104 protein-coding genes, 4 tRNA genes and 1 pseudogene (2 of these 109 cut by a window edge) are annotated in these 112988 nt (G+C 60.0%); 35 read left to right on the forward strand and 74 right to left on the reverse strand.

All coding sequences use genetic code 11. From position 1 onward, the window contains the following. Together ACZZ0Q_RS13615 and ACZZ0Q_RS13620 are read left to right on the forward strand one after the other, a co-directional pair. A protein-coding gene (locus tag ACZZ0Q_RS13615) for a helix-turn-helix domain-containing protein (RefSeq protein ID WP_463542333.1) crosses the window boundary here: on the forward strand, nucleotides 1-333 show its 3' portion. 87 nt of this gene lie to the left of the window's left edge; the window shows 333 of its 420 coding nt (coding positions 88-420); its start codon lies off the left edge, out of view; its stop codon occupies nucleotides 331-333. Between the two features lie 119 nt (nucleotides 334-452). Further along, nucleotides 453-1205 carry a carbonic anhydrase gene (locus ACZZ0Q_RS13620; protein WP_463541934.1) on the forward strand — a complete coding sequence of 251 codons (753 nt, stop codon included), beginning with the start codon at nucleotides 453-455 and terminating at the stop codon, nucleotides 1203-1205. Nucleotides 1206-1254: 49 nt separating this feature from the next. On the opposite strand, the pseudogene ACZZ0Q_RS13625 reads toward ACZZ0Q_RS13620, so the two are convergent. Continuing rightward, nucleotides 1255-1410 (reverse strand): annotated as a pseudogene (locus ACZZ0Q_RS13625) (helix-turn-helix domain-containing protein); the annotation flags it as partial. A gap of 277 nt (nucleotides 1411-1687) precedes the next feature. On the opposite strand from ACZZ0Q_RS13625, the gene ACZZ0Q_RS13630 reads away from it, so the two are divergent. From ACZZ0Q_RS13630 to ACZZ0Q_RS13640, 3 genes are all read left to right on the forward strand, one after another. Beyond that, nucleotides 1688-3562, forward strand: a complete 1875-nt coding sequence (locus tag ACZZ0Q_RS13630; protein WP_463541933.1) for a di-heme-cytochrome C peroxidase — start codon at nucleotides 1688-1690, stop codon at nucleotides 3560-3562. Nucleotides 3563-3598: 36 nt separating this feature from the next. After that, nucleotides 3599-4735: a catalase family protein gene (locus tag ACZZ0Q_RS13635; RefSeq protein ID WP_463541932.1), complete on the forward strand. Its 1137-nt coding sequence runs from the start codon at nucleotides 3599-3601 to the stop codon at nucleotides 4733-4735. 129 nt (nucleotides 4736-4864) lie between these two features. Beyond that, entirely contained in the window at nucleotides 4865-6055 is a 1191-nt protein-coding gene (locus ACZZ0Q_RS13640) for an MFS transporter (RefSeq protein ID WP_463541931.1), read from the forward strand. On the opposite strand, the gene ACZZ0Q_RS13645 is transcribed toward ACZZ0Q_RS13640, so the two are convergent. Both ACZZ0Q_RS13645 and ACZZ0Q_RS13650 read right to left on the reverse strand, forming a co-directional pair. After that, nucleotides 6052-7068, reverse strand: coding sequence for an alpha/beta hydrolase family protein (locus ACZZ0Q_RS13645; RefSeq protein WP_463542332.1), 1017 nt, complete (start codon nucleotides 7066-7068; stop codon nucleotides 6052-6054). The genes ACZZ0Q_RS13640 and ACZZ0Q_RS13645 overlap by 4 nt on opposite strands. 184 nt (nucleotides 7069-7252) lie before the next feature. Beyond that, entirely contained in the window at nucleotides 7253-7861 is a 609-nt protein-coding gene (locus tag ACZZ0Q_RS13650; RefSeq protein WP_463382473.1) for an FMN-dependent NADH-azoreductase, read from the reverse strand. A 154-nt stretch (nucleotides 7862-8015) separates the two neighbouring features. Here ACZZ0Q_RS13650 and ACZZ0Q_RS13655 point away from each other — a divergent pair, with 154 nt between their 5' ends. Beyond that, nucleotides 8016-8924, forward strand: a complete 909-nt coding sequence (locus tag ACZZ0Q_RS13655) for a LysR substrate-binding domain-containing protein (RefSeq protein ID WP_463541930.1) — start codon at nucleotides 8016-8018, stop codon at nucleotides 8922-8924. Nucleotides 8925-8948: 24 nt separating this feature from the next. Beyond that, nucleotides 8949-9296, forward strand: coding sequence for an MmcQ/YjbR family DNA-binding protein (locus ACZZ0Q_RS13660; protein ID WP_463541929.1), 348 nt, complete (start codon nucleotides 8949-8951; stop codon nucleotides 9294-9296). On the opposite strand, the gene ACZZ0Q_RS13665 is transcribed toward ACZZ0Q_RS13660, so the two are convergent. Together ACZZ0Q_RS13665 and ACZZ0Q_RS13670 are read right to left on the reverse strand one after the other, a co-directional pair. Further along, on the reverse strand, nucleotides 9293-10630 hold the full coding sequence (locus tag ACZZ0Q_RS13665; RefSeq protein ID WP_463541927.1) for a lysine N(6)-hydroxylase/L-ornithine N(5)-oxygenase family protein: 1338 nt from the start codon (nucleotides 10628-10630) through the stop codon (nucleotides 9293-9295). The two genes, ACZZ0Q_RS13660 and ACZZ0Q_RS13665, sit on opposite strands and share 4 nt — an antisense overlap. Nucleotides 10631-10787: 157 nt before the next feature. Further along, nucleotides 10788-11267, reverse strand: a complete 480-nt coding sequence (locus ACZZ0Q_RS13670) for a sigma-70 family RNA polymerase sigma factor (RefSeq protein ID WP_463541926.1) — start codon at nucleotides 11265-11267, stop codon at nucleotides 10788-10790. Between the two features lie 169 nt (nucleotides 11268-11436). On the opposite strand from ACZZ0Q_RS13670, the gene ACZZ0Q_RS13675 reads away from it, so the two are divergent. From ACZZ0Q_RS13675 to ACZZ0Q_RS13690, 4 genes are read left to right on the forward strand one after another with little or no spacing between them, the layout of a single operon-like run. Then, the gene (locus tag ACZZ0Q_RS13675) at nucleotides 11437-12456 is read left to right on the forward strand and encodes a FecR family protein (protein WP_463541925.1); all 1020 of its coding nucleotides are present in this window, start codon (nucleotides 11437-11439) and stop codon (nucleotides 12454-12456) included. 57 nt (nucleotides 12457-12513) lie between these two features. Continuing rightward, on the forward strand, nucleotides 12514-13680 hold the full coding sequence (locus ACZZ0Q_RS13680) for an efflux RND transporter periplasmic adaptor subunit (protein WP_463541924.1): 1167 nt from the start codon (nucleotides 12514-12516) through the stop codon (nucleotides 13678-13680). Next, nucleotides 13677-15665 carry a MacB family efflux pump subunit gene (locus tag ACZZ0Q_RS13685; RefSeq protein ID WP_463541923.1) on the forward strand — a complete coding sequence of 663 codons (1989 nt, stop codon included), beginning with the start codon at nucleotides 13677-13679 and terminating at the stop codon, nucleotides 15663-15665. The genes ACZZ0Q_RS13680 and ACZZ0Q_RS13685 overlap by 4 nt, the downstream gene beginning before the upstream one ends. Then, nucleotides 15662-17056 (forward strand): efflux transporter outer membrane subunit, encoded by a 1395-nt coding sequence (locus tag ACZZ0Q_RS13690; protein ID WP_463560669.1) that lies wholly within the window; start codon nucleotides 15662-15664, stop codon nucleotides 17054-17056. Before ACZZ0Q_RS13685 ends, ACZZ0Q_RS13690 begins: the two co-directional genes overlap by 4 nt. A 154-nt stretch (nucleotides 17057-17210) precedes the next feature. Here ACZZ0Q_RS13690 and ACZZ0Q_RS13695 read toward each other — a convergent pair whose 3' ends face one another. From ACZZ0Q_RS13695 to ACZZ0Q_RS13750, 12 genes are all read right to left on the reverse strand, one after another. Beyond that, nucleotides 17211-17945 (reverse strand): peptidase, encoded by a 735-nt coding sequence (locus ACZZ0Q_RS13695; protein ID WP_463541921.1) that lies wholly within the window; start codon nucleotides 17943-17945, stop codon nucleotides 17211-17213. Nucleotides 17946-18033: 88 nt separating this feature from the next. After that, nucleotides 18034-18828, reverse strand: coding sequence for a transglutaminase family protein (locus ACZZ0Q_RS13700; RefSeq protein WP_463541920.1), 795 nt, complete (start codon nucleotides 18826-18828; stop codon nucleotides 18034-18036). After that, complete coding sequence (locus ACZZ0Q_RS13705; RefSeq protein ID WP_122497968.1) at nucleotides 18825-19775, reverse strand: alpha-E domain-containing protein; 951 nt, start codon at nucleotides 19773-19775, stop codon at nucleotides 18825-18827. Before ACZZ0Q_RS13705 ends, ACZZ0Q_RS13700 begins: the two co-directional genes overlap by 4 nt. A 2-nt stretch (nucleotides 19776-19777) precedes the next feature. Then, entirely contained in the window at nucleotides 19778-21187 is a 1410-nt protein-coding gene (locus ACZZ0Q_RS13710; protein WP_463541919.1) for a circularly permuted type 2 ATP-grasp protein, read from the reverse strand. A gap of 606 nt (nucleotides 21188-21793) precedes the next feature. Next, nucleotides 21794-22501, reverse strand: coding sequence for a type 1 glutamine amidotransferase (locus ACZZ0Q_RS13715; protein WP_463541918.1), 708 nt, complete (start codon nucleotides 22499-22501; stop codon nucleotides 21794-21796). 139 nt (nucleotides 22502-22640) lie between these two features. After that, nucleotides 22641-22982 carry a ribonuclease E inhibitor RraB gene (locus ACZZ0Q_RS13720; RefSeq protein WP_463541917.1) on the reverse strand — a complete coding sequence of 114 codons (342 nt, stop codon included), beginning with the start codon at nucleotides 22980-22982 and terminating at the stop codon, nucleotides 22641-22643. Between the two features lie 209 nt (nucleotides 22983-23191). Continuing rightward, complete coding sequence (locus ACZZ0Q_RS13725; protein WP_463541916.1) at nucleotides 23192-24139, reverse strand: alpha/beta hydrolase; 948 nt, start codon at nucleotides 24137-24139, stop codon at nucleotides 23192-23194. Beyond that, entirely contained in the window at nucleotides 24123-25598 is a 1476-nt protein-coding gene (locus ACZZ0Q_RS13730) for a flavin-containing monooxygenase (RefSeq protein ID WP_463541915.1), read from the reverse strand. The genes ACZZ0Q_RS13725 and ACZZ0Q_RS13730 overlap by 17 nt, the downstream gene beginning before the upstream one ends. A gap of 92 nt (nucleotides 25599-25690) precedes the next feature. Next, complete coding sequence (gene queF / locus ACZZ0Q_RS13735; protein WP_463541914.1) at nucleotides 25691-26521, reverse strand: NADPH-dependent 7-cyano-7-deazaguanine reductase QueF; 831 nt, start codon at nucleotides 26519-26521, stop codon at nucleotides 25691-25693. A gap of 92 nt (nucleotides 26522-26613) precedes the next feature. After that, a complete protein-coding gene (locus ACZZ0Q_RS13740) occupies nucleotides 26614-27393 on the reverse strand; it encodes an ABC transporter permease (RefSeq protein ID WP_463542331.1) in 780 nt (259 codons plus the stop codon). Nucleotides 27394-27404: 11 nt separating this feature from the next. Then, nucleotides 27405-28337, reverse strand: coding sequence for an ABC transporter ATP-binding protein (locus ACZZ0Q_RS13745; RefSeq protein ID WP_122497959.1), 933 nt, complete (start codon nucleotides 28335-28337; stop codon nucleotides 27405-27407). 135 nt (nucleotides 28338-28472) lie between these two features. Then, nucleotides 28473-29093, reverse strand: a complete 621-nt coding sequence (locus tag ACZZ0Q_RS13750) for a glutathione S-transferase family protein (protein WP_463541913.1) — start codon at nucleotides 29091-29093, stop codon at nucleotides 28473-28475. A gap of 411 nt (nucleotides 29094-29504) precedes the next feature. Here ACZZ0Q_RS13750 and ACZZ0Q_RS13755 point away from each other — a divergent pair, with 411 nt between their 5' ends. Continuing rightward, nucleotides 29505-31952 (forward strand): acyl-CoA dehydrogenase, encoded by a 2448-nt coding sequence (locus ACZZ0Q_RS13755; protein ID WP_463541912.1) that lies wholly within the window; start codon nucleotides 29505-29507, stop codon nucleotides 31950-31952. Nucleotides 31953-32033: 81 nt separating this feature from the next. Next, nucleotides 32034-32444 carry a PA2817 family protein gene (locus tag ACZZ0Q_RS13760; RefSeq protein ID WP_122453276.1) on the forward strand — a complete coding sequence of 137 codons (411 nt, stop codon included), beginning with the start codon at nucleotides 32034-32036 and terminating at the stop codon, nucleotides 32442-32444. A gap of 182 nt (nucleotides 32445-32626) precedes the next feature. Here ACZZ0Q_RS13760 and ACZZ0Q_RS13765 read toward each other — a convergent pair. The 4 genes from ACZZ0Q_RS13765 to ACZZ0Q_RS13780 form a co-directional block, all read right to left on the reverse strand. Further along, nucleotides 32627-32702: transfer RNA gene (locus ACZZ0Q_RS13765), tRNA-Gly, on the reverse strand. A 19-nt stretch (nucleotides 32703-32721) separates the two neighbouring features. Beyond that, nucleotides 32722-32797: transfer RNA gene (locus ACZZ0Q_RS13770), tRNA-Glu, on the reverse strand. Between the two features lie 47 nt (nucleotides 32798-32844). Further along, nucleotides 32845-32920 (reverse strand) — tRNA-Gly (locus tag ACZZ0Q_RS13775). A 30-nt stretch (nucleotides 32921-32950) separates the two neighbouring features. Continuing rightward, nucleotides 32951-33026: transfer RNA gene (locus tag ACZZ0Q_RS13780), tRNA-Glu, on the reverse strand. A gap of 223 nt (nucleotides 33027-33249) precedes the next feature. Between ACZZ0Q_RS13780 and ACZZ0Q_RS13785 the strand changes: the two genes are divergently transcribed. After that, a complete protein-coding gene (locus tag ACZZ0Q_RS13785) occupies nucleotides 33250-34017 on the forward strand; it encodes a hypothetical protein (protein WP_463541911.1) in 768 nt (255 codons plus the stop codon). 187 nt (nucleotides 34018-34204) lie between these two features. Here ACZZ0Q_RS13785 and ACZZ0Q_RS13790 read toward each other — a convergent pair whose 3' ends face one another. Both ACZZ0Q_RS13790 and ACZZ0Q_RS13795 read right to left on the reverse strand, forming a co-directional pair. Then, nucleotides 34205-34687, reverse strand: coding sequence for a GAF domain-containing protein (locus tag ACZZ0Q_RS13790; RefSeq protein ID WP_463541910.1), 483 nt, complete (start codon nucleotides 34685-34687; stop codon nucleotides 34205-34207). After that, a complete protein-coding gene (locus ACZZ0Q_RS13795; protein ID WP_463541909.1) occupies nucleotides 34684-35574 on the reverse strand; it encodes an ATP-binding protein in 891 nt (296 codons plus the stop codon). The genes ACZZ0Q_RS13790 and ACZZ0Q_RS13795 overlap by 4 nt, the downstream gene beginning before the upstream one ends. Before the next feature lie 65 nt (nucleotides 35575-35639). On the opposite strand from ACZZ0Q_RS13795, the gene ACZZ0Q_RS13800 reads away from it, so the two are divergent. After that, the gene (locus ACZZ0Q_RS13800; protein ID WP_463541908.1) at nucleotides 35640-38006 is read left to right on the forward strand and encodes a hybrid sensor histidine kinase/response regulator; all 2367 of its coding nucleotides are present in this window, start codon (nucleotides 35640-35642) and stop codon (nucleotides 38004-38006) included. Here ACZZ0Q_RS13800 and ACZZ0Q_RS13805 read toward each other — a convergent pair. From ACZZ0Q_RS13805 to msrB, 3 genes are all read right to left on the reverse strand, one after another. Then, entirely contained in the window at nucleotides 37990-38481 is a 492-nt protein-coding gene (locus tag ACZZ0Q_RS13805; protein WP_463541907.1) for a MarR family winged helix-turn-helix transcriptional regulator, read from the reverse strand. The genes ACZZ0Q_RS13800 and ACZZ0Q_RS13805 overlap by 17 nt on opposite strands. Nucleotides 38482-38491: 10 nt before the next feature. Then, the gene (locus ACZZ0Q_RS13810) at nucleotides 38492-38977 is read right to left on the reverse strand and encodes a glutathione peroxidase (RefSeq protein WP_463541906.1); all 486 of its coding nucleotides are present in this window, start codon (nucleotides 38975-38977) and stop codon (nucleotides 38492-38494) included. Between the two features lie 174 nt (nucleotides 38978-39151). Then, nucleotides 39152-39544: a peptide-methionine (R)-S-oxide reductase MsrB gene (gene msrB / locus ACZZ0Q_RS13815; RefSeq protein WP_122453283.1), complete on the reverse strand. Its 393-nt coding sequence runs from the start codon at nucleotides 39542-39544 to the stop codon at nucleotides 39152-39154. Between the two features lie 183 nt (nucleotides 39545-39727). On the opposite strand from msrB, the gene ACZZ0Q_RS13820 reads away from it, so the two are divergent. The 3 genes from ACZZ0Q_RS13820 to htpX all read left to right on the forward strand — a co-directional run bounded on the left by ACZZ0Q_RS13820 (nucleotide 39728) and on the right by htpX (nucleotide 42361). Further along, nucleotides 39728-40939, forward strand: coding sequence for a pyridoxal phosphate-dependent aminotransferase (locus ACZZ0Q_RS13820; RefSeq protein WP_122497941.1), 1212 nt, complete (start codon nucleotides 39728-39730; stop codon nucleotides 40937-40939). A 6-nt stretch (nucleotides 40940-40945) separates the two neighbouring features. Next, nucleotides 40946-41398, forward strand: coding sequence for a hypothetical protein (locus ACZZ0Q_RS13825; protein WP_463541905.1), 453 nt, complete (start codon nucleotides 40946-40948; stop codon nucleotides 41396-41398). Nucleotides 41399-41488: 90 nt separating this feature from the next. Next, nucleotides 41489-42361, forward strand: coding sequence for a protease HtpX (gene htpX, locus ACZZ0Q_RS13830; protein ID WP_122453286.1), 873 nt, complete (start codon nucleotides 41489-41491; stop codon nucleotides 42359-42361). 115 nt (nucleotides 42362-42476) lie between these two features. Here htpX and ACZZ0Q_RS13835 read toward each other — a convergent pair whose 3' ends face one another. The 28 genes from ACZZ0Q_RS13835 to mtnA all read right to left on the reverse strand — a co-directional run bounded on the left by ACZZ0Q_RS13835 (nucleotide 42477) and on the right by mtnA (nucleotide 76129). Beyond that, a complete protein-coding gene (locus tag ACZZ0Q_RS13835) occupies nucleotides 42477-42809 on the reverse strand; it encodes a ComEA family DNA-binding protein (RefSeq protein ID WP_463541904.1) in 333 nt (110 codons plus the stop codon). 67 nt (nucleotides 42810-42876) lie between these two features. Continuing rightward, the gene (locus ACZZ0Q_RS13840; protein WP_463561022.1) at nucleotides 42877-44883 is read right to left on the reverse strand and encodes a polysaccharide biosynthesis protein; all 2007 of its coding nucleotides are present in this window, start codon (nucleotides 44881-44883) and stop codon (nucleotides 42877-42879) included. Between the two features lie 109 nt (nucleotides 44884-44992). Next, on the reverse strand, nucleotides 44993-46003 hold the full coding sequence (locus ACZZ0Q_RS13845; RefSeq protein ID WP_463542330.1) for an MraY family glycosyltransferase: 1011 nt from the start codon (nucleotides 46001-46003) through the stop codon (nucleotides 44993-44995). Beyond that, nucleotides 46003-46983 (reverse strand): NAD-dependent epimerase/dehydratase family protein, encoded by a 981-nt coding sequence (locus tag ACZZ0Q_RS13850; RefSeq protein ID WP_463560671.1) that lies wholly within the window; start codon nucleotides 46981-46983, stop codon nucleotides 46003-46005. Before ACZZ0Q_RS13850 ends, ACZZ0Q_RS13845 begins: the two co-directional genes overlap by 1 nt. Then, nucleotides 46976-47911, reverse strand: a complete 936-nt coding sequence (locus ACZZ0Q_RS13855) for a glycosyltransferase (RefSeq protein ID WP_463560673.1) — start codon at nucleotides 47909-47911, stop codon at nucleotides 46976-46978. The genes ACZZ0Q_RS13850 and ACZZ0Q_RS13855 overlap by 8 nt, the downstream gene beginning before the upstream one ends. Next, complete coding sequence (locus ACZZ0Q_RS13860) at nucleotides 47911-48696, reverse strand: glycosyltransferase family 2 protein (protein WP_463541902.1); 786 nt, start codon at nucleotides 48694-48696, stop codon at nucleotides 47911-47913. Before ACZZ0Q_RS13860 ends, ACZZ0Q_RS13855 begins: the two co-directional genes overlap by 1 nt. 32 nt (nucleotides 48697-48728) lie before the next feature. Beyond that, nucleotides 48729-49787 carry a glycosyltransferase WbsX family protein gene (locus ACZZ0Q_RS13865; protein ID WP_463541901.1) on the reverse strand — a complete coding sequence of 353 codons (1059 nt, stop codon included), beginning with the start codon at nucleotides 49785-49787 and terminating at the stop codon, nucleotides 48729-48731. A gap of 46 nt (nucleotides 49788-49833) precedes the next feature. Further along, a complete protein-coding gene (locus ACZZ0Q_RS13870; RefSeq protein WP_463541900.1) occupies nucleotides 49834-50427 on the reverse strand; it encodes a DapH/DapD/GlmU-related protein in 594 nt (197 codons plus the stop codon). After that, nucleotides 50417-51376 carry a glycosyltransferase family 2 protein gene (locus ACZZ0Q_RS13875; RefSeq protein WP_463560675.1) on the reverse strand — a complete coding sequence of 320 codons (960 nt, stop codon included), beginning with the start codon at nucleotides 51374-51376 and terminating at the stop codon, nucleotides 50417-50419. Before ACZZ0Q_RS13875 ends, ACZZ0Q_RS13870 begins: the two co-directional genes overlap by 11 nt. Continuing rightward, nucleotides 51366-52688 (reverse strand): hypothetical protein, encoded by a 1323-nt coding sequence (locus tag ACZZ0Q_RS13880; RefSeq protein ID WP_463560676.1) that lies wholly within the window; start codon nucleotides 52686-52688, stop codon nucleotides 51366-51368. The genes ACZZ0Q_RS13875 and ACZZ0Q_RS13880 overlap by 11 nt, the downstream gene beginning before the upstream one ends. A 109-nt stretch (nucleotides 52689-52797) precedes the next feature. Beyond that, a complete protein-coding gene (locus tag ACZZ0Q_RS13885; RefSeq protein WP_463541898.1) occupies nucleotides 52798-53991 on the reverse strand; it encodes a putative sugar O-methyltransferase in 1194 nt (397 codons plus the stop codon). Nucleotides 53992-54109: 118 nt separating this feature from the next. Continuing rightward, entirely contained in the window at nucleotides 54110-55117 is a 1008-nt protein-coding gene (gene dmpG / locus ACZZ0Q_RS13890; protein ID WP_463541897.1) for a 4-hydroxy-2-oxovalerate aldolase, read from the reverse strand. Beyond that, entirely contained in the window at nucleotides 55110-56012 is a 903-nt protein-coding gene (locus ACZZ0Q_RS13895; RefSeq protein WP_463541896.1) for an acetaldehyde dehydrogenase (acetylating), read from the reverse strand. Before ACZZ0Q_RS13895 ends, dmpG begins: the two co-directional genes overlap by 8 nt. 29 nt (nucleotides 56013-56041) lie before the next feature. Further along, nucleotides 56042-56974 carry an NAD-dependent epimerase/dehydratase family protein gene (locus ACZZ0Q_RS13900; RefSeq protein ID WP_463560678.1) on the reverse strand — a complete coding sequence of 311 codons (933 nt, stop codon included), beginning with the start codon at nucleotides 56972-56974 and terminating at the stop codon, nucleotides 56042-56044. Further along, nucleotides 56974-58800: a thiamine pyrophosphate-binding protein gene (locus ACZZ0Q_RS13905; RefSeq protein WP_463560679.1), complete on the reverse strand. Its 1827-nt coding sequence runs from the start codon at nucleotides 58798-58800 to the stop codon at nucleotides 56974-56976. Before ACZZ0Q_RS13905 ends, ACZZ0Q_RS13900 begins: the two co-directional genes overlap by 1 nt. Before the next feature lie 153 nt (nucleotides 58801-58953). After that, on the reverse strand, nucleotides 58954-60267 hold the full coding sequence (gene rfbH / locus ACZZ0Q_RS13910; RefSeq protein ID WP_463541892.1) for a lipopolysaccharide biosynthesis protein RfbH: 1314 nt from the start codon (nucleotides 60265-60267) through the stop codon (nucleotides 58954-58956). A 37-nt stretch (nucleotides 60268-60304) separates the two neighbouring features. Continuing rightward, nucleotides 60305-61390, reverse strand: coding sequence for a CDP-glucose 4,6-dehydratase (rfbG, locus tag ACZZ0Q_RS13915; RefSeq protein WP_463561024.1), 1086 nt, complete (start codon nucleotides 61388-61390; stop codon nucleotides 60305-60307). Nucleotides 61391-61392: 2 nt separating this feature from the next. Next, nucleotides 61393-62166, reverse strand: a complete 774-nt coding sequence (rfbF, locus tag ACZZ0Q_RS13920; protein ID WP_122453298.1) for a glucose-1-phosphate cytidylyltransferase — start codon at nucleotides 62164-62166, stop codon at nucleotides 61393-61395. Nucleotides 62167-62177: 11 nt separating this feature from the next. Further along, entirely contained in the window at nucleotides 62178-63164 is a 987-nt protein-coding gene (locus ACZZ0Q_RS13925; RefSeq protein WP_463541891.1) for an FAD-binding oxidoreductase, read from the reverse strand. Between the two features lie 184 nt (nucleotides 63165-63348). After that, nucleotides 63349-63633 (reverse strand): integration host factor subunit beta, encoded by a 285-nt coding sequence (gene ihfB / locus ACZZ0Q_RS13930; protein ID WP_108098123.1) that lies wholly within the window; start codon nucleotides 63631-63633, stop codon nucleotides 63349-63351. 155 nt (nucleotides 63634-63788) lie between these two features. Next, nucleotides 63789-65468, reverse strand: a complete 1680-nt coding sequence (gene rpsA, locus ACZZ0Q_RS13935; protein WP_463541890.1) for a 30S ribosomal protein S1 — start codon at nucleotides 65466-65468, stop codon at nucleotides 63789-63791. A 124-nt stretch (nucleotides 65469-65592) separates the two neighbouring features. Further along, entirely contained in the window at nucleotides 65593-66282 is a 690-nt protein-coding gene (cmk, locus tag ACZZ0Q_RS13940) for a (d)CMP kinase (RefSeq protein ID WP_122453301.1), read from the reverse strand. Then, nucleotides 66279-68486, reverse strand: a complete 2208-nt coding sequence (locus tag ACZZ0Q_RS13945; RefSeq protein ID WP_240994530.1) for a bifunctional prephenate dehydrogenase/3-phosphoshikimate 1-carboxyvinyltransferase — start codon at nucleotides 68484-68486, stop codon at nucleotides 66279-66281. Before ACZZ0Q_RS13945 ends, cmk begins: the two co-directional genes overlap by 4 nt. A 28-nt stretch (nucleotides 68487-68514) precedes the next feature. Further along, a complete protein-coding gene (gene hisC / locus ACZZ0Q_RS13950; RefSeq protein WP_463541889.1) occupies nucleotides 68515-69627 on the reverse strand; it encodes a histidinol-phosphate transaminase in 1113 nt (370 codons plus the stop codon). Nucleotides 69628-69653: 26 nt separating this feature from the next. Continuing rightward, entirely contained in the window at nucleotides 69654-70760 is a 1107-nt protein-coding gene (gene pheA, locus ACZZ0Q_RS13955) for a prephenate dehydratase (protein WP_122497890.1), read from the reverse strand. Next, on the reverse strand, nucleotides 70760-71845 hold the full coding sequence (serC, locus tag ACZZ0Q_RS13960; RefSeq protein ID WP_463541888.1) for a 3-phosphoserine/phosphohydroxythreonine transaminase: 1086 nt from the start codon (nucleotides 71843-71845) through the stop codon (nucleotides 70760-70762). The genes pheA and serC overlap by 1 nt, the downstream gene beginning before the upstream one ends. Before the next feature lie 99 nt (nucleotides 71846-71944). After that, nucleotides 71945-74773, reverse strand: coding sequence for a DNA gyrase subunit A (gene gyrA / locus ACZZ0Q_RS13965; protein ID WP_463541887.1), 2829 nt, complete (start codon nucleotides 74771-74773; stop codon nucleotides 71945-71947). A 279-nt stretch (nucleotides 74774-75052) separates the two neighbouring features. Beyond that, nucleotides 75053-76129 (reverse strand): S-methyl-5-thioribose-1-phosphate isomerase, encoded by a 1077-nt coding sequence (gene mtnA, locus ACZZ0Q_RS13970; protein ID WP_463541886.1) that lies wholly within the window; start codon nucleotides 76127-76129, stop codon nucleotides 75053-75055. A 200-nt stretch (nucleotides 76130-76329) separates the two neighbouring features. Between mtnA and ACZZ0Q_RS13975 the strand changes: the two genes are divergently transcribed. The 4 genes from ACZZ0Q_RS13975 to ACZZ0Q_RS13990 all read left to right on the forward strand — a co-directional run bounded on the left by ACZZ0Q_RS13975 (nucleotide 76330) and on the right by ACZZ0Q_RS13990 (nucleotide 79890). Beyond that, nucleotides 76330-77670: a TRZ/ATZ family hydrolase gene (locus ACZZ0Q_RS13975; RefSeq protein ID WP_463541885.1), complete on the forward strand. Its 1341-nt coding sequence runs from the start codon at nucleotides 76330-76332 to the stop codon at nucleotides 77668-77670. Nucleotides 77671-77716: 46 nt separating this feature from the next. Continuing rightward, nucleotides 77717-78415, forward strand: a complete 699-nt coding sequence (gene ubiG, locus ACZZ0Q_RS13980; protein ID WP_463541884.1) for a bifunctional 2-polyprenyl-6-hydroxyphenol methylase/3-demethylubiquinol 3-O-methyltransferase UbiG — start codon at nucleotides 77717-77719, stop codon at nucleotides 78413-78415. Continuing rightward, entirely contained in the window at nucleotides 78415-79086 is a 672-nt protein-coding gene (gene mupP / locus ACZZ0Q_RS13985) for an N-acetylmuramic acid 6-phosphate phosphatase MupP (protein ID WP_463541883.1), read from the forward strand. Before ubiG ends, mupP begins: the two co-directional genes overlap by 1 nt. Nucleotides 79087-79149: 63 nt before the next feature. Beyond that, entirely contained in the window at nucleotides 79150-79890 is a 741-nt protein-coding gene (locus ACZZ0Q_RS13990; protein ID WP_463541882.1) for a YciK family oxidoreductase, read from the forward strand. Between the two features lie 54 nt (nucleotides 79891-79944). Here the strand turns inward: ACZZ0Q_RS13990 and rlmKL are convergent, their stop codons facing one another. Then, nucleotides 79945-82164 (reverse strand): bifunctional 23S rRNA (guanine(2069)-N(7))-methyltransferase RlmK/23S rRNA (guanine(2445)-N(2))-methyltransferase RlmL, encoded by a 2220-nt coding sequence (gene rlmKL / locus ACZZ0Q_RS13995; RefSeq protein ID WP_463541881.1) that lies wholly within the window; start codon nucleotides 82162-82164, stop codon nucleotides 79945-79947. A 576-nt stretch (nucleotides 82165-82740) separates the two neighbouring features. Here rlmKL and rmf point away from each other — a divergent pair. After that, nucleotides 82741-82956, forward strand: coding sequence for a ribosome modulation factor (gene rmf, locus ACZZ0Q_RS14000; RefSeq protein ID WP_122453312.1), 216 nt, complete (start codon nucleotides 82741-82743; stop codon nucleotides 82954-82956). A 126-nt stretch (nucleotides 82957-83082) separates the two neighbouring features. On the opposite strand, the gene ACZZ0Q_RS14005 is transcribed toward rmf, so the two are convergent. Together ACZZ0Q_RS14005 and ACZZ0Q_RS14010 are read right to left on the reverse strand one after the other, a co-directional pair. Continuing rightward, complete coding sequence (locus ACZZ0Q_RS14005; protein ID WP_463541880.1) at nucleotides 83083-84111, reverse strand: quinone-dependent dihydroorotate dehydrogenase; 1029 nt, start codon at nucleotides 84109-84111, stop codon at nucleotides 83083-83085. A 66-nt stretch (nucleotides 84112-84177) separates the two neighbouring features. Next, entirely contained in the window at nucleotides 84178-84408 is a 231-nt protein-coding gene (locus ACZZ0Q_RS14010; protein WP_463541879.1) for a DUF2835 domain-containing protein, read from the reverse strand. A gap of 183 nt (nucleotides 84409-84591) precedes the next feature. On the opposite strand from ACZZ0Q_RS14010, the gene ACZZ0Q_RS14015 reads away from it, so the two are divergent. Continuing rightward, entirely contained in the window at nucleotides 84592-85485 is an 894-nt protein-coding gene (locus ACZZ0Q_RS14015; protein ID WP_463541878.1) for a DUF6685 family protein, read from the forward strand. On the opposite strand, the gene ACZZ0Q_RS14020 is transcribed toward ACZZ0Q_RS14015, so the two are convergent. Continuing rightward, the gene (locus tag ACZZ0Q_RS14020; protein WP_463541877.1) at nucleotides 85476-85949 is read right to left on the reverse strand and encodes a helix-turn-helix domain-containing protein; all 474 of its coding nucleotides are present in this window, start codon (nucleotides 85947-85949) and stop codon (nucleotides 85476-85478) included. The two genes, ACZZ0Q_RS14015 and ACZZ0Q_RS14020, sit on opposite strands and share 10 nt — an antisense overlap. Nucleotides 85950-86107: 158 nt before the next feature. Here ACZZ0Q_RS14020 and ACZZ0Q_RS14025 point away from each other — a divergent pair, with 158 nt between their 5' ends. After that, nucleotides 86108-86362: a hypothetical protein gene (locus ACZZ0Q_RS14025; protein ID WP_463541876.1), complete on the forward strand. Its 255-nt coding sequence runs from the start codon at nucleotides 86108-86110 to the stop codon at nucleotides 86360-86362. Between the two features lie 156 nt (nucleotides 86363-86518). Beyond that, nucleotides 86519-87421: a DMT family transporter gene (locus ACZZ0Q_RS14030; protein WP_463541875.1), complete on the forward strand. Its 903-nt coding sequence runs from the start codon at nucleotides 86519-86521 to the stop codon at nucleotides 87419-87421. A 9-nt stretch (nucleotides 87422-87430) separates the two neighbouring features. Here the strand turns inward: ACZZ0Q_RS14030 and ACZZ0Q_RS14035 are convergent, their stop codons facing one another. Both ACZZ0Q_RS14035 and cysK read right to left on the reverse strand, forming a co-directional pair. Then, the gene (locus ACZZ0Q_RS14035) at nucleotides 87431-89098 is read right to left on the reverse strand and encodes an MFS transporter (RefSeq protein ID WP_463560681.1); all 1668 of its coding nucleotides are present in this window, start codon (nucleotides 89096-89098) and stop codon (nucleotides 87431-87433) included. 69 nt (nucleotides 89099-89167) lie between these two features. Then, entirely contained in the window at nucleotides 89168-90142 is a 975-nt protein-coding gene (gene cysK / locus ACZZ0Q_RS14040; protein WP_463541874.1) for a cysteine synthase A, read from the reverse strand. Nucleotides 90143-90298: 156 nt separating this feature from the next. On the opposite strand from cysK, the gene ACZZ0Q_RS14045 reads away from it, so the two are divergent. The 3 genes from ACZZ0Q_RS14045 to ACZZ0Q_RS14055 all read left to right on the forward strand — a co-directional run bounded on the left by ACZZ0Q_RS14045 (nucleotide 90299) and on the right by ACZZ0Q_RS14055 (nucleotide 93777). Next, nucleotides 90299-91408 carry a DUF748 domain-containing protein gene (locus tag ACZZ0Q_RS14045; protein WP_463541873.1) on the forward strand — a complete coding sequence of 370 codons (1110 nt, stop codon included), beginning with the start codon at nucleotides 90299-90301 and terminating at the stop codon, nucleotides 91406-91408. A gap of 179 nt (nucleotides 91409-91587) precedes the next feature. Next, nucleotides 91588-92433 (forward strand): AAA family ATPase, encoded by an 846-nt coding sequence (locus tag ACZZ0Q_RS14050; RefSeq protein ID WP_122453320.1) that lies wholly within the window; start codon nucleotides 91588-91590, stop codon nucleotides 92431-92433. Between the two features lie 165 nt (nucleotides 92434-92598). Then, a complete protein-coding gene (locus ACZZ0Q_RS14055; RefSeq protein ID WP_122453321.1) occupies nucleotides 92599-93777 on the forward strand; it encodes a vWA domain-containing protein in 1179 nt (392 codons plus the stop codon). 137 nt (nucleotides 93778-93914) lie between these two features. On the opposite strand, the gene ACZZ0Q_RS14060 is transcribed toward ACZZ0Q_RS14055, so the two are convergent. From ACZZ0Q_RS14060 to ACZZ0Q_RS14070, 3 genes are read right to left on the reverse strand one after another with little or no spacing between them, the layout of a single operon-like run. After that, nucleotides 93915-94448, reverse strand: coding sequence for a DUF2937 family protein (locus ACZZ0Q_RS14060; protein WP_463541872.1), 534 nt, complete (start codon nucleotides 94446-94448; stop codon nucleotides 93915-93917). 39 nt (nucleotides 94449-94487) lie between these two features. Further along, nucleotides 94488-95261, reverse strand: coding sequence for a class II glutamine amidotransferase (locus ACZZ0Q_RS14065; protein ID WP_463541871.1), 774 nt, complete (start codon nucleotides 95259-95261; stop codon nucleotides 94488-94490). Between the two features lie 37 nt (nucleotides 95262-95298). After that, nucleotides 95299-95811, reverse strand: a complete 513-nt coding sequence (locus tag ACZZ0Q_RS14070; protein ID WP_463541870.1) for an MFS transporter — start codon at nucleotides 95809-95811, stop codon at nucleotides 95299-95301. Between the two features lie 98 nt (nucleotides 95812-95909). On the opposite strand from ACZZ0Q_RS14070, the gene ACZZ0Q_RS14075 reads away from it, so the two are divergent. Next, nucleotides 95910-97961: a S9 family peptidase gene (locus ACZZ0Q_RS14075; RefSeq protein ID WP_463560683.1), complete on the forward strand. Its 2052-nt coding sequence runs from the start codon at nucleotides 95910-95912 to the stop codon at nucleotides 97959-97961. A gap of 114 nt (nucleotides 97962-98075) precedes the next feature. Here the strand turns inward: ACZZ0Q_RS14075 and ACZZ0Q_RS14080 are convergent, their stop codons facing one another. After that, a complete protein-coding gene (locus ACZZ0Q_RS14080) occupies nucleotides 98076-98378 on the reverse strand; it encodes a hypothetical protein (protein ID WP_463541869.1) in 303 nt (100 codons plus the stop codon). 64 nt (nucleotides 98379-98442) lie between these two features. Between ACZZ0Q_RS14080 and ACZZ0Q_RS14085 the strand changes: the two genes are divergently transcribed. The 3 genes from ACZZ0Q_RS14085 (at nucleotide 98443) to ACZZ0Q_RS14095 (ending at nucleotide 100051) form a co-directional block, all read left to right on the forward strand. Next, nucleotides 98443-99123 (forward strand): spermidine synthase, encoded by a 681-nt coding sequence (locus tag ACZZ0Q_RS14085; protein WP_463541868.1) that lies wholly within the window; start codon nucleotides 98443-98445, stop codon nucleotides 99121-99123. 71 nt (nucleotides 99124-99194) lie between these two features. Continuing rightward, nucleotides 99195-99566: a YajD family HNH nuclease gene (locus tag ACZZ0Q_RS14090; RefSeq protein ID WP_108099891.1), complete on the forward strand. Its 372-nt coding sequence runs from the start codon at nucleotides 99195-99197 to the stop codon at nucleotides 99564-99566. Between the two features lie 11 nt (nucleotides 99567-99577). Further along, entirely contained in the window at nucleotides 99578-100051 is a 474-nt protein-coding gene (locus ACZZ0Q_RS14095; protein ID WP_463541867.1) for an RNA methyltransferase, read from the forward strand. Between the two features lie 132 nt (nucleotides 100052-100183). On the opposite strand, the gene ACZZ0Q_RS14100 is transcribed toward ACZZ0Q_RS14095, so the two are convergent. From ACZZ0Q_RS14100 to rnd, 5 genes are all read right to left on the reverse strand, one after another. Further along, nucleotides 100184-101446 (reverse strand): hypothetical protein, encoded by a 1263-nt coding sequence (locus ACZZ0Q_RS14100; RefSeq protein WP_463560684.1) that lies wholly within the window; start codon nucleotides 101444-101446, stop codon nucleotides 100184-100186. A gap of 106 nt (nucleotides 101447-101552) precedes the next feature. Further along, on the reverse strand, nucleotides 101553-102002 hold the full coding sequence (locus ACZZ0Q_RS14105) for a YcgN family cysteine cluster protein (protein WP_463541866.1): 450 nt from the start codon (nucleotides 102000-102002) through the stop codon (nucleotides 101553-101555). Nucleotides 102003-102112: 110 nt separating this feature from the next. Continuing rightward, nucleotides 102113-103045 carry a D-2-hydroxyacid dehydrogenase gene (locus tag ACZZ0Q_RS14110; RefSeq protein WP_463541865.1) on the reverse strand — a complete coding sequence of 311 codons (933 nt, stop codon included), beginning with the start codon at nucleotides 103043-103045 and terminating at the stop codon, nucleotides 102113-102115. 248 nt (nucleotides 103046-103293) lie between these two features. After that, a complete protein-coding gene (locus tag ACZZ0Q_RS14115) occupies nucleotides 103294-103587 on the reverse strand; it encodes a YcgL domain-containing protein (RefSeq protein WP_463541864.1) in 294 nt (97 codons plus the stop codon). Next, nucleotides 103584-104723 carry a ribonuclease D gene (rnd, locus tag ACZZ0Q_RS14120; RefSeq protein ID WP_463541863.1) on the reverse strand — a complete coding sequence of 380 codons (1140 nt, stop codon included), beginning with the start codon at nucleotides 104721-104723 and terminating at the stop codon, nucleotides 103584-103586. Before rnd ends, ACZZ0Q_RS14115 begins: the two co-directional genes overlap by 4 nt. Before the next feature lie 146 nt (nucleotides 104724-104869). Between rnd and ACZZ0Q_RS14125 the strand changes: the two genes are divergently transcribed. Together ACZZ0Q_RS14125 and ACZZ0Q_RS14130 are read left to right on the forward strand one after the other, a co-directional pair. Further along, on the forward strand, nucleotides 104870-105931 hold the full coding sequence (locus ACZZ0Q_RS14125; RefSeq protein WP_463541862.1) for an SMP-30/gluconolactonase/LRE family protein: 1062 nt from the start codon (nucleotides 104870-104872) through the stop codon (nucleotides 105929-105931). A gap of 431 nt (nucleotides 105932-106362) precedes the next feature. Further along, complete coding sequence (locus ACZZ0Q_RS14130; RefSeq protein WP_463541861.1) at nucleotides 106363-107217, forward strand: sulfurtransferase; 855 nt, start codon at nucleotides 106363-106365, stop codon at nucleotides 107215-107217. Nucleotides 107218-107226: 9 nt separating this feature from the next. On the opposite strand, the gene ACZZ0Q_RS14135 is transcribed toward ACZZ0Q_RS14130, so the two are convergent. The 5 genes from ACZZ0Q_RS14135 to ACZZ0Q_RS14155 form a co-directional block, all read right to left on the reverse strand. Further along, nucleotides 107227-108576, reverse strand: coding sequence for an amino acid permease (locus ACZZ0Q_RS14135; protein WP_463541860.1), 1350 nt, complete (start codon nucleotides 108574-108576; stop codon nucleotides 107227-107229). A gap of 18 nt (nucleotides 108577-108594) precedes the next feature. Next, entirely contained in the window at nucleotides 108595-110847 is a 2253-nt protein-coding gene (locus ACZZ0Q_RS14140) for an Orn/Lys/Arg family decarboxylase (protein ID WP_463541859.1), read from the reverse strand. A 276-nt stretch (nucleotides 110848-111123) separates the two neighbouring features. Continuing rightward, on the reverse strand, nucleotides 111124-111891 hold the full coding sequence (dnaQ, locus tag ACZZ0Q_RS14145) for a DNA polymerase III subunit epsilon (protein ID WP_463541858.1): 768 nt from the start codon (nucleotides 111889-111891) through the stop codon (nucleotides 111124-111126). Continuing rightward, nucleotides 111884-112336: a ribonuclease HI gene (rnhA, locus tag ACZZ0Q_RS14150; RefSeq protein WP_122453340.1), complete on the reverse strand. Its 453-nt coding sequence runs from the start codon at nucleotides 112334-112336 to the stop codon at nucleotides 111884-111886. The genes dnaQ and rnhA overlap by 8 nt, the downstream gene beginning before the upstream one ends. Before the next feature lie 19 nt (nucleotides 112337-112355). Beyond that, on the reverse strand, nucleotides 112356-112988 hold the 3' portion of the coding sequence (locus ACZZ0Q_RS14155; protein ID WP_463541857.1) for a methyltransferase domain-containing protein. 126 nt of this gene lie beyond the right edge of the window; only the last 633 of its 759 coding nucleotides appear in the window; its start codon lies beyond the right edge, outside the window; the stop codon is at nucleotides 112356-112358.

Raw genomic sequence — 112988 nt, forward strand, 5'->3', positions numbered from 1 at the left:
GTCAAGGCGCTCATCCACAACCTGCTTGGCGAAAAAATCACCGTGCCGCAACTGGCGCAAGCCTGCGCGCTGTCACGCAGTCACTTCTCCCGCGCCTTCAAGCGCAGCACCGGCATGTCGCCGCAAGACTGGATTCACCAACAGCGCATCAACCAGGCCAAGCGTCTGATTCAAGAATCCAACATGACCCTCACGCAGATCAGTGCCGAATGCGGCTTCTGCGACCAAGCGCACTTCTGCCGCACCTTCACCCGGACCGAGGGTGTGAACCCCATGGCCTGGCGCAGCAGGTCGGTGCCGAAACGGCTAACTGAGGAACCGCTCAACCGCTAGCAAGCGTGATCTTAGCGATACGCGGGAATACGGAAACAAACGCCTCCAACCCTTCCTGCATCACGCCGCCGGCCGATCGAAAATGATAGCGACGCTTCCATTTTCGTCGGAGCGTCACCGTGAAAAAGTTCTTCCAACTCGCTGCCCTAACCTCGATCGCCTCTGGCGTGCTGCTCTACGCCAATGCGCAGGCGGCAGACCATGACTGGGGCTACGCCGGCGAAAAAGGTCCGGAGCACTGGGCTCACATGGACCCTCGCTTCTCATTGTGCAACCACGGCCAAGCGCAATCGCCCATCGACATCCTCCGTGCCGAAAGCCAAATGTTGCCCATGCCGGCACTGGGCTTCGCCTACCGCAGCACCAGCGCCGAGGTTGTAAACAATGGCCATACGATTCAAGTCAATCTACAACCGGGCAACAGCCTGACGGTGGATGGTGTGCGAGCTGAGCTGGTGCAGTTCCACTTTCACAGCCCAAGCGAAGAGAAGATTGATGGCCAATCCTTTCCCATGAACGCGCATCTGGTGCACAAAACCGCAGGCGGGAAGCTCTCCGTGGTGGCAGTGTTGTTCCAAGAAGGCCAAGAGAATGACGCGTTGGCGCCAGTACTGGCTGCGCTGCCAGCAGCAGGCAAACACCACCGTTTGGCGGCGTTTAATCCGGCAGTCTTACTGCCGAGCGACCACACTTACTACCGCTATAGCGGCTCGCTGACCACGCCGCCCTGCACAGAAGGGGTGAGCTGGCAGGTGCTGAAGCAGCCCGTTGAACTGTCCAAAGCGCAAATCGAGTCGTTTCAAGCGCTGTACCCGATGAACGCCCGCCCGGTACAGCCAATAAACGGGCGCGTGGTAGAACTCAGCCAATAACGCACCCCGCATGCGCCGCCCTGTGGGTCGCCATCGGCCGGGTGTAGCCCTAACGCAACCGATGTTTGTGCAGCAGCCGATAAAACGTCGGCCTGGAAATACCGAGCATGCGCGCGGCCACACTCATGTTGTCGCCGTAACGCGCCAAGGCGTCGCAAAGTGCCTGGCGTTCGGCGTTGCTTTTATAAACATCAAGGGTGGCGAGCGTTGGCGAAGTGTCTCTGTCGAGCATATCGAGCATGGCGTTCTGCTCCCTGGCATCCGTTTTAATTTTCTGAGTTAAAACAATCCTTTTCCTGCCCTGTTTTCAACCGTAGCAAGTTTTTTGACGCGCTTAGGACGGATTTCTTCTAAGCGACGCCGCCTCGCTGCATGAAAGGTTCCCTATAGCCATAAGAACAATAGGTGATTAGCGTCTTGCCAAGCCTGTAATTGCTTGGCATAAACGCTCAGCCAATAACAATGCACAAGGACCGTCACCCATGAAGGTTGTGAAGCGGATTTTGCTTCTCGTCGTACTCGCCGTCTTGGCGGTTCTGGCTGTTGCCCTCTACTACATCGCCAACCCGAATTTGCCGGATTACCAAGCCCCCACACAGCTGCATTATCTGGAGCAGTGGAGCCCCGAGGCGCGCCAAACCTATTACTACACGCCCCAGGGCACGGAAGTTAAAGGCCTGCGCTATGAATGGTTTACCGCGCTGGAACTGCCCTTCTCCGAAAACAAATTCGCCACGCCGGATTACCTCGCCCGCTTTGGCTTTCTTACCGAACCGAACCAACAACCCACCTCGTTAAACCCTGGCAATTTGCCGGTCGGTTTTGCCCGTCATCTGGAAGAAGAAACCGGCGCGCAACTGCTCGATATCACCTGCGCCGCGTGCCACACCGGCGAGCTGCGTTTCAACGGCAACTCGGTGCGCATCGATGGCGGCGCGGCCTTGCATTCGCTGGCGTCCACGGTGCCCACGTTGAAAGGCGGCAGCTTTGGTCAGGCCCTCGGCATGAGCCTGGCCTTCACCTATTACAACCCGCTGAAATTCACCCGCTTCGCCAAGAACGTGCTGGGCGACAAGTACCCCGAAGGCCGCGACCAACTGCGCACCGACCTCAAGGTCACGCTTAACCGCATTCTGTCCCAGGCTTGGAACGACACCCATCGCGGCCTCTACCCCACTGAAGAAGGATTTGGCCGCACCGACGCCTTTGGCCGCATCGCCAACAGCGTGTTCGGCGACGCCATCGACCCGAGCAACTACCGCGTCGGCAACGCCCCGGTGAGCTATCCGCAGCTGTGGGATATCTGGAAATTCGACTGGGTGCAGTGGAACGGTTCGGCCATGCAACCGATGGCGCGCAATATCGGCGAGGCCCTGGGCGTAGGCGCCACCGTCAAACTGTTTGAAGACAACCAGGGCCGCGTGCCCGTGGCCGAGCGCTACGCCTCCAGCGTGCGCGTGCGTGACCTCTACACCCTGGAAGAAACCCTGAAACAGCTGAAACCGCCGACCTGGCCCGAGCCCGTGCTGGGCAAGGTCAATCTGGAAATGGCCAGCCAGGGCCGCGCGCTGTACCAGGAGAACTGTGCCTACTGCCACGCGCCGGATCCCAAAGCAGCTGACAAACGCCTGGCCCCCACACGCGACCCGGAATGGCGGATGCGCATCGTGCCGGTCAGCATCGTCGGCACCGACCCCACCACCGCCGACAACATTGCTGACCACCGCTTCAACATCAGCAAGCTGGGCTGGAGTAAAGAGCAGCTCAGCACGCTTGGCGTGAAGCTGTTCGACGGTAAATTGGAAGACCTGAATTTGCGCAGCATCTCCAGCGCCAAAGGCCTGGCCTATATCACCGCTTACGTGGAAAACCGCGCTTACCAGGACGCCGGCATCAGCGGTGAAGAGCGCTGGAAAATGGACGGCTACGGCCTGCCCATCGGCGTTCAGGAAAAGCGCGGCTACAAAGCGCGGCCCTTGGACGGCATCTGGGCCACCCCGCCGTTCCTGCACAACGGCTCGGTGCCCACGCTGTTTGAACTGTTGTCGCCGGTGTACGAGCGGCGGGCTGAGTTCTGGGTCGGCAACCACGAGTACGACCCCGAGCGCGCCGGCTACCGCAGCGAGAAATTCGATGGCGGCTTCCTGTTCAAAACCAGCGTCACCGGCAACGGCAACCAGGGCCATGAATTCCGCGACGGCTGCCGCCAGCAAGGCGTGATTGGCCGAGGCCTGAGCCCGAACGAGCGGCTGGCGTTGATCGAATACCTCAAGGTGCTCGGCAATGCGCCGCTGGAAAGTCAGCTGCAACCGGTTACACCCGCCGCCTGGACGCCAGGCCCAAGCTGCCAGGGATGATCCCTACCGTGGGACACACACATAAGGACGCGCTTCATGCTTAAACGCTTTTGGCTCTGGCTGGGCCGTGTGCTCGGCAAATTGCTGTTGATTGTGGCGGTGGTCGGCCTCGGTGGCTGGGGCATTGCCGAGCTGTACTACGCCTGGAAATTCTCCGGCCCGGTGTCGGCCGAGGAGCAGATTCCGCCCGGCGAAGCAGCCATGACGCGGGGCATCATCGAAGATGCCATTCGCGTGGTCGAGCAGCACAAAGATCAGACCCGCGTACTGCGCGACGCCCACGCCAAAGCCCATGGCTGCGTAAAGGCCGAAGTGACCGTGCTGCCGGAACTCAACGATGAACTGCGCCAAGGCGTGTTCAGCGAGCCGGGCAAAACCTGGCAAGCGCTGATGCGCCTGTCCAACGGCAATGCCTACCCGCAATTTGACCGCGTTCGCGATGCGCGCGGCATGGCCATCAAGCTGTTCGACGTGCCTGGCGCCAAGCTGATGACCTCCCCGGCGGTGGCCGGTGAGCAGGACTTTGTGATGTTCAACCACCCCTCGTTCTTCGTCAGCGATGTGGCTGAATACCAGAGCAACTTCAAAGCCCAGGCCGATGGCAAAACCGTGTTGGCGTTCTTCCCCAGCCTGGATCCGCGCACCTGGCAGATCCGCCACCTGACCATCGCCCTGAAAACCCTGGCGCCCGCGCCCGACAGCCCGGTGGCCACCACCTACGACTCAGTCGCCCCGTTCAAATTCGGCCCGCATAACATCAAGTACCGCGTGGTGCCCGCACCGCAGCGCTGCCCGGCGTACACCTTGCCGGCAGTGAACACTGACATGCCAAATTTCCTCCACGACGCGCTGTACCAGCAGCTGTCGCTGGACCGCATGCCGGCCTGTTTCGAGCTACAAGTGCAACGGCAGAACCCGGCGTTCTATATGCCGCTGGAAGACACCAGCATCGAATGGAGCGAGAAGGTTTCGCCGTTTGAAACCGTGGCCACCATCAAAGTACCGGCGCAGGATTTCGACAGCACCGAGCAAACCCTCGCCTGCGATAACCAGTCGTTCAACCCCTGGCATGCGCTGCCAGAACACCGACCATTGGGCGGCATCAACCGTCTGCGCAAAGCGGTGTACGAGGCGGTAAGCGCCTACCGGCACGAACGCAATAACCCGAAGTAAACGGCGTCCGCCGTTCTCAGCCGCGCATCGGGCTGAGAACGGCGTAGCAGGAATAATCGTTAGCTACCTTCCCTTCTCGCCGCTCACTGGCCATGATTGCCGCAGGTTTTCTGGCGAAGTTTTTTCAGCATGCACACCCAAACGCCCAGCTCTCTGGCCATCACGGGGCAAATTGTTTCCGTGGTGTTTTTTACCTTTCTCGGCTTTCTCTGCATCGGCATTCCGATCGCCGTGGTGCCGGGGTTTGTCCATGACCAACTGGGTTACGGCGCGGTCATCGCCGGCCTGACCATTGCTTCGCAATACCTCGCCACCCTGCTCAGTCGCCCGCTCGCCGGGCGCCTGGCCGACAGCCTCGGCACCAAGCCGGCGCTGGTGTACGGACTGTGCGGAATCGCCGTCAGTGGCCTGCTTACCTTGTTGTCCACGCAACTCAGCGCGTACCCGCTGATCAGCCTGTCGATCATGCTGGCGGCGCGTTTGCTGTTGGGCGTGACGCAAGGGCTGCTGGGCGTGAGCACCATTAGCTGGGGCATCAACCGGGTGGGCGTGGAATACACCGCGCGGGTGATTTCCTGGAACGGCATCGCCGCCTATGGCGCCATTGCCATCGGCGCGCCAGCCGGAGTGCTGATGGTCGACGCCTGGGGTTACTGGACGCTGGGCGCCGCGCTGATGGCCGTGGCGGCGCTAGGGTTGCTGCTGATCTGGAAACGCCCGTCGGCGCCCGTGCTCAAGGGCGAGCGCCTGCCCTTCAGCACCGTGCTGGGCCGTATCGCGCCGTATGGCGTCGGCCTGGCGCTGGGCTCTATCGGCTACGGCACGCTGACCACCTTCGTCGCCCTGTATTTCGCCAGCAAAGGCTGGAGCGGCGCGGCCTATAGTTTGTCGGCCTTTGGCGTGGCGTTTATCGGCGCGCGGGTGCTGTTGATCGATGCCATCAAGCGCTACGGCGGCTATAACGTGGCGATCAGCTGCATGGCCATCGAAACCCTCGGTTTGCTGCTGCTGTGGTACGCACCGACGCCGGCCTGGGCCATGGCTGGGGCGGCGTTGACCGGTTGTGGTTTGTCGTTGGTGTACCCGGCGCTGGGCGTCGAGGCCATCAAGCGCGTGCCGGACAGCAGCCGCAGCGCCGGCTTCAGCGCCTACGCAGTGTTCTTCGATTTGGCCCTGGCGATTGCTGGGCCACTGATGGGCGCGGTGGCGTATGGCGTTGGGTATAACGGCATTTTCCTCGCCGCCGCCCTGCTCGCGGTGGCGGGGCTAAGCCTGAGCCTGTGGTTGGCGCGACGGGCACAGTCGCCGCAACAGGGCTAGTGCAATGAAGCCTGGTGGTCGCGCAAATCCGGCCCCAGCACGGTGCTGAAGAATTCCACCGCCTCGGCGTTCATGCGCCGATGAATACGCTGACGGTCGACGCCATCGGCGTCTTTGCACAGCATCGGCATCATCTGCTCCTGCTCGGGCGAGCACGGCGACATGAAGATGAAGTGCCCGGCGCCATCGAGCAGTCGGTAATTCGGCCGTTGCGGCAGGCTGCGGCTCAGGGCCAGGGCGTTGGTTTCCACGGAGAGCAACTGGTCGTTGTCACCGGCGTACATGAGCACCGGCAGTTGCACGTCTTGCAGTTCTTCCTTGCCAAACATCAGGCCCAGCGGCGCCAGTAATAACAGCGCTTTCACCCGAGGGTCGCTCTCGGCCACCAGGTCATCGCGGTCGACCACCAGCTCGCCGTGGCTGCGGCAGGCGTCTTCGTCCGCTGGATGCGCCTGGCAATAGTCACGCAGCAACTGCTGTTGTGGCTGCGCGCCGCCGACGATCAGCGCCGTTTCGCCACCGGCCGAATAGCCGATCATGCCGATGCGCTGCTCATCCACAAAGGGTTCAAGCCAGGGGTCCTGCAGGGCGTCGGTGATGGCTTGCGACACCTGCATCGGCCGGCCATACAAATTGCTCAGCGTGCCGAGGCGACTTTGGTCGGCGTAGTTGTCGCCGGGGTGAATCACCGCCAGCACGACGAAACCATGTTTGGCCAGATACGTCGCGAGGTCGTGTTGAGCGAGGGGACTGCCGCTGTTGCCGTGGCTCAGCACCAGCATCGGATAGTGGCCGGGCGCGACCGGCGCGTCTTCGCCAGCGGCAATGTGATACGGGCCAATCTGGCTGACCGTGGTGCGGGCATAGGCCGGGTAGAACGCGACGGCCTGCATGGGTTGTTGGTCGAGGGGATCTTGCAGGGTCATGCGGTGAAAGCCGACGGTCAGGCGCGAACCCACCGTGCCGGCCGAAGCGGGCAACGCGCCGGCCACTAAACCGAGCAACACCACCATCACACGCGCAAAAAAGGTGCTCACGCCCACCTCCTCAAAACCATCGCTGCCTACTTTCGCCTGACGCAGCGCCGAGCATGAACCCGCAGCGGCCGCTTCGCAAACACAGTGAGATGACAAAAGCATGTCGCGTGCCAAAAAAATCCCCGCCGAAGCGGGGATTTTTCTCAGTGCCGTTCAGCCGTTACGCAGCTACAAACAGACCCGCCACTTGCTCGTTGGCGGCGGCCAGTGCTTTGGCGCGCGGTTCTTCCCCGTAAGCCAGGCCTTCTGCGCGCACCACTTCGATGTCGGTAATGCCGAGGAAGCGCAACAGCAGTTGCAAGTAGTCTTCGTGGGCGATGCCGCTGGCTTGGCCCGCATGGATGCCACCGGCGGTGGAAACAATGATCACCTTTTTACCGCCAGCCAGGCCTTTTGGGCCGTTCTCGTCGTAGGCGAAGGTTTTGCCAGCGACCGAGATGCGGTCGATCCAGGCTTTCAACTGGCTTGGAACGGAGAAGTTGTACATCGGCGCACCGATAACGATGGCGTCGGCGGCCAGGAATTCGTTCAGCGTCGCTTCGCCGAGTTCCGCTTCGTGTTTTTGCGCCGCGTCACGCAGCTCGGCAGGCGTACCGCCGGCAACCAGCGTGGCAGCGGAGAAGTGGCTGTAAGCATCGGCGGCCAGGTCGCGGTAGCTCACCTGAACGCTGGAGTCAGCGGCTTTCCAGGCGTCGACCACGGCTTTGCTCAGGTGGCGCGAGGCCGAGTTGTCGCCGAGGATGCTGGAGTCGAGGTGCAGAAGTTTCATGGTGGTTCTCCGAATCAAGGGGGCCGTAGCGGCGTGAAAAGTGGGCTGATATTCGATGGAGCTAAGCCTACCGATGATTCCAATAGCGCATTAGTCAGCAAAAATGTGATAGTTCGTCCCACCTATAGGACGATGACTACAGCCAGAACCCGCTATGCAAGATCTCAACGACCTGTTCTATTTCGCCAAAGTGGTGGAAGCCGGCGGTTTCGCCGCCGCCGGGCGCCTGCTGGGCGTGCCGAAGTCGCGCTTGTCGCGGCGCGTTGCCGAGCTGGAGGAACGCCTGGGCGCACGCCTGTTGCAACGCAGCACCCGCACCTTGGCGCTGACCGAAATCGGCGAGCATTACTTTCGCCACTGCCAGACGATGATCATCGCCGCCGACATGGCCGACGAAGCCGTGGCCACGCATTCCAGCGAACCGCGCGGCCGGGTGCGGGTGTCGTGCCCTACTGCGCTGGCCGAGTCGTACCTGTCGCCGATCATCAACGACTTCCTCAGCACCTACCCGCAGGTGCAACTGGAAGTGGTGCTGGTGAACCGCCGCGTCGACGTGCTGGCCGAAGGGTTCGACGTGGCGCTGCGGGTGCGCGATGAAGGCGACGAAGACCCCAACCTGATCGCGCGCAAGCTGCGCCCCGCCGTCGCCGTGCTGGTGGCCTCCCCTGCGCTGCTGGCCGGTCGGCAGATCAATGAGCTGAACGACTTGCGCGAACTGCCGGTGCTCGGCGCCGTGGATACCGATCGCAAGGTGCGTTATCGCGTGGTGGACGCTAACGGCAATAAGCGTGAAATCGCGTTTGAACCGCGCCTGGCCATCGAAGATTTTTCCGTACGCAAAAACGCAGCGCTGGCCGGCCTGGGCTTTTCCATGCTGCCCTTGATGAACTGTCATCAGGAATTGGCCGACGGCCGCCTGATTCGTCTGTTGCCGGAGTGGGCGCTGCCGGGCGGCTTTCTGCAGGCCGTGTACCCGCACCGCCGTGGCATGCTGCCCGCCGTGCGCGCCTGGCTCGACCATGTGACCGAACACTTTCGCGGCGACTGGCCGCACCCGGTTTAATCCCTCTGGACAAAGGAGATGAACATGAACGCCAGCCAAACCGCCGACTTTCTGCTGCAACTGCCGGGCGTGCGCGAAGACCTGAAATGGGGCGATAACCGCGTGTTTTCGGTGGCGCAAAACAAGATGGTGGCGGTGATCAACTTTATGGGCCGAGGCATCGCCTTCAAGGTTGATAACGACTTGTTTCTCGGCTACGTCGACCGCCCCGGCTTCAGCCCGGCGCCTTATCTGGCGCGGGCTCACTGGGTTCGGTTGGACAGCACGGAGTCGATCAGCACCGCCGAACTGCAAGACCTGCTGACACGCTCGCACCAACTGGTGGTGCGCAAGTTGCCGAAGATTCGTCAGGTCGGGTTGCTGCTCGATTAACTCGCCGTGGCCAACAACGGCGCGCGCAGCACATCGCTCAAGGACTGATGCCCGAGGTAGCCGTACAACGAACTGGCGATGTCGTTGGCGCGAATCGGCAGCACCGACAACAACGTGTCGCTCAACCCGTGGCTGGCCTGGCAGAAGCCCTGCATATAAACCGCCGCCTGGCAGCGCTCGTCGGTGACGATGCGGTAGTCGCGGTCCACTTCGAAATCGCCCAGGTACGGCGCCATCGGCTCCAGCAGTTGGCGGTGGCTTTGCCGTTCGTAGCCCGTGGCGAGCACCACGGCGTCGTAACGGTGCACGTCCAATTCGCCGCTGGCGCTATGGCGCAACGCCAGTTCAATGCCGTCGGTCTGCGCGGTGGCGCGCTCCACCGTGCGCAGGTGGTGGAAGGCGTGGCGTTGGATGCCCGAGACTTTCTGCCGGTAGAAAATGCCGTAGATGCGCTCGATCAAATCGATGTCCACCACCGAGTAATTGGTGTTGTGGTACTCGCGAATAAACCGCTCGCGCTCGGCGCCGGTCTGGCTGAACACCAGGTCGGTGAATTCGGGGGAAAACACTTCGTTCACGAACGGGCTATCGTCCGCCGGTTTTAACGCCGAGCCGCGCAAAATCATGTCGACCTTCACCGACGGGAAGCTGTCATTCAGGTCGATAAACGCCTCCGCCGCGCTCTGCCCGCCGCCAATAATCGCCACGCGCATCGGCTTGCCGCTCACACATGGCTGCTGCGCCATGCGCTCCAGATAATGGGCGTGATGGAACACCCGAGGCTCGCCTTTGAGGCTACGAAACGCTTCGGGAATACGCGGCGTACCGCCGGCACTCACCACCACGGCGCGGGTCTGGCGCACAAAGGTTTCGCCCTGGCTGTCACGCGACACCACGCGCAGCGACTCGACCCGGCTGTGATGCAGCAGCGGCTCAATGGCCAGCACTTCTTCGCCGTACCGGCTCTGTTCAGCGAACTGCGCGGCGACCCAGCGCAGGTAGTCGTTGTACTCCATGCGGCACGGGTAAAAGGTGCCCAGATTGATGAAGTCCACCAGACGGTCATGGGCGTGCAGGTAGTTCACGAATGAATACGGGCTGCTGGGGTTGCGCAAGGTGACCAGGTCTTTAAGAAAGGAAATCTGCAACTCGCTCTGCGTCACCAGCGTATTGCCGTGCCAGCGGTAGTCGGCCTGCTTGTCCAGAAACAGCACGTCCAGCGCGCCTTGATGCTGAGCACGCTCACGCAGCGCAATGGCCAGCGCCAGGTTGGACGGGCCGAACCCGATGCCGATCAGGTCGTGAATGGCGGCAGGTGCAACGGATGGAGTCATGGTCCAGTGTCCTCTGGAAAAGCCACGCACAACGGTGGCGAGGGAATCGAGTGGCGAGCAGAGATCGCCTGTTGTGTAGGAACGAGGACAGGGGAATGAAATTTAAAGGCGAGTGGTTGAAAGCTGTGGGCTGGGGTGTTGGCGGACGGCAGGCGGCTTATTCAGCGTCCCACTCGCGCATGCGCACGCGGCAATGCTTCATGGCGTTGACGATGTGTTTTTCCACAAGGCTCTGGGAGATGCTCAGGCGCTCAGCAATCTCGTCGTGGCTCAGGCCTTCAAGTTTGCGCAGCAAAAACGCGTCGCGGCACAGGCTGGGCAATTCGTCGAGGGCGCGTTGCAGCAGTTGCAGGCGTTGGTCGTGCGCCAGGGAGCGGTGTGGCGAGGGCGTGAAATACGCTTCTTCCTGGTCCAGTACGTCGAGGGTTTCGGTGCGGCGCAGGGTGTTGCGGCGGTGTTCGTCGATGACCAGGTTGAGCGCGGTGCGATACAGGAACGCGCGCGGCGACTCGATGTGCGCCTGATCGGCTCGCTCCATGACGCGCACATACGCGTCGTGGGCGACGTCGGCCGCAACGTGTCGGTCCCCCAGCTTGGCGCTCAAAAAGCGCACCAGCTCCCGGTAATAAATCTCCAAAACGACTCCCGGCCACAGACGTGACGGCGAACATTGCGATAAGGTTGACCACCCCTGACCGTCATACTGGCAGTATGGAATTATTCATTTTATAATAATTCTCATCAAGCATCTAATCTCATCTGCCAGCAATATCACCTTCTCAGTACCCGGTAACCGGTATTCCCTGATGAACAACGCGCCTTCCCCTGCCAACGACGACCCTCTGGTTGAGGTGGCTGCACATTGGTGTATGCGCATGCATGCGCCCGATTGCACGGACGAAGAGCGCGAGCAGTTCAAGCAGTGGCTCGACGAGCACCCCAGCCATTCCATTGAATACGTCGCCATGCTGGAAATCTGGGACCTCAGCGAGCAGCTCCCAGCCAGCGCCACCGTGACCGCACCACGCCCTTCCCTGCACACGGCCGCAAGCGCCGCGAACCGCCCGACACGCGCGCGCCGTCGTGGCTGGCGTCCGCAAGCCCAGGCCATCGCCCTGGCCATTGTGGCGCTGCCGTTAGCGGCTTACGGCGGCTGGATGATGGGCTGGCTGCCCAACGCCTATGAACGATTCGACACGGCGCAGAACATCAGCCGCATCACCTTGAGCGACGGCAGCGAAGTCGAACTGAACAGCAACAGCAAGCTCAGCTTCAGCAATTACCGCGACCAGCGCCGCGTGCGCCTGAGCAGCGGCGAGGCGTATTTCCACGTCACCCACGACAGCGAGCACCCCTTTGTGGTGACCGCCGGCGAAGGCTCGATCACCGTCACCGGCACGCGCTTCAACGTGTGGAAATACCAGAACAGCGTGGTGGTCACCGTCACCGAAGGCTCGGTGCGCGTGCAAAGCGATCGCCAAGGCAACGACAGCACACTCACGCCGGGCCTGCAGGCCAGCTTCAAACCGGGCGACCTCAAGCCCACGGTGAAATCGGTCGACACCGCCACCGCCCTCGCCTGGCGCGACGGCAAGTTGATCCTCAACGACATCACCCTTGGCGAAGCCGTGCCGCTGCTCAATCGCTACCTCGACGAGCCGCTGTTATTGGCGGACCAGAGCACCGCCGATATCCGCATCGGCGGCATCTACAGCACCCGCGACATCGCCAACCTGGTGAAAGCGTTGCCCAAAGTGCTGCCGATCAAGCTGGAGCCGCAAAGCGATGGCACCACGCTGATTCGCAACCGCACCGCCCCGCTCTAACGGCTAAATTTCCCGCGCAGTCACTCGTTCATTTGGCAGACCCTCACGAGCCTGCCAATGAGCGCCCTGATTACCCCTCGCCGCCTTGTTCTCACCCTGCTGTGCCTGACGCCGCTGATGGCCGTTGCCACTTGGCAGGCATTGCCGTTGCGCGGTGACCAACTGCCTAGCGTGCCGGTAGCGCGCGGCAGTATCGAGAGCAGCGTGAGCGCACTGGGCACCTTGCAACCACGGCGTTATGTGGATGTCGGCGCCCAGGCTTCCGGGCAAATTCTGAAACTGCATGCCGAGCCCGGCGAGCAGGTTGAAGAAGGCCAATTGCTGGTGGAAATCGACCCCTCGACCCAGCAAGCCAAGGTCGACGCCAGCCGCTATTCCATCGACCAACTAAAAGCCGAACTGGCCGAACAGCGCGCCCAGAATGAGCTCGCCAACCAGCAGCTCAGCCGCCAGCAACACCTCGCCCGAGGCGGCGCCACGCGCACCGAAGACGTGCAAATTGCCACCGCCCAAGTGCGCGCCAGCCAAGCCCGTATTGCCATGTTCCAGGCGCGTATTCGCCAGGCCGAAGCCAGCTTGCGCAGCGACGAAGCCGAGCTGGGCTATACGCGCATTTACGCGCCCATGGCCGGCACCGTAGTAGCCGTCGATGCGCGCGTAGGCCAAACCCTTAACGCCCAACAACAAACACCGCTGATCATGCGCATTGCCAAGCTGTCGCCGATGACGGTGTGGGCGCAGGTGTCCGAGGCGGATATCAGCCGCATCAAACCCGGCATGCACGCCTGGTTCACCACCCTCAGCGGCGACGGCCGGCGCTGGAACGGCACGGTGCGCCAAGTGCTGCCGCTGCCGCCCACGCCGCTGGACCAGGCCAACCAGGGCGGCGGCAGTCCCAATGCCGACGGCGGCGGCCGGGTGGTGCTTTACACCGTGCTGCTCGACGTCGATAACGCCGACGGCGCGCTGATGGCGGAAATGACCGCGCAAGTGTTCTTTGTTGCTGGCAAGGCCGACAACGTGCTGACCATTCCCCTGGCCGCGCTGCAAGATGCCACCGCCACGCCGGACACTTACAAAGCGCTGATCCTCAACGACAAAGGCCGGATCGAACCGCGCGAGGTGCGCACCGGGCTGCGTGATCGCATGTCGGTGCAGATAGTTGCAGGCCTCGAAGAAGGCGAACGGCTGCTTATCGGCCCGCCCGCCGGGGCCAGCGAATGAGCGTGCAGGCCCGGGAAACCGAGCGCGCCACGGCCCTGATCGCCCTCACCGATATCCGCAAGCAATACGGCGGCCATGGCGCGCCGGTGGTTGAGGTGCTGCGCGGTGTGTCGCTGGCGATTTATCCGGGTGAATTCGTCGCCATCGTTGGCGCCTCCGGCTCAGGCAAATCGACGCTGATGAACATCATCGGCTGCCTCGACCGTCCCAGTTCCGGCAGTTACCGGTTCAGCGGCATCGACGTCGCCCAACTGCCCGCCGACGAACTGGCCTGGCTGCGGCGCGAGGCCTTCGGTTTTGTATTCCAGGGCTATCACTTGATTCCCTCGGCCAGCGCCCAGGAGAACGTGGAAATGCCGGCCATCTACGCTGGCCTCAGCCACAGCGAACGCCAGCGCCGGGCTGCCGCCCTGCTAGAGCGCCTGGGCCTGGGCAGCCGGCGGCAGAATCGCCCGCATCAGTTATCGGGCGGGCAGCAGCAACGGGTGTCTATTGCGCGGGCGTTAATGAACGGTGGCCATATCATTCTCGCCGACGAACCCACCGGCGCCCTCGACACCCACAGTGGTGCGCAGGTCATGGCGCTGCTCGACGAGCTGGCCGAACAGGGCCATGCCGTGGTGCTGATTACCCACGACCGCGACGTCGCCGCCCGCGCCCGCCGCGTGATTGAAGTGCGCGACGGCGTGATCATCAGCGACAGCACCAGCAGCCCGGCGCCTGCCGCGCAAGGACAAGCGCAAATCGAACAGCTGCAACGGCGCCTGCGCGAGCCGAGCACCAGCAGCGCCTCGTGGAGCGGCGAAGTGGTCGACGCGTTAAAGGCCGCGTGGCGGGTGATGTGGGTGAACCGCTTTCGCACCGCGCTGACCTTGCTCGGCATCGTCATTGGCGTGGCATCGGTGGTAGTAATGCTGGCCGTTGGCGAGGGCAGCAAGCGGCAAGTGATGGCGCAAATGGGCGCGTTCGGCTCGAACATCATTTACCTCTCCGGCATCGCACCCATGCCGCGCGCGCCGGAAGGTGTCGTCAGCCTTGATGACCTGGCGGCCGTCAGCACCTTGCCGCAGGTGCGGCAGATCATGCCGGTGAACGGCGGCGACACCGTGGTGCGCTACGGCAACATCGATTACTACGCCTACACACGGGGCAACGGCGTGGCCTTCCCGAGCATTCTTAACTGGCCGGTGGCGCAAGGCAGTTTCTTTACCCAGGCCGACGAAGACCGCGCGGCCACCGTCGCAGTTATCGGCCAGAAAGTGCGCGACGCCTTGTTCGCAGGCGTCGCCAACCCGATTGGCCGCTACATCCTGATTCAGAACGTGCCGTTTCAAGTCATCGGCATTCTCAGCGCCAAGGGCGCCAGCTCCGGCGATGACGACAGCGACAAACAAATCGTGGTGCCCTACTCCACCGCCAGCATTCGCCTGTTCGGCAAACACAATCCGGAATTCGTGGTGATCGCCGCCGCCGATGCCAAACGGGTGCACGAAGCCGAGCGGGCCATCGACCGCCTGATGCTGCGCCTGCACCGTGGCGTGCGCGATTTTCAGCTGACCAACAATGCGGGCATGATCCAGGCCGAAGCGCGCACGCAAAACAGCCTGTCGCTGATGCTCGGCGCCATCGCCGCCATTTCGCTGCTGGTGGGCGGCATCGGCGTGATGAACATCATGCTGATGACCGTGCGCGAGCGCACCCGCGAGATCGGCATTCGCATGGCGACCGGGGCCCGGCAGCGCGACATTCTTCGGCAATTTCTCACCGAAGCGGTGTTGCTCTCGGTCGTCGGCGGCATTGCCGGAATCGCCTTGGCGTTGCTGGTCGGCGGCGTGCTGCACCTGAGCCAGATTGCGGTGGTGTTTTCCCTGCTGGCCATGGCTGGAGCGTTTTTCTGCGCCCTGATTACCGGTGTGGTGTTCGGCTTTATGCCCGCGCGCAAAGCCGCTCAACTCGACCCGGTAACAGCGCTGACTAGCCCATGAAAAACATCTTTCCAGCCCTGCTGCCCGTTTGCCTGGCAATCGGTGCATGCAGCACGCCGCCTGCCGCTATCGAACCGCCGCCCGCGCCGCCGCAATGGGCATCGCCTCATACATCGAGCGCTGGCGATGGCGTGCTGCGCGACTGGTGGAACGCGTTTGGTAGCCCGCAGCTTGCCGCGCTAATCGCCCAAGCCGAACGCAGCAGCCACGACCTCGCCGCCGCCGAAGCCCGCGTCCGCCAGGCCCGCGCCAGCAGCACCATTGCCGGCGCGGCGCTGCTGCCGGACGTAAAAGGCGGGTTCGATGCGGCGCGCGAAGAACTGCTCGGCGGCGACGGCTACAGCCAGCGCGACACCGACCGCGACGACCGCCGCCTGAACACCTACACCGCCAGCCTCAGCGCCAGCTATGAAGTGGATTTCTGGGGTGGCCGCGCCGCTGCCCACGACAGCGCACGGCAAACCCAGCGTGCCAGCGAATATGAACGGGACACCGTGCGCCTGACGCTGCTCACCAGCGTCGCCAGCAGCTACCTCAGCGGCCTGGCGCTGGCCGAACAGCTGCGCATCGCCGAACAGAACCTGGCCAACGCCGAACAGGTGCTCGCGCTCATCGACCAACGCTTCGAGGCCGGCGCCGCCACCCAACTGGAGCTGGCACAACAACGCAGCTTGGTCGCTGCGCAACACCGTCAGCTGCCGCTGTTGCGCCAGCACGTCATGGAAGCGCGCATCGGCCTGGCCGTGCTGTTAGGCCAGCCCGTGCAGCAGGTGCCCGCGAGCGACGAGCGCTTCACCGACTTGCAGTGGCCGAGCATCGCCGCCGGCGTGCCGAGCCAACTGCTCACCCGACGCCCCGACATCGCCAGCGCCGAAGCCCGCCTGGCCGCCGCCAGCGCCGACGTGCAGGTAGCGCGCGCCGCCATGCTGCCGGGCCTGACCCTCACCGCCAGCCTCGGCACGGGCGCCGATGCGTTTCACAACGTGCTGGAAAATTCCTTCTACACCGTCGCCGCCGGGCTCACCGCGCCACTCTTCAACGCCGGCAAACTCGCCGCCGACCGCGACCTCAGCCAGGCGCGCCAGGAAGAACTGCTGCACGCCTACCGAGGCGCCATTGACGCAGCGTTTGCCGACGTCGAAAAAGCCCTCACCGCGATTGCCGGGCTGGACCAACAACGCACCTGGCAAACCCAGGAACGCGAGCACGCCCAGCGTGCGTTTGAGCTGGCGCAGAGCCGCTACCAATCGGGCGCCGAGACGTTGCTCAGCGTGCTGGAAACGCAGCGCGTGTTGTTTCAGGCCGAAGAAGGTGGCGTGCAACTACGGTTGGCGCGGATGCAGGCGGCGATTGCGTTGTACAAGGCGTTGGGGGGTGGATGGCGGTCGTAGCAATCGCGTCTGCCGCTGCCCTCTCCCCCGGCCCCTCTCCCGCAAGCGGGCGAGGGGTGACTGTGGCCGGGCAAAAGAGGTAAGCCCAAACGCGCATTGAGCCCCCTCTCCCGCTTGCGGGAGAGGGCTGGGGTGAGGGGCCGTGCTGTTGGCCCTACGCCGAATACTCCGGCGGCAACGGCGGCAACTCGTCCAGCAACTGGCTCAACCCCACCGACCACTGCTGGCGAACCCCTTCAAAATACGGGTCACTTTCCAGCACGCGAAATCCGGCTGGCACTTGCAGGCTGTCGGCTTTGTACACGACCACGTCCAGCGGGAAGCCGACCGACAAATTACTGCGAATGGTCGAGTCGAACGACACCAGCGCGCAGCGCAAGGCTTTGTCGAGGTCGGTGTGGTAGTTCAGAGCGCGGTCGAGGATCGGTTTGCCGTATTTGCTTTCGCCAATCTGGAAGAACGGCGTGTCGTCGGAGGCCGAGATGAAATTGCCCAACGGGTAGATGTTGTACAACTCAGCCGGCTGGCCGCTGATTTGCCCGCCGACCAGAAACGAGCAGCTCAGATCAACGCCCGCCGCCATCGGCGAGTTGGCGTCGCGCGCCATGACTTCCCGCATCGTGTCGCCCACCAGCGTGGTGGCGCCGTACAGGTTGACCACGTTGTTAAGGTGCACGCCGTCGTGGTTCAGGCGCGTGCGCAGCAGGTTGATCACCGCTTGCGAGGTGGCCAGGTTGCCGGCGGTTTGCAGCACGATCAGGCGCTCGCCAGGTACGGCGAACACATGCAGTTTGCGAAAGGTGGCGATATGGTCGACACCGGCATTGGTGCGCGAGTCAGAGACAAACACCAGGCCTTCGGCCAGGTTCAAAGCAACGCAATAGGTCATTGGTATCCACACAGGCAAGGACGCCCGAGGTAGCAACTACTGCGCCGGGCGTTATGGAAATTAACCGCTTATTGCGCGGCTTTTGGCGTTACTGCTGTTGCACACGCATCGGCGACACTTCGACATGGGCGTGCATCTGCTCCACACCGCCGCCTCGGCGCATACCGCGTACTGGGCAGGCGTCGAGGTAATCCAGGCCGACAGCCAATTTCAGATGACGCTCGGGTTTGGCCAGGCAGTTGGTGACGTCGAAGCTGTACCAGGCGCCATCAAGCCAGGCTTCAGCCCAGGCGTGACTGGCGAGGTGGTCGTCGCTGTCGGTGAACAGATAACCCGACACATACCGCGCCGGAACGCCCAGGCTGCGGGCGCAGGCGATAAACGCATGGGCTTGGTCCTGGCACACGCCTTTACCACCGGCGAAGGCTTCGGCCGCGCTGGTTTGCACGTCGGTGACGTCGGGCTGATAACGGATGCGCGCGTTGAGGCCGAGCATCAAATCAATCATGCAGGAGCGGTCGCGACGGCTGCTGCATTGCACCAGAGCGAACTCGCGCAAGGCCTGATCAGCCTCGGTGAGCTTGGTGGTGCGCAGGAACGGCAGCGGCGATTGCTCTTCGTGCTCGCACTCGCTCGATTCGTCGATTTCAACCTGGCCGCGTGCGCCGAGCAGAATGCTTTCGTGCGGCTCGTCCAGGGTCAGCACGTGAAGAATATTGCCGTAGGGGTCGAGCTGCGCGCGCACCGGGCGGGGCAAGTTCAGTTCCCAGCTGATCACCTGCTGACGCTCGCTGTCGTGCGGGGTCATGCGCAGGTATTGGATGCTGTTACGCACCTGATCTTCGTAGTGATAGGTGGTGTCATGGCTGATTGAGAGTCTCATGCGACCTCCAGGTAAGACGTTTGAATGGCCTGGCCTAGCTTGCGCACCAGCAGGATGAAATCGGTGAGCCAGCCGTGCAGGCCCTCGTCGAGCACTTCATTGATGCTGGTGTAACGCAGGCGCGCTTCCAGCTCCGCCGCCAGACGCTGCGCCGGCCGGCCGTTTTCTCCCGGCAGGCTGGCGAGCATCAGGTGCAGTTCGTCCATGCACGAGCGCAGGGAACGCGGTACATCGGGACGCAGCAACAACAGCTCGGCCACCTTGCGGGTGCCGGGCGAGCCACGGTAGATCTCGGCAAATGCCTCGAAGGACGACAGCGCCCGCAGCAAGGCGGTCCACTGGTAATAACTGCGCGCCGGGCGGCCATCGTTTTCGTCGATGTCTTCGCCGAGCATTTCGTAGCGAGCATCGAGCAGGCGCAGGGTGTTGTCCGCGCGTTCGATGAATGTTCCCAGGCGAATAAAGCGGTATGGATCGCCACGCATGATGGTGCCGAAGGTGGCGCCCCGGAACAGGTGCGAACGTTCCTTGGCCCACTCGCAGAAACGGCTGATGCCGTAACGGCCCAGGCCCTGTTCAGCGATGCCACGAATCTCCAGCCAGGTGGCGTTGATGTTTTCCCACATGTCGGCGGTGATGCGCCCGCGCACGGCATGGGCGTTGGTGCGCGCCGCTTGCAGGCAGCAGTAAATGCTGGCCGGGTTTTCCGAATCCAGGGCAAAGAAATGCAACATGCGCTCGGCATGCAGCGGGCCGTGGCGTTCCAGGTATTCATCCAACGTGCCGGTAATCAACAGCGGCAGCGCCAGTTCTTCCAGGCCATTGCCGCGCCCGTCTTGCGGCATCAGCGACAGCGAATAGCTCACTTCCAACATGCGCGCCAGATTCTCGGCACGCTCCAGGTAACGGGACATCCAGTACAGGTCAGAGGCAGTGCGGCTCAGCATAATTAGTCCTCCACCACCCAGGTGTCTTTGGTGCCACCGCCTTGCGACGAGTTCACCACCAGCGACCCTTCTCGCAACGCCACGCGGGTCAAGCCGCCTGGCACCACACGGGTGTCTTTGCCGGACAGCACGAAGGGGCGCAAATCGATATGGCGGGGCGCGATGCCGTTTTCCACGAAGGTCGGGCACGTAGAGAGGCACAGCGTCGGTTGCGCGATATACGCCTCGGGACGGGCGATCAACCGGGCGCGGAAAGTTTCGATCTCCGCCTTGCTGGCCGCTGGCCCCACCAACATGCCGTAGCCGCCGGAGCCTTGGGTTTCCTTGACCACCAGATGCTCGAGATTGGTCAGTACGTGCTGCAACTCCACCGGCTCGCGGCACTGGAAGGTCGGCACGTTTTTCAGAATCGGTTCTTCGTCGAGGTAGAAACGAATCATCTCGCCGACGTAGGGGTAAATCGATTTGTCGTCCGCCACGCCAGTGCCGATGGCATTGGCCAGCACCACATTGCCGCTGCGGTAGGTCGACAGAAGGCCCGGCACGCCGAGCATGGAATCCGGGTTAAACGCCAATGGGTCGAGGAAGGCGTCGTCGAGGCGGCGGTAAATCACATCCACCTGCTTGGCGCCGGCGGTGGTGCGCATAAACACCTTGTCGTCGCGCACAAACAAGTCGGCACCCTCGACCAGTTCCACGCCCATTTCACGGGCCAGGAACGCGTGCTCGAAATACGCGCTGTTAAAGCGCCCGGGCGTCAGCACCACGACGTTGGGGTTATCCAGCGGGCTGGAGCTTTTCAGGGTATCGAGCAGCAAATTGGGGTAGTGATCGATGGGCAGCACGCGCTGGGCGGCAAACAGCTCGGGGAACAGGCGCATCATCATTTTGCGGTCTTCGAGCATGTAGCTCACGCCGCTGGGGGTACGCAGGTTGTCTTCGAGCACGTAATACGTGCCATCGCCATCGCGCACCAGGTCGACGCCAGAGATATGCGCGTACAGATCGCGGTGCAGATTCAGCCCCTGCATCGCCAGTTGGTAACCCTCGTTGGCCAGCACCTGCTCGGCCGGAATGATGCCGGCTTTGATAATGCGCTGGTCGTGGTAGAGGTCGGCGAGAAACATGTTCAACGCCTGCACCCGCTGGATGCAGCCGCGCTCGACAATGCGCCACTCACTGGCCGGGATGCTGCGCGGAATGATGTCGAAGGGAATAAGCCGCTCGGTGCCTTGGTCGTCGCCGTACAAGGTGAACGTGATGCCAGCGCGGTGAAACAGCAGATCAGCTTCGCGGCGGCGCTGCGCCAGCAACTCATCCGGGGTGTCGGCCAACCAGCGCGCGAACTCCCGGTAATGCGGACGGCATTCGCCGTTCGCCAGGTACATCTCGTCATAAAAGGTGCGGGTCATGCCGTACTCCTTGTCACCCGGACGTGCATAGGTATTGCAAAGCCCGAGCCATCCGTCTTATTCGTTAAATATCAATCACTTGAAAATAAGACACTTACCCTGCGCACCATAATCGCGCATTCCTTGACGCACCGTGCGTGGGCACGCCCTGTTGCGCGGCACCCTTGAAGATAGCCGCTTCGCTTGGGTGTTTCCTTATGACCAGTGGAGTTGGGGTTGATTGCAACTAAATATGGGGGCTCTGAAGATCGGCGCGGTCGACAGTTGGGAATCCAGGCTCGGTCAGGTAATGGTGCTCGCCATGCAAGCCTGGATCCCGAATCGTCGGACCGCCGCCTTCGCGAGGATGACGGAGGTTTTTACTGCTGGCTGTATGTCGACGGACGCATTGCAGGAATGCGACAACCGCTAACAAAACACCCGTCATCCTCGCGGACGCGGGGATCCAGTATCTCGGAAAGATCGCCTTAGCCTGACCCACTCTGGATCCCGAACCGTCGGACCGCCGCCTTCGCGGGGATGACGGAGGTGTTAGTGATGGCTCTATTTGTAATGACGAATCGTAAAATCACGACAATCCCAAACAAAACACCCGCCCGCCCCACCTCACCCAAACGCCAACCCCAACCACCGCCGATAAAACCCCTCCGCCACCGCATTCAACGCCGCCACCTTCTGCGGCAAATCCTCAAGCATTTTGCGTTTCGACTGCTGACTCGGCTGGGTCTCGTCCAGCAAATGCTCAAAGTCGGTCAGCCACAGCTGCACCAGCTCTTCGGTCATTTCCGGGTGCCCTTGCAGGGCGAAAATTTTGTCGCCCCAGGCAAACGCCTGGTTCGGGCACCACGGGCTTGAAAGCAAGCGCTGGGCACCGGGTGGCAGGTCGAAGGTGTCGCCGTGCCATTGGTAGATCGGGAATTCGTCCGGCAGGTGTTCCAGCCACGGGCTGGGCTCGGTTTGGCTGGCCTGCCACAGCGGTTGCCAGCCAATTTCCCGGTACGGCATGCGGTGCACCTCGGCGCCGAGCGCTTTGGCCAGCAATTGCCCGCCAAGGCAATGGCCGATTAGCGGAATGTCGCGGGCGATAAACCGTTGCAGCGCGGCAATCTCGACATCCAGCCACGGCAAAGGGTCGTTGACGCTCATGGGCCCACCCATAATCGCTACGGCTTTGGGCTGCTCAAGGTCGTAACCGTCGAGCTCGCCCAAGTCGGCGCGCAGCACGGAGACATCCAGCTGGCGCTCGTCGAGCACCCGCGCCAGATGGCCCGGCGGGCAATAGTCGACGTGGGTAAGAATCAGAATGTCGCTCATCACTGAACCGCCTCTTTTTCCACCTGATCAGGCAAACGTCGTGCCGAGGCAGAGTCAGCGTTTCAGAAAAAGTCGCCGCGCACCGACCCGCTTGTGGCCGGCCGGTGCTTTCGGGGTTATGTCACCCGGCGTCAGCGGGTCAAACCCGCAAGCCTTTGAGTTCCTGCGTAACGCCCCAACCGTCGAGAACGCCACCCAACGGGGCGACCATCGACTCCAGGTCATGCTCGAACGCACCAATGCCGTCATAGGTGGCGTACATGACTTTGCTGATCAACACGTGCCAGGCGCCGTCGTCACGCTCGCTCACCTGGGCATTGAGTACTTCACTGCGAAATTTTTTCGCCACCTGGCGGGCCCGCTCCTCATCGGGAAAAATGGCGTAAAACTCGATTGGGTGAATGCGGGCAAAGTCGAAGCCGCCCTCTTTCATCCGGCGCAACACATTGCTGCTGATGTCGTTATGGCTTGCTGTGCTCATGATGCGACCCCCTCACATGCGATGGATGGTTTGACCGCTTTCCCATTGCTGCTGCCAGCTGACTGCGCTGACGTTGCGACAGGCCTGAAAGACCCATCACCCGAGGCTTGTTGCATTTGCGTACTGCGGCGTAGAGCGTGTGCTAGCGGGCGCCCAGCAAGGACGCCCTATTCCAGCGTAGTGCCTTTCCCACATTTGTGCAGCGTGGGTTACAGACCTTTGCGTTCTGCGATGGCCGCAAAGCGCGTCTGGATAAAGCTGCCGACCCGCGCCATGGCCACGTCGGCGATGTCCAGCAACCCGGCGTGAGCCTGAAATACATGCCAGCAGCCTGGATAGCGTTGCAGGTGAACATCCACGCCGGCTGCGGTGGCGCGCTCGGCAAGGCGCAGGCTGTCGTTGAGCAGCACTTCGTCTTCCCCGACCTGAATAAGCAGGGGCGGCAAGCCGCTCAGGTCGGCGTACACCGGCGACAGAAACGGGTCGCGACGATCAACCTGCGGCGGGCAAAACAGCGAGCCGGCCTGGTGGATCCAGGCCAGGCTCAGCAATGGATCGCCCGCGGGCGGCTGGTGCAACTGGGTAAGGCTGGCGTCTGTCAGCGGCGAGAAACACACCAGCGCCGCCGGCATTGGCAGCTCGTTTTGCTTGATGCGCAAAGCCAGGCCGAGCGCCAGATTGCCGCCAGCCGAATCGCCACCAAGCATGATCTGCTCGCCGCCGTAGCCTTGAGCCAACAGCGCCTGATAGGCCGCCAGGCCATCGTCGAGCCCGGCGGGAAACGGGTGCTCGGGCGCCAGGCGGTAGTCCAGCGCACACACGGCCAATTGGCCGCGCTTGGCCAAATGCCCGGTGATGGCGCGGTGCGTGGCTGGCGAGCCGATCAGGTAGGCGCCGCCATGGAAATAGAGCATCACCCGATCGCTCTGCTGCGCCGGCCGCTGCCACTCGCAGGGCAATCCGGCGAGCGTCTCGGCGCTGCGGCTGACTCCACGCGGCGCGACTGTGGATGCAGTCAATGCGCGCAGAATCGTGCGCTGGGCGGCGATCGGCATCGGTGGGCGGATCAGCCCGCGAAACAGCACCTTCAAACTGGTGCGCAACACAGCGGCCAAAACGCGCTGGCTCAAGCGCGGCGGTTCAACGAATGCAGTCATAGTTCGCAAGCTCCGGGCGACGGGTGTGATGGCGGTAGGTAAAGGTGAAACCGGGCCAGTTGTTGGTGTTTTTGCCGCTGGCGGTTTTGTACCAACTGTCGCAACCCTGCTGCCAAATGGAGCGGTCGATGGCCTTGTGCAGCGATTCGTTGAAGCGCGCCTGCACCGTGGGCTTGAGGTCCATGTAGCGCAGTTGATGCTGCTGCAACTGTTGCAGGCAGCCGAGCACGTAGCTGAATTGGCTTTCCAGCATGTAAATGATCGAGTTGTGGCCCAGGTTGGTGTTGGGGCCATAGAGGATGAACAGGTTGGGAAACCCGCTCACGCTGATACCCAGATACGCCTCGGCGCCCTCCTTCCAGGCGGCGTTCAAGTCGCGCCCGTTGAGCCCGGTGATATGCATGGGCGCTAGAAAATCGGTGGCCGCGAAACCGGTGCCGTAGATAATCGCGTCCACCTCGCGCTCGCGCCCATCGGCGGTGCGGATGCCGGTGGCGGTCACCGCTTCGATTTCCTCGCCCACCACCTCGACATTGGCCCGCGTCAGCGCCGGGAAGTAGTCATTGGAAATCAGGATGCGCTTGCAGCCCATGGGGTAATCGGGCGAAAGGCGCTGGCGAAAGGCGGGGTCGGCAACGCTGCGGTTCAGGTGCAGGCGAAAGCGCAGCTGCATGGCGGTCATCAATTTGGGCACCACGGTGAACGCCAGCACCCGCGCTTCGTGCTGAATGTATTTGAGGCCGCGGTCGAGGGTTTGCAGCCACGGCAAACGGTGCATCACGGCGATTTCCCACGGGCGATAGGCGCGGTCTGGCTTATGCAGCACGTACGCCGCCGAGCGCTGGAACACATGCAGCTGCGCCACCTGCGGGGCAATCTGGGGAATGAACTGAATGGCGCTGGCGCCCGTGCCGATCACCGCGACGCGCTTGCCGTTGAGGTCGTAGTCGGCGTTCCAGCGTGCCGAGTGAAAGGCTTCGCCGGTGAACTGCTCGAGCCCGGCGATGCGCGGCAGCAGCGGGCGGTTCAGTTGCCCGCAAGCGCTCACTAAAGCCTGAGCGCTAAAGGTTTCGCCATCGGTACAGGTGACTTGCCACATACCGGCTTCGGCATCGAACACGGCACTGGCCACCTCGCGGTTGAAGCGTATGTGCGGGCGCACCTGGTACTTGTCGGCGCAGTGCTGCTGGTAGGCAAATATTTCCGCCTGGGGCGCGAACTTGCGCGTCCAGTCGGTTTTGGGCTCGAAGGAGAAGGAATACAGGTGCGAAGGCACGTCGCAGGCGGCGCCAGGGTAGCGGTTGTCGCGCCAGGTGCCGCCCAGGTCGCCGGCTTTTTCCAGCAGGACGAAATCGGCGATGCCGGCGCGCTTGAGGGTAATTGCCAAGCCGATGCCAGCGAAGCCGGCACCGATAATCAGCACACGCAACGGCGCGGCTGACGGGGACGTTTTAGTCATTGTTGTTATCCCGATGATCGTCGGGGCTAAGACTAAAGCGTGCGCATGGGCAGAAACAACGGGTACGTCCGTACTAGCTCGAAACGCACCGGTTATTGGCGGACTAGGCGTCGATTGTCCGGCGAAATGGCGCCAAGGCTGCGGTACGGGTTGATGTCCAGACCACCCCGACGCACATAGCGGGCGTAAACGGTCAGGCTTTCGGGCTGCAGTAGGCGTTGCAGATCAAGAAAAATGCGCTCTACGCACTGCTCGTGAAAGTCTGCGTGCTGGCGAAAGCTCACCAGATACGCCAGCAGACTGGCCGCATCCAGCGCCGGCCCACGGTAGCTGACCACCACGGTGCCCCAGTCCGGCTGGCCGGTGACCGGGCAGTTGGACTTGAGCAAATGGCTGTGCAGGCTCTCTTCCACCACGCGGCTGGTGTCGCAGCGCAGCAGCTCGGGCTGCGGCTGGGCGTAGTTGCTGATGGCGACGTCCAGCTCATCAATGCAACGCCCCGGCAATGCTGTCACGCCCTGCGCTTCCACCTCGGCCAAACTGCGCACCCGCACGCCGACCGGCTTGCCGGCGGCGGCGCTGAGGTCTTTTTCCAGCACCACCTGCAACTCGCCTGGGGTGGCAAACACGCTCTGGTTGAGGGAATTGAGGTACAGCTTGAAGGACTTGGATTCGATTATGTTCGGCGAGTCGGCGGGAATCGCAAACTCACCAATCGCCACCACCGGCTTGCCCGACGGCAGCAGCCACGACAGCTCGAAGCAATTCCAGAAATCGACACCCTGATACGGCAGCGTTTCAGCCGTAAGGCCCAACTCGGCCCATTTCGGCGCGCGGGGAATGGGGTACAGCAGCGACGGCGTGTAGGTAGCGATGTATTCGCTGGCCTTGCCTAATGGGGAGTGTTCGACGGCGGAATGCATGGCGGCGACCTGGCGGGAAAAAAAACGCGGCAATTGTATACAAATTGCCGCGTCTTGGGACGTACGTTGGGGTGTGCCGAGTAGCCAGGCGATTACTGGCGCATGCCTCGCCCACTCTTCAGCAACTGCACACAGGCGATGTAAAGCACCGTGGTCGCCACGACCATAAAGCCGATGGCAATGCTGATGCGAATATCCGACACGCCCAAAATGCCGTAGCGGAAGGCGTTGACCATATGCAGCACGGGGTTGGCCAGCGACACGGTTTGCCAGAACGGCGGCAGCAGGTTGATCGAATAGAACACCCCGCCCAGGTACGTCAGCGGCGTCAGCACGAAGGTCGGAATAATCGAGATGTCGTCAAAGTTGCGCGCAAACACGGCGTTGATAAACCCGCACAGCGAAAACACCGTGGCCGTCAGCAGCACCACCAGTACGGTGATGCCCAGGTGGTGCACTTGCAGCTTGGTGAAGAACAGCGACAGCAAGGTCACGATCACGCCCACTGCCAGGCCGCGCAGCACGCCGCCGATGACGTAGCCGATAAGAATGGTGTGCGGCGACACCGGCGCCACCATCAGCTCTTCTACCGAGCGCTGGAATTTGCTGCCGAAGAAGCTCGACACCACGTTGCCGTAAGCGTTGGTGATCACCGACATCATGATCAGGCCGGGCACGATGTACTGCATGTACGTAAAGCCGCCCATGTCGCCAATCTGCCGGCCGATCAGGTTACCGAAGATGACGAAGTACAAAACCATGGTGATCGCTGGCGGCAGCAGCGTTTGCGGCCAAATCCGCATAAAGCGGCGCACTTCGCGGTAGACGATGGTGTTGAGGGCAACCCAGTTGGCTTGCAGTTCGTTGTTCAAATAATCGTGTTTCATACCGCCACCTTCGCCAGGTTTTTTTCCACCAAGGACACGAACAGCTCCTCCAGGCGATTGGTTTTGTTGCGCATGCTCAGCACCTGAATGTGCTGTTCGCCAAGTTGGCGGAACAGCTCGCTAATGCCCAGGCTCTTTTCCACTTGCACCGCCAGCGTGTGGTCGTCGATCAACTGCGCGGGGTAGCCGGGCAAGGTGGGCAGCACGGTGAGCGAGTCTTTGAGGTCGAGCAGGAAGGTTTCCACGTGCAGCTTTTTCAGCAGGCTGCGCATGCTGGTGTTTTCGACGATGCGGCCGTGGTCGATGATGCCGATGTTGCGGCACAGCTGTTCGGCTTCTTCGAGGTAGTGGGTGGTGAGAATAATGCTGATGCCCTGCTCGTTCAGCTCGGTGAGGAAGGTCCACATCGAGCGGCGCAGTTCGATGTCTACACCGGCGGTGGGTTCATCGAGAATCAGCAGGCGCGGTTGGTGAATCAGCGCGCGGGCGATCATCAGCCGGCGCTTCATGCCGCCGGATAATTCACGCGAGGCCGAGTTGCGTTTGTCCCACAGGCCGAGCTGGGTCAGGTATTGCTCGGCGCGCTCTTTGGCGATGCGCTGGGGAATGCCGTAGTAGCCGGCCTGGGTCACGACGATGTCGAAGACTTTTTCGAACTGATTGAAGTTGAATTCTTGCGGCACCACGCCCAGACAACGCTTGAGCTGCGAGGGCTCGCGGTCCAGGTCATGGCCGAACACGTTGACCGTGCCGCTGGATTTGGTCACCAGAGTCGAAAGAATGCCGATGGTGGTCGATTTACCGGCGCCGTTGGGGCCGAGCAAGGCGAAGAAGTCGCCTTCGGCTACGTCCAGGTCGATGCCGTGCAGTGCTTGAAAGCCGTTGCCGTACGTTTTGGTCAGGCCACGGATAGACAGGGCAGAACTCATAGGAAATACACACTTGTATAAGAAAAATTGAAGCGGGAGGCGCGGCCGCCGTGTTCTCAGGCGTTACGGCGGGCCGCGCAGTTTAGCGTCACCGCAGTAGACGGCTAAGCGGTTCCCAGGTTGTTTTTTTATCGGTCAGGTCAGCGCCGTCATCACCGCTGTCTGGTACGCAGGCCGCTGTTTCAGGCGCTCGTACCACGCCTGCAGATGGGGCAGATCGGGGCGTTGAATAGGCATTTCAAACCAGGCGTAGATGCCAGCGCCGAGCGGGATGTCGCCCATGCCGAACTGCTCACCGGACAAATACGGCTGGCTGGCCAAGGCCTCATTCGGCATTGCCAGCAGTTCACCGCAGCGCTGCAAGGCGGCAGCGATACGCGCTTCGTCGCGCTGCTCGGGCGGGGTGCGCACCGTACCCCAGAACAAATCGCGGAACGCGCCGGCGAACACTGAGGTGGACCAGTCCATCCACTTGTCGCCAATGGCACGCTGGGCTGGGTCTAGCGGGTACAACACACCGTCGCCGTATTGCGCCGCGAGGTAACGAACGATGGCGTTGGACTCCCACAGCACCAAGTCGCCGTCTTCGATCACCGGCACCAAACCGTTGGGGTTCATGGCGCGGTAGTGCGGTTCGTTCACCACACCGAAAGCGCCACCTGCATCGCGTCGTTCGTAGGGCACCCCTACTTCTTCGGCGGCCCACAACGCCTTGCGCACGTTGCCGGAATTCTTGCGTCCCCAGATCGTCAGCATCGGTTTGTTACCTTCTATTTCGCTTTTTTTGGCTCAGGCATCCTACCTGCCTGAGCCAAAGAAAACAGACTTGGAAATTGATGTTAGCTATCGAGGCGCTTCATGGTTCCGGGGTTTTGCCCCAGCGCATCGCCTGCACCCGCTTAGCAGCAGTAAAGACTGACTGAGCAGTCACGCCAACCGCGGCGTGCGCGGCCGTTATCCAGTGCGAACTGAACAACGCGAGGGTGGTCACTATCACTGAAGCGGCCGGGGCAAGGTGTTCAGTCACCTGGGTTTCCTGGGGGTGCCGAGTTCAATTCGATGACGCCAAGCCTGGCTTGGCGCCCTTCTCGCCAGTCCCTCTCTCGCCACACCTACTAAGCTCGACACGGTCGGCATTCAGCCGGTCCGTTCCAAGGAGGACGTTGCATGCTTGCTGTCTGGTTAGTTGTTCTGGTGCTGGGCGTGGCCTTTCTGGCCCACCGTCGCCTTTCGCCGTTGCCTGCCATTGGCATCGTCGCCGTCTACCTGGTGCTCATGGGCGTTTACAGCCATGCACCGACCTGGCTGATGGCGATTCTGTGGCTGGTGCTGATCGCCATCACCGTGCCGCTGATACTGCCGGAACTGCGCCGCAAGCTGTTCACCGCGCCGCTGTTCGCCTGGTTCCAGAAAACCTTGCCGCCGATGTCGGAAACCGAGAAAGACGCCATCGAAGCCGGCACCGTCTGGTGGGACGGCGAGCTGTTCAGCGGCCGCCCGGATTGGAACACCTTGCTCGCCTACCCCAAGGCGACGCTTACGGACGAGGAACAAGCGTTTCTCGACGGCCCCACCGAAGAACTGTGCGCGATGGTCACCGACTGGGACATCGGCCAGCACATGGATTTGCCTGAAGCGGCCTGGCAGCACATTAAAGAGCACGGCTTCTTCGCCCTGATCATTCCCAAGGAATACGGCGGCAAAGGTTTCTCGGCCTACGCCCACTCGCAAGTAGCGATGAAACTGGCGACCCGCAGCGGCGACCTGGCCTCTACCGTGATGGTGCCTAACTCGCTCGGCCCAGCGGAATTGCTGCTGCACTACGGCACCGACGAACAGCGCCAGCACTACCTGCCACGCCTGGCTCGCGGCGACGATATTCCGTGCTTCGCCCTTACCGGCCCGCTGGCGGGTTCCGATGCTGGGGCCATGCCGGACGTTGGGATCATCTGCAAAGGTCAATGGAACGGCGAAGAAGTGATTGGCCTGCGCCTGACGTGGGAAAAACGCTATATCACCCTTGGCCCCGTAGCGACGCTGCTCGGTCTGGCGTTCAAGGCCTACGACCCGGAACACTTGCTCGGCGACGAAGAAGACCTGGGCATCAGCCTGGCGCTGATTCCGACCGACACCCCTGGGGTGGAAATCGGCCGTCGCCACTTGCCGCTGGGCGCCGCGTTTATGAACGGCCCCAACTCCGGCAAAGACGTATTCGTGCCGCTGGACTACCTCATCGGCGGCCAGCCGATGTTGGGCAAAGGCTGGATGATGCTGATGAACTGCCTGTCGGTAGGCCGTTCGATTTCGTTGCCCGCGGTGGGCACCGGTGCGGCCAAATACACCAGTCTGGTCACCGGCCAGTACACCCAGGTGCGCGAGCAGTTCAACGTGCCGCTGGCGGCATTCGAAGGTATTCAGGAAGCGCTGGCGCGCATCGGCGGTAATGCCTGGATGATGGACGCCGCGCGCATCCTGACTGCCAACGCGGTCGATCTGGGCGAAAAACCCTCGGTGCTGTCGGCGATTCTCAAGTACCACCTCACCGAGCGCGGTCGCGAGTGCATCAGCCACGCCATGGACGTACACGGCGGCAAGGGCATCATCATGGGCCCGAATAACTACTTGGGCCGTTCCTGGCAAGGCGCGCCGATTTTCATCACCGTGGAAGGCGCGAACATTCTGTCGCGCAACCTGATGATCTTCGGCCAGGGCGCTATTCGCTGCCATCCGTACGTGCTCAAGGAAATGGCCCTGGCCGGCCGCGAAGACCGCGACCGTGCACTGGTGGAGTTCGATGAACTGCTGATCCAGCACATCGGTTTCGCCGTGAGCAACGCCGCCAGCAGCCTGATTCTCAGCCTGACCTTCGGCAAAATCGGCCGGGTGCCGGGCGACAGCTTCAGCCAACCCTACTTCCGCGCGCTTAACCGCCTGGCCGCTGGCTTCGCCATGCTCGCGGACTTCAGCATGATGCTGCTCGGCGGCGAGCTGAAACGCCGCGAACGGTTGTCGGCGCGCCTGGGCGATGTGCTCAGCAACCTGTACCTGGCCTCGGCGGCGCTCAAGCGTTACCACGACCTCGATTACCCGGAGCATTTGCGTGCGTCGGTGAGCTGGGCGATGGAAGAAAGCCTGGGCAACGCCGAGCAGGCGCTGGCCGACTTGCTGGAAAACTTCCCCAACCGCTTCTTTGGCTGCGCGCTGAGCTTGCTGGTGTTTCCGTTCGGCCGTCGCCACAAGGGCCCATCGGATGCACTGGATGCCGAGATTGCTGGCATTCTCACCCGCCCTGCCGGCGACCCGGCACTGGAAGCGGTGCTGGCCGGCTGCTTCCGCCCAACCGACCCGACCGACGCTGTGGGCGCGCTGCAACATGCGGTGAACCTGCTGGGCGCCAGCCACGGGCTGCATAAAAAGCTGCATGTGGCAGTGAAAGAAGGTCGTCTCACGCCGCAGCCAGGCGAAAGCCTGATTGATGCGGCACTGGCGGCCGGCGTGCTGCAAGCCGAGGAAGCGCAGAACCTGCGTGACGCGGAAGCGGCGCGGCGTCGCGTGATCGATGTGGACGATTACGCCAAAGAAGAACTGACCCTGGGCGAAGGCAAGATCCGCTAACGCCCACCCCAGGCGGCAACACGACAACGGGCGCGAAGGCCTCTATACTTCGCGCCCGTTTTTGTTGCTGAGGAATCGCCCATGTCCAGCCCCTATCTCGACCATCACTTGGCGCTGCTGACCCACCTGCGCGGCATTCTGGTTGCGCTGGGCGAAGCCGAACAGGTTCCGGAAGAAAGCCACGCGCTGTTTCTGGAACGCTTCGACGAATTGCTCACCCTGCTGCCGCAGGAGCCTGAGCAAAGCCTGTATTTGGGCCAGGACTTGATGTGCCAGGTCATCCACCGCTACCCGCAAATCGCCCATCTGGTGCCGCGCGACTTGCTGTGGTTCTTCGGCGGCGACTGCCTGCACTTTATGCCGGACGAAGAAATCACCCTGTTCCAGGCGCTCGATGAACGTCGCTACGAAGCCGAACAGAACGACGAGCCGTTCGACTGGGAGCGCGAGAAGCAATTCCTAGCGATTCCCCGCGAAGGCAGCACCCACTGACGCAAACGCTTCTGCACAACCTGTAGGAGCGGCTTCAGCCGCGAAGCGATTGGCCAGGCGGCGCCGTTTTCAGGCACGGCCAATCGCGGCTAAAGCCGCTCCTACAAAAACGGATTGGGCTTTTCGACCACAAATCGCGCACAAACAAAAACGCCGCTCAGTGAGCGGCGTTTTTGTTTATTTGGAGCGGGAAACGAGACTCGAACTCGCGACCCCGACCTTGGCAAGGTCGTGCTCTACCAACTGAGCTATTCCCGCAATACATCTACAGCTTGAATGGCGTCCCCTAGGGGACTCGAACCCCTGTTACCGCCGTGAAAGGGCGGTGTCCTAGGCCACTAGACGAAGGGGACATCAACCTTTTTTACCAGCAACGCCTAACAGCACTGCCGTCTAAATTTGGAGCGGGAAACGAGACTCGAACTCGCGACCCCGACCTTGGCAAGGTCGTGCTCTACCAACTGAGCTATTCCCGCATCTACAGCTTGGTTTTACCGCCTGGAAAATGGCGTCCCCTAGGGGACTCGAACCCCTGTTACCGCCGTGAAAGGGCGGTGTCCTAGGCCACTAGACGAAGGGGACACAGGTTGTGCATGACGCACATTTTCCAACCTTCGCTGCGCTTGCGTATTGCCTTACGCTGCGAAGTGGCGCGAATTCTAGGGAGCCTTTTGAGGGTCGTCAACACTTCAGTGAAAATTAATTTAAATCAATGACTTCTGTGTAGAAGCTGGTCGGTGTCTATCCGCAATAGCACATAGGCACTACACTCGGCCGAAACTCCAGCAGTCGAGAGGTTCTAAAGGTGTCCCCACTCGTAATCACTCTACTGATCGTAGCGGGCATCGCGATCCTGTTCGTGATCGGTTACATCAACCATACGGTAGAGAACAGCAAACTGGAGAAGGCCCGCCAAAAGGCCGACTTGGGCGATCGTCTGCGCCGTTGTGCAGATGTTTCCGACTCCCTTCCCGGCCAGTTCATGTCCCCTGCCCTCAAGCAGCTGCTCAATAGGTTGATGCTGCAATTTGCCGAACGCTTGCTGGCCGTCGACAAGAGCCAGACCGCCGTCAAAGACCGCGCGGAAGAGCTGCGCGGCCTTATCGGCCAAGGCGATGCGCTGGTAGTGCGTAACCCGCCGCAGCCGATCGTCAACGAAGCCAAAGCCAAAGACGTGCGCGTGGTGCTGGAGATTCTCCACGGGCAAATTACCCGCGCCGCGCAAGACAAACTGTTGCCCACCGCCGAAGCGAAAACCTGGCTGGAAGAAGTTCGGCACATTCTGGTGCAGGTGCACATCGAGCTGTTTACCACTGCCGGTCAGAGCGCGATGCAACAAGGGCAACCCGGCCATGCGCGACTAGCCTTCGAACGCGGCGTGCAGTACATCCGCAAACAACCCGACGCCAAACGTTATCAAGCACCGCTCAGCACACTGGAAAAACAACTGGCACGCGCCAACGCCATGGTGCTGGAAAGCAACAAGCCGGCGGCCGACGAAACAAACGAGCTCAACGAGGGCATCAGCTCGATGGGCGACGAAGACTGGAAGAAAAAGAACATGTACGACTGAGTGTTCTCAGCGCCAAAAAAAGCCCGGCTCGATGCCGGGCTTTTTTTTGGCGGTATGCGTTGGGCTGCGCTGCGCTTAACCCAACCTACGAAGCTCCTGTAGGAGCGGCTTCAGCCGCGATGCTGTTGAAACCATCGCACCTAATCGGAATGCCGCCCGGCCGCTCTCCCAGGATAAGCGTGTGCCATCAACACTCCGTCAACCGCAAAAATATCGCCGCCAACGCTTCAACCCCACGCTGATCCGCCTCACTGAAGCGCGCCAGTTTCGGGCTGTCCAGGTCCAACACGCCGATCAGGCGCCCTTGCTTGACCAAAGGCACCACGAGCTCACTATTCGACGCACTGTCACAGGCGATATGCCCAGGGAATTCATGCACATCTTCCACCCGCTGGGTTTGCAGACTGGCCGCCGCTGCGCCGCACACGCCTTTGCCGAAGGGAATGCGCACGCAAGCGACCTGACCCTGGAATGGCCCAAGCACCAGTTGCTCCTGTTTATTCAAGTAGAAGCCGGCCCAGTTCAGGTCGTCCAGCTGGGTATAAAGAAATGCGGAAAATTGCGCGGCATTGGCGACGAAATCGCGCTCATCCGCCAGCAGTGCTTCCAGCTGCGCCGCCAACAGGCCGTAGCCTTCGAGGCCTGCGCCGGTGCTTTGTAAATCGATCACGACTGTTTCTCCAATAATTGCAGGCCGACCCAATTGCGGGCGAACTGATAGGCACAACGGCCGTTACGGTTGCCACGGCTGGTGGCGTAGCGCGCAGCGAGCACGCCGAGCTCTTCGCTCCACGCCCAGTCGAGGTTGGCCTGCTTGGCCAACACACCGATCCAGTGGCGCACCACGTCGTGAAAATGTTCCTGAGTGAACGGGTAGAACGACAGCCATAAGCCGAAGCGATCGGACAGGGCGATTTTGTCTTCAATCGCCTCGCTGGGGTGCAGTTCGCCGTTGACCATTTTGCTGTCGAGGTTGTCGCTCTCTTTCTCCGGCACCAAGTGCCGGCGGTTCGAGGTGGCGTAGAGCAATACGTTATCCGGCGCCCGTTCCAGCGAGCCGTCGAGCACGCTCTTGAGTACACGGTAGTCGCCCTCGCCCGCTTCGAACGACAGGTCGTCGCAGAACAACACGAAGCGCTGCGGCAGCTTAGCGATCAGCTCCACAACGCGCGGCAGGTCGGCCAGGTAGTCACGCTCGATCTCGATCAAGCGCAGCCCTTGCCCCGCCAGCTCGGCCAACAGCGCCCGCACCAGCGACGATTTACCGGTGCCACGCGCGCCCCACAGCAAGGCGTGGTTAGCGGGCAAGCCGGCGACGAATTGGCGAGTGTTGCGGGCTAAGTGATCGCGCTGGGTGTCAACGCCGATCAAGTCGGTCAGGCGCAAGTCGAGGCTGACTTCCAGCGGCTGCAAATAGCCGCCACGGCCTTCGCGATGCCAGCGCGCGGCGACGGTCTGCGACCAGTCCACCTCAACACGCAAGGTTGGCAACAACGGGTCGAGGCGCGCCAACACCGCGTCGGCACGCTCCAGAAAGGCATTCAAACGGGAGTCCACGATTTACTCCTTTTTTGCGAAGGGAAACTCAATGACGGCCGGGCAAGCAGCAAATCTATTCAGCTATGCTTGCCCCATGCTCAGAGACGAGGCTGGTTCACGACCTTATGGATATAACGCTCACCCATCGCCTGTCGTTCAAACAGGCCAGCCTGACGGTTCTCGTGGCGTTGATCCTCGGCACCTTGCTCAGCCTGCTGCAGGTGAGCAGCGATTATGCCAGCGAAGACGCCTCGATCAACCGCGAGATACGCGCGCTGTTAGAGATCAGCCATAACCCGGCGACGCGCATCGCCTACAACATCGACACCGAACTGGCGCAAGAGTTGGTCGCAGGCCTGCTGCGCTCACCCGCTGTGATCAACGCGCAAATCATCGACGACACCGGCACCAGCCTGGCCAGCGCCACCCGCTCGCGCATCAACAGCCCCTATCGGATGTTCAGCGACCGGCTGTTCGGCCAGAGCCGTCATTTCGAAGACCCGCTATTCGTTAACCATTCGCCCACCGAAACCATCGGCCTGCTGCGCCTGGAAGTCGACACCTTCGCCTTTGGCAGCAATTTTCTACGACGCGCGCTGGTCACGCTGCTGAGCGGCTTCGCCTACAGCCTGCTGCTGTCGATGATTCTGCTGGTGGTGTTTTATTTCATGCTGACCAAGCCGCTCACCGACGTAATTCAGGCCATCAGCGCCCGCGACCTGCGCCGGCCGACCCGGCAGAAGCTGCCCTGCCCGTCTGGCCATGAGAACGACGAGATCGGCATTCTGGTGGACGTGACCAACCAGCAACTGTCGAGTCTGTCGGAGGAAGTCGAGCACCGGCGCAAAGCCGAAGACCAACTCACGCAGTACCTGGGCGAGCTGGAAAACATCATTTCGGCGCGCACCAACGAACTCAAAGCCAGCAACACCCGCCTCACCCTTTCCAATCAGGAACTGGAAAGCGCCCGCGCCCGGGCGAACCAGATGGCCCTGGCCCGCGCCACGTTTCTGGCCAACATGAGTCACGAAATCCGTACGCCACTGAACGGCTTGCTGGGCATGCTCGGCCTGGCGCTGGACAGCCCGCTCAGCGCCGAACAGCGCCAACAACTGAGCATTGCCCACAACTCCGGCAAGGTGCTGGTGGAGTTGCTTAACGACATCTTGGATTTGTCCAAATTCGAAGCGGGGCAACTGGAGCTGGAGTCGATTCCGTTCGACTTCGCCACACTGGTGGAAGACACCGCCAACCTGCTCTCGCAAAACGCCGCCGCCAATGTTGAATTGACCTGCCTGATCGACCCGCGCCTCCCCGCCCTGCTGCTCGGCGACCCGACGCGGGTTCGACAAATTGTCAGCAACCTGCTTTCCAACGCCCTGAAATTCACCCACAACGGCCGCGTCGACATCCGCATCGCCTTCACCGACCCAGGCATCCGCATCACCGTGACCGACAGCGGCATCGGTATCGCCGAAGACGCCCAAGCGCGCATTTTCCAACCCTTCGCCCAAGCCGGCGTCACCATCACCCGGCAATACGGCGGCACTGGGCTGGGGCTGGCGCTCACCCGCCAACTCTGTGAAGCCATGCACGGCAAGCTGACGCTGAAATCGGTGTTGGGCGCGGGCAGCGAATTCTGCGTTGAGCTGCCGCTGGCCTCCGCCGCACCACCGGCCTTGCTGCCGGCGCTGAGCGGGCGGGTCGTGGGGCTGTGCGGCGCCCAGACCGGCTTGGCCGAGCTGCTGCAAACGGTTCTGCCGGGTTGGGGGCTGAGCTATCAGCGCCTGGGTGGCTGCCTGGCGCCAACGCTGCAAAACGCCGACTTGGTGATTACCGACCGCGCCGAAGAACTGGCCAACCTGCGCGAGCACTTCGCCCACACGGTGCTGTTTATCAGCGCCTATGGCAGCTTTCTACCCAGCGACCTGACCACTAGCCTGGCGCCAGTGCTGCAGCTACCGCGCCCGCTGTCGCGTGCCGCCCTGCACAAAGCCTTGCAGCGTTCTCTTGAACCGGGCGGCGAGCCCGTTTCCTCGCCGGCGCCGGCCAACGCGCCGATGGCCCTGGAGCAAAAGCGCGTGCTGCTGGTGGAAGACAACGCTGTGAATCAACTGGTGGCCAAAGGCATGCTGAGCAAAGCCGGCTGCGAGGTGCTGTTGGCTGTCAATGGTGTGGAGGCGCTTGAGGTGTTGGAGCGCGAGGCCATCGACCTGGTGCTGATGGACTGCAACATGCCGGTGATGGATGGCTATGAAGCAACTCGGCGCATCCGCCAGCAGCCTCGCTGGAGCGACCTGCCGATTATCGCCCTCACCGCCAACGCTCTGCCCGACGAGCGCGAGCGGTGCCGAGCGGCCGGCATGAACGACTACCTGGCCAAGCCGTTCCGCCGTGACGAATTGCTCGCCCTGCTCAACCAATGGCTGCCCGCTACGGCGTTGTTATAAAGCGATCCAGCAAGCCGCCAAGCTGCTCGCGCAGGCCATCGAGTTCATTCAGGTCCAGCCCGCTTTCGCACAGCAATCGCTGCTTGAGCGGCAGCACCTGCGCCTTCAACGCCAAGCCTTCAGCCGTAAGGGCCAAATGCACTTCGCGCTCGTCGCGGGCGCTGCGCTGACGCACCACCAACCCCAACTGCTCCAGGCGCTTGAGTAACGGCGTGAGCGTGCCGGAATCCAGCAGCAATCGCTCGCCCAGCGCTTTCACCGTCGGCTGCTCGGGCGGCGCCTGCTGCCACTCCCACAACACCAGCATGGCCAGGTATTGCGGGTACGTAAGGCCCAACTGATCGAGCATGGGCTTGTAGCCGCGAATGACCGCGCGCGAGGCGGCGTAAAGCTTGAAGCACAGCTGCTTGTCGAGCTGCAGCGACGCGGCGGCGTCCAGCTGCGGCGCCGTTGGAAGAACATCGTGTTGACTCATCGACCCTGGCTCACTTGAGCAACGCTTCGATCTCGCTGGTCAGCTCTTCGGGCTTGGTCAGCGGAGCAAAACGCTTCACCACCTGGCCGTCTTTACCAATCAGAAACTTGGTGAAGTTCCACTTCACGCCCTGGCTACCGAGCACACCTGGCGCGCGCTTTTTCAGTTGCACGAACAGCGGATGGGCCTCGGCGCCATTGACGTCGATCTTCTTGAACAGCGGAAAGCTGACACCGTAGTTCAGCTCGCAGAACTCGGAGATGGCGCCTTCATTGCCCGGCTCTTGCTTGCCGAACTGGTTGCAGGGGAAGCCGAGAATCACCAGGCCTTGATCCTTATAGGTCTGCCACAGCTCTTCCAGGCCCTTGTACTGCGGAGTAAAGCCGCATTTGCTGGCAGTATTCACCACCAAAACAGCCTTGCCGCCGAAGTCGGCCAGGGTTTTCTGCTCACCTTTGATGGTGGTGGCGGGGATGCTGAACAGGGTGTCGCTCATGGGTGCGGGCTCCGCGAAAGGGATAGGTCGAGCGACAAGATAGTTAACAATTGAATTGTGTGCAATTTAAATAAGCACAACTCTTGGCCCTGTAGGAGCGGCTTTAGCCGCGATGCTCTTCTCAGCATCGCGGCTACTCACAATGCCGCCCGGCCGCCCCTACAAATCAGCGCCCTACCTCGGCTCCAACTTCAACGAAGCCGAGTTGATGCAATAGCGCATCCCAGTCGGTGGCGGGCCATCCGGAAACAGGTGCCCAAGGTGCGCATCGCACTTGGCGCAGGTCACTTCAATACGGTGCATGCCGTGGCTGAAGTCGTCCTTGCTGGCAATCGCCGCGTTCGATGCTGGCTGGTAATAGCTCGGCCAGCCGGTACCGGAATCGAACTTCGCTTCGGAGTCGAACAACGCCGCGCCGCAGCAGGCGCAGTGATAGACGCCAGGGGTTTTATCGTCGTGGTATTTGCCGGTGAAGGCACGCTCGGTACCGCCCATGCGGCAAACGTGGAACTGCTCGTCCGAGAGCTCCTCGCGCCAGGCGTCCAGCGGTTTTTCAAGCTTGTCCATGGGGTCACCTCATTGGCTGAAAAAAGCCCGGCCTGTACCTTTTCCCAGGTTCGGGCCACACGTATGATTGCCGCACTTCAAGGTCCGGCAGACAGGTGTTTAGACGCCAGTCTGTCATCCGCGTTACAGGCTGCCAAGCCACGTTGCCCAGTCTCGGGTCAGCGCTTTACTCAGGACGCTCACATGCAGGTCAGCAAATCGAACAAGCTCGCCAACGTCTGCTACGACATTCGCGGGCCCGTGCTCAAGCACGCCAAACGCCTGGAAGAGGAAGGCCATCGCATCCTCAAGCTGAACATCGGCAACCCGGCGCCGTTCGGTTTTGAAGCCCCGGAAGAGATCCTTCAGGATGTCATCCGCAACCTGCCCACCGCCCAGGGATACAGCGACTCCAAAGGCCTGTTCAGCGCCCGCAAAGCGGTGATGCAGTACTACCAGCAGAAGCAAGTTGAAGGCGTGGGCATCGAAGACATCTACCTCGGCAACGGCGTGTCCGAGCTGATCGTGATGTCGATGCAAGCCTTGCTTAACAACGGCGATGAAGTACTGATTCCCGCGCCCGATTACCCGCTGTGGACGGCCGCCGTGAGCCTGGCCGGTGGCAATCCGGTGCACTACCTGTGCGACGAGCAGGCCAACTGGTGGCCAGACCTGGACGACATCAAGGCCAAGATCACGCCGAACACCAAGGCCATGGTGATCATCAATCCGAACAACCCCACCGGCGCCGTGTACTCCAAAGAAGTGCTCGAAGGCATGGTGGAGTTGGCTCGCCAGCACAACCTGGTGCTGTTCTCGGATGAGATTTACGACAAGATTCTCTACGACGAGGCCGTGCACATCTCCACCGCCTCGCTCGCGCCGGACGTGCTGTGCCTGACTTTCAATGGCCTGTCGAAGTCGTACCGCGTGGCCGGTTTCCGCTCCGGCTGGGTGGCCATCTCCGGGCCGAAGCAAAAGGCCCAAAGCTACATCGAAGGCATCGACATCCTCGCCAACATGCGCCTGTGCGCCAACGTGCCAAGCCAGCACGCGATTCAAACCGCGCTGGGCGGCTACCAAAGCATTAATGACTTGGTGTTGCCGCAAGGTCGGCTGTTGGAGCAACGCAATCGCACCTGGGAACTGCTCAACAGCATTCCTGGCGTCAGCTGCGTGAAGCCGATGGGCGCGCTGTATGCCTTCCCGAAAATCGACCCAAAGGTTTGCCCGATCCACAATGACGAGAAGTTCGTACTCGACCTGCTGCTCTCGGAAAAGCTGCTGGTGGTTCAGGGCACCGCGTTCAACTGGCCATGGCCAGACCACTTCCGCGTGGTCACCCTGCCGCGCCTCGACGACCTCGACCAGGCCATCGGGCGCATTGGAAATTTCCTAAAAACCTATAGCCAATAAGCCGCCATGGACCTGCAAATCGACGACTTTTATAAAGATGCCGCAGCAGGCCTCCTGCTGCTGTACCAGGCCTTCCCGCGCAAAGTAGGCCTGTACGTCGAAGACATTATCGGCCGTGAAGAACCGGACGAATTCGGCCTGCCCAGCAAGCGCCACGAAGCGTGTCTCGGTGCGCTGCTGTGGCTGGCTGATGAAGGCTATCTGCGTTATGAATCGACCATTCATTACGACGCGCTCGACCAGGCGGTGCTGAGCGAAAAAGGCTTCCTGCGGCTGTCGCGCGGCGTGCCCCATGCCGTGGCCGATGGCGATGCGTTGCCACCCAGCGTTCGCCGTGTGCATTCCACCCTCGCCCATCAACTGCGCGAGGCGTTGCAACAGCAGCACAGCGAGCGCATCGCACGCCTCACCCGCCTGCTGTTTACCAGCACGCTGACCGGCGCAAACGACACAGTTTGAAATAGTCGCCGAGTTGTATAGCGCGGGGGGCCGCCCTTATATACCCCGCACTAGTCGAACGTCTTTTGCTCAAAGGAGAAGCCTTACACCATGATGCGCATTCTGTTGTTCATGGCCACCAACCTGGCGGTTCTGTTAATCGCCAGCATCACCCTCAAACTGCTCGGGGTGGACCGCTTCACTGGCCAGAATTACACCAGCCTGCTGGTCTTCTGCGCCGTGTTCGGTTTCGCCGGTTCCCTGGTCTCGCTGTTCCTGTCCAAGTGGATGGCGAAGATGAGCACCGGCACTCAGATCATCAGCCAACCGCGCACCCGTCACGAACAGTGGCTGCTGCAAACCGTGGAAGAGCTGTCGCGCAACGCCGGCATCAAAATGCCGGAAGTGGGCATTTTCCCCGCCTACGAATCCAACGCCTTTGCCACCGGCTGGAACCGTAACGATGCCTTGGTCGCCGTTAGCCAGGGTTTGCTGGAGCGTTTCTCGCCAGATGAAGTGAAAGCCGTACTGGCCCACGAAATTGGCCACGTTGCCAACGGCGACATGGTGACCCTGGCGCTGATCCAGGGCGTGGTGAACACCTTCGTCATGTTCTTCGCGCGAATCTTCGGTAACTTCGTCGACAAGGTCATTCTGAAAAACGAAGAAGGCAACGGCATCGGCTTCTACATCGCCACGTTCTTCGCCGAGATGGTGCTGGGTATTCTCGCCAGCGTGATTGTCATGTGGTTCTCTCGTCGCCGCGAATTCCGCGCTGACGAAGCCGGTGCCCGCCTGGCAGGCACCAGCGCCATGATCGGTGCCCTGCAGCGTCTGCGCTCCGAACAGGGCGTGCCGGTGCACATGTCCGAGACCCTGACTGCCTTCGGTATCAACGGTGGCGTGAAAGGCGGCCTGAAAGCCCTGTTCATGACCCACCCACCGCTGGAAGATCGCATCGCTGCTCTGCAAGCTCGCGGTTGAGTCTGATGGCGTAACAAAAGGGCGACTTCAGGTCGCCCTTTTTCATGCCGAAAATTCATCCCGCAAACAAAGAAGGCCGATCAGTGATCGGCCTTCTTTGTTTCCCGCTTAGCGCTTAGTTAACACTTAACTTTGCGCGGTTCTTCTCCAGCGTTGATGCGCCAATACCCTTCACCTCCAGCAACTCATCCACCGAAGTAAACGGGCCGTTAGCCTCACGATAATCAATGATCGCCTTGGCCTTGACCTGACCAATACCGATGAGGTCCTGCTGAAGCGTTTCCACATCGGCCGTATTGAGATTGACCATACCCGCCTCCGCAGCCTTGAGCGGCTGAGAAACGACAGGTTGATTGGGTACGGCTTTGGCGGGCTCGGCAGCAAAGGTGCCGGCGGAAAACAGCGTGAGGGTGGCGAACAACAGAGAAGACACGTATCCGATACGCATGATGAAGCTCCTGGAGTGGGTTACGCAGAGCGCGATACGCCCTGCGGTGGCCAACTTAGGGGCTGCCTCAATGCAGTGTCAAATCACCCGACGCAGGCGCCTCCAAACGTTTTTTATGAATTAAATCAACGATTTCGCACTCCGGCAGGTAACCGCTAACGTGTTCGCGGAGCAATTCTCGCAGCCGTTCATAATCGTCATGCTCAACCGCCAGAAAGATCGCATCCAACACGTCTTTGAAAACCATCCAAGGCAGGTGCTCTTCGTTCGCACGCATAATCATCGGGTGTTCGGTCGGGCTCACGTTGTCGCCAATCAGCAGCTCCTCATAGAGCTTTTCACCGGAGCGCAAGCCGGTGAATTCGATCTCGATATCCCCATGGGGATTTTGCTCATTACGCACAGTGAGCCCAGAGAGATGCACCATCTTTTCGGCCAACTCAGCGATCTTCACCGGCGAGCCCATATCCAGCACAAACACATCACCACCCTGCCCCATCGAGCCCGCCTGGATTACCAACTGCGCGGCTTCCGGGATGGTCATGAAATAGCGCGTGATATTGGGATGCGTAACCGTAATAGGGCCACCGCGCTTAATCTGCTCGCGAAACAGCGGAATCACCGAACCCGACGACCCCAGCACATTGCCGAAGCGGACCATGGTGAAGCGCGTTTTATTGGCCTGCGGAATTTTCGCGCCATGCAACAACGGCTGCTTCTCCGCGCTGAGCGCCTGTAACGTCATCTCAGCCAGGCGTTTGGTACTGCCCATTACGTTTGTAGGGCGCACCGCCTTGTCGGTGGAAATCAGCACAAAATGCTCAACTCCAGCCTGCATCGCCGCCTGCGCCGTCTGCAACGTGCCGAATACATTGTTCAGCACACCCTCAGCCACGTTGTGCTCGACGATAGGCACATGCTTGTAAGCCGCCGCGTGGTAAACCGTATTGACACCCCACGTCCGCATCACATCCAGCAGACGCTCCGGACTGCGCACCGACCCAAGGATAGGAATGAGCTTCACGCCCAATCCCTCATGGCGAATGCGCCCCTCCAACTCACTTTGAATGCTGTAAAGGTTGTACTCACTGTGCTCAAACAGCACCAACGCGGTCGGTGCAGACACCAGAATCTGCCGGCACAACTCCGAGCCAATCGACCCGCCAGCGCCGGTAACCATCACCACCTGATTGCGAATGCAGCGCTCAAACAGATCCCCCCGAGGTGGCACCGCGTCGCGACCCAGCAAGTCGGCGATATCCACCTCCTGCAAATCGGTGACACTCACCCGCCCGCTGGCCAGATCCATAAACCCCGGCACGGTGCGCACATGCACCGGATATTCCTCCAACCCAGCCAGAATCTCCCGCCGCCGCGAACGTGACGCAGAGGGAATCGCCAGCAACACCTCATGGGCGCCGGTCTCATCAATCATCAGCTGAATATCTTTCGACGTGTACACCTTGAGCCCGGCAACTACCCGATTAGCGATGCCCTCATCGTCATCAATAAACGCCACCGGGCGCATGCCCTTGCCCATCCGAAGCGCGGCGACCAACTGGTTGCCGGCGGCGCCGCCTCCATAGATAGCCACTTTCGGAAGACTGTCCTCGTGACGCAGAAACGGCACGTGCTGACCAGCGAGAAGCCAGTCGCCGAGGAAGTATTGGCGCATGAACAGGCGCAGGCCGCCGATCATCAACAGGCTTAGCCACCAGTAGTTGAAGACTAGCGAACGTGGAACCAGAACATCGGGTTGATACCAATATATGAACAATGTCAGAACAAGAGACGACAGCGACACCGCTTTGAAGATCGCGACCAACGCTTCGTTTCCGAAATAGCGCATAACGGCGCGGTACATACCCAGCCGGATAAAAATCGGCAAGGCAATCAACGGGGCACTAACGAATAACCACAGATAGTCGCCCACCGGGTTTATTGGATTGGCGATTCCCAAGCGGACAACAAAAGCCAGCCACAATGCCGCCCAGACCAGCACCACATCTGTGGCCAATTGCAGGGCGCGTTTGTAGCGACGACGCAAGCCCACCAGGCGCTCGCGAAGTTGGATTGAGTTATTTCTGTTTGTACGTGGCACTCGAGCCTTCCGTCCCTTACCGAAGTCTGTTTTACCTGGTTAACGGCTTGCGCACGCGGTGAGTTGATGCGCACAGCCAACGCTATTCATGTTTGCCCGCATCGTACTTGATCGCCAGCCCTACCAGCGGAACACTTGCCAGCAAAAAGCCGAGCAGCCCGTCCAGTTTCCCGAGCCCAACCAACACTGCAACCGGCAGCAACCACAACAGATTTAGACCAAGCACTGCGATTGTCACTGGCACATGACGCCCAGCGCGACGCGAGGCGTACTGGTAGGCATGGCTGCGGTGCGCCTCATATACCTTGTCGCCTCGCAGCAGGCGGCGCAACAGCGTCCAAGTGGCATCTACCACAAACACCGCGAGGAGAATCAGCCAGCTCCACATTAGTTGCGGCGCCACCCAGGCGGCCTGTATCGACAAAATGCCTAGCACCATACCCAAAAAGCCGCTGCCAGCGTCGCCCATGAAGATCTTCGCTGGAGGGAAATTCCAATACAGAAAACCGACACTGGAGGCAGCCAGCAGCAAGGGCACCACGGCTAGGTCCGCGCGCCCCAGCAAAACGTACAGAAATGCGCCACTCAGGCAGACGGTGACCGCCTCGACGCCGGCGATGCCGTCGATACCGTCCATGAAGTTGTAAAGGTTGAGAACCCATACCAGATAAACCGCCGCGAGCACATGGCCCATCCACCCCAGCTCAACGCTGGAACCGAACAGGTTTAATGCGGGAAGACCGCCTATCCAGAATAACGCCCAGATAGCCGCACCGAAGTGGGAGAGCAAGCGCCAGCGCGCCGCAATATGGCCATGGTCATCCAGAAAGCCCACCATAGCCACCCAGGCGCCAGCGCCCAGCAACGCGATGGTCGACGCCCAGGGTGAATCCTGCAGCATTGCCAGCACCGGCAAGCTGAGCAAAAAACTCAGAACAATCGCCACGCCGCCTCCCCGCGGGGTCGGCACGCTGTGGGAGCTGCGGGCGTTAGGAATGTCTATAAGGCTGCGAGCAATGGCGTACCGACGTAATAGCCAAGTCATACCCAGCGAAAGTATTAATACGACCGGCAACAGCCAGCAAACCGCCATCATCTATTTTTCCCCATGGAGCGCATTTTCTCGTAGTTCCTGCCAGCCTGAACCAACGCCGCCGCAGTACCGATAACCGGCTGCCAGCCCAATACGCGCTGGGCCTTGCTAGCATCAATGGCCAGCGACTCAAACAGCTGGGTGTAGATGCCGCCCAGCCCTAGGGCGCGGCAGGCTAGCGCGATCAGCAGGCGTGGGAACGCAAACAACCGGGTGCGCTTGCCCAAGCCTTCGCCCAGATAGCGAACGATATCGGCCGTGGAAACCGCCTCACCTTCGGCGACCAGAAACAACTCGTTAGCTGCGGCGGGATGCACGGTGCAGCAGCGGATCAAGTCCACGAGGTTTTCCAGCGCCACAATCGAGCGCTGATTTGCCAGGCCGGAAAATGGAAGCGGCAGGCCCCTGTCAACGATTTGCAACAAGCGCCCGAAATTGCCAGGCGCATGGGCCGCGTAGACCAATGGCGGGCGGATCACGACCAATTCCACCGTTGTGCCGGCAAATAACGCACGCAGCGCCTTTTCAGCATCGAGCTTGGAAACCGCATACGCCGCCTGAGGATCTGCAGGGCTTGCCTCTGTAAAGGGCTGATGGGTCGCGTCGGTACCGTTTACCCCGATCGAGCTGATAAACACAAAACGCCGCACACCAGCCGCCAGCGCCTGACGTCCCAAATTCAACGCGCCCTCGACGTTCGTCAGGCGCAGCTGCGCCAGTTGCTCACCGGCGCTCACATTGCGCACGTGCGCAACGGCAGCAGTGTGTACGACCGCATCAACGTTAACCAACGCCAATGTCCAGTCGGTGGTCGCAGCGACATCGCCCACCACGACGGTTTTAACCCCTGGTGTCGTAAGCGGCTTCCCGCCCCGCAATGAAGCCACAACCTTGAACAAGGGCTCTTCCGCCAGACGCGTGACCAACGCAGAGCCAATAAAACCTGTGCCCCCGGTAACCAATACCTTGATGTCACGCACGATCTGGCCCCTTGAGCATCAGCGCCAAACAAATCACCGCAAAGAACAGCTTGTCCCGCCCGCGACGCCGGCATTGCCAGGCGCGCAGCGTGAGCCCCAACAACGCCGTCCGGTACGAAGAGCCGAGGCGCTGCACCTGCATTAGCTCATTCGCCTGCACAATGCCTGCGATCAACCGCACCTGGGTCAACCACCAGCCGTTGAAGATCTGCCCGGCCCGTGACTGAAAAGCTTTAGAACCCGCATTGACGCCAAACTGATTGTTCGCGTGCTGCCGGTACAACAGCGATGGCGTCGGGTCGATAAACCAGCGGAACCCATTGGCCCGCGCATAGGCGTAGCAGAACCAATCATGCAGCGCGACATCGCCCACCCGGTCCTGCTGACTGCTGATACAGGCCTTTATTTGCGCAGCTAGCGTTGGAGTGAGCACGTACGAGCAACCGGGGCCGGCAGCTTCAAAGTAGTAATCCCATTTTTGCTGCCCTTGGGATTTGTCCACCAGGGCTCGGCGCCCATCCGGCCAGAATGCGGTGACGCTGCTGGAATAGCCGTCGTACCCCTGAGCAATAATGCGCAGATGAGCCACAAGGAGTTTGTCCGGCAGCCAGACATCGTCCTGATCTGAAAATGCCACATAGTCGAACGGCTGGAGATCCACGTCCCGCAACAAGCGAAAAAAATTTCTCGCCGCCCCGCCAAATACCTCGCCATAAGGCAGTACTACCAAGCGGGAATTGGACCGGGCACGCTCAGTGACCCAGTCGAAAGTGCCGTCAGTACACTTATCGACGCTCACATAAACCGTGACGTCAACGCCCGCCTGGCAGAAGATCGAGTCGAGCTGTTCGGGTAGCCACTGCATGCCGTTGTAAGCCGCTAGAAGCACGGCAAAATGCGGAGTATCCAGTTCGTCAGAGCGCAGCACTATTTTTTCCTAAACCGAATTAGAAACGAGCGGACTGGATATTTCATTGCCTCGCATAAGCGGGTTGCCAGATAGAGCGCCAAAGACATTTTCCGTTCGTCACGCAAAGCGCGTAGCACTTCTAGATAACTCTGATGCATCAAACGTGCGGAACCTGTTAAACCCGATGCGCCGATGGCTTGTTTAAAACCACCCGCGAGCGGAACGTTAAGCAGCTGGTGGTCGCCGTTGGCGAGATTTTCGTACCAACATTTATAGTCATCCACCCTGCGAAAGCGTCGATCAAACCTTATAAAATGATCTAGCCGCGCCATTACCGTTGGTGTAAAAAGTGGATTGCCCCAAATGAAGCTATGTTTACCGATGTCTTTTACTCGCAATGCCGCTACGGCTGGAAATTGCTGTTGGCTCAAGTCGAAAATATAACTGTGGGCCGTCATATTCACTGAACGCCCCCGCATATAGTCGTACTGCACTGCAATTTTTTCCGGATGCCAGACATCGTCCGAATCCAGGAATGCGATAAAGGCACAGCTGGCGTTATCGATCCCTATGTTACGCGCGTGGGCCGCACCGCAGTTTACCTCGAGGCGAATCAACTTCAGCGTTAGTTGCTCGCGGTAGCGGGCCACCAGTTGCTCCAGCATGCCGAAATCTGAACTCGCGTCGTCGACGATGATCAGTTCGCTCACCGGCAGCGACTGGGCGAGTACTGACTCGATGCTCCGGGCCACGGTGTGCAAAGCGTTATAATGCGGCATCACTACGGAAACAGGTGCGCTCATCGCAGCTCCAGTGCGGAATGCCGGAAGTTCCTTTATAGGTTCGATGGCAGCGTGTCCTTGTATATCTTCAACAATCCGTCACCGAACACGCTGTCCGGCTCCATCAGGTTGCCTTCCGCCCACTCGTTCCACGACTTGATTACCAACATGGGGTGTTCCGCACGTTGATGCTTGAGCTGGGTGACAATATTAACCAAGTTCGCCTTGAACACCTCCAGGCTAAACCCTTTGTAGAGAGTGCCACGGCGCTTGTGCCTAGGAGTGGTATCCCAACCGGTGAACAGCACAGGAATTTCCCTTTTACTCAAAGTGTTTTTACTGCGCTCCAACACGGTTTTGCGGTAATCGAAGACAATAGGGCCCAAGCGGTTCAAATTATAACGCTTGATTAACTGTTCTTTCACGAACTGCAGCGGGCTACTGGCTTTGCGCCGCTTGAACGAAGAGCCGGAACTCAAATAGCGGTCAAATAACGGCGTGGACTCCTCCGTGGCGTTCTCCGCGATAAAATAAATACCGGGAAAACCTTCTTTTACCGCAAGACGACGGAAAACCTCGATAAAACACGGCAAATCCGGAACAGCTTGTGGCAAAAATACGCCAAAAACTGGTTTTCCATCGACCTTAATGTAGTTATCACTTTTGAAGTGTGGCAAGCGGTTGTAAAAATAGGCGGTGTAATCCATTTCACCCAGATACTTCTGCTCCTGCAAAAGCTGATGGGTAGTCTTGTTCTCCCAAGAGTGGTTGGCCCAGCTGAAGCAATAAGGAAAGTCCAAACCTTTTTTCAACGCTAACTCGGTCGGCTGTTCGAGCAACTGTTTCCCCTCGCCAAACCAGTAGTCCCATACAAGAAAGCCAGTAATACCATGAGCCATGGCAAGCCGCGCCTGCCATTCCAATACTTCGGCATTTAGGAGGTTGTACTCATGGAACGGCTCCACCGGCCGACGAACTTCCTGCCAAGAATAATATTGTGGTGCTTCGCGAAGATTTACCCACTCAGTAAATCCTTTGCCCCACCAAAGATTGTTCTCAGCAATCTCGTGGAACTGCGGCAGATAATATGCCAAGGAAATAATTTTCTTCACAAAACCCTATCCATTCTTCAAAAGAATCAACATCGCAATTCGCGATCTAAACCAGTGACTTGATGATCTTCGCCGGAGCACCTGCAATTACTACATTGGCAGGGAAAACACCCTTAACCACGCTATTGGCCCCCACCACCGTATTATCACCAATCTGGGCGCCAGCAAGAATGACCACCCCGTCGCCGATCCAGCAACGCTGGCCAATCTGAACAGGTGCAATATCAGCTAGGGGTCGTAATATGGGCGCGTATTGAGATTCAGCAGCACAAGTAGAGTCGTCTGCGTAGTGCCCATGGCTGTGATCACCGATGTAGATGTTGCTACCAATCAACGTATCGCTGCCGATTTCGATGCGGTTCACTGCCGAGATATGCACCGAGCCACTCATCGAGATGTTATTACCCAGATTTATTACCGGGCTGAATTGCTGAATGCCTGAATACGTCGGGTAGCTGTTCACCGCCTCGATCCAGCAGCAGTCGCCGATGTTAACGCTCACACCGGTAATAATTCCAACGCCACGAATTTTGCACAAGCGGCCTACGGAGGTGAAGCCAGTACCATTCAAGCGATTAACCCACGCCGCCCGCCACTTCGCCTGCGCACGCAGCGTTAAGTGGTAGATCTTACTGAGCATTTCTGCGGCTCCGGTATTTTCGAAATGCTTCTATACAATGCTTGACCATACCAATGGGCAATCGACAGATTACGAACAGCGCGTAGAACTTACTCCTGCTGTTAACTGCCAACCAGAACGCATCATGATAACGCTTAAGTAATTCCGAAGTAAGAAAACCATTCGCACGCATAACAGCTATTCCACGCCAGCTCAACAAACCGAAGTTTCGGGCGGCTTTGAGCTTTACCGTAAGTGCGTAACTCGGCGGAAGCGAAAATACAAAGTTTACCCACTTTTCAACACCAATTTCCGCCACTCGTGGCGTATCCACCCAACTGGTCTTCTGAAGATCACCAGCGGCAAGGCTCAGCACAGATAGGTCTCCAGCCCAATAAACTGTTACTTCTTTGCCGGCAATGTACTCCAACAGAATGCCGGTCTGAATGAAATAAGAGTCGTAATAGCGTGGAAACGCCGCCGCGCTGATAAGATCTCTATGATAAATAAGACAGCTCAGGCAGCTAATTACACTGCATACATCACTGAGTAGCTCATTGCCATCGGAATAAGCGCGCGGCGCTATAGTGAGTTTGCGGCTCAGGTTAGTGACAACAGCCGCGTAAGTCTGCGATTCGAGCACTTTCAGGACGTACTCAAGCGCCCCCTCGGGGAGCCTGTAGGTATCGCCCAACAGCCACACATATTCAGCGTACGGAAGCTTAAGGGCGGCTTCAAAATTGCGATCTGCGCCTACATTTTTATGATTGCAGGAATAGAAAACGCAGGGCGATTTTTCCATCCACCTGGAGACGACGTCCGCCGTATCGTCTTCCGAGCAGTTATCCGAAACATAGATGGCAATGCCATGTTTTTCGGCAAGCGGAACATGCACCTCAAGAGAACGTTCGACAAAAGCAGCGCGATTGTAGACGGGAATGACGATAGCCAGTTTTCTATTAAGCAGCATGTAGCTCCCTGCTTCTTCGGTATTTAACAAATACGTAGACAACCCAAGGTAGCGCCCACAGGTAAGCACTGAAAAAACCAAAGAAAAAAAGTTTGAAGGGTAGGTAAATGCAGATCAATAAGGTACCCAAACCAACATGGAGACCGTTCAATACAGAGGGAATAACCAGCGGTTCTCTTTTGAAGGCCCGCATGTAAACTGCCAGCCCGGTGATCACGAGCTGAAAAAACCATCCGGTCGCCAGCAACGCTAGCGAAATCGGGTCAACTAACCGGCTCGCAAGCGAAAAGTAGATATCTAAATAATCCACAACCGCATACAAAATAACCATGCCGATTATATAGCTGATAGCTGCAAAAGCCAGATGTTTGAAGAACATCACGTCCAAAGCGGAGTATTCTTTGCGCGCCACATAAATACTGATTTTTGGCGTCACAACCGTAATCCACATATTTGAAACTCCAAATATCGCGGCGCACACTGCGACCGACAAACCCGCCTGTCCAGCTTCAACAGGTGTGTAAAATTTGAATGCCATGGGCGCGAACAACGACACGATGAAATATCCACTTATCCAACTAATCGAATAACGCCAGATCAACGGAAGTATTTCACGGAGCCATTGATGCGTATCCTTTTTAGCCAAGCCGAATAGCTGTACAAACGTTTTTCGGTAACTGGCCAGTACCAACACGCCACCTGCGACGGCGGAAAGCGCAAGCGACAGAGCTAAGGCGTACAGCTCCAGCCCAGTCGTCAGAAATAACAACGTGGCAGCTACGTTGATCACGCCTATCCTGAAGCGAATCTTCTGAATGCTACCCACGCTGTCGCAGCCCTCGATAAAGGACAACAACATACTGTTGATAAACACCAGTACCGACGCCAAACCGTAAATGATCCAAGGCAGCACCCACTCAACCTGCGAGTTTTTAGTGCTTAATATGTAAACGCCAACCGTCAAAACCAGCGGAAAAACCACGAAAGCCATCAGAACTGACCATTTCATAGCAAATGCCCACAAGGTAGCCAAACGCCCGAGGTGTCTGGCGTCGCCGTTGAGAGTGGCGTCCTCATTAAATTTCAAGTGAGCGAACTCATGGGCCGAGAACATCATTAGCACTGCGGAAAAACCCATATCGGCAAACACCGCGAGTGCGGCTAAACTAACGAAGGTATACCAGTAGCCTTGCGCTTCAGCAGAAAGGTAAAGCGGTATCAATAAAAGCAACAAAGGTCCTGAAATGAGCCTCCAGACCTGGTTGATTGCTGTATGTCGAAAATCATGACTCAGCAAATTTTTTATCTTCATTCCATATCCTGGGGTGACAACTCGAGCTTGCAGGGTTCAACAACCCCTCCACCGAGCATGTTAAAGCGGCCGGGACCCTACGCTTGGCTTGCCATTGAGCAGCGCGCTCTCAAGTGACAACTTGCGGCTCCCCAGTAAATACCAGGCTTTTGTTCTTAAACAAGTACTCGAACTCATCCATTTCGATATTGCGCGCCATATTCCAAAGGGCGGGTGCACGGTAGACCAACTCAAACTTATTCAGATCCACCTTAAACTGGTCAGCCTTCACAACACTATCGCGCGTGTGATTGATATGAAAGATAAATTTATTCGACATCCGATTAAAGTGACATAGATAGTTATCCACTGCTTCTGCGGACATTTCTGCCAAGCTGTAAGAATTGAATACTAAATCCGCGCTATCATTTTGCATCCGCGCAATCTCAAAGTTTGGCATCAGCACTATATCGTAGTCATCCGGGTTTAAAGTTCCGACATCCACTTCGCCATACAACGCTATTTTTTTATCCGGAAAGACACTAAGCAAATAGAACGCCGTTAGCGCTAGGTTTTCTGGCAGGTCAAAATCGTAGTACGTAATATCGCTATTATCCCGAACTAGATAATAGGGCATTCCCCCAAATCCCCCTCCCAGTTCCACGACCACTTTGCGCTGTTTTCCGCCCCGAATGAGTCTGGCGATCATCGAGGCGTAATAATGCAGATAATCAGAACCCGCTCGAATGAACACATTATCGATCGTTAGCCCATAAGGATTTCCAACATCTGGCGATTTAAGGCTGTTAATGCTGGCTGATTCGCCAATCGTCGAGCACCATAGTCGATAACGGTGCAGAAAGTCATTCAAAAAGAGCCTTTTATTTTTCTGCTCAATATTATCAACGAAGAAATTCCGGAACATATCTAGAGGAAACCCATGTAAACCAACACTGCACGGCTCACGAAAAAAATTATTGTAAATAGCACTGACTTTTTCAACCGAACCAGTCGATAGAGCGTTCATAATGTCGCCCATGTAGCCTTGGTAAATCGGTAGCCACTCATTTCCCACTTGATAAATGCTTGATGCAGATGCTTGGACTTCTTTAGCCTGGTTGTAAGATCTGATAATGCGTTCAAATATTTTTTTGTCGCTGACGTTCGATCTACGGTCAGTGAAGCCAGATTGGACAAGCTCGGGATTAAAGTATGGATCAGTCGAATAATCCTTGGCGAAGAAAGCAGCCAACACACGACGTCTGACGAAACTTCTCAGTCGAGTGACAAACCCTTTACGAAAAACTTTTTTCAGAATATCCATCATATTTCCATATCTATTCGGCACGTAATTATTCGAAGTAACCATACTTCAGTAAGGCACAGACCCGAAGGCCCTCTCTCGTACAAGAGGATTTGATCACTCTCTGCGCTGTGTCTGATCAGGCCTTCTCTGCCAATTCCCGCGCCACTTCGATAATTAAACTCTCCTGCCCTGCAACGACTTTACGCTCCCCGAGCCGGAAAAAGATATCTCGCGCATCCACCTTATACTCGGCCGCCGCCCGCGCCACCGGCTTGGCGAATCCTGAAAACACTCCCGCCAAGCCACTGACAATCGAAAGAGGCGAAATCGAAGGGGCGCCAAACCCTAACTCTTGATCGGCAATGGATGCCGCATCAAGAATTTTGAATAAATCCACGCCGGTATCGAAACCTAACTTATGCAATACCCCCACAAGCACTTCCAGCTGGGTATTACCAGCGCCAGCACCAAAACCACGAATAGTACCGTCAATAATGGAGGCGCCCTCGTTGACCGCGGTTATCGAATTGATTACCGCCATCCCCAAGTTATTGTGACCATGGAAGCCGACGGGAATCGATAGGCCATTTACTAAGGTGCTAACGCGCGCTTTCACATCGTCCACCAGTTGTGCGCCTGCAGAATCCATAATGACGATGGCCTGAGCACCGTAGGATTCCATTTTCCTGGCTTCTTCCAGAAGAGTCTGCGGGCTGGCCATATGCGTCATCATTAACACGCCCCAGGCTTCCTTATCGGCACCGCGGATATAGCTGATATGACGATTAGTAACATCCGCCTCGGTGCAATGGGCGGCGATGCGAAACACATCGACGCCCAGCTCAACGGCCTTGCTAAGGTCTTTTTTAATGGTGCAAAAACCCGGAATCACGTGGATGGCCAGACGGGTATTGGTGAGGTTTTCGCGGGCAATGCGCAGCACATCGATATCGCTTACCAGGCTTTCGCCCACCAACATGGAAGAGCCGCCAAGGCCGTTGCCATGGCCTACCTCAACGATCGGCACGCGAGCCGTTTCAGCGGCCCGGCAGTAAGCGGAATAACTTTCCGCGCTCAACTTGTGGCCGACGGCATGGTTGCCGTCGCGCAAAGTCGGGTCGCTGATAAGGATCGCCTTAGACATAATCGTATTCCTCCGCCACCGCCGAAACCGCAATCAGTTCAGCTACCGCAATAGCGGCACAGTTAATGATGTCCAGATTGCCTGCGTACTTGGGTAAGTAATCGCCTTCACCGATGACCTTGATGGTCGTAAGCACCCGATCGCCCTCAATGGTGGGCGGCACTATCAGCTCATAGCCGGGCACATAGGTTTTCAGAGTCGCCACCATCCTTGCCACCGACTCACGAATGGCTGGAATGTCGGGATTACTGATCTTGGCGTAAATGGTGGTCTGCATATCGATCGGCGGGTTAGCCGGATTAAGGATCAGGATCGCCTTGGTATGTTGGGCACCTGAAAAACGCATTAACGCTTCTTCTGTGGTCTCGATGTACTCGTCCAGATTGGCACGGGTTGCGGGGCCGGCGCTGCGCGAAGCAATGCTGGAAACCACCTCGATGTATTCGATCTGCGGGTGCACTGCCGAAATGGCGCTGGCAATCGGGATAGAGGACTGCCCTCCGCAGGTAATCATGTTGATATTGCGCGCGCCGGTGTCTAGACATTCCTGAGCATTAATGGCCGGAATGCAAAATTCCCCGAGTTTGGCGGGCGTCATATCGATTACGGTTTTGCCCAGCTCACGCAAAACGGCCCAATGTTCGACATGGGCTTGGGCGGATGTGGCGTCGAAAACTACGTCGCAGATTTTTGGATTGGCAACAATGGCGTCGATGCCACGGTCGGAAACTGGAATACCTAGTTCTGCAGCGCGCAGCATTCCTGTCGAAGAGAGGTTTCGACCGGCAAACAGGGTACAAATAAGGTGCGCCGAGCGAGTAACTTTAACCAGCAAATCGGTGCCGATATTACCGGAACCAATAATTGCGACTCTAACTTTTCGGCTCCGGCTCATAAACTTCTCCAATTCATGTTACTCATTTATCAACCGACTGTTAGCAGCGCTGATATTTCCTCGCGCAACGTATCCAGAGATGAATACGCCGGTCGATAGCCAAACTCGCCTGCCTTCTTATTGGTTGAGTAGTAGTGCGGTTTTAATCCTGTGGTGTTCATGGGCGCAGCGAGGCCAGGCACTATTTCATAGCGTAGGCCGAAGTGCTCCCGCATGGTTTGCAGCAGCACCTGCTTTTCTACGGGCCCAGCCGAGTAACAATCCACAACCATATTTTGTGGCGCAGCAATGAGAAGACAGCAAATTAGCTGATGAAAATCAGACGGATGCAGGAAATCTCGCGACATCGGATCCGGCGAGGTCTGTAGAACGGCTCCGCACTTTATCGAGTTAATAATATCGACTATAAAAAATCTTGATGCGAGGCTCTGATGGCGACTGAAATAGTTGAACACTCGCACGTCGACAATTGCTAAATCAGCCAAAGCCCGATGACGCGCTTCCGCGTGCAACTTTGCAACGGCGTAGTAATTTTGCGGGCCAAGATTATTGACGGCGTAAGTAGCCAGGGTTGCGGTGCGGACCGGCTGATCAAAACTATCGCCATACACTGCTCCGCTAGAAATAAAAAGATAGCGTCGTGTTGGATGTTTTTTTAGCTCGGAGAGAATCAGGTTGTCGAATTCGAGCGTGATATCAAATATATCGCCACCCATTTGAGCCGCTCGCGAGGGATCGCCAACTCCTACGAAGTTCACCACCGCATCGTGAGCTTGAGAATCATATTGTCCATAGGCGAACACCTGATAGCGCCCGACTAGACCCACTTCTTGCAGCCATGCTTCCATAACAGCTGTATCACGAACAAACAGTAGCAGCTCAAAAGCTGTACTCAACGCATTGGAGCGAATCCAGTCTTTGGCTATTTGGCTAGTCGCGCCGATGATAGCTACGCGGCTCATTACAGACGCTTCGACTTTTCGTGCATCCCACCCAACATCGCCTCGTCCAGAACATCCCGCGGCAGCAAGGGCGAGAGATCCTCTAACGGCGGCGACACTAGCGAGCCGTCAGCATTGGCGACTACCGAAAGTTTCGGGGAAAACAACTGTTCAGGATGCATGAATACTTCGCAGATTACCGGGCCGGTGGCGGCTTGGACTTTTTCCAGCGTGGCGTCGACTTCGTCCCAGGTGCGGATTTGGAATGCCGGGATACCGAAGCCGGTGGCAAGTTTGGAAAAGTCTGGGCAAGAGACGCCAGAGGCTCGGTCGGTGCCTACGTAGCAGCCTTTGAATAGCGAGTTCTGGGTGTGCTTGATCATGAGGTAGCCGTCATTGTTGAAAATGAACAGCTTGATGGGCAACTGATGGTGCACAACGGTCTGCAATTCTTGCAGGTTCATCATCATGCCGCCGTCACAGTTCAGGCACATGACTTCGCCACGGTCCGTGGCGAAGGAAACTCCAATGGCGGCGGGTAAGCCGTAGCCCATTTCGCCGAGCCCCGTGGAGGTCATCAGGCGTTGGCCATCTTTGATACGCAGAACCTGATGCCCGCACAACAGGGCAGTACCCATGTCGGTGACCACCACTTGGTCAGCTTTAAAGAAGCCGTTGAGATGCTGCATAAAGCGATAGGAGTTGATAAAACCGCCCTTGTCGGCGTGCTCCTCACCAACCCAAGGGAATTGCTCTGTGTAGCCGCGGCACATGTGCAACCAATCGGCTCTCGACGGCATGCTGAGGTTAGCCAGACGCGACCGTAGCGCCTGAATAAACAGCCTGGCGTCACTGACAATGGCCTGTTCGGTACGCACAGCGTGTTTCACAGCTTCAACGCGATCAATGTCGACTACATCAATGCGTGCGCCACGGGCCAGCTCGCTAAGATCGTAGCCAACTTGCGGAATGGCCAGGCGTGTACCAATGGCCAGAACGTAATCGCTATTCTGCAAGACAAAATTAGCGGCACGCTGGCCGTAAACACCGGCACGGCCGACGATGAGCGGGTGATCGGAGTCGACCATATCAATACCCGCCCAGCTCACTAGGGCAGGCGCACCCAATGTTTCCAGCAGCGGTACGAGCTGCCCTTCGGCTCCAGCCAGACGAATACCGTTACCCAGCCACAACAACGGACGTTCGGCGTTAAGCAAAGCCTGGATGACGCTATCGATCTGGGCGCTGACCTCGGCGCTGACGTCTTGGTTTTGTACCGGGGGCTCAAAGCGCAACATGGCCGCCGGCGGGATGTGGCTGGATTGAATATCCATCGGCACTTCTATCCAGGTAGGACCTGGACGCCCTTCAAGGGCCACATGCACGGCTTTTTCCAACTCGTAGACAGCTTGCTCCGGCTTGGTGACGCGCTGGGTGTATTTGCATACCTGGCTGACCATCTGGCACGAGTCGTAACCCTGCACGCCCCACATCCGCAGCGGGTTCTCGGGGAAGCAGAATTTAGAGTTTTCGTTTCCAGCAATTACCACGCACGGAATGGAGTCGGCCCAGGCCGACACCACGCCTGTCACACCATTGGTGGACCCGGCGCCCGTGGTCAGCAGCGCAGCCGCAAGACGACCATTAGTCCGGTAGTAAGTTTGCACAGCCATACAGGCGGCCTGCTCATGGTGCACGCAGACGATTTCCGAGTAACCACGGCGTGTGATGGCTTCGAACAGGTGGACGTTGCCGGCCCCGATAATGCCGAACACATGCCGAATGCCCAGAGCTTCCAGCGCTTCGGCAATCTGCTCGCTAACTTTCACTTTGTCTTGCGCTGCCATGGGCAAACTCCTTCCGTAAACGCGTTCGGTGAGGCCGGCGGTATTGCATGAATGCCGGGGTAAAACGTCCTGACCGGTGCTGCGTTCGCGCTAATTCTTCGTCGACCCAACCGCTCGACGCGTAAAAATCCCCAGCCGGTGGCGGGAGGCCTGTCAGAAACCGATGCCGAAAAACTCTTCAAGCTTTTCGCCAACAAAATCGAAATGCTCCTGGCCTAAGCCTGGATACACGCCCAACCAGAACGTCTGATTCATGGTTCGATCAGTGTTAGTCAGTTCGCCAACGACGCGGTATTCCAGATTCTGGAAGTACGGTTGGCGGGTGAGGTTGCCGGCGAACAGCAGGCGGGTACCGATTTTGTTCTGGTCGAGGAATTTGAGCAGGTCGACACGCTGTACACCGCTGCTTTCTTTCAGGGTGACCGGAAAACCGAACCAGGATGGCTCGCTATTTGGCGTAGGCTCCGCAATCTCCAGAAAGTCGGACAGGCTGGCCAGCCGCGCCTTGAGCAATTGAAAGTTGAGTTTGCGCGCGTCGATGAACTCTTGCGCACGCTCCAATTGCGCCAAACCGCAGGCAGCCTGCATATCGGTGATTTTAAGGTTGTAGCCTAGGTGCGCGTACACATATTTGTGGTCATAGCCTTTGGGCAGGCTGCCCAATTGCTGACCAAACCGGTCGCCGCAGGTGTTATCGCAGCCCGGCGCGCAATAGCAGTCGCGGCCCCAGTCGCGGAACGACTCAGCGATAACCTTGAGTTGCGCGTTGTTGGTGAACACGGCACCGCCTTCGCCCATAGTGATGTGGTGCGCAGGATAGAAGCTGAGGGTGGCAATATCGCCGAACGTGCCGACCAACTTTCCGTCGTAGGTCGCACCCAAGGCGTCGCAGCAATCTTCGACCAACCAAAGGTTGTACTTCTCGCAAAGTGCCTTGACCTTGGCCAGGTCGAAGGGATTGCCCAAGGTGTGTGCGAGCATGATCGCCTTGGTCTTCGGTGTGATGGCTGCTTCGATCAACTCAGGATCGATGTTGTGCGTGGCCATATCGACGTCGACGAACACTGGAACCGCACCGAACTGCACAATCGGGTTTACCGTTGTGGGAAAACCTGCCGCTACACCGATTACTTCGTCGCCTTTTTTTATCGCACGGTCACCTAATTTCGGTGACGTCAAAGTGCTAAACGCCACCAGATTGGCTGAAGAACCAGAGTTGACCGAAAGCAGGTATTTGACGCCAAGGAACTCCGCGAGTTTTTTCTCGAACTCCGCGTTGAAACGACCCGTAGTGAGCCAACCGTCCAGAGAGGCTTCCACCATCAGCTGCAGTTCACGCGCACCTATCACCTTGCCGGACGGCGGAATGACACTTTCTCCGGCCACAAAAGGTTGAGGTGCCAATGTCGCTAGCGCGTACTGCTCAACGAGCTTGCTGATTTCTTGGCGGAGCATATCGGGGGTCATGAATCTTCCTGCTTTATCAATTCGAATGAGGCGTACATCAGGTACGCTGTGCAGCCATGTCCGCCATGTAGGCGGTGATTTCAGCGATACAAGCGGCGCGCATATCCTCGCCAGCTAACCACGCACGCTGCCAGTTAATGATGCGGTCTAGCGTCGACTCCAGCGTCCAAGTAGGCGACCAGTGCAGCCGGTGATGAGCCTTGGAAATATCCAGCTTGAGATAACGGGCTTCATGCGGCTGCGGATTCTCGTCCAACTGCCAACGCGCGCCCTCCCCCCAGGATTGCACCATGCGATCAAGAATCCACTCCACAGGACGAGCATCCTCGTCGCGCGGACCGAAATTCCAACCTTGCGCAAACGCCTGGCCGTCTTCCCATAACTGCTGGGCCAAAACCAGATAACCACTGAGCGGCTCCAGAACGTGCTGCCATGGCCTTGTAGAGAGTGGATTACGGACAGTTACCGCAAGGCCTTTCGCAAAGGCGTTTAGGATATCAGGAATTAGACGATCTTCAGCCCAATCCCCTCCTCCTATTACGTTGCCAGCACGGGCAGAGGCTAGCGCAGGAGCCCCGGGGGCCTGGAAGAAAGAATTGCGGTAAGCGGCTGTAACCAGCTCTACGCAGCCCTTGCTGTTGCTGTATGGATCGTGCCCACCCATGGGTTCGTTTTCGCGATAACCCCAGTCCCACTCCTGATTCTCATAGCATTTGTCGGTGGTGACGTTCACGATCGCGCGCAAGCTGGCGCATTGTCGCGCAGCTTCTAGCACATGGACCGTACCCATAACGTTCGTCGCGTAGGTTTCCACCGGTTCGCGATAAGAAAGACGCACTAGAGGCTGAGCCGCCATATGTATCAGCACCTCAGGATTGAAGCTGACCATGCTACGGGTGATCGCCTGCAGCTCTCGAATATCCCCAATCTGCGATTCCATACCCAGGCCGACTTGCGCAACGTCATATAGCGCGGGAACAGTCGGAGGCCGCAAAGCGAAGCCCTGCACCTGAGCGCCCATGCTTTGCAGCCAGAGCGACAGCCAGCTACCTTTGAAGCCAGTGTGGCCCGTCAGAAAAACTTTCTTGCCCTGCCAAAAAGTGGGCAAAACCGCGCCTTTCATCATCACTCCCACGACTTCCACGGCGCTTTGCCGCTTTGCCACAACTCTTCCAAAAGGTGTTTGTCGCGAAGCGTGTCCATCGGCTGCCAGAACCCGGAATGTTCGAAAGACATTAGCTGGCCCTGAGCGGCGAGCGCCATCAAAGGCTCTTGCTCCCAGACCGTGCTGTCGTCAACCAGCAGGTCCAGAACGTTCGGATTGAGAACAAAGAAACCGCCATTGATAAGAGCGCCATCGCCTTTGGGCTTTTCTTTGAAGTTGAGCACCTGGCCTTCACTTATATCCAGCGCACCAAAGCGCCCTGGTGGATAGGTGGCAGTCAAAGTAGCCCGCTTTCCATGCTTGCGGTGGAAATCCAGTGTTGCCTGAATATCGACGTCGCTGACGCCATCACCGTAGGTAAAACAAAACGCCTCCTCATTGCGCAGGTATTCGCCCACACGGCGCAGGCGACCTCCCGTCATTGACTCTTCGCCTGTATCCACCAGCGTGACACACCAAGGCTCAGCCCGGCGATCATGCACTTTCATGGTGTTATCTTGCATATTGAAGGTAACGTCCGACATATGCAGAAAGTAATTCGCGAAGTATTCTTTAATCAAATAACCTTTATAACCACAGCAAATAATAAAGTCGTTCACGCCGTGCGCGGAATACATCTTCATAATATGCCAAAGAATAGGTTTTCCGCCGATTTCAACCATGGGCTTGGGCCGAGTACTGGTCTCTTCGCTTAGACGCGTCCCTAAGCCACCTGCAAGAATTACAGCCTTCATGATCTTTCCTATTAATTCGAACTTACAAATGCGTCGGAATAAAAACTTTTCGTCGACAAGCCGGCATTAACTAACATGTCGCGCGCTGAATGAATCATTGCGTCTGATCCGCAGGCGTAAACAACCGAATCGTCCAGCGCCAGCGCATCATCCAAGACCGCTTGCTGAATGTACCCTGTGCGCCCGCTCCATGATGAATCGGGGCGCGATAATACCGGAACAAACTGCATCGGTAGAGCAGCAAAAACCGGCTGCCAATAAAGGTCTTGCTGGGTGCGACCGCCCCAGTAAACGTGAACCGACTTCCCGACAAGCAGCTCAGGCTGGATCGCCATTTGTTCCAGCATCGCTTTGATGGGAGCGATTCCAGTGCCAGTGGCGAGAAAAATCAGATGCTTCGGATCAAGCGTACGTAAGCCAAACGTGCCCAATGGCCCCTCGAGACGCAGCAAGTCATTTGCCTTCGCTTCGCCAAACCAGTACGCACTTAGCACACCCTCTTCTACTCGGCGGATTTGCAACTCGATCTTTCCGTCAGACCGCGGGAAATTAGCAACGGAATAGCTTCGACGCATGCCGCGAGCAATCACATCAATATATTGGCCAGCCAGATAATTCATTCCATTATTCGGCGGAAGTCTTAACACGACCCCGACGACATCGCCGGCAAGTGGTGTAATAGAGTCGACACGGCAAGGTAAGGTTTTAGCAGGGCATTTAGCGAATTGACTTAAATCTTCGACATCGAGCTCAAGATCTGAAAGCGCCGAACGGCAGCACGTCAAGATATAACCTGCTGCAGCCTCCTCATCTGATAGCGCTTGCTCTTCCTGATGAACCGCGGTGCGCCCTTGGATTACGTGAGCTTTGCAGACGCCGCATCGCCCCGTCCTGCAGCTATATTCGAGAATAATATCTTTCGACTTGGCACAATCAAGCACCGTCTTATTTAGTTCGGCGTCGAAGGTGACACCATTGGAGAGCTGGACGATGGGCATATAAAGATTAGAAATAAGGCCGCGCGACCGACTATCGCGACGCTAGGCGAGGTGAAAAGAGAGCGGACATCGCTCTTAGCAAGGAGAGGATTATCTATGAGTGCGAATCGGTTTGGCTAGCAAGGCTCGAAGATAGACAGCACGCAGGCGAAAAGGAAATCAGACAAGGCGTTGGAACTGCTGATCACTCATCCTCATTAACCCGATCCCGCAACTCCTTCCCGGGCTTGAAATGCGGCACAAACTTCCCATCCAACCGAACCGACTGCCCGGTCTTGGGGTTACGCCCTACCCGCGGTGCGCGGAAGTGCAGAGAAAAACTGCCAAACCCTCGAATCTCGATCCGATCCCCCGTGGCCAAGGCCTGCGACATCTGCTCCAGCATGGTCTTGATGGCCAGCTCGACGTCTTTTGGGGACAGGAGCCCTTGGTGGGTGACGATGCGTTCGATCAGTTCGGACTTGGTCATGATTTTCCCTTCGTTTTCAAGCGACTAGATCAGCTTGCAAAGGTTTTAGCATGACCGCAGCGCTTTGAACAGCCCCCTGAACGCTGCAGCTTGTTGAATTCAAAAACAAAAAAGGGCGACCGAAGTCGCCCTTTTTCTTAACGGAAGCTCAGAACTTAGTTCTGGTTTTCCATTTGTGCGCGGATCAGATCACCGATGGTGGTCGGACCAGCAGTTTCAACTTCCTGCTTGCGCATTTCTTTGATGGCTTCTTTTTCGTCTTCAACGTCTTTCGACTTGACCGACAAGCTGATTACGCGGCTCTTACGGTCAACGCTGATGATTTTAGCTTCTACTTCTTCGCCTTCTTTCAGCGCGTTGCGGGCGTCTTCAACGCGGTCGCGGCTGATTTCGGAGGCTTTCAGTACAGCTTCGATGCCTTCGGCCAGGGTGATTACAGCGCCCTTGGCGTCGACTTCTTTGACGGTGCCGCGAACGATCGCGCCTTTGTCGTTGGTAGCAACGTATTCGGAGAACGGATCGCTTTCCAGTTGCTTGATGCCCAGGGAGATGCGCTCACGCTCTGGGTCAACCGACAGGATCACGGTGTCCAGCTCGTCGCCTTTCTTGAAGCGGCGTACAGCTTCTTCGCCTACTTCGTTCCAAGAGATGTCGGACAGGTGAACCAGGCCGTCGATGCCGCCATCCAGACCAATGAAGATACCGAAATCGGTGATCGACTTGATGGTGCCGGAGATCTTGTCGCCTTTGTTGAACTGACCCGAGAAATCTTCCCACGGGTTAGTTTTGCACTGCTTGATGCCCAGGGAGATACGACGACGCTCTTCGTCGATGTCCAGAACCATAACTTCCACTTCGTCGCCAACTTGTACGACTTTCGACGGGTGGATGTTCTTGTTGGTCCAGTCCATTTCGGAAACGTGCACCAGACCTTCAACGCCTTCTTCCAGCTCAGCGAAGCAGCCGTAGTCGGTCAGGTTGGTTACACGAGCAGTCACGCGAGTGCCTTCTGGGTAACGCGCTTTGATAGCAACCCATGGGTCTTCGCCCAGTTGCTTCAGGCCCAGGGAAACGCGGTTACGCTCACGATCATACTTCAGCACTTTTACATCGATCTCATCGCCAACGTTGACGATTTCCGATGGATGCTTGATGCGCTTCCAAGCCATGTCGGTGATGTGCAACAGACCGTCCACGCCACCCAGATCGACGAATGCGCCGTAGTCGGTGAGGTTTTTGACGATACCTTTGACTTGCTGGCCTTCTTGCAGGGATTCCAGCAGAGCTTCACGCTCGGCGGAGTTCTCGGCTTCGAGGACGCTGCGACGGGAAACGACAACGTTGTTGCGCTTCTGGTCGAGCTTGATGACTTTGAATTCCAGCTCTTTGCCTTCGAGGTGCGTGGTGTCGCGCACTGGGCGAACGTCAACCAAAGAACCTGGCAGGAACGCACGGATGCCGTTAACGTCGACTGTGAAGCCGCCTTTAACCTTACCGTTGATAACGCCCTTAACCACTTCTTCAGCTGCGAAAGCCGCTTCCAGAACGATCCAGCACTCTGCACGTTTGGCTTTTTCACGGGACAGCTTGGTTTCACCAAAGCCATCTTCAACCGCGTCCAGCGCAACGTGTACTTCGTCACCGACCTTGATGGTCAGCTCGCCAGCGTCGTTGTAGAACTGCTCGAGCGGGATGACGCCTTCAGACTTCAGACCGGCGTGGACAGTAACCCAGTCACCATCGATATCAACAACGATACCAGTGATGATTGCGCCCGGCTGCATGTCGAGGGTTTTTAGGCTTTCTTCAAAAAGTTCTGCAAAGCTTTCGCTCATGTTAATTCCTGATTGATCTAGGACGGATAAACCCGCCCAGCATCCACACTCCAGACAATGTGGGTTTCGTTAGTTTAAAAGCCGGGTGTGGGATAAAGACTGGGTTCCTCACAGACCTGCTCTGTCATCCAGCGAGGTCGCGGTTGGCGACTTCGTTCAGAATGCGTTCCAGCACCTGCTCGATCGAGAGTTCGGTGGAATCCAGCAGAATGGCGTCAGCCGCTGGTTTAAGCGGTGCCACCGTACGCTGAGTGTCGCGCTCATCGCGCAGACGAATCTCGTCTAGCAGACTCGCAAGATTAACATCGTCGCCCTTGGCCTTCAACTGCAAGTACCGGCGTCGAGCACGCTCTTCCGCGCTGGCCGTCAGGAAAACCTTAAGCGGAGCGTCGGGGAAAACCACGGTGCCCATGTCGCGACCATCCGCCACAAGCCCTGGCATTTCCTGAAACGCGCGTTGGCGCTGCAACAGCGCATCCCGCACGGCGCCTAGTGCGGCGACCTGCGAAGCGCCGGCGCCGATCTGCTCGTTGCGAATCGCGTCAGTCACTTCTTCGCCTTCAAGAATGATGCGTTGCGGCTGGCCATTGGCGGCCGCCACGAACTGCACATCCAGATGAGCGGCGAGCAGTTTTAGCGCTTCTTCATTGGTGAGGTCGACACCATGGTTGCGCGCTGCGAATGCCAGCAAGCGATACAGCGCCCCAGAATCCAGCAAGCTCCAGCCCAGTTTTTTGGCGACCAAGCTGGCAATGGTGCCCTTGCCCGAACCGCTTGGACCGTCGATTGCGATGACTGGCGCCTGAATGCTCATGACTTGCCCTCTTCAGCTACACGGATACCCACTTGCGCGGCCAGGCCGAGGAAGTTCGGGAACGAGGTGGCGACGTTGGCGCAATCGTGAATGCGGATTGGCGCAGTAGCGCGCAGCGAAGCGACGCTGAAGGACATGGCGATGCGGTGGTCGCCATGGCTGTGCACTTCGCCGCCGCCCAACGTGCCGCCATCGATGATGATGCCGTCCGGCGTCGGCTCGACTTTCGCGCCCAACGCCAGCAGCCCATCGGCCATCACCTGAATACGGTCGGACTCTTTAACCCGCAGCTCTTCCGCGCCACGCAGAACGGTACGCCCTTCAGCAACAGAGGCAGCAACGAACAGTACCGGGAATTCATCGATGGCCAACGGCACCAAGTCTTCCGGAATGTCGATGCCTTTGAGTTTGGCCGAGCGAACGCGTAAATCGGCTACCGGCTCGCCGCCCACTTCCCGCTGGTTTTCCAGCGTGATGTCGGCGCCCATCAGACGCAGGATGTCGATCACGCCAGTACGGGTCGGGTTAATGCCGACATGTTCCAGCACCAACTCGGAATCTTCGGCAATCGAACCGGCGACCAAGAAGAAAGCGGCGGAGGAAATATCCGCCGGCACTTCGATGTGCGTCGCGGTCAGTTTGTGGCCGGATTCAACAGTCGCCTTGTTGCCTTCGACGGTCACCGGGTAACCGAAGCCGCGCAGCATGCGCTCGGTGTGGTCACGCGTTGGCGCAGGCTCGATCACGGTGGTGGAGCCCGCAGCGTACAGACCGGCGAGCAGCAGGCAAGATTTCACCTGAGCACTGGCCATCGGCATTTCGTACGTCATGCCACCCAGGCGACGGCCTCCGTGAATGGTCATGGGCGGACGCCCTTCAGCAGCGGTGTCGATCAAGGCGCCCATTTCACGCAGTGGCTTGGCCACGCGGTTCATCGGACGTTTGGACAGCGACGCATCGCCCGTCAACGTAACGTCGAACGGCTGCGCCGCCAGCAGGCCCGAAAGCAGACGCATCGACGTGCCGGAGTTGCCGAGATAAATCGGGCCGGGCGGCGCCTTCAAACCATGCAGACCAACGCCGTGAATGGTCACGCGGCCGTGATGCGGGCCCTCGATGACCACGCCCATGTCGCGGAACGCTTGCAGGGTCGCCAAGGCGTCTTCACCTTCGAGGAAACCTTCCACCTCGGTCACGCCTTCAGCCAGCGAGCCAAGCATGATCGAGCGGTGGGAAATGGATTTGTCGCCCGGTACACGAATACGGCCGGACAAACGGCCACCTGGGTTGGCCAGGAAAATCAGATCGTTGGTATTCATAGCGTCCACATAGGCCCGACGGGCCAAAATTTTGCTGAAATGCTCACGGGCCACTCGAGCGCGAGTGAAAACGCCCAAAAGCTGATGCCCATCCCCGGCATCGACCGCGTCGCGCAGGGCGTCGAGGTCGCTGCGAAAAGTGTCCAGCGTGCGCAGCACTGCCTCGCGGTTGGCGAGAAAGATGTCATGCCACATCACCGGGTCGCTGCCGGCAATCCGCGTAAAGTCGCGAAAACCGCCAGCGGCGTAACGAAAGATCTCCAGGTTCTCGCTGCGCTTGGCCAGCGAGTCGACCAGCCCGAATGCCAACAGATGCGGCAAGTGACTGGTGGCGGCCAGCACCTGATCGTGGTGCTCCACCGCCATATGCTCAACGTCGGCGCCCAGCGCACGCCAAAGGGCGTCGACCAGGCTCAACGCTGCCGAATCCGTCTGTTCAAGCGGCGTCAAAATCACTTTATGACGACGGAACAACTCGCTATTCGAGGCCTCAACACCGCTCTGCTCCGACCCGGCAATGGGGTGACCCGGCACGAACCGCGCCGGCAAACCGTCGAAGGCCAGACGCGCCGCGCGCACCACATTGCCTTTGGCGCTGCCGACATCTGTCAGCACGGCGTCGCCGAGGTCGAGCTTGGCCAATTCGCGCAGCAGCTTTTCCATCGCCAGAATAGGAACCGCCAGCTGAATCACACTGGCGCCCTGACAGGCGGCAGCCAATTCGGCCTCGCAGCGATCCACCACACCCAACTCGACCGCCATGCGCCGCGACTCGGGGTCCAGATCCACACCGACCACTTCCCGGCACAAGCCGCTTTCGCGCAAGCCTTTGGCGAACGACCCGCCGATCAAGCCCAGGCCAATCACCACCAGGCGCTCGATCATAGGTGCACGCTGTTGCGCCGCCATGACATCAGCCACTGGCAAGAACCTTGGTCAGCGCATCCAGAAAGCGGGTGTTCTCGGCCGGCAGGCCGATGGTGACGCGCAGGAAGTTGGGCATGCCGTAGTTGGCAACCGGACGCACGATCACGCCTTCGCGCAGCAGGCCCTGATACACCGGCATGCCTTCGCGTCCGAGGTCCACAGCGATGAAGTTGCCTTTCGAGGCAATCCAGCTCAGGCCCAGCTTGCGGAAGCCCTGCTCCAGTTGCTGCATGCCCGCGTCGTTCAGCGCGCGACTTTCATCAAGGTAGTCCGCATCCGCCAGCGCCGCACACGCCGCCGCCTGGGCGAGGCTGTTGACGTTGAAGGGCTGGCGAACGCGGTTTAGCACGTCGGCAATGGCGGGCGACGATACGCCGTAGCCCACGCGCAACGCAGCCAGGCCATACGCCTTGGAGAATGTGCGCGACACCAGCAAGTTCGGGTGTGCGGCGAGGTAATTCAGCCCGTCCGGCAGCTCACCGCCGGTGGCGTATTCGATATACGCCTCGTCCAGCACCACCAGCGCATGGGCCGGCACGTTGGCGAGGAAACGGCGCAACGCATCGGCATCAAACCAGGTGCCGGTCGGGTTGTTCGGGTTGGCGATAAACACCACACGGGTGTTGGCGTCGATGGCCGCGAGCATGGCGTCGAGGTCGTGCCCCCACTCCTTCGCCGGCACCACTTTGGCCTGAGCGCCGACCGCCTGGGTGGCGATGGGATAAACGGCGAACGCATGCTCGCTGAACACCGCGTTCAAGCCAGGCGCCAAATACGCACGGGCGACCAGCTCAAGAATGTCGTTCGAGCCGTTGCCGAGCGTCACTTGGTTAGTCTGCACACCGCAGCGCTCGGCCAGCGCAGCTTTTAACTCGAAGCCATTGCCGTCGGGATAACGAGTCAATTCGGCGGCCGCCACGCGAATGGCCTCCAGCGATTTCGGACTTGGCCCCAGCGGGTTTTCGTTACTGGCCAATTTGACGATGCTGGCCGGGTCCAGATTCAGCTCACGGGCGAGCTCGTCCACCGGTTTACCCGGCACGTAAGGCGATAGCTTTTGCACGCCGGGCTGGGCCAGGGCGAGGAAATCACTGCTCATGGGTTCTCCTCAGAGAATCGTGGAGGTCACAGCACTGCCTTGGGATACGAGCCCAATACTTTCAGTGCGACCGCTTCCTGATTGATCTTTTCCAGCACGTCACGGATCAGCGGATCACGGTGATGGCCGGCGAAGTCGATAAAGAACACATAGGTCCATTTGCCGCTGCGCGAAGGCCGCGTTTCGATGCGGGTCAGGTCGATGCCATTGGCATGAAACGGCACCAGCAACTCGTGCAAGGCGCCCGGTTGGTTGCGCATGGAGGCGATGATCGAGGTTTTATCGTCGCCGGTCGGCGGCACTTCCTGACTGCCAATGATGAGGAAGCGCGTGGAGTTATCCGGACGGTCTTCGATCTTCTCGGCCAACTTGCTCAAGCCATACAAACCTGCGGCCATGTCGCCGGCAATTGCCGCCGAATTCCACTCGCTTTTCACCCGTTTGGCTGCTTCGGCGTTGCTCGAAACTGCTACGCGTTCCACGTTCGGGTAATGCGCGTCCAGCCACTTGCGGCACTGCGCCAAGGACTGAGCGTGGGAGTAAATGCGGGTGATGCGGTCGGTCTTGGTTACATCGCCAACCAGCAGGTGATGGTGGATGCGCAGCTCAACTTCGCCGCAAATCACCAAGTCGTGCTCAAAGAAACTGTCGAGTGTGTTGTTCACCGCGCCTTCGGTGGAATTTTCCACCGGCACCACGCCGAAATTCACCGCACCGGCGGCCACTTCGCGGAACACTTCGTCGATGGCAGCCATCGGCACGGTAATCACCGCATGGCCGAAATGCTTCATCGCTGCCGCCTGGGTAAAGGTACCTTCCGGGCCCAGGTAAGCCACTTTCAGCGGCTGCTCGAGCGCCAGGCACGACGACATGATTTCACGGAACAAACGCGCCACTTCTTCATTCGGCAGCGGGCCTTTGTTCAGTTCCATGATGTGTTTGAGCACCCAGGCTTCACGCTCTGGGCGGTAGAACACTGGCTTCTCGCCCTCGGGTAGCGCGGCCATTTTCACCCGTGCTACTTCTTGCGCGCAGCTGGCGCGCTCGCTGATCAGGTCGAGAATTCGCTTGTCGAGGCTGTCAATGCGAACCCGCAGCGCTTTGAGCTCGTGCTCGGAAGGTACACCCGTCATTAGCCGTGCTCCTTCTCGAACTCCGCCATGTAGGCAACCAGCGCTTGAACGCCATCGAGGCCGACGGCGTTATAGATAGAGGCGCGCATACCGCCGACCGAACGGTGGCCTTTAAGGTTGAGCAGGCCGCGGGCGTCGGCGCCGGCCAGGAATGGCTTGTCCAGGCGCTCGTCTGCGAGGCGGAACGGCACGTTCATCCAGGAGCGCGCGTTCACGGCGATCGGGTTGCTGTACAGATTGCTGGCGTCAATGGCGCCGTACAGCAGCTCTTTCTTCGCCCGGTTACGCTGCTCCATCGCCGCGACACCGCCCTGCTCTTTCAGCCATTCGAACACCAGGCCAGAGAGGTACCAGGAAAACGTCGCCGGGGTGTTGTACATCGAGCCGTTATCGGCCGCGACCTTGTAGTTGAGCATGGTCGGCGTGCTGGAACGGGCACGGCCGAGCAGATCTTCACGCACGATCACCACCACCAAGCCGGACGGGCCGATGTTCTTCTGCGCGCCGGCGTAAATCAGCCCGAACTTCGACACGTCGAGGTTGCGCGAGAGAATGTCCGAAGACATATCAACCACCAGAGGCACGTCACCGGTTTCCGGAATCCAGTCGAATTGCAGACCACCGATGGTTTCGTTGCTGGCGTAGTGAACGTAGGCGGCGTCCTTGCTCAGCTGCCACTCGTTCTGGCCAGGGATGGCGAAGTAGTCGTACGGTTTGGCACTGGCGGCGACGTTGACGTTACCGTAGCGCCGGGCTTCTTCGATGCTTTTCTTCGACCAGATACCGGTGTCGATGTAGTCAGCCGTGCCGTCTTCTGGCAGCAGGTTAAGCGCGATTTCGGCAAATTGCTGGCTGGCGCCGCCTTGCAGAAACAGCACTTTGTAGTTCGACGGAATAGCGAGCAGGTCGCGCAGGTCTTGCTCGGCTTTCTCAGCAATGGCCACGTAGTCATCGCTGCGATGGCTCATCTCCATCACTGAAAGGCCTTTGCCGTTCCAGTCCAGGAGCTCGGCCTGAGCACGTTGCAGTACAGCTTCGGGAAGCGCGGCTGGGCCTGCGCAGAAGTTAAAGGCTCGCTTGCTCACGTCAGTCTCTCTCGTTCTACACCGTCAACCGAGCGACGGTGCATGCTTTCATTCGTGCAGGTGTCAGGCGCGCCACCGGAGGCAGCGCGCCCTGCCCGCTTAGTCTTCGCTTGGCGCCTCGGCAGCGTCGTCGGACACCGCGTCAATCGCGTCGTCCAGATCGGCACTGTGCAAGTCAGCAGCATCGATGTCGGCATCATCCAGCTCAGCGCCTTCCAGCACTTCACCGTCTTCGCCAACCAGCACTTGCCCTTCCACTTCCGAAGGCTCCTGCACGCGCTCCAGGCCAACCAGCGTCTCGTCAGAGGCCAGCTTGATCAGCGTGACGCCCTGGGTGTTACGGCCCGAACTGGACACTTCGTCCACACGGGTCCGCACCAAGGTGCCCTGATCGGAAATCAGCATGATCTCCTCGCCGTCCTGCACCTGAATGGCGCCGATGAGCTTGCCGTTACGCTCTTTGGTGACCATGGCGATAACGCCCTGACCGCCACGACCGCGACGTGGGAACTTGCTCAAGGCGGTGCGCTTGCCGAAGCCGCGCTCGGAGGCAGTGAGAATCTGCGCGCCAGATTCAGGAATCAGCATGGAAATCAGCGTCTGCCCTTTGCCCAAACGCATACCACGAATACCACGGGCGCCACGGCCCATGACGCGGATCGAGCTTTCAGCGAAGCGAATCACCTTGCCGGAGTCGTTGAACAGCATGACTTCCTTGGCGCCGTCGGTGATGGCCGCTGCGATCAGGGTGTCGCCTTCTTTCAACTTCAGCGCGATCAAGCCGCTGGTACGCGGACGGGCGAATTGCGACAACGGGGTCTTCTTCACGGTGCCCATAGCGGTGGCCATAAAGATGTACTCGCCGGTCGGCTCGGCAACCCACTCAGCGGTCTCGCCTTCGACTTCTTCGACTTCCGCCGCTTCTTCGGCTTCCACCACTTCGCCTTCGATCACGTCTTCGGCGTCGTCCAGATCGTCGTCAGCGCAGGCGGTTTTCTGCAGGGCTTCAAGGTCGATCTGCAGCATGGTGGTGATGTATTCACCTTCGTCCAACGGCAACAGGTTGACCAATGGACGACCACGGGCCGCGCGAGACGCTTCCGGAATTTCGTACGTTTTCAGCCAGTACACCTTGCCCTTGCTGGAGAACAGCAACAGCGTGGCGTGGCTGTTGGCGACCAGCAGATGCTCGATGTAGTCCTCATCTTTCACGCCGGTGGCCGACTTGCCTTTACCGCCGCGACGCTGGGCCTGATAGGCAGACAGCGGCTGGGTCTTGGCATAACCACCATGGGAAATGGTGACTACGCGCTCTTCTTCGGTGATCAAGTCACCCAGCGTGAGGTCCAGACGGGTGTCGAGAATTTCAGTGCGACGCTTGTCGCCGAATTCGGCTTTCACACCTTCCAGCTCTTCGCGGATCACTTCCATCAGGCGCGTGGCGCTGGTCAGGATGCGGATCAGCTCGCCAATCTGGTCGAGAATTTCTTTGTACTCGGCCAGCAGTTTTTCGTGCTCAAGACCGGTCAGGCGGTGCAGACGCAGGTCGAGAATCGCCTGAGCCTGTTCTGGCGACAGGTAATACTTGCCGTCACGCAGGCCGTATTGCGGGTCGAGGTCTTGCGGGCGGCACGCTTCGGCGCCAGCCGCTTCAACCATGCCCTGCACGGCACTGGATTCCCACGCTTGGGAAATCAACGCTTCCTTGGCTTCTGCCGAGCTCGGCGATGCCTTGATGACGGCGATAACCGGGTCGATGTTGGACAGCGCAACGGCCTGGCCTTCAAGGATGTGGCCGCGCTCACGGGCTTTGCGCAGCAGGTAAACGGTACGACGGGTAACCACTTCACGGCGGTGAAGAATGAACGCTTCAAGCAGATCCTTGAGGTTCAGAATCTTCGGCTGGCCGTCGATCAGCGCCACCACGTTGATGCCGAATACGCTTTGCAGCTGGGTTTGCGCATAGAGGTTGTTGAGGATCACCTCTGGCACTTCACCACGGCGCAGCTCGATGACGATGCGCATGCCGTCTTTGTCGGACTCATCGCGCAGTTCGGTGATGCCTTCGAGCTTTTTCTCTTTCACCAGCTCGGCGATCTTCTCGATCACGCGGGCTTTGTTGAGCTGATACGGCAGCTCGGTGATCACGATCTGCTGGCGGCCACCGACCTTGTCGATGTCTTCGAACATGGCGCGGGCGCGAATCTGGATGCGACCACGGCCGGTGCGGTAGGCCTCGATGATGCCGGCACGACCGTTGATGATCGCCGCAGTCGGGAAGTCCGGACCGGGGATGTAGTGCATCAGGTCGTCGATCGTCAGCTCGGGGTTGTCGATCAGCGCCAGGCAACCGTCGATAACCTCGGTGAGGTTGTGCGGCGGAATGTTGGTGGCCATGCCCACGGCAATACCGCTGGAACCGTTGACCAGCAGGTTGGGGATCTTGGTGGGCATAACGGCCGGAATGATTTCGGTGCCGTCGTAGTTGGGCACCCAGTCGACCGTTTCTTTGTCGAGGTCGGCCAGCAGTTCGTGGGCCAACTTGGTCATGCGCACTTCGGTGTATCGCATGGCCGCGGCGTTGTCGCCGTCTACCGAACCGAAGTTGCCCTGGCCGTCGACCAGCAGGTAGCGCAAGGAGAAGGGCTGCGCCATACGGACGATGGTGTCGTAAACCGCCGTATCACCGTGGGGGTGGTACTTACCGATTACGTCACCGACCACACGGGCGGATTTCTTGTAAGCCTTGTTCCAGTCATTGCCCAGCTCGCTCATCGCGTACAGAACGCGACGGTGCACGGGCTTGAGGCCGTCACGTGCATCGGGCAAGGCGCGCCCTACGATTACGCTCATTGCGTAGTCGAGGTAGGACTGTTTCAGCTCGTCTTCGATATTGACCGGGAGGATTTCTTTGGCCAGTTCGCCCATGAGAAGCCTGGTTCCTTTTTCTGGTGAAACTCCGCGCATTCTTCCTGAATGACGGGGAGCTCGCCGCTGCCGCCTTCAGGCCACAACGACACATGACAAATCAACGAGTTATGGCATGGATCTGCGCAATTGGGGTGGCCATGGCAGGCCCCCTTGAAAACTGACGGAGAGTACCACAACCGATGCCCTGAACCTATCCCCGCAACGCAGGCCGCGCGTCAGGCGAGGCCATATAAATGACATCACCCGAACGGGCACAAACGCTAATAAATGAAGGCGTTAGTGCAGACGCTTGCGGCACATGAGCAGGGCCATCTTGGCCTTGTCCGGCCGCTCGACCACACCCTTCTCGGTAACGATGAAATCGATCAGGTCAGCCGGGGTCACATCGAACACCGGATTCACCGCCGGCACATCCGCCGCCACCCGCTTGCCGGCCAGCTCCAGCAACTCGCTGCCGGCGCGTTCTTCAATCGGAATGTCGTCGCCGCTTTCCAGGTTCATGTCGATGGTCGAACTCGGCGCCACCACCATAAAACGCACGCCGTGGTGCATGGCGTTTACGGCCAACTGATAGGTGCCAATCTTGTTGGCCACATCGCCGTTAGCGGTGATGCGGTCGGCGCCGACGATTACCCAGGTGATGCCTTTGGTTTTCATCAGATGCGCCGCAGCGGAGTCGGCGTTCAGGCTCACCGGAATGCCTTCGTTGAGCAGCTCCCAGGCGGTCAGACGCGAGCCTTGCAGCCAGGGCCGGGTTTCGTCGGCATACACGCGCTCGACCAAGCCATCCAGGTACGCCGCCCGAATCACGCCCAACGCCGTACCGAAGCCGCCAGTGGCCAGGGCGCCGGTGTTGCAGTGGGTCAGCAAGGTTTGCAGGTTGCCTTGATGGCGGCGAATCAGGTCGACGCCCAATTGCGCCATGGTCAGATTGGCCTCGCGGTCGCTCTCGTGAATGGCCTCGGCCTCGGCATTCATGATCGCCAAAGCATCGTCGCTGTCTTTGAGGCGATACAGGCGCTCGCGCATGCGGTTCAGCGCCCAGAACAGATTGACCGCCGTGGGCCGCGAGTTATTGAGGGTTTCGAAGTCTTCTTCCAGCGCCATCTGCCAGTCATCGCCTTCGGCCATTCGCGCCCGCACACCGAGCGCCAGGCCATAAGCGGCAGCAATACCAATAGCCGGGGCGCCGCGCACTACCATGTCTTTAATCGCTTGGGCGACACTGGCCGCCGAGTCGAAACGCACCCAGGTTTCCTCGAAAGGCAACGCACGCTGGTCCAGCAGGTACAGCGCGCCATCCCGCCAATCGATGGCTTTAACCTTCTCCGCTGCCAACAATTGCTCGCGCATGGCCATCCTCGTACTCAGAAGCGAAAAGCTGCGGATTATAGCGAGCCCCACACTTGGGCGCTCGGGTATACTTCGTCGGCGCAAAAACCCGTCCAGGCCAGCGTTCCGAGCCTGGCGTAGTCAACTTCCTACGTAGACGTAGGCGATACTGTCGAAAGCCTACTGCTACACGCCCATCGTTATAGCCTTTGGATACCGCCATGCCCAACACCGCCGCCCCGCTCGACCTGCTGCTCCTGCCAACCTGGCTGGTGCCTGTCGAGCCTGCCGGTGTGGTGTTACAGGAGCACGGCCTGGGCATTCGCGATGGCCGCATCGCCTTGATCGCCCCGCGCGACGAGGCCCTGCGCCATCCGGCAACCGAGGTGCGCGAACTGCCAGGCATGTTGCTTAGCCCGGGGCTGGTAAACGCCCACGGCCACGCGGCGATGAGCCTGTTTCGCGGCATGGCCGACGACAAAGCGCTGATGAACTGGCTGCAAGACCACATCTGGCCGGCCGAAGCCAAATGGGTGGATGAAAGTTTTATTCGCGACGGCACCGAATTGGCAATCGCCGAACAGTTGCAGGGCGGCATCACCTGCTTCTCCGACATGTACTTTTTTCCGGAAGTCGCCAGCGAGCTGGTGCACACCAGCGGGATTCGCGCGCAGATCACCATTCCAGTGCTGAACTTCCCCATCCCCGGCGCCCGTGACGCCGACGAAGCCCTGCGCAAAGGGCTGAACCTGTTCGACGACCTGCGCCTGCACCCACGCATCAAGGTGGCGTTCGGCCCGCACGCGCCGTACACCGTCAGCGACGACAAACTGGAAAACATCCGCATGCTCGCCGAGGAGCTGGATGCCGGCATTCATATGCATGTGCAGGAAACCGCCTTTGAAGTGCAGCAAAGTCTGGAGCTGCATGGCGAGCGCCCGATGGCCCGCCTGGCCCGCCTCGACCTGCTCGGCCCGCGCTTTCAAGCCGTGCACATGACACAGGTAAATGACGACGACCTGCAATTGCTGGTCGAAAGCAACGCCAGCGTCATCCATTGCCCGGAATCAAATCTCAAACTGGCCAGCGGTTTCTGCCCGGTCGAGCGTTTGTGGCAAGCGGGCGTGAACGTGGCCATTGGCACCGACGGCGCGGCCAGCAACAACGACCTCGACCTGCTCGGGGAAACCCGTACCGCCGCCATGCTGGCCAAAGCCGTGGCCGGTTCCGCCACCGCCCTGGACGTACACCGGGCCCTGCGCATGGCTACCTTGAACGGCGCCCGCGCGCTGGGCCTGGAAAACGAAATCGGCTCGCTGGAAATCGGCAAGGCCGCCGACATCGTGGCATTTGACCTCACCGAATTAGCGCAACAACCGGTGTACGATCCGGTCTCTCAATTGATCTATGCCAGCAACCGAAACAGCGTCAAACATGTCTGGGTCGGCGGTAAGCAGTTGCTCGACAACCGCCGCCTGACCCGCATGGACGAAGACAAACTGCACGCCAGCGCCCGCGCCTGGGGCCAGAAAATCGCCACCAGCCGCGCGCCCTTGAAATGACCAAGGGCTCCCTGGCCGCCACCGAATTCGATTTGAGGAAACCTGTATGAGCAACGTCGACCACGCCGAAATCGCCAAATTCTCCGCCCTCGCCCACCGCTGGTGGGACCGCGAAAGCGAGTTCAAGCCGCTGCACGACATCAATCCGCTGCGGGTGAACTGGATTGATGAGCGGGTCAACCTGGCCGGCAAGAAAGTGCTCGACGTCGGCTGCGGTGGCGGCATCCTCAGCGAAGCCATGGCCCAGCGCGGCGCCACGGTTACCGGCATCGACATGGGCGAAGCGCCGTTGGCCGTCGCGCGTTTGCACCAACTGGAATCCGGCGTACAGGTGGAATACCGCCAGTGCACCGCCGAAGCCCTGGCGGAAGAAATGCCCGAGCAGTTCGACGTGGTCACCTGCCTGGAAATGCTCGAACACGTGCCCGACCCGGCCTCGGTAATTCGCGCGTGCTACGCGATGGTCAAACCGGGCGGCCAGGTGTTTTTCTCCACGATCAACCGCAACCCCAAGGCGTACCTGTTCGCCATCGTCGGCGCCGAATACCTGATGCGCCTGCTGCCGCGCGGTACTCACGACTTCAAGAAATTTATCCGCCCGTCCGAACTCGGCGCGTGGAGCCGCTCCGCCGGCCTGGAAGTCAAAGACATCATCGGCTTGACCTACAACCCGCTAACCAAGCACTACAAGCTGGCCAACGATGTAGACGTCAACTACATGATCCAGACCGTGAAGGGGGCCTGATGCGTCTGCAAGCGGTCCTTTTCGACATGGACGGCACGCTGCTCGACAGCGCGCCAGACTTCATCGCCATCGCCCAAGCCATGCGCGCCGCCCGCGGCCTGCCGCCGATAGAAGACAAGCTGATTCGCGACCACGTCTCCGGTGGCGCCCGCGCCATGGTGCTGCGCGCCTTTGACGTGGACCCGATGTCCGAGCAGTTCGAAGCCCTGCGCCTGGAGTTTCTGGCGCGCTATCAAGAGCACTGCGCGGTGCTGACCAAACCGTTCGACGGCATCGCCGAGCTGCTGGCCGACATCGAGCACGCCAAGCTGATTTGGGGCGTGGTCACCAACAAGCCGGTGCGCTATGCGGCGCCGATCATGGAGCAACTGGGCCTGGCCGAACGCTCGGCCATTCTTATCTGCCCGGATCACGTCACTAACAGCAAACCCGACCCCGAGCCGCTGCTTTTGGCCTGCTCGCGCCTGGGCCTGGACCCGGCGAGCGTGCTGTATATCGGCGACGACTTGCGTGACATCGAATCGGGTCGCTCCGCCGGCACCAAAACCGCAGCCGTGACCTACGGCTACATCCACCCCGACGACAACCCGCGTCATTGGGGCGCCGACGTGGTGGTTGATCACCCGTCCGAACTGCGCGCCGTGCTAGATCGGGCGCTGTGTAGCTGCTGACCGTTTGATTCCCGGTCGGCCGCTTCCCAGTGGCCGCCCGGCTTATTCCTAGAGAGACTGCCGATGTTCGACTATTCCGCCCGCCCCGACCTGCTCAAGGGCCGCACCATTCTTGTGACTGGCGCCGGCCGTGGAATCGGTGCCGCTGCTGCGAAAACCTACGCTGCCCATGGCGCCACGGTGCTGCTGCTCGGTAAAACCGAAGCCAACCTGAGCGCCGTGTACGACGAGATCGAAGCGGCCGGGCACCCGCAACCGGTGGTGATTCCCTTCAACCTGGAAACAGCGCTGGCGCACCAGTACGACGAACTGGCGGTGATGATCGAAAACGAATTCGGCCACATCGACGGCGTGCTCCATAACGCCTCCATCGTTGGCCCGCGTACGCCGCTGGAGCAGCTGTCTGGCGACAATTTCATGCGCGTGATGCAGGTAAACGTGAACGCCATGTTCATGCTCACCAGCACCTTGCTGCCGCTGCTAAAACTGTCTGCCGATGCGTCGGTGATCTTCACCTCCAGCAGCGTAGGACGCAAAGGCCGGGCCTATTGGGGCGCCTATGGCGTATCGAAATTTGCCACCGAAGGCCTGATGCAAACGCTGGCGGACGAAGTGGCCGATATCACCAACGTGCGCGCCAACAGCATCAACCCGGGCGCCACTCGCACCGACATGCGCGCCCACGCCTACCCCGGCGAAAACCCGATGAACAATCCGCTGCCCGCCGAGATCATGCCGGTGTATCTGTACCTGATGGGGCCAGACAGCCAAGGCGTGAACGGCCAAGCGTTCGACGCGCAGTAAGCGCCCACAAAAAAGCCGCTCAATTGAGCGGCTTTTTTGTGGGCGTCAGATCAGTTATTTCGCCATCAAGCGCCACGCGCGGTGGATTTTCGCGTTGCGGGCGAAGTCCGGATCAAGCGTGCTGGCAGTGATTTCTTCCAGCTGATACCGCGCCGCCAGTCCTTCATCGAGCTGGAATTTACGGAAGTTGTTGGAGAAATACAGCACGCCACCGGCCGCCAACCGCGCCATGGCCAGGTCCAGCAACTGCACGTGGTCGCGCTGCACGTCGAATACGCCTTCCATGCGCTTGGAGTTGGAGAAGGTCGGCGGGTCGATAAAGATCAGGTCGTATTCCTCGCGATCTGCGGCCAACCAGTTCATCACATCGCCCTGCTCCAAACGGTTCTTGTCCGAGAAGCCGTTGAGCGACAGGTTGCGGCGCGCCCAGTCCAGGTAGGTTTTCGACAGGTCGACGCTTGTGGTCGTGCGCGCGCCGCCTTTGGCCGCGTGCACAGACGCCGTGGCGGTGTAGCAGAACAGGTTGAGGAAACGCTTGCCGGCCGCTTCGCGCTGGATGCGCAGGCGCAGCGGGCGGTGATCGAGGAACAAGCCGGTGTCGAGGTAATCGGTGAGGTTGACCAGCAACTTCACGCCGCCTTCGCTGACCTCGGTAAAGGTGCCTTGGCTGGCTTGGCGCTCGTACTGCTTGGTGCCGCTCTGGCGCTCGCGACGCTTGATCACCACCTTCGACTTATCGATACCGAGCGCCTGCGGGATGGCCGCCAGGGCGTCGAACAGCCGCCCCTGGGCCTTGTCGGCGTCGATGGTGCGGGGCGGCGCGTATTCCTGAACGTGCACCCAGTCGTGGTACAGATCGATAGCCAGGGCGTATTCGGGCATGTCCGCGTCATAAACACGGTAACAGTCCACGCCCTCACGGCGCGCCCATTTGCCCAGGGTCTTCAGGTTTTTCTGCAAGCGGTTGGCAAACATTTGCCCGCCTTCGCTCAGGCGCGCTTGCTCGGCTGGCGCGCTGGCTGGCGCCTCGACTTCATGTCCCTGAGCCGCTTGTTCGCGTTCGCGCTCGCGTTGCTCGGGGCTGCGGCGCTCGCCGGTAACGAATTGCTCGGGTTGCACCTTGATCAACAGCAGCTTGCAGGGCAGTGCGCCGTTCCAGAAGGCGTATTGCTTGTGGCTACGAATGCCCATGCGCTTGCCCAGATCCGGCGCGCCGGTGAACACCGCGGCTTCCCAGTTCATGCAAGCCTGACGCAGGCGCTCGCCGAGGTTTTGGTAGAGGTAAAGCAAACTGGCTTCGTCGCCCAAGCGCTCGCCATACGGCGGGTTGCAGACCACGAGACCGGTTTGATTGTGGTCCGGGCGCGGCTCGAAGGTGGCCACTTCGCCCTGGTACACCTTGATCCAGTTCGAAAGGCCAGCGCGCTCGATGTTGTTGCGCGCCGGTTGAATCAGGCGAGGGTCGGCCTCGTAACCGCGAATCCACGACGGCTGTTTCGCCAGACCTTCGTCAGCACGCTGCTGGGCCTCGGCATGCAGTTTCTTCCACAGTGCCGGCACGTGGCCGAGCCAGGCGGTAAAGCCCCAGCGCTCACGTTTGAGATTAGGGGCGATATCGGCAGCGATCATCGCCGCTTCGACCAGGAAGGTGCCGACGCCACACATCGGGTCCGCCAGCGCGCCCCCGGCCGCTGCAATGCGCGGCCAGCCGGCGCGAATCAGCACGGCGGCGGCGAGGTTTTCTTTCAGCGGCGCGGCGCCTTGCTGCAAGCGGTAGCCGCGCTGGTGCAGGCTGTGGCCGGAGAGGTCGAGCGAGAGGATGGCTTCGCCACGGTCCAGGCGCAGGTGAATGCGCAGGTCCGGGTTGAGCTTGTCGATGGAGGGACGCTCGCCGGTGCTGGTGCGCAGCTTATCGACGATGGCGTCTTTCACTTTCAGGGCGCCGAAGTGGGTGTTGTCGATACCCGAGCCATTGCCGCTGAACTCGACGGCCAGGCTGCCGGCCGCGTCCAGGTGTTCAGCCCAGTCGACGTCAAGCACGCCGTCGTAGAGGTCGTCGGCATTTGCCATGGGAAAGCGCTTGAGCACCAGCAACACGCGGTTGGCTAGGCGCGACCAGAGGCACAGGCGATACGCCGTTTCCATCTGCGCGAAGCCGCGGATCGCCGAGGTGTGCTCACGGGTTTCTTCCAACCCCAGCGCGGTGGCTTCCTCAGCGAGCAAGCCTTCCAAGCCCTTGGGGCAGGTAAGAAAAAGTTCGAAACGATCCGACATGTGTATTCCAGTGCCTAAGCGTAATGGCGCGCAGTTGAGCTGCGTGCCCGGTTAAAAACCGGGGTTCTACCCGCCGGTCCCGCGCGTCGAAATGAAGCGCTGTGTGAGCCTTACGGCTCGAGCTGCCAGGCCAGCCCGTGTGAAAGCAGCCTAGACGCAACCCCTTTGCCGCGCCTGCTTGCAGGTTTGGCGGCGGTATCCGACGACACAAAAGGCGACGGACACCGCAAAAAAACATATTCGAGACCCTTCGTCGGAATCGATGAACATCGCAACTGCGAAAAGATCGCACTGGCCAATCGCCGTTATTTCCAGCTCCAGCCCCGGCCCCGTTGGCGCAGGCCGTACCGTAACGGTTTGCTTATGGCCGCACCACGACAAACGTTACGTGCTTATGACAAAACGATCATTCCCAGCACCGGCCGCATTCGATAGAAATCAACTCAGCCCAACGTCGCAACGGCGTTAGGAGGAGACCGTAACGCCGGCAGCGGGCTCCACTGGCAGAGGCTTTCTGCCAGGCCTCGTCAAGAGGCGAACCAGGACATAACAGTCAACAAGTGAGGGCAACACCCTATGAGAAGACTTAAGCGTGATCCTTTAGAAAGAGCTTTTTTGCGCGGCTATCAATTTGGCGTCCATGGCAAATCTCGTGAATTGTGTCCATTTACTCTTCCGTCCGTACGCCAAGCCTGGATCAACGGCTGGCGAGAGGGTCGCGGTGACAACTGGGACGGACTGATCGGCACCGCCGGTATCCATAGGCTTAATGAACTCAACGCAGTCGGTTAAACAGGGAAACTCCGACTACTTATCTACTCTCCGCTTAACCATGCACGTCCCATCCGGACGGCGGGCGAGAGCCCAGGGCCTCCTTTAAGGAGGCCTTTTTATTGGCTGCGTTTTTTCGCCTTTGGGTTATTTGGCCTTGGGCATCGCCCCGATGGCGTCCACCGCTTCGCGGATCAACGCGGGGCCCTTATAGATGAAGCCCGAATAGATTTGCACCAAGCTCGCTCCGGCCGCGATTTTCTCGGCAGCGTGCTTGCCCTCGGTAATGCCGCCCGCAGCGATGATCGGCAAACGCCCGCCCAACTCGGCGGCCAATGCTCGCACGGTGGAGGTGCTCTTCTCGCGCACCGGCGCGCCGGACAACCCGCCCGCCTCGTCACCGTGCTCCAGGCCTTGCACGCCGTCGCGGCTCAAGGTGGTGTTGGTGGCGATGACGGCATCCATTCCGGCCTGCACCAAGGCGTTGGCCACTTCGACGATTTCTTCATCGCTCATGTCCGGAGCAATCTTGATCGCCAGCGGCACACGCTTGCCGTGCACCTGGGCCAAGTCTTCCTGGCGCTGGCGCAGCGCTTCGAGCAGTTGTTTGAGCGAGTCGCCGAATTGCAGGCTGCGCAGGCCCGGGGTGTTGGGCGAGCTGACGTTGACGGTCACGTAGCTGGCGTGGGCGTACACCTTGTTCAGGCACAGCAAGTAATCATCGACGGCGCGCTCGACCGGCGTGTCGAAGTTCTTGCCAATGTTGATGCCCAGCACGCCTTTGAATTTCGCCGCCTGAACCCGCGCCAGCAAGTGGTCGACACCGTGGTTGTTGAAGCCCATGCGGTTGATGATGGCCTCGGCTTGCGGCAGGCGGAACAGGCGCGGCTTTGGGTTACCCGGCTGCGGGCGCGGCGTCACGGTGCCGACTTCTACGAAACCAAACCCCAACTGAGCGAAGCCATCGATGGCGTCGCCATTTTTGTCCAGGCCGGCGGCCAGACCGACGGGGTTGGGAAAGTCCAGGCCCATAACCCGCACCGGCACGCGCGCCGGCTGTTTGCAGAACACGCCATTCAAGCCCAGGCGGCCGCCGGCGCCGATCATGTCGATCGACAACTCGTGAGAAGTTTCTGCGGAGAGTTTGAAAAGCAGGTCGCGGGCCAGGGTATACATGGGCGGGCTTCGCTCGAGAAAAAAGGTCGGCGATTATAGCCCTGCCCGGCGCTGCTCGGCGAGGCGCTAGCGCGTTGCTGTAAGACGCCGCAGGGCGACAAGCTCGCCGGCGCTGTTAAACTCCAGCTCGAATGAACCGTAGACGCCGTCGTGGGTCAGAAATGGCCGCAAGTGGTGCGCCGGCAGGCTGACACGCCGACCATCGCGGCTACGTAACAGGATTCGGTTGGCCTGCCCTTGATAGACCGCGCGCAAACGTTCGGCAGATAGGGCAATATCCAACTCCAGGCTTGGCATGGAGGCTACCTCGCAAATGATTCCCGCAATACTGCCACAGACCACTACTGGGTCGCAGGCACATGGCCGCTGGCTGGGCTTGCCCGGCTGCACGACCGTTATGCAGGGTTGGACAATTGCTCCGGCACATTTGCACATCGTCTGCCACACTGGCTTGCATGACCTAGGAACTAGCATTTGGCCATGAGTCCCAGCGAGCATCCCGCCTCCCTTACCGAACGCATTTCAGCCTTGGCGCAGCGCCTGGGTTTGAGTGGCCGTGGGCCGCGGCACATCTTGCAGCGTGCCGGCGAACTGCGTTTGCCCTTTCAGGTATTGCCTCAGCCCAGCGAGCAAATCTGGTGGCAAAACGGCGCGCCGCTTCAGCGTCTGGTCGACCTGCCGCGCAATGCGCTGTCCGGCCCGGTGCAGGAAGACAAAGCCGAGGCCCATGCCATGCTGATCAAAGTAGTCGAGCACGACACCCAACAGCTCAACGCCTTTGACCTGCGCTTAATCGACGGCCTGTGCGGCAGCGACCTCAGCGCCCCTCCCTTCGCCAGCTTCGAGCAATACGCCGGCAGCGAGGCGTGCCGAGGCATTCGCATCATCAGCTACAAAGATTTCGTCAGAGTTATCAGCACTGCCCTTCCGCGTTTTCTGGCCGGCGAGCGCATCGTGTTGCGCCAGGCCGACTGGGTAGGCAACCGGGTGTATTGGGCCGGCGAGCATCACCATGAGGCTTTCGCCAGCGCCATCGCCTATGCCCGTTTGCGGGGATTGGACGTGACCTTGCCCGCCGAGCTGACCCGCTACCGCATCCATGAAGCCGGCCTGCAAGCCCTGCAGGCCGGCTATCACATGCTGGCCATGCCCGTGCAGGCCTGGAGCGATCCGCAATTCATGGGGTTGCTGCTGGACAAGGGCGTGCCCTATGCGCGGCTGGCCATGCTGCGTACACCCGGCGCGCCCGAGTTCTTGTTGTTACCCAAGCATTCAGCCGAGGCCACCGCCTTAGGCGAAGGCTTGCGCCTGGCTGGTGCGCCGGATGTGGTGGCCTATTTGAGTCAATTGGCGGCGACGATCGCTCAGCGCTGAGCGTCGTCTTGATCAATCACCACACCTGTTTCTTCAGGGTTGTCGCCCTGCTCCGCTTCAAGCGCCGACTGGCGCTCTTGCAGCGCCTCACTCTCACTGATCAATTGCAGCTGCGGCTGGTGGCGATGGGTCCAGTCTTCTAGCGTCAGCCCTAGATTTTCCAGTAGCGCCGGGTTGCGCTGCACCAGATACACCGCGTTCAGTTGCCCGGAATCCGCTACCTTCAACTCCACCTCCCCATCCACCGGACCGCCGTAAGTGATCCAGCGCGAGAATTCGGGGTAGAGGCTGCAGACCTTTTCGAAATCGATGTCGTGCATGCGTTGCTGACCGCTTTCGATATTTTCCAGGCGCTTCCTGTCGATACCCGTCAATTTCTCAAACGCTGGACGGCTCAAGCCCATCAACTCGCGCAAGCCGCGCAGTCGTTGGCCAGCGGTGAAGAGAAAACGTTGATTGTTCATCTGTACTTCCTGTCGAGATACCGTATTTCCGATTTTTACTACCAGTTAGGTACAACTCGCGTTAACTGCCTAACCTTTAGTAATAGAATGCGGAGCAGAGAGTGAGGAAACCAAACCTGTCAGTGCGATGACAGGTCGGCGATGGTGCAGGAAGCCCTATGAAAGAAATACAGCTTACCCAGGCATGGTTTCGCGAGTGCCCCCGTTATTTGAGCGTTCAGCGGTTTTGCGAAGCCGCCGGTTTAACCAGGCGCCAAAGCCATATCGAGCGCCTTGTAGATCAAGGCGTGCTGCCCACCCGGCGCATCGGTCGCTACTTGATGGTAGACATGCATGAACTGATGGTCATGCTGCCTTCCCACATGGACGAGGTAGCAGTCCCTGACGATGACGAGCCCGACCCTACACCCTGAGGCAATCGTTCCGATTGGGCGACGGCGCCAATTCCTGTGTAGGAAGTGTGCATGTCTTACTTACCTCCGTAGGCATATTCAAGCGCAACAATCGGATTGCCATTCGCCGAACCAGCGGCAACACTCTCGCCTCTTTGTACGAGGCTGGAGAGTGTTGTGAGACTTGCCGATTACGTTCGCCTGCTGAGTCTGGCTGCCATTTGGGGCGCCAGCTTTCTGTTTATGCGCGTGATCGTGCCAGTGCTCGGACCATTGCCCAGCGCGTTCTTTCGCGTCGCGCTCGCAGCGGTCGGTTTGATCGTGATTCTCTGGGTGATGCGGGTGCAGTGGAATTTCCACGGCAAAATGCGCCACTTGCTGGTGTTGGGCGTGATCAACTCTGGCCTGCCCGCGACCATGTATTGCCTGGCCGCCATGGTGTTGCCCGCTGGCTATTCCTCTATTTTCAACGCCACCACACCGCTCATGGGTGTACTCATCGGCATGCTGTTTTTCGCCGAGCCGCCAACGCCGACCAAGTCGCTGGGCGTGGTGCTGGGATTGCTTGGCGTCGGTTTGCTCACGCGCACTGGCCCGGTGGCTTTCGATGCGCAATTGTTGTGGGGCGCCCTCGCCTGCCTGGTGGCGACTACCTGCTACGGCTTCGCCGGCTTTCTCACGCGTAAATGGTTGGGCGGCGTGCCGCTGGACAACCGCGTGACCGCATGCGGCAGCATGTTTGGCGCCACGCTGTTTCTGTTGCCGCTGTTCGGCTATGCCGTGGTTGAACAACCGCCAGCCAGCTGGGGCGGCGCCACCGTGTGGCTGTCCCTCGCCGGCCTGGGGCTGGTGTGCACGGCGTTTGCCTATGTCCTGTATTTCCGCCTAATCACCGACATCGGCCCGATCAAAGCCTCTACCGTCACCTTCGCCGTGCCGCCTTTCGGCGTGTTGTGGGGCGTGCTGCTGCTCGGCGAGCCGCTGTCGTGGGCCTATTTATATGGCGGCGTGCTGATCGGCCTGGCGCTGTGGCTGGTGGTCAAACCGACATCGCCGGCCAAAGCCGCCGAGGCCTCCTGAGCGCACGACTCACGGCACGCTGTCGTAATTACCCGACTCGTAACTCACGCCGTGACGCACGCGTGGCGGCTCTTCGCCGCTGTGCAGCAGCACCACGTTGTCGATCAGGGTTTTATCGAACAGCGTCAGGCGGTCGAGCATGCGCAGGTGCTGCAGCCAGTTGTCGACCACCAGCACTTCTTGCCATACCTCCTGATCGCTGACGTCGCGGTACATCGCCCAACGCTCGGCGCCGTTGCGCAAGCGCAGGCTGCGCAAGCCCTGCACGGCCTTCACAAACTCACGCGTACGCTCTGTGGGAATGCGGTATTCGATGCTCACCAGCACCGAGCCGCGCTCCGGGTTGAACACAAACGTCGGCTGGCCGGGCAAGGTGGCCGGCGCATGGGCGATGTTGGTGGCGTCCAACTCGGGTAAGCGCGACTGGTACAACAGCAACGCCGAGGCCAGCATCAAGCAGCCGGCCGCCAGCAATGCGCCCTGCACGCCCATGGTCTGCGCCAGGTGCCCCCACAAAAAAAAGCCCAGCGCCAGGCCGCCATACAGCGCGGTCTGGTACAGCGCTAAAGCGCGGGCCTTGACCCAGTCGGGCACCAGAATCTGCACCGCCGAGTTGTACGTGGCCACCGCCGCAATCCAGCAGGCGCCGCCGACCAACAGCGCTGGATACAGCACCCACAAGGTATCGACGCTGCCCAGCAGCAACACGATGACCGCCAGCAACAAGCCGGCAAAACTGATCAGCCGGCTACTGCCCACCCACTGACGGGCGCGGTTGACCAACGTACTGCCGACAATCGCACCAATGCCCAATGCCCCGAGCATGTAGCCGTACACCGACGCGTCACCCTCGGGGTTGCGGTGCGCCAGAATCGGCAACAGCGCCCAGATCGAGCTGGCCGACAAACCAAAGCTGAATGAGCGCAGCATCACCAAGCGGGTCACGCTGGAATGCTGGGTGAAGCGCAGCGCCGCGATCACGCCCTCGCCAATGTGCTCCGGCGGAAACTGCCGAGCCGGTACATGACGCCGCCATTGCCAAATGGCCGCGATCAAGCCGAGGTAGCACAAGCAGTTAAAGAGAAACACCCACGCCGAGCCGGTGACGCTCAGCAGCAAGCCACCGAGCGCCGGGCCCACGGCGCGGGCGACGTTGTAGTTCACGCTGTTGAGCAGCACCGCGTTGCCGACCATGCTCGGTGGCACCTGCTCATTCACGGCCGCTTGCCAGGCCGGAATGGTGATGGCCCCGCCGAGGCTGATCCACAGAATCGAGACGATCAACAACAGCGGATCGAGCAGCCCGGCGAAAGCGATGACGGTTAAAAACGTGGCGCCGCTCAGCTCGAAGGTCAGGCCGATGAGCATGATTTTGCGCCGGTCATGGTTGTCGGCCAGCACGCCGGACACAATCGACAGCACCACCAGCGGCAAGGCCGACGCCACCTGAATCATCGCCACCATCGGCGCGCTGGCATGGGCTTCGGTGACGACCCAGGCGGCGGCCACCGACTGCGCCCAGGTGCCGAGGTTGGCGAAAAGGTTAGCGATCCAGATGATGCGAAAAGCGCGCACCGCGAAAGGCGAGAAAATGCCCGCCGAGGTGGGCTTGGGTGGTTCCGGGGTGGCGCTGGTTTCTGGGGTGATGTCGTTTTTTGGGGAGACAGACTGCAACATGGGCAACACACCTTGTAAGCGGTGGGTTGGGTTGGGCCGAGCCTGGCGCTCAGCCCAACCAACGCCGGTTTATTGGACGAGTTCCTGCTCGTCGAACATGTCGCTGAACAACATGCTGGTGAGGTAACGCTCGCCGGAGTCCGGAAGAATCACGACGATGGTTTTGCTCTGCATTTCCGGGCGCTCAGCCAGGCGAACCGCTGCCGCCATGGCCGCCCCGCAGGAGATGCCGCACAAAATGCCCTCTTCGCGCATCAAGCGCAGGGCCATGGCTTTGGCTTCGTCATCGCCCACGGTTTCCACGCGATCGACGATGCTCAGGTCGAGGTTTTTCGGCACAAAGCCGGCGCCAATGCCCTGAATCTTGTGCGGCGCTGGACGCAGTTCGTGGCCACCGAGTTCCTGGGTAATCACCGGCGAGCTGCTGGGTTCCACCGCCACGGAGAGAATCGGTTTGCCGCAGGTGTTCTTGATATAGCGCGACACACCGGTAATGGTGCCGCCGGTGCCGACGCCCGACACCAGCACGTCGATGGCGCCTTCGGTGTCGTTCCAGATTTCCGGGCCGGTGGTTTTCTCGTGAATCGCCGGGTTGGCCGGGTTCTCGAACTGCTGCGGCATAAAGTATTTGCTGGTATCGGAGGCAGCGATTTCCGACGCTTTTTCAATCGCGCCTTTCATCCCTTTCGCCGCTTCTGTCAGCACCAGCTCAGCGCCGAGGGCCTTCAACACCTTGCGCCGTTCCAGGCTCATGGAGGCCGGCATCGTCAGCATCAGCTTGTAGCCACGTGACGCGGCGACGAACGCCAGGCCGATGCCGGTGTTGCCCGAGGTGGGTTCAACAATGGTCATGCCGGGCTTGAGTACACCGCGTTCTTCGGCGTCCCACACCATGTTGGCGCCGATGCGGCACTTCACCGAATACGCGGGATTGCGCCCCTCAATCTTGGCCAGAATGGTGACGCCCTTGGGGCCCAGGCGGTTGATGAATACCAGCGGCGTATTGCCGATGGACTGGGCGTTGTCTGCGTAGATGCGGCTCATATCCTCTAATCCTTGATTGATGCGAAAGAAAAACAGCCTATGCCCGCCAACGGGCGGGCGTCCAGCCGGAAAAAATCCGAACCCGAGCGGCCTGGGGACAGTCTAGCTAGTACTTCAAACGAGATTGCCGGGCGAGCCATGCACGCCGTTTGAGCGATGCCAAACCGCCAGCAAATCGGAGCCAACCCCATGAAAAGACGCTACAGCTGGCCACTCTGGACCCTGATTGGACTGATTGTCCTGGTGCTGGTTCTGCACTTCACTCTGCCCTACGTGGTGCGCGACTACCTCAACGGCAAGCTCGCCGACATGGGCGAATACCAGGGCCACATCACCGATGTAGACCTGGCGTGGTGGCGCGGCGCCTATCAAATCAATGGCCTGAACATTCATAAGGAAGACGGCAACGTGCCGGTTCCGCTGCTCGAAGCGCCGCAAATCGATATCGCGGTCAGTTGGCATTCGCTCTGGTATGACCACGCGGTGGTGGCTGAAGTCATGTTTATTGCGCCGACTTTGAATTTCGTCGATGGCGGCAAAAACGAAGACGCGACGCAGACCGGTAAAGGCGTGAACTGGCGCGAGCAGCTAGAGAAATTGCTGCCGATCACGCTTAACGAGGTTCGTGTAATAGACGGCAAGCTGGGTTTCCACAACTTCACCTCCACCCCGCCGGTAGATATGGAGGCTACCGAGGTCAACGCCAGCCTCTACAACCTCACCAACGTGGCTGACAAGAACGGCGAGCGGGTCGCGCATTTCGAAGGCAAGGCGCTGTTACTGGGCCATGCGCCGTTGGAATGCACCATCGTGTTCGACCCCTACGAAAACTTCGAAGACTTCCAATTCCGCCTCCGCGCCCGCGACATCGAACTGCGCAAACTCAACGATTTCTCCAGCGCTTACGCAAAATTCGACTTTAATGCCGGCCACGGCGACCTGGTAATCGAAGCCAACGCCAAGAAAGCCCAACTCAGCGGCTACATCAAACCACTGCTGCGAGACGTTGACGTGTTCAATTGGCAGCAAGACGTTGAGGAAAAGGACAAAGGCTTCTTCCGCTCCATTTGGGAAGCCTTGGTGGGCGGCAGCGAAACCGTGCTGAAAAACCAGCAGAAAGACCAATTCGCCACCCGCGTCGAACTCAGCGGCAACGTGCACCAGCAAGACGTCAGCGCCTTTCAGGCATTTCTGGCGATTCTGCGTAACGGCTTCGTACAGGCATTCAATGCCCGGTATGAGCGAGGCAAGCCCACAGAGGAATGAATCCGCCCCTAACCAATGGGCGATTACTGACACCTTCGTCGGGGTGACTGCCCATTCAGTGACTGAATAGTGCGTCCGCGTTCACAGCCGTGGGACGGCCGCGCTATAGTCGGCGTCTACATCTACTGAAACCGCCAGGTTCCATAGGAACTTGCTGCTATCCGTTTGAGGATTTTCCGATGAAGTTCGAAGGCACCCAGGCTTACGTCGCAACCGACGATCTTAAATTGGCAGTCAACGCTGCCATCACCCTGGAGCGCCCGCTGCTGGTCAAGGGTGAGCCGGGCACCGGTAAAACCATGCTGGCCGAGCAATTGGCCGCCTCGTTCGGCGCCAAGCTGATCACCTGGCACGTCAAGTCCACCACCAAGGCCCACCAGGGCCTGTACGAGTACGACGCGGTAAGCCGTCTGCGCGACTCGCAACTGGACAGCGACAAAGTTCACGACGTGCGCAACTACATCAAGAAGGGCAAGCTCTGGGAAGCGTTCGAGAGCGATGAGCGCGTGATTCTGCTGATCGACGAAATCGACAAAGCCGACATCGAATTCCCCAACGACTTGCTGCAAGAACTCGACAAGATGGAGTTCTACGTTTACGAGACCAACGAGACGATCAAGGCCAAGAAGCGCCCGATCATCATCATTACCTCGAACAACGAAAAAGAGCTGCCGGACGCCTTCCTGCGCCGCTGCTTCTTCCACTACATCGCCTTCCCCGATCGCGCCACGCTGCAGCAGATCGTTGATGTGCACTACCCCAACATCAAGAAAGACCTAGTGGCCGAAGCGTTGGACGTGTTCTTCGACGTGCGCAAAGTGCCGGGGCTTAAGAAGAAGCCTTCGACCTCTGAACTGGTCGACTGGCTGAAGCTGCTGATGGCCGACAATATTGGCGAAGCGGTATTGCGCGAACGCGATCCAACCAAGGCGATTCCGCCGTTGGCGGGGGCGTTGGTGAAAAATGAACAAGATGTGCAATTGCTGGAGCGCTTGGCGTTCATGAGCCGCCGGGCTGGCCGGTAACAAAGTCAATTGCTGTGCTCCCCTCTGCCCGCTTGCGGGAGAGGGGCTGGGGGAGAGGGTCTTAGCAGGTGACACCGTGTCGCCTGCCCCCCTCTCCCTAACCCTCTCCCCAAGGGGCGAGGGGACAGATTGGTGTAGGAACGCAACTCCAACGGAGACGCAGCCATGCTGCTCAACCTATTCAACGAAATGCGCGCCGCCAAGGTTCCGGTCTCGGTGCGTGAGCTGCTGGATCTGATCAATGCGTTGAAGCACAACGTGACGTTCGCTGACATGGACGAGTTCTATTTCCTGTCGCGCACGATTTTGGTCAAAGACGAGCGCCATTTCGACAAGTTCGACCGTGCCTTCGGCGCCTATTTCAAGGGCCTGGAAAACCTTAACCAGCATATCGAGGCGTTGATTCCTGATGAGTGGCTGCGCAAGGAATTCGAGCGCTCGCTAACGGATGAAGAGCGGGCCAAGATCGAGTCGCTCGGCGGCCTGGACAAGCTGATCGAGGAGTTCAAGAAGCGCCTCGAAGAGCAGAAAGAACGCCACGAAGGCGGTAATAAATGGATCGGCACGGGCGGCACCAGCCCGTTCGGTTCAGGTGGCTTCAACCCTGAGGGCATTCGCGTTGGCGATGCCGGCAAGCGTCAGGGTAAGGCAGTAAAGGTCTGGGACCAGCGCGAGTATAAAAACCTCGACGACCAGGTGGAGCTCGGCACCCGCAACATCAAAGTGGCCCTGCGTCGCCTGCGCAAATTTGCTCGCCAGGGCGCGCAGGATGAGCTGGATCTGGACGGCACCATCGACTTCACCGCCCGCGATGGCGGCTTGCTGAATATTCAGATGCGCCCGGAACGGCGCAACGCGGTGAAGCTGCTGATTCTGTTCGACATCGGCGGCTCGATGGATGCCCACGTGAAGGTCTGCGAAGAGTTGTTCTCGGCGTGCAAAACCGAGTTCAAGCATTTGGAGTATTTCTACTTTCATAACTTCGTGTACGAATCGGTGTGGAAGAACAACCTGCGCCGCACCTCGGAGCGTTTTTCCACACAAGACCTGCTGCACAAATACGGCGCCGATTACAAAGTGGTGTTCGTCGGCGACGCGGCCATGGCGCCCTATGAGATCACGCAGGCCGGCGGCAGCGTCGAGCACTGGAACGAAGAGCCGGGCTATGTGTGGATGCAGCGTTTCCGTGAGAAGTACAAGAAACTCATCTGGATCAACCCGTACCCGAAAGACACCTGGAACTACACGGCTTCCACCAACATCGTTCGCGAGTTGCTGGAAGACCACATGTATCCCTTGAGCCTTCGCGGGTTGGAAGACGGGATGAAGTTTCTGTCGAAATAAGCGGCGTTTCAGCCATAAAAAACGGGCCTCGAAAGGGCCCGTTTTTTTATTAGCTTAACGCCTAGCCTTCTGTGGGAGCGGCTTTAGCAGCGATGCTGTTGATCTTAAAAAGCATCGCGGCTAAAGCCGCTCCTACATCACCGCCAAGGCCGCTGCTCATGCTGGGTGACTTTATGGGTGCGGTTCACGCCCAACGTCCACCCTGCCCCGAGCACCAGCAGCTCGATCAAAAACGCCAACACGAACGCGCAGAAAATACCCCAGGCAATCGCTTCCGGCGCCAGCAGCACCTGATAGCGATAACCCTCGTAGGTTTCCTTAAACAATTCAGGGTTGGGATTGAACGCCACATGCCACACCCGCACGTACCACGGCCCGGTCATGGCTTGCCATTCGCGGTCCAGCAGGCGCGAGCGCACCAGCAGGTTGGTCAGGCTATTGGCGTCGCTGGCGAACACCGGGTCGCTGCTGGCGCGGTAGTGGGCGACCAGGGCGTCGAGGTCGCCGTTGAAGAATTGGTTGGCGGTCTGGCGGAAGCCGCTGAGGCTCTGCTCCGACTCTTTCCAATGCGCTTCGATGCGCTGGCTGTAATCGTTGATAAAGCCCGGAATCTGCACGCCAACCAGCAGCCCGACGGCAAACAACACCAAACGTAGATAACTTCTGAACATGCCTGCTCCTGTGCTCCTTGGATGGGTCCGTCGCCCGGCTTAGCTGCGGCCTTTGGCGATGCATTCGCCACGGCGCCACAGGCTCCATTCGCCGGGTTGGTACAAGGTCCAGCTTTCGTTTTCGGTGAGTGGCTCGGTGGCCAACACGGTGACGACGTCGTTCGGCGTGGTCTCGGCCTGGAAGTCGACGATCACATCCACATCCTTCAACCGGGCCGGGCCGAATGGCGAGCGGCGGGTGATTTGCGCCAGCTTGGTCGAGCAGTAGGCGAACAACCAGTCACCGTCGCTCAACAGACAATTGAACACGCCTTTTGTGCGGTACGCCGTGCAGGCGCGCACCAGGGTCGGCAACAGCATTTCCACGGATACCGGCTGCGGGAACGAGCTGCGAATCTGGTTGAGCAAGTCGCAAAAGGCGGCTTCGCTGTCGGTGTCGCCCACCGGCCAATAGAAGCTCGGCGCCGGGGCGAAGTCCGCCAGTTGGCCGTTGTGGGCGAAGCACCAGTTGCGGCCCCACAGCTCACGCACAAACGGGTGCGTATTGGCCAGGCAAACCCTGCCCACGTTGGCCTGGCGGATATGGCCAATCACGGTTTCGCTTTTGATCGGGTAGCGCTGCACCAGCTTGGCCACTTCCGAGTCGACGCTGGCTTGCGGGTCCTGGAACAGGCGCAGGCCGCGTCCTTCGTAAAAGGCGATGCCCCAGCCATCGCGGTGCGGGCCGGTGCCGCCGCCGCGCTGCATCAGGCCGGTAAAACTGAACACGATGTCGGTCGGTACGTTGGCACTCATGCCCAACAATTCACACATGGCTCAACTCTTCCAGACAACTGGCTTGGGCAGGGGCTTATAGACGCGGTTCGATGCGCTCACGACGACCGCCACTGCCACTGACGGGCTGAGTACGGCTCTCGGCGGCGGGCCGAATGTAGGGCTGGCCTTGCGGCTCGCGCTCCATCAATTCACGCAGGGTTGGTTCGTCTTCATCGACCGGAGCGGGCGCGGCCTTGGCGGCTTTGCGCTTGTTCCACGCGCGCTCGATGGGCCAGCGAATCAGCACGAACAGCACATAAATGACCACGGCGATCATGCCGTACATGGCCAGGTCGGAAACGGCGGTCCACATGTTGCTGCCGACTTTGAACAGCAAGTCGAGCGCGGTCACCGCTACAGCCGGGGCATACAGTTCTTTGCCGGGGTCGACGACGGTGGGCGTGAATAGCAGCACCGCGACCACCAACCGCAGCGGCTCGCGCAGGTAGCGCCACATCCAGCCGGTCATCAGGAAGCTCACCAGCAAGCAACCCAGGGCAGCGATGGCATACAGGCCCCAAGCGAGGACGTAATCGTGTTCGTTCATGCGGTTCGTGGCGATGCTGGCGAAGGGGCGCTTATGATAGCGGCTTTTCTCCTGCCCGGCGCGTCTGACGTCGGCCGCCTTTGCTCTGGAGTTTTGGTATGCCGCAAGCCCCTATCGCCCGCGTCGAAAACGGCAACGATCCGTACCACTGGCTGGAAAACCGCGACACTCCCGAGGTACTCGAATACCTCAACGCCGAGAACGCCTTCCTCGATGCCCAACTGGCCGAACAGGCCGAGCTGCGTGAGCAGTTGTTCGCCGAAATCAAAGGTCGTATCCGTGAGACCGACCTGTCCCTACCCTCGCCTTGGGGTCCACACCTCTATTACACCCGCACCACGGCCGGCGACGAATACCCGCGCCACTACCGCTGCGCCCGTCCGGCCGATGGCAGCAATACCGTTGACGACGCCAGCGAAGAGCTGCTGCTCGACCCGAACGAACTGGCCAACGGCGGCTTCCTATCGCTAGGCGCTTTTAGCGTCAGCCCCGACTACGCGCGCCTCGCCTACAGCCTGGACACCAGCGGTGACGAGATTTACCAACTGTTCGTAAAAGAACTGGCCAGCGGCGCCATCACTGCCCTGCCCTTCGACGACTGCGACGGCAGCATGACCTGGGCCAACGACAGCCAGACCCTGTTCTTCGGCGAACTGGACGACACCCACCGCCCTTATCGCCTGAACCGCTACACCTTGGGCACCGAACGCGCCGAGCGCGTATTCGAAGAGCTCGACGGGCGCTTCTTCGTCAATTGCTACCGCAGCAGCTCCGAACGCCAGTTGTTCGTGCTGCTCAATAGCAAAACCACCTGCGAAACCTGGACGCTGGACGCCGACACCCCGCACGGCACGTTTACCTGCCTGGCCCCGCGTGAAGAAGGCCACGAATACTTTGTCGACCATGGCCGTCTGGTGCACGGCGCCGACGCCGGCCAATGGGGCTGGGTCATTCGCAGCAACCAGACCGGCATCAACTTCGCCCTGTACCATGCCGCCACCGCTGGCGTGCCAGCGCGCGGTGACTGGCAAGAACTGATCGCCCACAACCCGGCCGTGATGCTCGAAGACATCACCCTTAACGCCGGCGCCCTGGTACTTAGCCTGCGCGAAGGTGGCCTGCCGATTCTGGAAGTGCACGGCCTGGGCCAAGCGCCCGCGCGCGTGCAACTGCCCGACGCGGCGTACAGCCTGCACGTGCAGGACAGCCTGGAATTCGAAAGCGAGGTGATTCGGCTGCGTTACGAAGCGCTGAACCGCCCGGCCCAGGTGCGCCAGCTGCATCTGGTCAATGGCGAGCAAATTGTTTTGAAAGAAACGCCGGTTGAAGGGGGGTTCGACGCCGATGCGTACGTCAGCCAGCGCCTGTGGGCGACCGCGAGTGACGGCACGCAAATCCCCATCAGCCTGGTGGCTCGGCGGGAAACATTGGGCAAACCGGCGCCGTTTTATCTGTATGGCTATGGCGCTTACGGCTCCAGCCTGGACCCGTGGTTTTCCCATGCCCGCTTGAGCTTGTTGGACCGTGGTTTTGTCTTCGCCATCGCCCACATTCGCGGCGGCGGCGAACTGGGCGAAGCGTGGTACCGCGCCGGCAAGCTTGAGCACAAGGCCAATACCTTCAGCGACTTCATTGCCTGCGCCGAGCATGTGCTCGCCGAGGGCTACACCACCCCCGGCCAACTGGCTATCAGCGGCGGCAGCGCCGGCGGTTTGCTGATTGGCGCAGTGCTCAACCAGCGCCCCGACCTGTTCGCCGCTGCCATCGCCGAAGTGCCGTTTGTGGATGTGCTCAACACCATGCAGAACCCCGACCTGCCGCTGACCGTGACCGAGTACGACGAATGGGGCGACCCGAACGACCCCGACGTGTTCGAGCGCATCAAGGGTTACGCGCCGTACGAAAACGTAAGCGCGCAAGCCTACCCGGCGCTTCTGGCCGTGGCCGGTTACAACGACAGTCGCGTGCAGTACTGGGAAGCGGCGAAATGGGTGGCCAAGCTGCGCGCGCACAAGACCGACGACAACCTGCTGCTCCTGAAAACCGACCTCGGCGCCGGCCACGGCGGCATGAGTGGGCGCTATCAAGGCATCAAGGATGCGGCGTTGGAATATGCGTTTCTGCTGAAGGTGTTGGGATTGGCGGGGTGACTCGCTCCTGAACGCACTCTGTAGGAGCGACCTTGGTCGCGAACCCTGCAACCCTCGACAACCGGCGTTTGCAGGGTTCGCTAGCAAGCTAGCTCCTACGGCGCCACCGAGCTGTTATTCCTCAACCCTTGGCTTCACCGGCTCGGCCGGCTTCACCTTTGGCGTACTCGGCGCCTGCTGCATTTGCGGCAGCCCGTTGTCGCGTGGGTTCACTGTGTTGGCAGGCGGCGGCACGCGAGGGTCATAGGCATCTGGCGTGTTTGGCCGGGCGGCGGGCGCCGGCATCGGCACGTTGCGCGGTTGAATCGTCTGATAAGGATTGGGCGTGGCCGTGCCAGGCGAACCCGGTGTGGCGGCCAGCGTTGCGGCGGCGGCCATAACGCCGGCCCCCAGCACCATCAATCTGAACAGTTGCATAACGCACCTCCGTAACCGTGACGTGAACGTTAGACTACGCGCCCCCGCATAAGGCTCACCCTCAATGAAACGCTTCGTTCTGCTCGACACCGCCCCCATTCCCGAAAACGGCGGCGCGCTGTGCCTGTTCGAGTACGGCGAAGATTTCGTGATCAAGATTCAGGGCGGCGACGGCGGCCAATTGATGAACACGCGCATGCACGGCTCCGAAGATGCACTGGCCGAAATACCGTGCAAGCAAGTCGCCCACCGCCCAAACCCGCGCGTGCTGATCGGCGGACTCGGCATGGGTTTCACCCTGGCCGCCGCGCTGAAAAACCTGGGCGCCACAGCGCAGGTAGTGGTGGCCGAACTGGTGCCCGGCGTGATCGAGTGGAACCGCGGCCCGCTCGGCTTGAAAGCCGGCATGCCGCTTGAGGACCCGCGCGCAGAAATCCGCTTGGCCGACGTCGCCCATGTGCTGCAAGGCGAACCGGCCGGCTTCGACGCCATCATGCTCGACGTCGACAACGGCCCCGAAGGCCTGACGCAAAAAGGCAACAGCTGGCTCTACTCCACCGCAGGCTTGGGCAGCTGCCACCGCGCGCTGCGGGCCAAAGGCATTCTGGCCGTGTGGTCGGCCAGCGCCGACCGCAAGTTTTCCGAGCGCGTGGCCAAGGCCGGTTTCACGGTGAAAGAAGTGCAGGTGTATGCCCACGGCAACAAAGGCACACGCCACACCATCTGGATCGCGGAAAAACGCTGAAGCCCTTGAGAAGCCCGCGCGCCGGGCTCACCATTACCGCACTCTCAACCCTGGACTGAACAGGACATCCCATGAGCACTGAAAAATCGGCGGCCACCCTTAAAACCGACCGGCTGATCGCCGAAGCCCAGCGCAGCCGTGAAGAAGGCTATCGGGCCAAAGCCCTGAAGATGTACCCGCACATTTGCGGGCGCTGCCAGCGCGAGTTCGAAGGCAAACGCCTGAGCGAACTGACCGTGCACCACCGCGACCACAACCACGACAACAACCCGCAAGACGGTTCCAACTGGGAGCTGCTCTGCCTGTTCTGTCACGACAACGAACATTCGCGCTACACCGATCAGCAGTACTTCAGCGAAGGCTCCACCGCCAGCCCGACCGGGCCGAAAGTCACCCACAAAGCCTTTGCCGACCTGGCTGCCCTGTTGAAGAGCAAAGAATAAGAGAGCGTTTTGTGGCTAATCGTCGCTACAGCTGTATCGGGTTATTCAACCCAAAATCCCCGGACAACGTCGGCGCCGTCATGCGCGCCGCTGGCTGCTATGGCGTGAATTCGGTGTTCTACACCGGCAAGCGCTACGCCCGGGCGCAGGAATTTGCCACCGACACCAAGATGGTCCACCAGGACATTCCCTTGATCGGCATCGAAGACCTGCAAAGCATCATTCCGCTGGGCTGCACCCCGGTGGCGGTGGAGTTGGTCGAAGGCGCAAAACCCTTGACCGAGTACACCCACCCCGACCGCGCCATTTACATCTTCGGCCCCGAAGATGGCTCGCTGAGCAAAGAGGTCTTGGCCTGGTGCGAAGAGGTGATTTACATCCCCACCAACGGCTGCATGAATTTGGCGGCGACGGTGAATGTGGTGCTGTATGACCGCATGGCGAAGGGGCTGAATACCAAGTCCGGTCCGCAGTTCGCGCGCTGACAGATTCAGCGGCTTCAAGCCGTTACGCGTTTAGAGATCAAGAGCATCGCGACTGAAGTCGCTCCTACAGGACGGTGCGCCTTTCGTGGGTGCGGCTTTAGCCGCGATGCTTTTAGGATCCAGCGGATCGCGTTAATCAGCGGCTTTCAACAACGGCGTATCCAACACCTTCGACGCCCCACCCATTACATCTTCGGCAACGCCGACAAAATCCTTGGTGCTCACCACATCCATGCGCATCAACCCGCGGCTTACATCGTCGAGCGAGCGTTTGTTGCCGGTGGCTTTGCGGATTTCGCGGTCGAGGTCTTGCAGCAGCAGCACCGCGCGGGCGGTGGTTTTGCCGCTGACGCTGTTACCGCGCAGGCTGACGACTTTGCGGCTCCACTGTTTGAGGTTGGCGTTTACCGCTTTGTAACGCTCGGTGGTCATGCCCCCGGCGCGGTGCAGCAGTTCGATGGCGTAGTACTCAGCCAGGCCTTCGCTGATCCAGTCGCTGTTGTCGGTGTCGCGGATGCGGCTGAACACGTGCACCAGTTCATGCACCAACGAACTGGTGCCGTTCTCACTGACCAATGGCCGGTCGGCATGCATAAACAGTGAATTGGACGCCGACAAACCGCCCCGCCACATCGGGTCGCCCGCGCCCACCACCAGCAGCTTGGCCGGATCGCGCGGGAATACGGCCTGCACCTGCGGCCACACGAAGGTCAGCATCGTCAGCACGTCCATGCGCCGAACGCCCGAGCCCACTGGCGCGGCGACGGTCACTTCGGTTTCGCCCAAGGTGGTGCGCCGGGTGCCGATCTTGCCCGCCAGCATCCAGCCCGTCGGGCGGTCGAACAAACGCGAAGGGTTGTCGATGCGGAAGCGGTTTTTACCCACGCGTGGCCAGCCGGTTTCGACACTTTTCCAGCCCTTGGGCAATTCAAATTGCAGGCGCGATACCAGCTCGATGCCGTCGTGCTGGTCCAGGCGCGCGCTGGGCACCAAGTCATCGCCGCGCAACAAGGCCCAGTCGGCGGTCATGCGCGCGTCGTAGCGAGTGGCTTTGCCGTCGGCCGCTGGGCGCGGATGGCTGATGCGCACGCGGTAGCTGAGGCTGGTTTTACCTTTGCCCGGCTGCCAGACGCCTTGCTGCTGCTCGCCCGGTTGCGCCGCGCCTGATTGCCAGGTGCCGTCGGTGGTGAAGTCGCTGAAGTAGCCCTTTTTGCCCAGGTTGAAACTCAGGCTGCGCACTGCCTCGCCTTTGGCCAAGCTCAGGCGTACTTCGGCCTGGTCGCTGTCGGGCAGCAAGCGCACGGTGTAATCGAGGTCGACTTTTTCTACCGCCCAGAGCGGGCTGCTGGCGAGGAGTAAAAAGGCAGAAACAAACGCGTGACGAAGGCTGGGCATTGCAGACAATTCCTTGTTGATGCGGCGCGGTACGTCCCTATGACCGGGCCTCGGTTGTTTGATTCACCGAGATGAATGGTGGGTCGCGTGGGACCACGGGCCAGGCTCAGCCCGAGCGGAAGATCATATAGTCTTCCCAGTCATCTTCCGGGACGGCCGTCTCACTGAGCATAGCGCCGGCCTGCGAAATGCCAGCGTTGTGGACCATTTCCGGGTCGCCGCACACCAAGGGGTGCCAACTTTCCAAGTCTTTGCCCTCGGCCACCAGGCGATAGCCGCAGGTCGGCGGCAGCCATTGGAATTCGCTGGCCTGGCCGGGGGTGAGTTGGATGCAGTCGGGCACGAAGTCGCGGCGTTTGGGGTAGTTGCTGCACCGGCAGGTTTTCAGGTCGAGCAACTTGCAGGCGATGCGCGTGTAGTAAACGCTGCCGTCTTCTTCGTCTTCGAGCTTTTGCAGGCAGCACAGGCCGCAACCGTCGCACAGCGATTCCCACTCGTCCTGGTCGAGCTGGTCGAGGGTTTTGCGTTTCCAAAAAGGTTCGACTTTAGCGGCCATGGCGAGGTACGGGCTGGTGAAAAGGCCGGCAGTCTAGCGCCTGCCCAGGCACCGGCCAAGGCCGCATTGCCAAACGGTTGCAGGCCATTTGACCGGCCTGCGAACCACTCTTAATAACCCTTGGAAAAGTCCACTTCGCCGCGCAGCGGTTCGCCGTTTTGCAAGCGCTGCAAGTTGTCCAGAAACAACTGCGCCATCAACGGCGGCTGGGTCGGCGCCGAGCTGTGGCCGGTGAGCAATAAGCCGAACGCAGTCCAGAACGGATGGCGCGCCGGCAACGGCTCCTGGCGGCACACATCAATAATGGCGCCGGCCAGATGCCCATCCCGCAGTGCCGCCACCAAGTCCGCATCGACCACCGCCACACCACGCCCAGCGTTAATAAACAACGCCGTCGGCACGAACTGAGCGAACAGCGCCGCGTTGTAAATATCGTGCGTACTGGGCGTATCGGGCAGCAGATTGATCACGTAATCCGCCTGCGCCACTAAACGCGGCAATTGCTCCATCGCCGCCACTTCCTTAAACGGCGCCAGCTCACGCGACGAACTCGCCACGCCATACAACTCCACCCCAAACGGGGCCAAGAACTGCGCCAGGCTCAGGCCGATATCACCCGTACCGACAATCAGCACCCGCCGCCCAGCCAGGCTGCGCGGCGCGTGATTATCCCACCGCCGCTCCACCTGAGCCGCCAGCCGCGCCAACACCTCGCGCTCGTGCGCCAACATATACGTGAGCACGTATTCGGCCATCACCTGCCCGAAAATCCCCACCGCACGCGTCAGCCGATAGCCAGTCGGTAAATCCTTCGCCAACAACGGCGTAATCCCCGCCCAGGTCGACTGAAACCACTGCGGCACATGCCCCTTACGCAACACCGACGCCAACAACCCCGGCTCCCCCAACCACACCTCGCACTCCGGCGCCAAGCGCGCCAACTCGGTTGGATCATCACTGGCCACCAGCTCCAGATCCGGTTGAGCCCCGCGCAGCAACTGCGCATACAAAGCGTGATCATGTTCAGCAACTAAAACGCGCATGTGACTACAAAACCTTCAAACACGGCGAAGCCACGCTAAGTGACAACCCCTCAAAAAAAGAAATGGAAAACCAACCCGACTGACGCTCTGCTTTCGCCGTGCTTTTGCCGTGCTTTTAGAGCTACTTCCGACCTCCTGGGCTAGGCCAGGCAAGGCGCCCCGGAACGATAAAGCGCAGCGTACTTAAGTACGTGAGCATTTAGCGTGAGGACGCAACGCAGCCTGGCCGACGACCCAGGAGGTCGCCCCTACACCGGGTCGTTTCGGCGTAGGAGTTCTTCTGGTAGATGTTGAATGTACTCGTCCTCTGCGGGCGGCATCTGCAGGTGATACCCCTGCTTCTCCAGATTCGCCAAAACCTGTTCTATATCCTCGCGCGCCAATTTGCGCTCCGGACTCAACACCAGATCAAACGCATGCTTAGGCGGCCCAAACGCCACCAACAACGACTCCGGCACCTTCTTCAGCGCATCGGCCTTAAGCACATACAGGTACATCTCGTTTTTCTTCGGGCTGCGGTAAATCGAGCAAATCTGTTTCATGCCTGTGGTTCCTGGGTATGGGCCGCCAGGCTGTCGAGCAGCTCCTGGCCCATCAATTCACGTCGCCAACCGCGCAGAGAGTCGGGCAGTTGGTAGGGACCGTTGGGGTAACCGCTTTTAAGCAGCGCCTCGAGTACTTTTTTGCGCAGCATGATTTCCGGCGCGATATCCAGGCGCTCGGCTTCACGCTGGCCGACCGCGCGCAAGGTTTTCAGCAAGGCCGCCGCTTCGACCGGCAACGGCTCTGGCAGCGGCTCTGGCCATTGTTCGGCGGGTTTGGTAGCGGCTTGTTTGATAAGACCGAGCAGAAACTCGCCGTCCTGGCGCACGGTTTTCGGGTGCATGTCTTCAATGCGCGCCAGCGCCACGAGGTTGTCGGGCTGGGTGCGCGCCATGGGCCACAGTGAGTTCTCGCGGATTACCCGGTTGCGCGGCAGGTTGCGCAAGCGCGCCTGCTGCTCGCGCCAGGCATAGAGTTCGCGCAGCACGGCGAGTTTGGCCGGCGGCAGTTTCCAGCCGAGCTTGGCGTCGCGGTACACCTCGTTGGGGTCGATCTCGCGGCGCAGGTTGCTGACCATCTCTTCGCCGTCTTCCAGCACCCAGTCGAACTTGTCCGGCGCCAACCGCGCGCGCAGGGCCTGAAACACTTCGGCCAGGTGCAGCACGTCTTCGGCGGCGTAGCTGATTTGCGTCTCGGAGAGCGGCCGCTGCAACCAGTCGGAGCGGGTTTCGCCTTTGGGCAGGTCGATGTCCAGCACGCTCTGCACCAGGCGCGAGTAGCCCATGGAGAAGCCAATGTTCAGGTAGGCGGCGGCAATTTGGGTGTCGAACAACGGCAGCGGCAAGGTGCCGGTGAGGCGGGAAAAGACTTCGAGGTCTTCGCTGCAGGCGTGTAGCACCTTGAGCACAGCCGGGTCGGACAACAACTCGGCGAAGGCATTCCAGTTCTGAATCAGCAGCGGGTCAATGAGAAAAACCTGGCTGCCGTCGCACACCTGCAACAGGCCGGCGATGGGATAGAAGGTGTCGACCCGCATGAATTCGGTGTCGAGGGCCACATAGGGCAGACGTCGCCATTGGGCACATAACTGCGCCAAGCTGGCGTCATCGCGGATCCAATTGATTTCGATGGCCACATGCCTCTCCTTAAATTTGCCGCGCAGTATATATCGAGCCTGGCTATGGCCGGTGATTCGAGCGGTGATTCACGGCTTGCCCTGCACCGGCGGCGCTCCTATGCTGCGGGCGTTTTGTCCGACAATAATCAGAACAAGGATATGTCATGAAGAAGTTTCTGGGCCTAGTGGCCCTGCTGCTGGTGATTGTGGTGGTGTACCTGCTGATCAAACCCAGCCCCATCGACCCGCTGGCCTGGACCCCGCCGCACGAGCCGGCCATGACCGGCGTGCTGGAACCCAACGACGCTTTGATGAAAGCCGAACTCCTCGCCAAAGGCCAGGTTCACGGCCCTGAAGACACCGCCGTCGACGCCGAAGGCCGCGTGTATGGCGGCACTCATGACGGCAAAATTATTCGCATCAAAACCGACGGTTCGGTCGAAACCTTCGCCGAAACCAAAGGCCGCCCGCTGGGCATGGACTTCGACGCCAAGGGCAATCTGATTGTCGCCGACGCCTACAAAGGCTTGCTGAGCATCGACCCGCAAGGGCAAATCACGGTGCTCAGCACCGAAGCCGGCGGTGTGCCGTTCCGCTTCACCGACGATGTCGACATCGCCAGCGACGGGCGCATTTACTTCTCCGATGCCTCGAGCAAATTCGAACAACCGGACTACCTGCTCGACCTGCTCGAAGGCCGCCCCTACGGCCGCCTGCTGCGCTACGACCCAGTGAGCAAAACCACCGAGGTACTGCTTAAAGACCTGTACTTCGCCAACGGCGTGGCGCTGTCGGCGAAGGAAGATTTCGTGCTGGTTAACGAAACCTACCGCTACCGCATCAGCCGCCTCTGGCTCAAGGGTCCGAAAGCCGGCACCCACGACATCTTTATCGACAACCTGCCGGGCATGCCGGACAACCTGCAAGGCGACCGCGCCGGCACCTTCTGGGTCGCCCTGCCAACGCCGCGCAAAGCTGACGCCGATTTCCTCCAAGGCCAGCCATTCCTGAAAGCGCAAATGGCCAAACTGCCCCGCGCCCTGTGGCCAAAACCGGCGAAATACGGCCTGGCCATTGCCGTGGACGAACAAGGCAAAATCACCCGCAGCCTGCACGACACTAGCGGCAGCAACCTGCGCATGGTGACGTCGGTGAAACCGGTCGGTGGCTTCCTGTACTTCGGCAGCCTGGATAACGACCGCATCGGCAAGCTGAAAATCGACTGAAAATCGACTCTGTAGGAGCCACCTTGGTGGCGAAACCTTGGAAACCTCGGCAATCGGCGTTTGCAGGGTTCGCTAGCAAGCTAGCTCCTACGGGGCAGCGTGTTGGTTGCGTGCCCGGTTGGCAAGGCCGGCCAATCGCGGCTGAAGCCGCTCCCACACCGATGCACGACTTTGTAGGAGCCACCTTGGTGGCGAACCCTGGAAACCTCGGCAATTGGCGTTTGCCGGGTTCGCTAGCAAGCTAGCTCCTACGGGGCGGCGTGTTGGGTGCGTGCCCGGTTTGCAAGGCCGGCCAATCGCGGCTGAAGCCGCTCCTACAGGTTGCGCCATTTGTGGGAGCGGCTTTAGCCGCGATTGGCCAGGCCTGGAAACGGCCCTCTCTGGCCAAACGCGTTTATGATGAGCCCCCGATTTGTTCTCAGGTGCCCATCATGTCCCTCGCGCAACTGATCACCCCTTCCGAACTTGCCAGCCGCCCCGCCGGCTCCGAGCGTTTATTGCTCGATTGCCGCTTCGCCCTTGATGACCTCGCCTATGGCCAGCGCAGTTATGCCGAAGGCCATGTTCCCGGTGCGGTGTTTGCGGATCTGGAGCGCGACCTGTCGAGCCCCATCGTCAAAGGCGTCACTGGCCGCCATCCCCTGCCCGACCCACAGCAGCTCATCGAGCGCCTGCGTGCCTGGGGCCTGAACAATGACAGCGAAGTGATCCTTTACGACGACGGCCCCGGCGCTTTTGCTGCCCACGCCTGGTGGCTGCTGGTCTGGCTGGGTAAGCGCGACAAAGTGTTTTTGCTCGACGGCGGTTTGAAGGCGTGGCGCGAGGCGGGTTTGCCGCTGGATCAAGCCGTACCCGAGCGCAACGCCGGCAGTTTCACCGGCCACGCTGACGCCAAGATGGTGCTCACCGCCGAGCAGGTGCAGCAGCGCCTCAGGGAGCCGCAAATGACCTTGCTGGACGCCCGCGCTCTGCCGCGCTTTCGGGGTGAAGTGGAGCCGATTGATCCAGTGGCCGGGCATATTCCCGGCGCGCAATGCGCGGTGTTCACCGACAACCTGGGCAGCGACGGGCGTTTCCTGCCCACCGAGCAATTGCGTGCCCGCTTTGCCGCGCAATTGGGCAACCGTCCCGCTGACGGCGTGGTGGCGTACTGCGGCTCCGGCGTAACGGCCTGCCACAACCTGTTCGCCCTGAGCCTCGCCGGTTACCCGCTGGCGCCGCTATATGCCGGCTCGTGGAGCGAATGGATCACCGACCCCAGCCGCCCCGTAGCAACGGGCGACTAAGGCCAGCGCCTATAACGTGGCCACACCGTGCACGCGGTTGCGCCACTGGCGCCAGGTGTACAGCGGAATGCCGGCCATCAGCACCAAAAAGCCCCAGAAAATTGCCTGCTGGCCGGTGCCGTACAGCGCCCACATCGAATAGATAAAACCAAGGCTGCCGATCGCCACCATCCACTTGCGCTCGCGGGGTCTGAAGGCCTCGGGCTTCACCGCCAGAAATTGCAGCAAGGCGGCGGTGCAAAAGGCATAAGGCACCACGCCGGTCATGGTGCCGAGCAGGATGATGACGTTGAACACCTCGACCAAGTCGCCCTGCCCGTCCACCAGCACCAGCAACGTCACCAACACGCCCGACACCAGTAAGCCATTGGCCGGCACTCCGCGTTTGTTGGTTTTTGCCAGCGACTCCGGCAGCAAGCCGTCGCGCGCAGTGGCCATGGGAATTTGCCCTTGCAGCAACACCCAGCCGTTCAACGCGCCCAGGCAGGCGATCACGGCACCGCCGGCAACGAAGTAATAACCCCACGGCCCCAACAGCACCTGCGCGGCATCGGCGAATGGCGCGGTCGAACGCACCAGCACGTCCGGCGGCAACACGCCTTGCACCGCGGTGATGGACAGGATGTACACCGCGGCCGCCACCACCGTGCCGAAAATGGTGGCGCGCGGGATGGTGCGTTTCGGGTCTTTGACGTGCTCGGCCGGCACCGTTGCCGACTCCAAGCCGATGAACGACCACAGCGTCAGCGCCGCCGTGGTGGCGATGGCCGTGGCATACCCTGCGCCGCCGGGCAGGTCTTCCACGGGCGGGATGCGCAGGTATTCAGGGTGAAACGAAAACCAGCCGAGCACGCCGATGAGCAGCAGCGGAATCAACTTGAGGGCGGTGAGAATGTTCTGCACCACGCCAAAAGCGCCGATGCCGCGCAGGTTGATCAGGGTGCACAACCAGATGGCGGCGATGGCCGTGCTAATCGCCAAGGTCGGGTCGCGTAAGGCGGGAATGAACACTTGCAGGTAGCCGACCAGCGTCACCGAAATGGCCGCGTTGCCAATCCAGGCGGCTTTCCAGTACGTCCAGGCGCAGAGGTAGCCGGCGAATGAGCCGAAGCCGTCACGGGTATAGGCGTAAGGGCCGCCGGCTGCCGGACTCAGCCGCGATAAACGCGCGAAGGTTAGCGCCAGAATCACCGCGCCGACGCTGGAAATCAGCCAGCCAAACAGGCTCAACCCACCAAAAGCCGCGAGGCTCGAAGGCAGTAGAAACACCCCCGAGCCGATCATGTTGCCCACTACCAGTGCCGAGCAGGTCCAGAACCCCATACTCCTTGTTGCGTTCTGTTGCTCTTGATCCTGCATGCATCCCCCGAAGCCGAATTACTCCTTAATGCAGTCAACGGTATAGCAGCGCCCTTGCGGGCTGTCTTGGTGCTGCAAGCCATGCACGTCGGTATCGAAGCCGGGGAAGCTGCGGTCGAAGGTGCGGGCGAACGCCAGGTAATCGATGATCGAGCGGGTCGCTTCGGTGAAGCGCTCGCCCGGCATGATCAAAGGAATGCCAGGCGGATACGGCACCAACATCACCGCCGCAATACGCCCCTGAAGTTGATCAATCGGCACCGCTTCCACTTCGCCGCGCACCAAGTGGTTGTAAGCATCGGCGGGTTTGATCGCCAGCTCCGGAAGCACGGTGTACATGCGTTTCAGCGCTTTGGGGGTGGCATTGTCGCGGTAGCAGGTGTGCAGCGCATCGCACAGATCGCGCAGGCCCATGTGTTGGTAACGGGCGTCTTCGCGCACGATGGAGGGCAGGCAATTGCTCAGGCGAACGTTGGCGTCGTAGCTGCGTTTGAACTCCAACAACTCAGTGAGCAAGGTGCTCCATTTGCCCTTGGTAATGCCCATGGAGAACAGCACGAGGAAGGAATACAGACCGGTCTTTTCGACCACCAGGCCACGTTCCCAAAGGAATTTACTCACTACCGCCGCTGGAATGCCCCGCTCGCTCAGCGCGCCCCCAGCGGTGAGGCCGGGCGTGACCAGGGTGACTTTGATCGGGTCGAGCAACACGTAGTCGTCGGCCACATCGCCAAAGCCATGCCAATCCGCCTGCGGTTGCAGCACCCAATCGGCGGTGGTCAGCTGCTCGGCGCCGTCCGCTAGGGTCGGCTGCCAGATGCTGAACCACCAGTCATCAGCGCTCAGGTTCTGCCGCAGGTTGGCCAGGGCGCGGCGGAAACTCAGGGCCTCGTCGAACGTTTCCTGAATCAGCGAACGGCCTGCCGGGCCTTCCATCATGGCCGAGGCCACGTCCAGGGAGGCGATGATGCCGTACTGCGGCGAGGTGGAGATGTGCATCATGAACGCTTCGTTGAAACGGTCGCGGTCGAGCTGGCGAGCGCCGCCGTCCTGCACGTGAATCATCGAGGCCTGGCTGAACGCGGCGAGCAATTTGTGCGTGGAATGGGTGGTGAACACCAGCGGCCCGTCTTCGGTGCGCGAGGTGCCCATGCCGTACCGGCCGGCGTAGAACTCGTGAAAGGCGGCATAGGCGTACCAGGCTTCGTCGAAGTGCAGCACTTCCACGCTGTCGCCCACGGTTTTCTTGATCAGCTCGGCGTTGTAGCACAGACCGTCGTAGGTGGAGTTGGTCACCACCATCAGCTTCACCTTGGGCTCGCGGCCACGGGCAAGCGGGCTGGCGTCGATCTTGGCCTGGATCGATTCGCGGCTGAATTCGCTCAGCGGAATGGGGCCGATGATGCCCAGCTCGTTGCGCTCCGGGCTCAGGTACAGCGGGATGGCGCCGGTCATGATGATCGAATGCAGAATCGACTTGTGGCAGTTGCGGTCGACCAACACCAAGTCGTCACGGCCGACCATTGAGTGCCACACGATCTTGTTCGCCGTCGAGGTGCCGTTGATCACGAAGTAGGTGTGGTCGGCGCCAAAATTGCGTGCCGCACGGGCTTCAGCTTCGGCCAGCGGGCCGGTGTGGTCGAGCAACGAACCCAGCTCCGGTACCGATACCGAGAGGTCCGAGCGCAAGGTGTTCTCGCCGAAAAACTGGTGAAACGCCTGCCCCACCGGACTCTTGCGATACGCCACGCCGCCGCCATGGCCGGGTGTGTGCCAGGAGTAGTTGGACTCGGCCGTGTGCTGCACCAGCGCTTTGAAAAACGGTGGCAGCAAACCATCCAGATAAATACGCGCAGCGCGTGCCACCTGACGCGCCAGGAACGGCACGGTGTCTTCGAACAGATAGAGCAAACCGCGCAGATGGTTGAGATCGGCCATGGCCTCGACCGGCGCGTTTTCGATGGTCACTTGCTCACCCAAGGCGAATATCGGCAACTGCGGTGCACGCACCCGGGCGGCGCGGATCAGTTCGATCACATCATGCAGCAAGCGCTGGTTTTCCCCTGCCCCTTCGGCGGCCACCAAAATGCAGGCCAGGCCATGGTGAGTCGAGGCCACGATGCGCCCTTCGGTGGAGCTGGCGGTGGAAATGATGGTGAAGCCTTCCAACTCCAACTCGCGGGCAATTTCCCGCACCCGGTCGCCGGCCACGGTATCGGCCTTGATATCGCGGTGCACGATGAGAACGGGAAACTTGAGGTCTTTATACATGCTGTTATCGCCTGAAGAGTAACCGGGCCGGGCCCGTGCAGCCCTCAGGGTAGAGACTCGACAGAACGCGCGTAACCCCCTGCGTCGGGGGCTGTACGAAAACGTCGCACGCGGATAATTCAGTAGGAAATGACAGCGATAGATGTGGGCAAAAAGCATTGCGGCTAAAGCCGCTCTCACAGGAAGTGTGCGATCTGTAGGAGCGGCTTTAGCCGCGATTTCCTGGAAACGATTAGATCAAGAGCATCGCGGCTGAAGCCGCTCCTACAAAAGCGCTTATGCGGTTTCGGCGGGCTCGGCTTGCACGGCCGGCGCATCCATTTGCACCCACAGCGGCAGCGCGCCGGAGGCTTTTTCCAGCAGGCCCATGCGCACGGCGTGGGCGGCGAGTTCTTCTTCGTTGGCACGGACCACGCGGGTACGCGGGCGGTCGGCGGGCAAGCGGCGGATTTCGCTGGCCTGGTTGGCGCCGCCATTGCCGCCGTTGCCGTCGGAGGCGTTGCCGGCCAGCGACAGGCTGGTCTGGCCGCCGGTCATGCTCAGGTAAACGTCGGCGAGAATCTCGGCGTCGAGCAAGGCGCCGTGCAGTTCGCGGCCGGAGTTGTCGACGCCGTAGCGTTTGCACAGGGCGTCGAGGTTGTTGCGCTGCCCCGGGTGACGTTCGCGGGCCATCATCAGGGTGTCGAGCACGGTGCAGTGCTCGGTGATGTCGGCGCGGTCGTCCTGGCCCAGCAGGGCAAATTCGTTGTTGATAAAGCCGATGTCGAACGCGGCGTTATGGATGATCAGCTGCGCGTCTTTGATGAATTCAAAGAACTCGTCGGCCACTTCTTTGAAGCGCGGTTTGTCGGCGAGGAATTCGTCAGTAATACCGTGAACCGCGATGGCGCCTTCGTCGCTCTGGCGATCGGGCTGCAGGTACACGTGGAAATGCCGGCCGGTGAGGCGGCGGCCGATCAGTTCAACACAACCGATTTCGATAACCCGGTGGCCATCGGTAACCGGCATACCGGTGGTTTCGGTATCCAGTACAACACTACGCATGCTTGATTCCTCGTACTTCATCGACGCCGCGGTTGGCCAACTGGTCGGCCCGCTCGTTGCCGGGGTGGCCGGTGTGGCCGCGCACCCACTTCCAGGTCACGGTGTGGCGGTTGACCTGTTCGTCCAGCGCCTGCCAGAGGTCGGCATTTTTAACCGGCTGCTTGGCGGCGGTTTTCCAGCCGCGTTTTTTCCAGTTCACCAACCACTCTTTCATGCCTTTCATTACATATTCGGAGTCGGTCACCAGCAGCACTTCGCACGGGCGCTTGAGCTCTTCCAGGCCGCGAATGGCGGCGGTGAGCTCCATGCGGTTGTTGGTGGTGTTGGCTTCGCCGCCCCAAAGTTCCTTTTCCACGCCTTTGAACACCAGCAACGCGCCCCAGCCGCCAGGGCCGGGGTTACCTTTGCAGGCGCCGTCGGTGAAGATTTCGATCTGTTCGCTCATGAATCCTGCTGCTTGTGGGTCACAGTTTTGAATCACGCCGGCTGACTTTGGCCACCGGCATGGGCATCAGCTTGCCCATGGGCGCTCGCTGTGCCTGACGCAAGGGGCGCAAGCCGATGACCAGCTTGCGCGCCACTAATAGATAGAAGCCTGCCCCGGGCATTTGCCAGGCGCCGCCCCACTGTTCGAGACGGCTGAGGCGCGATTGCCAGGCTGGCGAGGCAAGCGGCGGACGATAGCACCCGAAGCGGCGTTTCTCCAGCGCGAAACCGAGCAGGCGCAGCCAGTCGGTGACCCGGTTGGGCGCGATGCAACGGGCATCGCCAAGGGCGTCGCGGGCGAACACGTGGCGCAGGCCCCAGGTGCTCCAGGGGTTGATGCCGATGATGATCAGGTGCCCGCCTGGTCGTACGCTGCGGGCGGCTTCGCGCAGCAGACCGTGGGGCGACAGGCAGAAATCCAGACCGTGTTGCAGCACCAGCACGTCGGCGGCAGATTCGGTCAGCGGCCAGGCTTGCTCTTCGCAAACAATCTCGGCGCCTGGCAGCGGCGCGCCAACGTGCACGCAGCGTTGAATCTGTTTGGCGCCGGACGGTTTGTCGGCGTGCGGACCGTAATGCACCAGATAGCCGCCAAAGAACCGCGCCAGTTC

This window comes from Pseudomonas sp. AC070 (assembly GCF_979258635.1).

Bases quoted from the DNA above. Each gene is read 5' to 3' on its own strand.
- ACZZ0Q_RS13630 (WP_463541933.1), top strand. From the start codon at position 1,688: ATGAAGGTTGTGAAGCGGATTTTGCTTCTCGTCGTACTCGCCGTCTTG.
- ACZZ0Q_RS13750 (WP_463541913.1), bottom strand. From the start codon at position 29,093: ATGCTGACGATCTGGGGACGCAAGAATTCCGGCAACGTGCGCAAGGCG.
- ACZZ0Q_RS13820 (WP_122497941.1), top strand. From the start codon at position 39,728: ATGCAGGTCAGCAAATCGAACAAGCTCGCCAACGTCTGCTACGACATT.
- ACZZ0Q_RS13885 (WP_463541898.1), bottom strand. From the start codon at position 53,991: ATGGATATTCTGAAAAAAGTTTTTCGTAAAGGGTTTGTCACTCGACTG.
- ACZZ0Q_RS14135 (WP_463541860.1), bottom strand. From the start codon at position 108,576: ATGCAGGATCAAGAGCAACAGAACGCAACAAGGAGTATGGGGTTCTGG.
- ACZZ0Q_RS14100 (WP_463560684.1), bottom strand. From the start codon at position 101,446: ATGCCCAGCCTTCGTCACGCGTTTGTTTCTGCCTTTTTACTCCTCGCC.
- ACZZ0Q_RS14125 (WP_463541862.1), top strand. From the start codon at position 104,870: ATGAAGAAGTTTCTGGGCCTAGTGGCCCTGCTGCTGGTGATTGTGGTG.
- ACZZ0Q_RS13925 (WP_463541891.1), bottom strand. From the start codon at position 63,164: ATGCCCATCGTCCAGCTCTCCAATGGTGTCACCTTCGACGCCGAACTA.
- ACZZ0Q_RS13730 (WP_463541915.1), bottom strand. From the start codon at position 25,598: ATGACTAAAACGTCCCCGTCAGCCGCGCCGTTGCGTGTGCTGATTATC.
- ACZZ0Q_RS13975 (WP_463541885.1), top strand. From the start codon at position 76,330: ATGCCCAACACCGCCGCCCCGCTCGACCTGCTGCTCCTGCCAACCTGG.
- rlmKL (WP_463541881.1), bottom strand. From the start codon at position 82,164: ATGTCGGATCGTTTCGAACTTTTTCTTACCTGCCCCAAGGGCTTGGAA.
- dnaQ (WP_463541858.1), bottom strand. From the start codon at position 111,891: ATGCGTAGTGTTGTACTGGATACCGAAACCACCGGTATGCCGGTTACC.
- ACZZ0Q_RS13755 (WP_463541912.1), top strand. From the start codon at position 29,505: ATGCTTGCTGTCTGGTTAGTTGTTCTGGTGCTGGGCGTGGCCTTTCTG.
- gyrA (WP_463541887.1), bottom strand. From the start codon at position 74,773: ATGGGCGAACTGGCCAAAGAAATCCTCCCGGTCAATATCGAAGACGAG.
- ubiG (WP_463541884.1), top strand. From the start codon at position 77,717: ATGAGCAACGTCGACCACGCCGAAATCGCCAAATTCTCCGCCCTCGCC.
- ACZZ0Q_RS14005 (WP_463541880.1), bottom strand. From the start codon at position 84,111: ATGTATACCCTGGCCCGCGACCTGCTTTTCAAACTCTCCGCAGAAACT.
- mtnA (WP_463541886.1), bottom strand. From the start codon at position 76,129: ATGCGCGAGCAATTGTTGGCAGCGGAGAAGGTTAAAGCCATCGATTGG.
- ihfB (WP_108098123.1), bottom strand. From the start codon at position 63,633: ATGACCAAGTCCGAACTGATCGAACGCATCGTCACCCACCAAGGGCTC.
- ACZZ0Q_RS13680 (WP_463541924.1), top strand. From the start codon at position 12,514: ATGAGCGCCCTGATTACCCCTCGCCGCCTTGTTCTCACCCTGCTGTGC.
- ACZZ0Q_RS14085 (WP_463541868.1), top strand. From the start codon at position 98,443: ATGAAACGCTTCGTTCTGCTCGACACCGCCCCCATTCCCGAAAACGGC.
- ACZZ0Q_RS13875 (WP_463560675.1), bottom strand. From the start codon at position 51,376: ATGCTGCTTAATAGAAAACTGGCTATCGTCATTCCCGTCTACAATCGC.
- ACZZ0Q_RS13870 (WP_463541900.1), bottom strand. From the start codon at position 50,427: ATGCTCAGTAAGATCTACCACTTAACGCTGCGTGCGCAGGCGAAGTGG.
- htpX (WP_122453286.1), top strand. From the start codon at position 41,489: ATGATGCGCATTCTGTTGTTCATGGCCACCAACCTGGCGGTTCTGTTA.
- ACZZ0Q_RS13825 (WP_463541905.1), top strand. From the start codon at position 40,946: ATGGACCTGCAAATCGACGACTTTTATAAAGATGCCGCAGCAGGCCTC.
- ACZZ0Q_RS13650 (WP_463382473.1), bottom strand. From the start codon at position 7,861: ATGAAACTTCTGCACCTCGACTCCAGCATCCTCGGCGACAACTCGGCC.
- ACZZ0Q_RS13760 (WP_122453276.1), top strand. From the start codon at position 32,034: ATGTCCAGCCCCTATCTCGACCATCACTTGGCGCTGCTGACCCACCTG.
- ACZZ0Q_RS14025 (WP_463541876.1), top strand. From the start codon at position 86,108: ATGAAAGAAATACAGCTTACCCAGGCATGGTTTCGCGAGTGCCCCCGT.
- ACZZ0Q_RS13640 (WP_463541931.1), top strand. From the start codon at position 4,865: ATGCACACCCAAACGCCCAGCTCTCTGGCCATCACGGGGCAAATTGTT.
- ACZZ0Q_RS13710 (WP_463541919.1), bottom strand. From the start codon at position 21,187: ATGACCCGCACCTTTTATGACGAGATGTACCTGGCGAACGGCGAATGC.
- ACZZ0Q_RS13810 (WP_463541906.1), bottom strand. From the start codon at position 38,977: ATGAGCGACACCCTGTTCAGCATCCCCGCCACCACCATCAAAGGTGAG.
- rfbH (WP_463541892.1), bottom strand. From the start codon at position 60,267: ATGACCCCCGATATGCTCCGCCAAGAAATCAGCAAGCTCGTTGAGCAG.
- ACZZ0Q_RS14140 (WP_463541859.1), bottom strand. From the start codon at position 110,847: ATGTATAAAGACCTCAAGTTTCCCGTTCTCATCGTGCACCGCGATATC.
- mupP (WP_463541883.1), top strand. From the start codon at position 78,415: ATGCGTCTGCAAGCGGTCCTTTTCGACATGGACGGCACGCTGCTCGAC.
- cysK (WP_463541874.1), bottom strand. From the start codon at position 90,142: ATGAGCCGCATCTACGCAGACAACGCCCAGTCCATCGGCAATACGCCG.
- msrB (WP_122453283.1), bottom strand. From the start codon at position 39,544: ATGGACAAGCTTGAAAAACCGCTGGACGCCTGGCGCGAGGAGCTCTCG.
- ACZZ0Q_RS13665 (WP_463541927.1), bottom strand. From the start codon at position 10,630: ATGACTCCATCCGTTGCACCTGCCGCCATTCACGACCTGATCGGCATC.
- rmf (WP_122453312.1), top strand. From the start codon at position 82,741: ATGAGAAGACTTAAGCGTGATCCTTTAGAAAGAGCTTTTTTGCGCGGC.
- ACZZ0Q_RS13745 (WP_122497959.1), bottom strand. From the start codon at position 28,337: ATGAGTTCTGCCCTGTCTATCCGTGGCCTGACCAAAACGTACGGCAAC.
- ACZZ0Q_RS14010 (WP_463541879.1), bottom strand. From the start codon at position 84,408: ATGCCAAGCCTGGAGTTGGATATTGCCCTATCTGCCGAACGTTTGCGC.
- ACZZ0Q_RS14090 (WP_108099891.1), top strand. From the start codon at position 99,195: ATGAGCACTGAAAAATCGGCGGCCACCCTTAAAACCGACCGGCTGATC.
- queF (WP_463541914.1), bottom strand. From the start codon at position 26,521: ATGCATTCCGCCGTCGAACACTCCCCATTAGGCAAGGCCAGCGAATAC.
- rfbF (WP_122453298.1), bottom strand. From the start codon at position 62,166: ATGAAGGCTGTAATTCTTGCAGGTGGCTTAGGGACGCGTCTAAGCGAA.
- ACZZ0Q_RS14045 (WP_463541873.1), top strand. From the start codon at position 90,299: ATGCCAAACCGCCAGCAAATCGGAGCCAACCCCATGAAAAGACGCTAC.
- ACZZ0Q_RS14115 (WP_463541864.1), bottom strand. From the start codon at position 103,587: ATGAAACAGATTTGCTCGATTTACCGCAGCCCGAAGAAAAACGAGATG.
- ACZZ0Q_RS13690 (WP_463560669.1), top strand. From the start codon at position 15,662: ATGAAAAACATCTTTCCAGCCCTGCTGCCCGTTTGCCTGGCAATCGGT.
- pheA (WP_122497890.1), bottom strand. From the start codon at position 70,760: ATGACGGGTGTACCTTCCGAGCACGAGCTCAAAGCGCTGCGGGTTCGC.
- ACZZ0Q_RS13835 (WP_463541904.1), bottom strand. From the start codon at position 42,809: ATGCGTATCGGATACGTGTCTTCTCTGTTGTTCGCCACCCTCACGCTG.
- ACZZ0Q_RS13900 (WP_463560678.1), bottom strand. From the start codon at position 56,974: ATGAGCCGCGTAGCTATCATCGGCGCGACTAGCCAAATAGCCAAAGAC.
- ACZZ0Q_RS14055 (WP_122453321.1), top strand. From the start codon at position 92,599: ATGCTGCTCAACCTATTCAACGAAATGCGCGCCGCCAAGGTTCCGGTC.
- ACZZ0Q_RS14035 (WP_463560681.1), bottom strand. From the start codon at position 89,098: ATGTTGCAGTCTGTCTCCCCAAAAAACGACATCACCCCAGAAACCAGC.
- dmpG (WP_463541897.1), bottom strand. From the start codon at position 55,117: ATGTCTAAGGCGATCCTTATCAGCGACCCGACTTTGCGCGACGGCAAC.
- rfbG (WP_463561024.1), bottom strand. From the start codon at position 61,390: ATGAAAGGCGCGGTTTTGCCCACTTTTTGGCAGGGCAAGAAAGTTTTT.
- ACZZ0Q_RS13800 (WP_463541908.1), top strand. From the start codon at position 35,640: ATGCTTGCCCCATGCTCAGAGACGAGGCTGGTTCACGACCTTATGGAT.
- ACZZ0Q_RS14015 (WP_463541878.1), top strand. From the start codon at position 84,592: ATGAGTCCCAGCGAGCATCCCGCCTCCCTTACCGAACGCATTTCAGCC.
- ACZZ0Q_RS13805 (WP_463541907.1), bottom strand. From the start codon at position 38,481: ATGAGTCAACACGATGTTCTTCCAACGGCGCCGCAGCTGGACGCCGCC.
- rpsA (WP_463541890.1), bottom strand. From the start codon at position 65,468: ATGAGCGAAAGCTTTGCAGAACTTTTTGAAGAAAGCCTAAAAACCCTC.
- ACZZ0Q_RS13715 (WP_463541918.1), bottom strand. From the start codon at position 22,501: ATGAGCGACATTCTGATTCTTACCCACGTCGACTATTGCCCGCCGGGC.
- ACZZ0Q_RS14075 (WP_463560683.1), top strand. From the start codon at position 95,910: ATGCCGCAAGCCCCTATCGCCCGCGTCGAAAACGGCAACGATCCGTAC.
- ACZZ0Q_RS13845 (WP_463542330.1), bottom strand. From the start codon at position 46,003: ATGGCGGTTTGCTGGCTGTTGCCGGTCGTATTAATACTTTCGCTGGGT.
- ACZZ0Q_RS14020 (WP_463541877.1), bottom strand. From the start codon at position 85,949: ATGAACAATCAACGTTTTCTCTTCACCGCTGGCCAACGACTGCGCGGC.
- ACZZ0Q_RS14080 (WP_463541869.1), bottom strand. From the start codon at position 98,378: ATGCAACTGTTCAGATTGATGGTGCTGGGGGCCGGCGTTATGGCCGCC.
- ACZZ0Q_RS13645 (WP_463542332.1), bottom strand. From the start codon at position 7,068: ATGGTGGTGTTGCTCGGTTTAGTGGCCGGCGCGTTGCCCGCTTCGGCC.
- ACZZ0Q_RS14110 (WP_463541865.1), bottom strand. From the start codon at position 103,045: ATGCGCGTTTTAGTTGCTGAACATGATCACGCTTTGTATGCGCAGTTG.
- ACZZ0Q_RS13700 (WP_463541920.1), bottom strand. From the start codon at position 18,828: ATGAGACTCTCAATCAGCCATGACACCACCTATCACTACGAAGATCAG.
- ACZZ0Q_RS14130 (WP_463541861.1), top strand. From the start codon at position 106,363: ATGTCCCTCGCGCAACTGATCACCCCTTCCGAACTTGCCAGCCGCCCC.
- ACZZ0Q_RS13685 (WP_463541923.1), top strand. From the start codon at position 13,677: ATGAGCGTGCAGGCCCGGGAAACCGAGCGCGCCACGGCCCTGATCGCC.
- ACZZ0Q_RS13880 (WP_463560676.1), bottom strand. From the start codon at position 52,688: ATGAAGATAAAAAATTTGCTGAGTCATGATTTTCGACATACAGCAATC.
- ACZZ0Q_RS14060 (WP_463541872.1), bottom strand. From the start codon at position 94,448: ATGTTCAGAAGTTATCTACGTTTGGTGTTGTTTGCCGTCGGGCTGCTG.
- ACZZ0Q_RS14105 (WP_463541866.1), bottom strand. From the start codon at position 102,002: ATGGCCGCTAAAGTCGAACCTTTTTGGAAACGCAAAACCCTCGACCAG.
- ACZZ0Q_RS13905 (WP_463560679.1), bottom strand. From the start codon at position 58,800: ATGGCAGCGCAAGACAAAGTGAAAGTTAGCGAGCAGATTGCCGAAGCG.
- ACZZ0Q_RS13990 (WP_463541882.1), top strand. From the start codon at position 79,150: ATGTTCGACTATTCCGCCCGCCCCGACCTGCTCAAGGGCCGCACCATT.
- ACZZ0Q_RS13635 (WP_463541932.1), top strand. From the start codon at position 3,599: ATGCTTAAACGCTTTTGGCTCTGGCTGGGCCGTGTGCTCGGCAAATTG.
- ACZZ0Q_RS14050 (WP_122453320.1), top strand. From the start codon at position 91,588: ATGAAGTTCGAAGGCACCCAGGCTTACGTCGCAACCGACGATCTTAAA.
- ACZZ0Q_RS13895 (WP_463541896.1), bottom strand. From the start codon at position 56,012: ATGAGCCGGAGCCGAAAAGTTAGAGTCGCAATTATTGGTTCCGGTAAT.
- ACZZ0Q_RS13860 (WP_463541902.1), bottom strand. From the start codon at position 48,696: ATGAGCGCACCTGTTTCCGTAGTGATGCCGCATTATAACGCTTTGCAC.
- ACZZ0Q_RS13675 (WP_463541925.1), top strand. From the start codon at position 11,437: ATGAACAACGCGCCTTCCCCTGCCAACGACGACCCTCTGGTTGAGGTG.
- ACZZ0Q_RS13945 (WP_240994530.1), bottom strand. From the start codon at position 68,486: ATGATCGAGCGCCTGGTGGTGATTGGCCTGGGCTTGATCGGCGGGTCG.
- cmk (WP_122453301.1), bottom strand. From the start codon at position 66,282: ATGAGCATTCAGGCGCCAGTCATCGCAATCGACGGTCCAAGCGGTTCG.
- ACZZ0Q_RS13720 (WP_463541917.1), bottom strand. From the start codon at position 22,982: ATGAGCACAGCAAGCCATAACGACATCAGCAGCAATGTGTTGCGCCGG.
- ACZZ0Q_RS13660 (WP_463541929.1), top strand. From the start codon at position 8,949: ATGAACGCCAGCCAAACCGCCGACTTTCTGCTGCAACTGCCGGGCGTG.
- ACZZ0Q_RS13655 (WP_463541930.1), top strand. From the start codon at position 8,016: ATGCAAGATCTCAACGACCTGTTCTATTTCGCCAAAGTGGTGGAAGCC.
- rnhA (WP_122453340.1), bottom strand. From the start codon at position 112,336: ATGAGCGAACAGATCGAAATCTTCACCGACGGCGCCTGCAAAGGTAAC.
- ACZZ0Q_RS14065 (WP_463541871.1), bottom strand. From the start codon at position 95,261: ATGTGTGAATTGTTGGGCATGAGTGCCAACGTACCGACCGACATCGTG.
- hisC (WP_463541889.1), bottom strand. From the start codon at position 69,627: ATGAGCAGTGATTTCCTCGCCCTGGCCCAGCCCGGCGTGCAAAAGCTA.
- ACZZ0Q_RS13725 (WP_463541916.1), bottom strand. From the start codon at position 24,139: ATGACTGCATTCGTTGAACCGCCGCGCTTGAGCCAGCGCGTTTTGGCC.
- ACZZ0Q_RS13695 (WP_463541921.1), bottom strand. From the start codon at position 17,945: ATGACCTATTGCGTTGCTTTGAACCTGGCCGAAGGCCTGGTGTTTGTC.
- ACZZ0Q_RS13705 (WP_122497968.1), bottom strand. From the start codon at position 19,775: ATGCTGAGCCGCACTGCCTCTGACCTGTACTGGATGTCCCGTTACCTG.
- ACZZ0Q_RS14070 (WP_463541870.1), bottom strand. From the start codon at position 95,811: ATGAACGAACACGATTACGTCCTCGCTTGGGGCCTGTATGCCATCGCT.